The following is a 97,355-nucleotide window of genomic DNA, read 5'->3' as shown; positions in this document are numbered from 1 at the left end:
CGAAAATAGGTTGATCGTCAAACGTGGGCTGTGTACGTTGCTGCATAGCAAGCCTCCGCGAGGTGTGGATGTTTTTGGGCAAACAGAAATCTAAACACCACGTGCGAGGCTTGCTATGTTAAACATCGGGTCTCTCCCGCTGTCCCTACCGTGTGGTGTGCAATATCGCGTCAACAACGGCGTGGGCTGATTTGACACAATCGCCGACGGAGATGCCGCCGCGGTAATTGCAGCAGTAGTGGAGGCCGGGATTGTGATGCTGGGAGTCGTCGAGTTCGTGCATGCGGTCGAGATGGCCGTGTGTGTACTGCGGTATCGCGTGCTCCCACTTCGTGATGTGCAGAAACGCGGGCTCGTCGACGATGCCGAGCAGCTCGCGCAGCTCCGCGCGCACAAGACGCGCGATGTCGTCGTCGGGCAGCAGCGCGTTGCCGGGCTGCCGCGAACCGCCGACGAAGGATGTAAGCAGCGCGAGTCCGGGTGCGGTTCTGCGCGCGAATATCGTGCTCGTGAAAATCGTCCCGAGTATGCCGCGACGCTCCTTCTGCGGGATCAAAAAACCGAAGCCGTCAAGCGGATGCGCTCCCTCGCGGGGCCGGAACGCGGTGATCACCACGGCGACGGGCGGGTATGGAATCGCGCGTAGGGCCTCCGCGGCGCGCGGATCACAGTCCCCGACAATTCGCGCGGCCGAAGCCGCGGGTGTCGCGAGTATCACCACGGGCGCGGTGTATACTTTTGCCTCGCCCGCCATGGTCGCGTGAACACGATACATCGTCACGCCCGACTGGTCGTGTCTCTCGACACGTGCAACATCCACGCCCGACTCCTTCCGTCCGAGCCGCGCGGCAAGCGCGCGCGGCAACGTCTCCATTCCGTCGACGAAGGAAAACATCCTGGCGGACTGCTTGGACTTTTCGGGATTCCGTTTGCGTTCGCGGGCGCCCGCAATCTGGCCGCGTATCAGACCCCCGTACTTCTGCTCGAGTTCGAACAACTTCGGGAAGGCCGCGCGCACACTCAGCGTGTCGGGATCACCCGCGTACACGCCGGCGACAAAGGGGTTGATCGCGTAGTCGAGAAATTCCGTGCCGAGACGACGACGCACAAAATCGGAAATGCTCTCGGTCGAATCCGGAGCACTCGGTCCGATAAACGGCTCGCGGAACAGACGCAGCTTTGCGCCGAGTGAAAACAGCGGCGTCGCGAAGAAGGCCGGCGGCGACATCGGTATCGGAATCAGTCGTCCGCGCTTGAGGATGAATCGTTTCTTCGACCTGTCGTCGGCGTACATTTTCTCGGCCTCCACACCCGCGTCGCGGATCAGCTCCGTCAGCAGCGGCGTGGTCTCGAGTGTGCTGTTCGGCCCCGCCTCCACGAGATGTTCACCCACGCGGAAACTCCGTATGGCCCCGCCGAACCTTGTCTCTTTCTCCAGCAGCAGCACGTCGCGCCCCGCTTCCTGCAGTCGAAACGCGGCGGTGAGGCCGGAAATACCGGATCCGATTACGATGACGTCGGCGTGTGTGTACTGCAATTCCGGAAGAGGCATATTCACAGGAGGAACGGAGGAAAGGAGATATGTTTTTTCACCATTGGCCTAAAGCGACTGTGTCTAACCGTCGAACGGTCTTATCGTCTAATCGTCCAACCGTCCACTATTCCCGCTCCCCATTCCGCTGATAGCGTCGGGTAACGAGACCGGCGAGCGCCTCGATAAAGAGGGGCGATTCGTTGAGGGCGGGCATGACTTCGAAATGGGTGATGCCCGCGTGTGCGGCCTCGCGGCGCAATTCGATGTTGAGTTCGTGCAGGGTCTCGATGTGGTCGCTCACAAAGGCGACGGGCACAACGAGCAGATCCGACACACCCGCGGCGGCGAGTTCGAGTGTCTTCTTCACGGTGTCGGGTTCGAGCCACTTTGCCGGACCCACCTTGCTCTGAAAGCTCAAATGAAACGGCAGGTCGTGCGCGCGTGTTTCCATGACCGCATCGACGGTTGCGCGTATCTGGAACGAATACGGATCACCCTGCTCGACGAGTTTCACCGGCGTGCCGTGCGCGCTGAATAGCAGCACCACATTGTCGCGCCGCGCTTCGGGAAACAGCAGCAGTCCCTCGTTGATGCGCGCGTTAACCGCCTCGATATAGGCCGGATCCGTGTGATACGACTTGGTGCTGCGCACGTGGGGCCGTGCCGTGCGGCGCTGCCGCCGGAGATTGCGCCATGTCTTGAAACACGATCCGCTCGTGGTCTTCGAATAATGCGGGTACAGCGGCAGCAGATACACATTCGTGAAGCCCTCGCGCTCGAGCTTCTCCATCGCCTCCTCGATGAAGGGATGCCAGTAGCTGAAACCCAGTTCGACAGACACGCGCACCGACGGACCAAAACGCGCGCGCAACACATCGGCGAGTGTATCGGCCTGCCGCCTGCTGATGTCGGCCAGCGGCGACTTGCCGCCGATCATGGCGTAGTTCGCCTTCACCACTTCCGCGCGGCGTTTGGCGATAAAACGCGCGAGCGGTTTGCGCGCAAATTCCATCGGACCGAAGGAGATGATCTCCTTGTCGAGAAACAGATTCTCGAGGAAGGGCCGCACGGCGTCGAGCGACGTGGGCCCGCCCATGTTCAAGAGTATGACACCGAGATTGTCCATGCGCGCCCGCTCAGATGGTTTTCGAAAACACGGGTTTCTGCGCGCTCTCCTGCAGATGCGCGTCGAACACCATGGCGATGTTGCGGATCACGAGTATGCCCATGTCGCGCACGGTGATGCGGCCGTCGGACACGTCCACGAGTCCGTCCTTCTGGAATTCGTCCAGAGCCGCCAGCGCGTCGGCAAAGGTCGCGGAAAAATCGATGCCGTATTCTTCCCCGACGGCGAGCATGTCGAGCTGGAACGAGCACATCAGGCGCATGATGACGTCGCGCCGCAGTATGTCGTCGTCGGAGAGCAGATATCCGGCGTGTGTCGCGGCCTCGCCGCGATCGAGCGCGGCGTAATACTCGCCGAGAGTTTTTACGTTCTGCGCGTAGATCCGGTGGAACTGGCTGATGCTCGTTGCGCCGAAGCCGTAGATGTCGGCGCCCGCGTGTGTGGTGTATCCCTGGAAATTCCTGTACAGCGTGCCGTCGCGCTGCGCCACCGCGAGTTCGTTGTCGGGTTTTGCGAAATGGTCCATGCCCACGTACACATAGCCGGCGTCGTTCAGCTTCTCGATGGTCGCAACAAGGATGCGCAGCTTCTCCTCGGGCGACGGAAGATCCTCGGGCCGGATCAGCGACATGTGTTTTTTCATCCACGGCACATGCGCGTAGTTGAAGATGGCGAGGCGGTCGGGATTGATGTCGATGACACGGTCGAGCGTGTGTTCGAAGGTCGAAAGGGTCTGATGCGGCAGGCCGTAGATGAGATCGAGATTGACGCTGCCGAAGCCGAGTTCACGCGCCCAATCGAGCACGCGCCGCGTCAGGTCTTCGGGTTGTATACGATTGACAGCCTGCTGCACGCGCGGATCGAAATCCTGCACCCCCATGGAGATGCGGTTGAATCCGCCCTCCTTCAAGGCCACGAGATGATCACGTGTCATGTCGCGCGGATCGATCTCCACACCCGCCTCGACGTTGTCGTCGATCGGGAACAGGTCGCGTGTCACCCCCGCAAGATCGCGTATCTCGTCGGGCTGCAGATATGTCGGCGTGCCTCCGCCCCAGGCGATCTGCGCCACACGCCGGTGCTCCGCGATTTTCGGACGCAGCAGCCGCAGCTCGCGCTTCATCTGCTGCACGTAGTGATTGATCTTCGCGCGATCGCGTGTCACCAGCATGTTGCAACCGCAGAAATAACAGAGCGTGTCGCAGAACGGGATGTGGAAGTAGAGCGAGAGCGGCGGCGCATCGGAGGCCGCGTTGCTGCGCTCGATCTCGGCGATGTACTCGGCACTCCCGAAGTCGGATGTGAACAGATTCGCCGTCGGATAACTCGTGTACCGCGGTCCGGGCCGCGAATATTTTTTCAGCAGCTCTGTGTCGATGTGGGCGAATTGGCGTTTCATAGTATTCTTTCTGGATAATCTCTTCGCAGGAGACGAGGGCGGGGGACGAGGGACGGGGGACGGCCCATATTTTTCCTCCAGCCATGCGCTCCTAGATCCTGATTCCCATCTCCTAGTTTCTAGATCCTCTCTCCTATCTCCTCGTTCCTCGGCGCACCGCCTCGATCAGGGCGCGCGCATGTGCGGGCGGCACGTCGGGATGTATGCCGTGGCCGAGATTAAAGATGTGCCCTGGATGTGGCCCGAAGGACGAGAGAACGGCCTCGGCCTCACGGGTGATGGTTTCTGGTGTGGAGTGAAGTATGGCCGGATCGAGATTGCCCTGCAGCGCGACACGGTCGCCGATACGCTCGCGCGCCTCGCCGATGTCGACGGTCCAGTCGAGTCCGACCACATCACATCCGCAGTCGGCGATCTCGTCGAGACAGGTGTTGGCGCCGCGCGCGAACACTATGACGGGAACGTTGGTGCGGCGTTTGACCTCGGTCACGATACGTGAGATGCTCGGAAGGGAGAAGGCGAGGAATTCCTTTTTGGTGAGCAGCCCCGCCCAGGTGTCGAAGATCTGCACAACGTCGGCGCCGTGCTGCGTCTGCAGCACGAGGTAGTCGATGAGCACATCGGTGAGTGCATCGAGCAGTGCCAGCAGCGTCGAGGGATCGTCGTACATCCAGCGTTTTGCCGCGAGGAAATCCTTGCTGCCCTTGCCTTCGACGGCGTACGCGGCCAGAGTCCACGGCGCGCCGGCAAAACCAATGAGCGGTACACGGCCGTCGAGTAATCGTTTGGTCAGCGCCAGCGCGTCGTACACATAGCGCAGCCGCTCGGCGGCGCCGTCGCCGCGCAGAGCATCAACATCGGCGCGCGAGCGCAGCGGTTCGGGGAAACGCGGACCGCCCTTTCCCTCCTCCACCACGAGGTGCATGCCCATGGCTTCGGGCACCACGAGTATGTCGGAAAAAATGATCGCGGCGTCCACACCCACCAGATCGACCGGCTGTATGGTTACTTCCGCGGCCAGTGCGGGTGTCTTGCACAGCGTCAGGAAATCGGTCTTCGCGCGCACCGCGCGATACTCGGGCAGGTACCGCCCCGCCTGACGCATCATCCACACGGGCGTGCGCTCCACACTCTCGCGCCGCGCCGCCCTCAACAACAGGTCATTTTTCATTGTTCTGAATTCTCTTATGTCTCATGTCACATGAACAAACACTTTCTACCTTCACCATTCCACTTTCCACTTTCAACCTTCACTCTTCACTCTTCACCCTTCACTCTTCACCATTCCACTTTCCACTTTCAACCTTCACTCTTCACTCTTCACCCTTCACTCTTCACCATTCCACCTTCCACTTTCCACCTTCCACTTTCAACATTCATCATTCACCCGATATCCATATGCAAATCCGGATCCAGCTCGATTTTTTTCTCCGAGTCGAGCCGTGCGGCGATCGCTTCCGCAAAGGCCTCGCCCGTCTGTTCCGGCGCGATGATGTCCACGCGTAATCCGCTGCCGAGTGCGGCCGCGGCGGTGGTCTGTCCTATCACGGCCACCAGCACCGTGGCCTGTTTGAAGTCGGGAATGACGGTGGTGAATGCGCGCACCGCGGAGGGTGAGAAGAACGCCACGCAGTCGATCGCGCCCTCGACAAAGAGGCGGTCGAGTTCGCGCAGATCCGACGGGGTTGCCGACACTGTGTGATACACCACGACGGAGTGCAGCCGCCCGCCGCGCGCCTCGATGATACGCGCCGTGTCGTCGCGCGCTATCTGCGAACCGGGCTGCAGGAAAAACTGATTCGAGACGTCGCCCAGTGCGTCCGCAAGCGCCGCGCCGTTGGCCTGCGCGGGTTGGCCCGCGATGTCGAGACCCTCCTCACGCGCGGCCGCGGCCGTTTTCTCGCCCACGACATACACGGGCGGCACGTCGGCCGGAGCGACACCCAGCGATCGGACGCGCGCCATAAAAAAACGCACGGCGTTGACACTTGTGAAGAGCACGGCCGTGTACACACCCAGCGCGTCGAGCGCACGGTCGGCCTCGGACCAGTCGTCGGGCTGCGTGATGTCGAGGAAGGGCTGATGCATCACCGACACGCCGCGCGCGGCGAGGGTCTGCTCGAACGGGCCCGCTGCGGAGAGCGGCCGCGTCAGCAGAACGGTGCGCCGCGTGATGTCCCAGCCGCCTGTCACGCCTCCGCTCCCGCGCGGATGGTGTCGAGTATCTCGCGCGCGCCGCCGCGCAGCAGTCGCGCCGCAAGACGCGCTCCGAGTGCCGCCGCCTTGCGCGGATCGGTGGTGGACATACGTCCGTCGATGCGCGTTGTGCCGTCGATGCTTCCCACCATTGCGTCGAGCACCAGCTCGCCCGCGACAAAACGCGCGTAGGCCCCGATGGGAATCTGGCAGCCGCCTTCGAGTTCGCGCAGCAGTGAACGTTCGGCGTCGGTTGCCGCGTGTGTGGGAGCATGATCGAGCACGTGGGTGTACCGCAGGGTGCGCTCGTCGTCGCCGCGTGTTTCAATGCCCAGCGCGCCCTGACCGACGGCGGGAAGTATCAGCGAGGTGGGGATCACCTGCGCGACCCGCGCGGTGAAACCGAGGCGTTTGACACCCGCGTGGGCCAGCATCATGCCGTCCCATTTCGAGGCGTCGTATTTCTCGAAACGTGTGTTGAGGTTGCCGCGTATGTCGACGATGCGGAGGTCCGGCCGGTGGTGCAGGAGCTGGCTGCGGCGGCGCAGGCTGCCGGTTGCGATTGTCGCGCCTTCGGGCAGCGCCGCGAGTGTGGGCCACGTGCGCGAGATGAGCGCGTCGCGCACATCCTCGCGGCGTGTCACCGCGGCGATGTGCAATCCCTCGGGTGTGGCGGTCGGAAGATCCTTCAGACTGTGCACGGCAAGATCCACGCGCCCGTCGAGCAGGGCCTGTTCGATTTCCTTGGTAAAAAGACCCTTGTCTCCGATTTTCGACAGCGCCTGGTTCAGGATTTTATCGCCCGTGGTTTTGATGACCCGCAGTTCCACACGCAGGGTGCGGAAGCGTTTTTCGAGGCGGGCCTTGATGTGTTCGGCCTGCCAGAGGGCAAGCGCGCTGCCGCGTGTTCCGATGACGAGTGTGTCGCTCATGAGTGGGTCTGTTCCGGATGTTGTCGCCGCTCCTCCGCGTCGAGATCGAACAGTTCGCGCAGGACCTGCAGTCTCGTGGCGAGTATGGTGGAGTCCGATACCGGCTCCTTGAGACTCACCATGGTGGGATGAAGCAGCTTGTTGATGATGCGTTTGGTCAGCATGTCGACGGTCTCGAGTTCGACGCCGCCGAGTTTGTTGCGGAAACGCTCGATCTCGGCCGCGCGAATCGATTCGAACTTTTCGCGCAGTTGCTGTATGGTGGGCGTCGCCTCGAGGGCGTTGAACCAGAGGAAGAAGTTCACCACTTCCTCGGTGACGATGATCTCGGCGCGCGGAATTTCGGCGCGGCGTTTTTCGATGTTCTGGTCGACGATGTTCTGCAGCGAATCGAGATCCTTGAGGAACACGCCGGGCAGCGTGTCGATGGCGGGATCTATGTCGCGCGGAAGCGCGATGTCGATGAGCAGCATGGTGCGGTTCTGCCGGTGTTTCATTGCCCGCGCCACCATCTCGCGTGTCACCACGATGTCGGGCGAGGCCGTCGCCGACACCACGATGTCGGCCTCGTGCAGCACGTCGGGGAAACTCTCGTAGGGCACGACACGCGCGTGCAGTTCGGAGGCGAGCGACACCGCGCGTGCGTGTGTGCGGTTGGTCAGCGTGAGATCCTCGAGCCCCTTCGAGAGCAGATGACGCGCGGCCAGTTCGCCTGTCTCGCCGGTGCCGATAAGCAACGCCTTCTTGGTGTGGAAGTCGGTGAAGATGCGTTTGGCAAGTTCCACCGCGGCGAAACTGATCGAGACGGCGCCGATGCCGAGCGAGGTCTCGCTGCGCACGCGTTTGCCTGTCCGCAGAGCGCCCATGAACATGTGGCTCAGCACGTTGCCGGCCGTGCCCGCGCCGCTCGCGAGTTCGAAGGAGTCCTTGACCTGCCCGAGTATCTGCATGTCGCCCAGCACCTGCGAATCGATGGCGGAAGCCACGCGGTACAGGTGGCGGACGGCTCCGCAGGTAAAGAGACGGAAGAAGTGTGCGTCCTCGAGACGCGCGGAGGGGCGCAACGCGCGCAGTGCCGCGATGAGCTGTTCGCCCGACACGGCTTCGTCGTCGGTGAGCGCGTACAGTTCCGTGCGGTTGCAGGTGGACACGATGGCCGCCTCGCGCAGGAAACCGTCGCCGAAACGCGCGAGGGCCTCCTCGATCTCATGCGGCGCGAGGTGCAGGTGTTCGCGAAGTTCGACCGGGGCGGTGCGGTGATTGACGCCCACGGCATACAGCATCATCGGCACGCTGTGCCCTTTCCTGTCGTGGTACTCGTGCGGAGGGAAACGGCGTCTTGCATCAGAAAAACCTGTGAAAGCCGCTGAAGAAGGCGTTGACAACGGTGAATGAAAGCATCGAGAGCACGAAGCCGGCGAGCGACAGCGTGATCACGCGTTTGCCGTCGAGCCGCAGCGCGTACTTCGCCACCAACACCACGGCGTAGAGTATCCACACGGCGCCCGTTGCGACCAGCTTCGGATCCCCGTACGAGAAATTTTGGAACGTGCGCGGCAGCCAGAATCCGCCGATGAGAATCGCGACGGTGAGCAGCATAAATCCCAGCACCATGGCCACGCCGCTGAGGCGCTCGAGTGATTCGAGACTGGGGAGATGTTTAAAAAAGGATCCGAAATCCCCTTTTTTTAATTCCCTGTGCAGCAGCAGATACAGCATGCCGTACACGGCCGAGATGGCGATGCCGCCGAAACCGAACACGGCCGACGAGACGTGCAGGCCGATGCCCATGTTCGAGAGCACCGGATTCGGCGCCTGCGAAACCGGCAGCTTGGTGCCCACGGCCGAGACCAGTTCGAACAGCGAGGCGAGGCAGACGAGGAAGAATCCCGTGCCCTTGATGTTGGTGCGGAACTCGATGACCGTGTATGTGGTGATCACGGTGAACGCCACGAGTGACATCATCTCGAAGATGGTGGTGACCATGCAGTGCCCGTGTTGGGCCGTGTGCAGTCCAATGGCGAAAAAATGAGTGACCGTGGTGGCGAACAGCAGCCGCGACTTCCAGAGTTTCGCAAAGGCCTCGTCGCGGAAAAACGCCAGACCGTACGCCATGGCGGTCACCACGTACAAAACGGGCAGGAACACATCGGCCAGACTGCCGAGCAAGGTCACAAACATCAGGTGTATCTATCCGGAATTAGTCTATTGCGATCCAATCGTCCATAAATATCGCAAATTGCCCCGAGACTTCCTCGCGCCCGCCACAGGGGACGGTTTTCTCCACTCCCGTTTGTATAGAATGTCGTAGAAAACGATTCCCATCCCGCTTCGCGGGTTCTCTGGACTCCGATGCCGCGTCCCGTCCCACGCCTGACGGCGAGGTAGATGGGTAGATGGGTAAATGGTAGTTGGTAGATGGTAGATGGTAGTTGGGTAGATGGTAGAGCGCGATAGGCGTTGTTACTTGCCACTTTTCCACTTTGCTACCTTCCACGATTTCCTGAGCCCCGGAGGGGCGACATTCACCAACCCACGCGGTCAGGCGTGGGAATGCGACGCGGGGGGAGAACCCAAGAGCCCCGGAGGGGCGACATTCACCAACCCACGCCGTGATGCCTGGGAGTGCGACGCGGGGGGAGAACCCAAGAGCCCGCGGAGCGGGCTCAACGGACGATGAGACGATTAGACCGTCAGACGATCAGACGATTAGACGATTAGACGATACGATTCCTTCCTCGATCCATTTTGCGTGTGCGTGAGTCGCGAATGACATCCGACAGGGGCGACCGGCGGTCGCCCGGCACCGCCGCGAACCACGCATGAAACACCGCACAAAACAGATCAGTCACCCTCGCCCGGGAACGGGAGAGGGCCGGGGTGAGGGTGCGCGTTCCGATGTCCCGTCGTGCCTCGACAAGTTCGTCATGACACAACTCCCGCTGTCCCGCTCTCCCGCTGTCCCGCTGTCCCGCTCTCCCGTCGCGCTTTCCCGCTTCGCGGGACTCAGCGAGACACTATTTCGTTGTTCCGCTCCCGCTGTCCCGTCGCGCTTTCCCGCTTCGCGGGACTCAGCGAGACACTATTTCGTTGTTCCGCTCCCGCGCTCCCGCTCTCCCGCTGTCCCGCTCTCCGATTCATGGATACGACATATCCCCTTTTTTCGGAACTGCGCAGGTGTTAGTTTTCCCGCGAACTTTTTGTCACTCTACCGGAGCACCCCCATGACAGAGCAGGATACGATGGAAACCAGGATCGAGGAAGTTATCGATCGGGAGATACGTCCGTACATCGAGATGGACGGCGGGAAAATCCGTTTTGTCGAAATGAAGAACAACGTCGTGTTTGTGGAACTCGCCGGCGCGTGCGGCAGTTGTCCTTCGTCGACACTGACGCTCAAGGGCGGCGTCGAACGCATCCTCAAACGCCGCTTCCCCGAGGTGGAAAGTGTCGAACTCGCCGGGTTGGGCGCCATGTTCTCGCGCTGACCGCATCCGTTAAAAAAAACACAGGGCCGCCGCGTTCGTCGCAGCGGCCCTGTGTTTTTCAGGGCGGAAGTTTCTTCGGATTATCGGCTCCGATACTCCTGTATTTAGCGGATCACGACGGAACGCTGCGCAAGGCGCGTTCCGCTCTCCACTGTCACCATATAGGTGCCCGGTGTGACACCCGCGGTGGGTACGCGTGTGTGGCGTATCCCTTCGCCGGGATCGAGCGTGCCGCGCCAGACAACGCGACCGAGCATGTCGGAGAGGCGGATTGATCCGGCGGCGCCGGGAAGAGAATACGTGACGGTCATGTCGTCGCCCGCGCGCGCGGGTGCGGGGTACACGTCGTGCACTTCGGGCGACGGCACCTGGAGCACGCGACCGTCATCAACCCCGGTCAAGTTGACGTGGAACCAGTCGAAACGCGCGGGAATGCGGCTCGTGGTCACATTGCCCTGGCCGTTGGCCGCCTGCAGGCCGATCTTCGGACTGCCCCCCGAGGGGAAGGCGGTGTTGCGTTCGGCGATGATGGTCCAATCGGTGTCGTTCGTAGTCACCATGGCGCGGTACATCGTCCCTCCGTTGCGCGAGAGACTGAGCTGCACGGTGCTCGAGGTGATGTCGGCCACGAAGGAAATTTCGGTGCGGCCGAGCTGTTCGATTTCCATCCACACACCGTTGATGTTCTCGTGTACGCCGCGCGAAACGCGGATATAATTGTCGTCGTCGAGGCGGTAAATGAGCCCCGCATTGTGCAACGACGAGTCGGGGGAAAATTCGATCTTGGTCCGGAAATTAAAATCGGGCAGGTTGGGTGCGGGCTGCAGCAGGATGTTCTTGACGTCGTTGTAATCGGTGCCGTTTAACGCGCCGGTTTGTGTCATGATCTGCAGCTTCGATGCGTCGAGCGACCAGTACGGACGGTCCTCGCGCACCCAGCTCCACCGCGAGTCGAGCACGAAGCCGTTGAACTCGTCGTCGAAACTCTGGGCGGGCAGTACTGTGGGAAATACCGCAAAGAACAGCAGGGCAAAGACTGCAAACATGCGAATCATAAGGGCCTCCTTGAGGTTGCGTGTGGTGTACTCCCAGAGGGTCGAATCCCGGTACGTTATACCGGACGTGCCGTGCTCCGCGATCGGCAGGCAAAATCCGTATTTTTTTCTCGCAGATCAAGGCAATGTCCCGTGCACAGAGATGTGTGTTCCCGCATCTCACACACGAATCCGTTGCGGCGCGGGACACGCTTCGGTCTTGCGCTTGATTCGATTTTCCGATACAATTGATCCCATGCATCCACTTCTCCCTCCTGCCCGCAGCACACGCCCCGCTCGTGTTGTGTTTGCCCTCGCGCTGGCTTTCGCGGCCTGTGTGGCCGCAACGCCTCTCGCCGCACAGCCCCTGACCGTCCATCTGTCGGACGTGGATTTTACCGGCTTGCCGACGGTGAAACTCAAGATCTGCGCCGAGCGCGGCGGAGCGCTGCTCCGGGGTCTCGATGCCGACAATCTCACACTAACCGACAACGGCGTCCGCCGCCCGCTCACGGTGCGCTGTCCCGATCCGACCCGCATCAATTCCGTGGTCATGGTGCTCGACAACAGCGGATCGATGCTCGGAGTCATGCCGAAACTCATCGAGGCGGCGGGACGCCTCGTCGACAGTCTGGGCGCTACCGATGAATGCGCCATCGTGACCTTCGGCCGTTTCATCACAGTCCGCCAGGATTTCACTACCGACAAAACGCAGCTCAAAACGGTGCTCGCCGCACTGGTGGCCGAAGGCGGCACACCGCTGTACGACGCATCATTACTCGGACTCGACATACTCTCGGCGCGGCCGGGCAACAGGCATGCGGTGATCATCACCGACGGCGAGGACAACATGAGTGTGAACACCGCCGCCGCGGTGGTTGCGCGCGCGCAGGCGAATACGATCAAGATCCATTCGATCGCGTTCGGGATCACCGAGCCGTATCTCAGCGTCATGCGCGGATTTGCCACGGGCACGGGCGGACTCTTTTTCTCGGTGGTCCGTCCCAGCGAACTGACAAACGTGTACGAACGTATCGCCGCCGAAATCACCGAGCGCTGCTGCGTGGTGGAATATCAGGCGAACTGTACCGACAGTCTGCGCACGCTCGATGTGATCGTGCGTGTGGGCGCAGATTCAGCGCGCACGGTCGAATCGTTTGTCACTCCGTCACGGCCGCCCGCGGCGGTGCTGGCCGTGACCGTCCCCTCGAGTCTTGCACCCTTCGAGAGCGGCCTCGCCACGGTCACGCTGTCACCCGCGCCGGTGCAGACCCTCGCGCTCAATCTGCGCTTCACGGTGGAGTTCGACGAGAAGCTTGTAAAAATCGAACCGCTTCTGCCCTTCACCCTCGGCACGGTGGCCGAGAATCAAATCGTCACGATGACGCAGATCGCGCCGGGACGTGTGGCCTTCGGCATGAGCAACATCATCCCCGCCGCCGCCACGCAGTTGCTGGTCGGCTTCCCGATTCAGGGCCTGCCCGCAGATACGAGCCGTGCCGTTGAATTCCGCATCGTGGACGCAGTGCTCGACGGTTGTCCGGTCGTGCTCACCACGAGTCCCGATACGGTGGACGTCTGCCAGTGCCTGCGCCCCTTCGCGGTGGGTTTTCCGGCGGCACCCTCTCATTCCTCCGACGGAAACGTGGAGGTGCCGCTGCTCGTCCCGCCCGGCATGCTCGACCCGCGCACACGCGCCCTGCTGCGTGTCGACATCGCGCTGCCCGCCGATGCCGCGCTGCTCGACGTGTTGCCCGGCGACGTGTTCCCCGAAGGCACGGTGTTATCGTCGCGGCCCGATACGCGCACGCTGCGCCTCTTTACCGACGGCACGGTGCTCCCTGCGCGCGCCGATGGTGTGCTCGCCTCGCTGCGCCTCGCGGTGACGCAACAGATCTCGGCCACGGCGCTGCATATCGATCTTCTGCGCGCGCGGCTCTGGCAGCAGTGCTGTCCGTCGGATACCACGATCGCGGCGGGAGGCATCTTCATCGACGGCTACTGCGAGAAACTTCTGCAGCGCCGTGGCGACGCGCCCACAATGCGTATCGCGCCGCACCCTGTGACGCGCGACAACGGCGGAACGCTGCACGTGTATGTTCCCGAGCGCTTCGCGGGAGCTGCCTGCGAGCTTTCCGTCACCGACATGAATGGAAAACTGGTCCGCTCGCTTCCATCACGCGTCTTCCCGCAGGGCGAAACGCTGCTCGCTCTCGACGCGGACGGTATGCCCGCGGGCAGGTACATGGTGCTGCTGCGCGCGCGCGACACGGCCGCGGGCCTGTCGTTCCTCGTCGCGCGTTAGACCGCGAATAAAACACCGCGGGCCCCGGTGTGTTTGCCGGGGCCCGCGATTGTTTTTACGGATACGATTCGCTGCGCGGCTCTTAACGCGCGAGGAACATCGTGCGCGTCACCGAACCTTCGGAACTGCTCAGGCGGTAATGATACTGGCCGCTCGGCAGATTCTCTGCGGAGAATGTCATCGCATGGTGACCCGCTTCGAGCGACACACCGTCGAGCAGGCGCGCAACCTCCTGGCCCAGATGATTCATCACCGTAAGTGTCACACTCTGCGCGCTGGGCAGCACGAAGGAAATGTTGGTCGACGGATTGAACGGATTCGGAAAATTCTGCGACAGGTCGAGTGTTGCAACAGGACCGCTGTCCCGCACGCTGACGATCGACGAGTACGACACGCCGCCGTCACGATCGATCTGCTTGAGCCGGTACGACATGCCGTTTCCGCGCAGATCCATCGGGGTGAGTTTGTCGATGTATTTGTAGTTGTTCGGCGAATTGCTGGTGCCCTGCCCGGCGATGAATTCGATGGCCGTCCACTCGCGCAGATCGCGCGAGCGCTGCACCTCGAAACCGTGATTGTTGGCCTCGGTGGCGGTGCGCCAGGTGAGAATCACATCGGAGCCCGATACCCTTCCGCTGAACGAGACGAGTTCGACGGGCAGCGGCGTGCAACTGAGCCGTGTGGCGGGTCCGATGAAGGCGTTGAGCAGCATGCGCTGCAGATTTGTCGAGTTGGTGTTGTCGTGTCCACCCATGTAAAAGAACCACCCGAAGGACGGACTGTTATTGTAGCGCCGGCTCATCACCTTATGGTAGGTGATGTCGTTCACCTGGCGCGCGATGCTGTACGATCCGGTCTGATAGGTGCTGCCGGGATTCGTCTTCCAGTATGCGATGGCTCCGCCGGTGTTCTCCACCGATCCGATAAACTGACCGTAGAAGGTGCGCGCGCCCGAATCGGGATACGTCCATGTGCCGGGCGAGCCGCCCGGTTTGAACACACCCGCGGTGGTGAGCACCTGCGGCGAACTGAGTGCCTCGAAATCCCGCACCGCATCACACTGCAGATACACGTTGCCGTAGTCGATGGTGAAGTCCTTCAGGCGTGTGGCATCGGTGGCCGTGAGGGCATCCTCGTGCGGGATCATGATGATGGTGAAACAGCCCGATCCGGTTCCGGTGAGTGTGGCGACTGTCGGTACGCCGCCGGTGCCCGTCTGATACGCGCTGGACGGAATGCCGGCGTTGGTCAACACATCGGTCAGCAGATCGTGATTGTTCGCGTTGGACGAGTACACGTACGCACGCGGGATAAAATCGAGTGTATGCTCTATCGGGACATTCGTGAACGGGCTGAGCACCTGATGGACTGTGACGCCGTTGGCAAAGGCACGGAGCAGCGGACCCGCGACGCCGGTATCGGCCACGTCGACGATGAAGGGACCGCCGCGATAATTAAACGCCGAAGCGAAAGTCCCGTTCGTGCTGCGGTTCTTCACCTGATTTGCCGCGGCTGCAAAGTCGATCCCGTCATGGGATTTTGTGGTGGAATATGCCCAGTACACGCGGACGCCGCCCTGCCGGAGGTTGTACACCAATCCGTAGGCTTTCAGGATATTCCCCTGTCCGCCGCTGCCGACTAAGGTGGCGTTGTCCATGGGGATGATGAGCGAACCCTCGGGCACGTTCTGCGCGTGAAGCGCCGTGCCGCCCAACAGCAGGATCAGGAAGACGATGTATGTGTGTGACGGACGATTCATTGTATGACCGATTCATAATGTGTATGTGAGAGTGCGACAGTACCCCACAAGCAAGAACCGGACCAACAATTATATCCCGATATTTTCTATCTTTTTATCCTTTTTTCCACCCGGCGATAGTCTGACCTGTCCAATCCTGTATTAGGTTGGCCTCCGTGTTACAAAATTGAACAGGGGCTTCACAGCCCGGGGCGGTGCTAACAGCAGCGGAAGATGCGCGTCTCGCCGGGTGTGTTGTCCTCGTCCGTCACGAGCGCGTGTGTGTGCGGCGGCTGCCCCTTCAGGAGCACACGCCCCCACGACCGGAAGGCCTCGATGAGCACGACGATGGCGCAGATCATAATAAGAGCCGTCAGTCCGATATTCACCCAGCCCTGCACTGCCGTGGCGGGACTCTGCGTCAGCGGCCAGAAATTGTCGGTGATGTTCAGCACACCCGCCGTAAGTGTTGTTGTCGCGACAAAGGCCATGGGTACGAAGGTCACCCAGGCGTATTTGGCCTTGCCGGAATTGATGATGGCGCTGGTGCCGACGGCGAGCGCCACGACGGCGAGCAGTTGATTGGCCGTGCCGAACATGGGCCAGATGGTGCTGATGTTTCCCGTCCAGATAAAATAGGCCCACGCCGCGACAACGAGTCCGGTAGAAATGATGGTGCCCGGAATCCAGTTGACCCTTTCGAAGGGTTTCCACGCCTTGCCCACAAATTCCTGTACGAGGAAACGCGCCACGCGTGTGCCCGCATCGATGGTGGTGAGGATGAATAGGGCCTCGAACATGATCGCAAAATGGTACCAGTAGGCGACCAGCGTTTTCATGCCCGGAATGCCGGAGAATATCTGCGCAAAACCGATGGCGAGCGACACGGCGCCTCCCGTGCGTCCGGCGAGATCTTCACCGACGGCGGCGGAAAGGACGTCGAGATTGACGGGTGACAGTCCGAGCAGCGCGTACTTTGCCGCGGGCAGATTGATGGCGTAATAATCTCCGGGATGCAGCGAGGCCGCGGCCACGAGCGCGATGACGCCGACAACACTTTCCATGAGCATCGCGCCATAGCCGATGAAACGCGCGTCGCTCTCCTTGTTGATCATCTTGGGCGTCGTGCCCGACGACACGAGCGAGTGAAATCCCGATATCGCCCCGCAGGCGATGGTGATGAAAAGGAAGGGGAAAAGTTTTCCGTGTATGATGGGTCCGCCGCCCGACACGTATTCGGTGATCGCGGGAATTTTCAGGACGGGATTGACAACCACCACTCCCGCGATGAGCAGGAAGATGGTCCCGATCTTCATGTACGAACTCAGGTAGTCGCGCGGCGCGAGCAGCAGCCATATCGGCAGCACCGACGCGATGAAGCCGTACACGGCCAGCGCGATCACAATGCCGTTGCGCGAGAGCACAAACCACGATCCGATGGAGGAGTTCTGCACGTTGTGTCCCAGCACCACGGCCGCGAGGACTGCCACAACACCGATGATGCTGGCCTCGGTGATTTTGCCGGGACGGATCTTTGTCATCCACAGTCCCACAAATATCGCGATGGGTATGGTCATCGCGATGGTGAAGGTGCCCCAGGCGCTTTCACTCAACGCGTTCACCACCGCAACACCGAGTCCCGACAACGCGATCACCACGATGATAAGGATCGCGATCGATCCCACTGTTCCCGCGAGCGGACTGATCTCGCCGCGCGCTATTTCGGCTATCGATCTCCCGTTTCTCCGAATTGATGCGCCCAGACTGACAAAGTCGTGCACAGCCCCGCCGAGCACGACGCCGATCACCAGCCACAGGAAACCGGGGAGATACCCGAACTGCGCCGCAAGCACGGGACCGATCAGCGGACCCGCTCCCGCAATCGCTGCAAAATGATGGCCGAAGAGGACCCACTTATTCGTCGGCTGATAGTTCTGTCCATCGTTGAAACGATGCGCGGGTGTTGTACGCGCGTCGTCGAGGGCTATCACCTTCGCGGCGATGAAGGCGCTGTAATACCTGTATGCGATGGCCATGATACACAGGGCCGTAAGAACGAGGGTCAATGCGTGCATGGATGTCCTTTCGGGAGAGTGACGATCGCGGTGTGTCGCACCGCACCGGCACATGGCACCGTTTCCGGTGCTGTGTCGTGGTGTGCGGTGCGGGAGTACGGCAGAGCGGTTCTCAGCGCAGAATCATGAAACTCCGTGTGACGAAGCGCCCGTCGGCACTGAGGCGGTACAGATAGAGACCCGCGGGCAGATCGGATGCATCCCAGCGCGCATGATACACGCCCGGCACGCGCAATCCCGCGGCAAGTGTCCGCACGATGCGGCCCTCGGAATTGACAACGTCGAGCACGATGTCGGAGGTGTGATGCACGTCGAACTCCACGGTGGCCGCGTCGCCCGCCGGATTCGGGAAGGGCTCGCGCAGCGCCAAGCGCGTAGGCAGCGCGTCGGACGTCCGCGCGATGTCGAGCGCCCTGTCGCAGGCCCGGTTCAGCGTGTCCGACGAGAGCACGATCCCGGCATCCCACGTTTGCCAGCGGATATCGAACGGCGCGTTCTGCGTTTTGTTGTTGTCGAAACATACCACAAAACCGCCGAGTGTCGTGCCCGAGAGAATGCCGGTGGTGGTGCGGCTCCAGGTCACCTTCTGCGCGGTGTACGAGTACTGCCAGTCGGGCGGACCACCGATATACAGCGGCAACACCACCACGTCGGGTGTCAGCACCGTAACGTCGAACACCGACACGGGCGACGCCGGTGTATGCAGATTCGAGACGCGGATGTCGTAACAGCAGGGACGCACGGCGTCGGGCACCAGCCGCACGGTGTCGCGCGACGAGACCTGCGTCTGACATTCGACGAGCGCGCTGTCGCAGCACACGTCGCGTCCCCTGTTGAGTGTACACCACTGCAGTCTGATGGCCGAGCTGCCGCTCATGGGTTTGATCGACAGTTGGAATCCTTCCTTGCCGCCCATCGAGGGCACGCCGGAGCCGGAGTCACTGAACACGATCTGTGTGGCGCTGAACGTGGCCAGGCGCCATCCGGGCGGCGGTGTGGCGCCCGTAATCTGCGCGCCGGGTGTCAGCACGCGCAGGATAAATCCGTCGAGAACAGTCTGCTGTGTGTTCCGGTTGAAAAACGACGCCGAGAAGGTGCACGACTCGGAAGTGGGGCGTATGTAGAACGAATCACACGCGACACGCGCCTCCTCGCAGCGCACTGTGCCAGTTGCGCAGCAGAGCACCTGCGCATCGTTCAGGGAACACCACTGGTAGAAGATGTTCGGATTCCCCGCGGCTGCCTGCAGGGCAAATTCGAAACCGCCCGCCGAGGCACCACTCGCGAGTGTGCCCGCGGTGTCGCGGAACGTCATCGTGGTGCCCGTGCGCGATTCCACCATCCAGCCGGCCGGAGCCGTGGCGACGAGCACCGAACTGCCCGGCGTTGTGAGCGAAATGCGGAATCCGTTCATCGCGGACTTGGGCGTGTGCCTGTTTATGATCCGCGCCGTGAAGGTACACAGCTCGGGCTTGGGGACAACCTCGAGCGAATCACACAGCGTCTGCGCCGGTGTACACGACACAGTGACGCTGTCGCAACAGATCACCGCGCCGTTCAACATCGTGCACCGCTGCACAAGCACGGGGGATCCGGCGGAGACCGGCGCAATCGTGACGCCGAATTGTGCCGAACTGCCACCCGGCTGTACGGGTGAGCCCGAGGTCCAGGTAACCGACGAGGCGTCCTGCTGCGTAATCGTCCATGCGGCGGGAGTGGACTTCTGCGCAAAACTTGCGCCCGAGTTCAGTATGGTCAGCCGATACCCGTTGACCGGCCCCTGCGGGAGATGCGTGTTCATAAAGCCGAACGTGTATTCGCAGTCACTCACATGGGCAACGGTCATCGAATCGCAGCGTGTTTCCGCGGGCGGATCACAGGGGAAGGACACGGTGTCGCGATGTATGGTGGCACCGTCAAGCACACTCTCCCACTCGAGTACAATCGTCGCGCTGCTTCCGCCCGGCGGCCGGATACATGCGACAAATCCTCCGAGTGCCTGTCCGGTAGAAAGAGATGATGTGCTCCGAAATTCGGCCTGTGTCGCGGTGGCCGAAAGGCGGGACCACGGTCCCGTCGGTGCCCCTTGGAACGCGGCGCCTGGAGTCAGAAGCTTCAGGCGCAGGCCGTTGAGCGGACCCGCGGGAGTGTGTTCGTTGTGCAGCGTCATCGCGGTGCAACAGGCCCCGGAGACCGGCGTGGAGGCCGTCACATCGAGTTCGTCGTAGGATGTGGCCGTGGATGTACATCCCGCGATGAGAAGTGTGTCCTCACACAGGACTGTTCGTCCGAAAAGGGTTCGCCACGAGACCAGGATCGGTCCGCGTTTGCCCGGTGCGTTCTCGAAACAAAAACGGAAACCCGTGGCGTATCCCCGTGGTGTGAGTGACGACGAAGGGTCGTCAAACGTGGCATCGGTCGCAGTGTATCCGAGAAGCCGCCAGGGACCAGAGGGGGTTCCGACGATACGCGCTCCGGGTGTCAGCACAACGAATCGGATCCGGTTCACCGGAGACGCGGGTTCGTGTCCGTTGAATATCGTAAACGTCCGGCAGCATGGATCGGCCGCGTCCACCGTGTCACCCACATCGTCGCAGCCGGGAGCGAAGCAGCGCAGGGTCATTGTATCACGTGTCACCAGACCCGATGCCGCATCCCGCGTCGTCCATTCCACCAGAATCGAATCGTTCAGAGGCGCAGGGAATACCGAGGTCAGGAAACCGGTAATGACCGAATCGGGCTGCAGAGCGTTGCCGGCGGTGGTGGTGAAGTCGACCGTCGACGGCGTGCGCGCGAACACCCAGAAGCGGTTCGGACCGGTCGCCGCACTGTCCCACACGTGGTTCGGCGTAAGCAGGCGCACAGAAAATCCGGCGAGCGCCGCACGCTGCGGATTTTTGTTTTTGATCGTCCAGACAAATGCGCATCCTCCAGTCCCATTGCGCGAGGGGACCACGGTGACGGAGTCGATGTCGCGGCATTGCATGCTGATGCTGCCGCCTGTCACATTGCTGCCGCTCGACAGTGTGAGCCATGTGAGTTCAATGTCGTTGGTCACGCTCTGCACGCAGACTTCGAATCCCGCCTGCGTCGCGCCGTACGCCAGCGTACCGGCGGGCATCGAGAATTCGATCTTTGTGGGATCGGGAAAGGCGAAGCTCCACCCGCTCGGAGCAACGATCGACGAAAGGAAAACCGCTCCTCGTGTCGTTTTTATCGTGAATCCGTTCAGCGGCAGTTGGCCGGGATTTCTGTTGGTGAGGGAGATGGAAAAACAGCAGTCCGACAATCGCGTCACCCGCACCTCGTCCTGTGCGGCGAGCCGGGGAAACATGACCAGAAATAGAGCCGCCACCGCGGGGAGCAATCTCAGAATGCGCATGAATGGTCTCGCAAGATGGAGTATAGGTCCACGGAGCCGCGCGGCCGTATGGTTCACGGTCGGGCTCCACGAGCCGTAAAACGTGTACATCACAAAATGTACTCTTCCCGCGCGCGAATTTCAATTGCGGGGATTCGCCGCGCCATGCACGCGGCTCCGCCTTGCTTCGCGTGGCAGGACACGACTACTTTTGTTGTTTGCAGTGCATCCGACTTTCTTCAGGGTTTTCATGACAGCAACATCCCGTCCCGCCCTCCTTGCGACGCTTGCAGCCGCGCTTCTGCTTGGCGGCTGCTCGCTCTCCCGCAATCTTTCATCGATGGACGATCCCGACGACTACGAGGCCTACGCAAAAAAATGGGCTCCGTCGGAGGACGCCTTTATTGCCGTGCAGCGTCTTGCAAAACCGTACATCGACAAGCGCGACTGGGACGGAGCCGCGTCGCTGTTCGCGCGTTACGCGCCGTCGTTCCCGGGCATGGAAAAACGCTTCGCGGAAATAGATCGTGTTCTTCGCGCGCCCACCGCGAATCTCGAGGTGAAAAATCTCGGTACCGGGATCAACTCTCCCGCGAATGAAATCAAGCCGTCGATGACTGCCGACGGAACACGTCTCTACTTCGCGAGTGACCGCGAAGGCGGCCGCGGAGAACTGGATGTGTATGTCTCGAAATTTGAGAACGGCGCCTGGCAGCCGGCGCAGAATCTCGGCGAGCGTATCAATACGCCGGATCACGAGACGATCAACGGCATCTCCTTCGACGGCACCATGATTCTGTTGTACGGCGGATTTACGGGACACCGCGGCGGCGGCGACAACTTCTATTTCGAAAAAACGGAACGCGGTTGGTCGCCGATTCAGCACATCCCCGCACCGGTAAACGGGATCACGTGGGATTCGGACGCGTTTACCACCGCCGACGGGAAGGCCATGCTGTTCACCAGCGATCGCCAGGGCGTCATCGGCAAGGTGGTGACGAAAGGCACCAAGTTCCACGGCAGTGAGGCGGGCAATAGCGACATCTGGGTCAGCGTCCGCCGCGGCAAACAGTGGCTTCCGCCGATGAATCTCGGGCCCAAAATCAACACGCCGTTCTGCGAGCGTTCGGCCTTCCTTCATCCCGACGGGAAGACGCTATACTTCAGCTCCGACGGTCATCCCGGCCTCGGAAAACTCGACGTGTTCCGTTCCGTGCGGCTGCGCGAGGATTCGTGGACGGAGTGGAGCGAACCCGTCAATGTTGGAAAAGAGATCAACACATCCGAAGATGACTGGGGCTACAAGGTCTCGACCGACGGCAAGACAGCCGTTTTCTCCTCGTCCGAACTTCCCGGCGGATCGGGCCAGAACGATATTTACCTGATCGATCTGCCGACTGCCGCGCAGCCCGCAAGCGAGGTCGCCACCATCACCGGCCGCATTCTCGACGAGAACGGCAATCCTGTCGGCGCCACGATCCGCTGGGGCAATCTCGAAACCGGAACCGAGGAAGGCGAGGTGCAGAGTGATCCGCAGACCGGCGAGTACGTGGTCACGCTTCCGCTCGACAAATTGCACGAGCTGATTTTCCTGCGCGAGGGCTACTATCCGTCATCCACCAGCATCGATCTTCGCAGGAACGGCGCCAACAACGGACGGAACGGCAACGATCCGAACGGAAGGAACGGCAACGACCCCAACGGACGTAATAACGGGAACGATCCGAACGGCAGAAACGGCAACGATCCCAACGGACGCAACAACGGCAACGACCCGAACAATCCCAACGGGAACACCGACCTCCGCAACTTCGCGGTCGACATCAAGCTCACTTCCGTCGAGAGTTTGAAGAGCAAACGCGACAAGTACGGCGAGTTGCTCGCGCAGCGCGTTAACAACATCTTCTTCGATTTTGCGAAATGGGAATTACGTCCCGAATCGAATTACGAATTGGAGCGCCTGCGGCTCTTTCTGGAATCGAATCCCGACATACGCATACAGATCGGTGCACACACCGATGATGTCGGTTCGGACGATTTCAACATGAACCTCTCGCTGAAACGCGCGCAGAGTGTGGTGGACTACATTATTGCGAAGGGCATCAGCAAGGACCGCCTCCTGGCGAAGGGGTATGGCGAGACACGTCCGGAGGTCACGAACGACACCGAGGAAAATCGCGCGCGCAACAGGCGTGTGGAATTCCGCATCGCGGAATAAACAGAACGGCCGCCCCGCTGGCCTGGGCGGCCGCCCGTTTCTCACCGTTCTCGTGAGGAGGGTGCGATGAGCAGTGGCAGATTATTCGTAGTAGCTCAGGACCTTGACGGCGAGCAGATCCAGGTTTGACAGCACTGTTGCAACGGTTTCGTAGCTGTACTTGACGGACGGATTACCGTTGATTTTGACGTGTGTCAGGTTCAAGGCATTCGAATTGCCCACGAGTGTTGTGCCGAGCAGTGAGGGCGTACCGCTGGCACCGAGGTCGATGGTAAGACCGCCCGCAATCGCGATCACTATTCCCTTCCACGACACTTTTCCGCGCAGATCGAGCTGTCCGTCGACGACAAGTATTCCCGCGCCCTCGATATTTCCGTCCCAGTTCAAGTCGCCCGGAATGTACACGATCTCCGGATTTGCGAGTGTGCCATATACCGCGTTTCCTGAGTATTTCCCGGGCGCAAGTGTGCGTGTGGCCATCGACTTGTACAGGTCGCGCAACACTTTGATGCTGTCGCCGGAAAACACACCGACGCTCGGCGCGCCGCCCTGTCCCTGCACGTTCGGTGCGATACCACCCGTGTTGATGCTGGTCTTAAGATAGTCGGCGATCTTGGGATCCTCGGTTCCCACGCCCCAGACGGGAGGATTGCCCGACAGCGTCGTGCCGTCTATGCGGTAATCCCGTCCGTCGATGAGGAACGATTTTCCGGAGTTGGAAATCGCCACGGTGTCGCCATATACGGCCAGTGCGCTCTGCACGGTGGGGAACAGACTCGAGAGCCGTGCAATTGCACTTACCACGCGTGTCGAGTCGGCATAGGTGCCCGCGGAAGTGATCCTGACTGTATCGACACCGATGTCCACCACGGTGACGGTCACTGTTCCCCTGTCCACCGCAAGACTGGAAAAACCCGTTCTCCACAATTTATTCTGCCTCAGGCGCGACACGGCGAGATTCACGCCGCTGTTTGCAACATTCAATGCATGTTCAGCGATGAACTGATCGGTGGTTGTATCATTCGAACGATCCATTTCGCTGATGAAACCGAACACGGCTCCGCCAAGCAAAAGGGATGTCATCAATGCAAGTATCAGGGATGATTGGCCCATCGTCGTCTCTCCTTTATGATGCGAACCTCCGCGCAAGGCGCGGGAACGCCACGGATATCACTCGTAATAGCTCAGGATGTTCACTCTGTTTAGGTTCAGGTTCTGCATCACCGTCGCAATCGCCTCCGAACTGTAGATGGCGGAGGGATTGCCGTTCACTTTGACGGTCGTGAGGTTTGATGCGTTTGTGTTTCCGATCAACGCGGCGCCGATGACTCGTGGATTGCCCGACGAACCGAAATCGACGTACGTGCCGCTCGCCCGCGAGATCACGATGCCCTGCCACTGTACCGTGCCCGAAAAATGCAGGTGCCCGTCCACCACGAGTACCCCTGCTCCGCTGGTGTTGCCGTTCCACTGAAGATCACCTGGCACATACACGATCTCGGGTGCTGCAAGCGTCCCCAACACCCCGTTCCCGGCGTACTTTCCGGGAGGTATCGTGGTTGTTGCAAGACTCTTGAACATGTTGAAAATGACGGAAAGACTGTCGCTCGCGAAAGTACCGACACTGGGACTGCTCGTGCGGCCCATCACATTCGACGCTACCTTGCCCGCGACGATACTGTTTGTCACGTACGTGTCGATCTTGTCGAGTTGCACTCCCAGACCCCAGACCGGAGGATTGGTGGTAAGTGTCGAGCCGTTCGATTTGTAATCCCGCCCATCGATCTGAAAGGACTTGCCGGAGTTTTGGAACACGACCGAGTCTCCGAAGATGCTGAGCGCGGCATTAACCTCGGGTAATATCGAGGCGAGTTTGACGACGGCAATCACCGTGCGGACGCTGTCGCTGTACCGCCCTGACGATGTAATACGTACCGAGTCCTTTCCTATGTCCACCAGTGAAACTGACACATTCCCGTTGTCGACCGCCAGATTCGTGAATCCCGTGCGCCAGGTTTTTTCCTGTCGAACGCGTGAGATGGCGAGATTGATGCCGCTGTTTGCAACGTTTAATGCATGCTCGCCGACGAATTGGTTTGTGGTGGTATCGGAAGACGACCGCTGTTCCTGCATGTAGAGGACAACCCCTCCTGACAACAACAACGTGGTCATGAATACGAGTATGAGGGATTGCTGACCCATAGTGCCTCCTATGGATTGACGTTGCGCGGTGTGATTCTGATCTCGGAGGTGAACTGTTGAAAGGCGGTCAGGTCGTTCACATCCACCGCAGTAAATCCCTCCTGGAACTGATCATCCTGTTGTGTCGGGAAGCGTGATTCGACACGTATGCTGATGCGCACGGTCTTGACGTTGGCGATCGTCGCGGTCTCGACGTTGTTCTTGTCGTAATAGCGGAAGCGCAACGAGCAGATGCCAAGATCGGATCCGCTTCCCGCTGTCGATGTGCCGCTCATGGCGCTCGTTGCGTTGACACTGCGCCAGAGCAGGGTGTCGCGCGGATTCGGTGTGTACGCCACAGCGCCTCGCCATATGTACGTGATGGTATCAACCCGGCCATCGTTCTCGAGATCACCCCGGAAGACGAGGCGCCGCGGCTCACAGACGAGGAAGGCATTGCCGCTTGTTACCCGATGCCCCGCCTTCCGCAGATCGAAGAGCAGCAGCGTTGTTGCCGACTCCATCTGCATTTGGATGGTGGACGTGTTGGAGGCGGTCATTAGCGCCGCTTGGCGGTCCGTATTAAACCGCGCGATGCTCAACATGAGCAAACCCGCGAGGATGATGGACCCGACGATATCGAGATGTGTGCTCATTTCAGTACGTGACCACGTGCGACATGGTGAGGGGATACGTGGAATAGCGGCTGGTGACAGTGACCGTCACGCGTTTCGCCCAACTGACACCCGTGACCGTCTGCTGCGGGTTTGTCTGCGATACGTACTGCACGAGGCAGCGGATGGTGTCGCCTTCGGTGCCCCACAGGCAGCGCGGGGTGGTCGAAGGCGTGGTCCCGCGCGGCGGACTCACAAAGGTCAAACCGTGATAATCGTCGCAGTCGTTGATGTTTGGATAATACTCACCTGACGCCCGGCCGCAGCTTCCCAAATCGCTGAGTCGGACGACCTTTTTTGCGGTGAACGACACATCGAACGGCTTCGATGTGATTTCGTCCATCATCGAACGCGCGATAGTGATAGCGCTCTGCATGTTTGTATTCGAATCGAGCGATTCGGTGCTGTCGAGTACCAAGCGTTGGAAGTTGTTGCTTACAACTCCGAACAGCATGAATGCGCCGATTACCATCGCCATCTGTCCTGTATTCATTGCCGTCTATCCTCGCCTTTCCGCGGTGAGTGAAGGGAATCCATCCTTTGAAATGCAGCAATCCACGGACCAATGTGGTTGATGCCCTTCTACTCTCTGCTTTTGCATGAAATCTACACTGGCAGAGCAATGTTTTCAATGTTCTTACACTCGTCGCGTGCAATATTTGCAATATCCTCGTTGTATTACTGTCTTCCCTCCCTGCCCGCCATTTCTCCTGAATGAGGGAATAAAAAAAATCCCCCCCGTCTCGCGACGGAGGGGATTCGTACCGATTTGTGGAAATATCAGCGGGCGAGAAGCATCTTCATGACCTGCTGGTATTTCGGAGTTTCCATCCTGTACATGTACAGGCCGCTCGGGAGGTCGTCGGCATGGAAGACCACTTCGTACACGCCGGAGTTCTTTGTTTCGTCCACAAGCACCCGCACCAGACGGCCAAGGGCGTCGTGTACAGTGATACGAACGGGTGAAACCTCGGGGATCTCGTAGCGGATGACCGTGGAGGGATTAAACGGATTCGGACGGTTCTGGCTGATCACAAAACGGCTTCCAGCCTCGAGTGGACGCAGGCAATCGCCGGAGATCGTCACGGTGCCGTTGGTGACACGCGGGTATATCGAACCGTTGTTGATTAGAACACTGTCGAGAAGCTGGGCGGTGGTCGGCCACATGATGTTCGAGACCGCCACGCTGTTGTGATTCGGCGCCTGTCCGAACATCGCGACAAAGCCGAGCATCAGCAACGGTTTTTCCAGTAGATTCGGATCCAACGCCAGATACGTGCCGGGACTTGTAGCCTTGACACTCAACAGGTTCGTGGAAAGTTCTTTCACATCAACCTGCCAGCCATTCAGAAGCGTGCGACCGTCGTAGATGACCGGCTGCGACGGATCAAGGCGCAGAAGCGTCTCGGGAAGCGGGTTCCTCTGCTGGTCCACGTTGAAGAGCAGACGGAAATCGAAAGAGTTGATGCTCTTTCCTTCCGGATCGTCGACGTAGATCGGCACATTCACATGCTGCTGATAATAGGTCACCGGATCGTTCGGGATCACAAGCGACAGCGTGTACGGCAGGGCGGGAACGAAAACCCAATCCTGGCAGTATTTGCGGCCCGGCACGTTCTCCGAGGTCACCGACACGGTGAATACCAGATCGGCACCGAAGTCGCGGCGAATAAGCGGCTTGAGTCGCCACGTGGCAATTGCTGTGTCCGCGGGACCGATATCCTGCGGGGTCGGCACCTTCTCGAGACTTTCACCTGTAGCCAGCAGAACACGCGGCGGCAGGGCGAGTGTTGCTTTCAACCCCTTGGCAACGCCGCCGCCGGGATTGCTGATACGCACGGTGAAGATGATCTCTTCCGGCAGGTACAATCCTGTTTCGGGATTGAAGTGCAGTGAATCCTCGGGTGTTGTGCCGCAGGCAAGTTCAAAGTCCGGTGCATCGAGTTTCGGGATATAGATCTTGCACTCGCATTCCGCGGTGGGTGCATTCTCGGCATCCACCTTGAATTTGATGGTGATGGGTCCGCTCACGGCACGAGGCAGGGCCTGCAGCATCCAATCGAAGACGAAGCTGCTGTCCACCTGCAGTTTGTCGTCGCCGCTCAGGTCGAACTTGCGCTTGATGGGAATGAACGGTGCAACACCTTCCACATCGGGAGTCTGGATAATGATCGTCGCTTCCACCGAATCTGCATAATCGCTGCCAACATTTTTCACGGTTATCGACACCGGGAAAATATCGGGATTATACACACCGCGGGCAGCATCCACACGGATGGTGTCGGGGCAGGCACAGGCCACGTTGAAACGGGCGCTGCGGATGGAATCGATGATGACGGAGTCGCAACAGACGGCGGAGTTCTCGAACACGTCATAGACACGCACACAGATCTTCACCGTGTCAAGGGTCATGCGGTTTGCGGTGCGGAGCATCCAGCTCACCGTCACCGGGGCTGCGCCAGTCGGCATATCGTCGCTGACCGGTTTGGTAATGACGTCGCCCGGGGCCAGTTCGATGGACGGGGGCAGAAGAAGCTGTGCCTTCACAAACTTGCCGTTTGCGGTGCCGACGTTCCGAATTGTGACTTCGTACTTGAAGGGATCCGGCTGGTATTTGTGATTCACATAATCGACACGGTCGGTATTGATATCACACTGGAGATCATACACTGCCTGCCGCGCTGCGGGAATAAACACATCCACACAGCAGGTGTCGACGTAGGTCTTGCGCAGATACCCGCCCTTGCCCTGCACCTGGAAACAGAGGGTCACGGTGGTATCATTTATCCGCTTCACCGCGCGCATGTCGTATTCAACGACGAGCTGGTCGCCACCTCTCAGGGTGCCGAGTTCGCGGATGGGTGTGTTGCCGATGGGATCGGTCGTATCGATACTCACACCGCGGGTGCCGAGATACTGCAGCTTCGTCGAGTCGGAATTGCCGTCGTACACATTACGCACGCTGATGGCGACGCGGAAGGGATTCGGTTTGTAGTCGTTCAGGTTGTCGTCGAAAACGATGTCGGTGAACTGTTTTGAACACAGCGTCTGGAACACGGGAAAATACTCGTGTTCGACCCACACGCTGCGCTCACAATACGCGCTGGCGCCGTTGACCGTCGTGACGATCGCGCGGACGGTATCGAGTCCGTCGTTGCGCCGTTCCTGAGCGAGTCTCAACGTAAAAGTGACTGTGGCGGAATCACCACCGAGAAGGAAAGGGATGGCAGGCGCGCACGGATTGCTGAGCGCGATGAAGCGCGTGTCGATTCCCATGCATACGACAACATTCTTGGCGGTATCGGCCGAGATGTTGCGCACCGTCACGGACATGGTGATCTGATTCGGAACGTAGTCGTTCCCGCGGAAATACAGACTGTCGTGACTCGACGACATGCTGCAGCTAATTTTCGGAAATCCCGAAACGCCGGGTAACGTGCCTGCGCTCTGCGCCTGAAGGAAGGTCGCCGCCGCGAACAGTGTAAGCGCTGTCCACGCGAAGATGTACCTCTTTCTCATGGGATGCCTGTCGAGTCTGAAAGAAAAAGCAGGAAGGGAGGAAACTGGATTGTTGTTCCGGTTACACCGGAAAATACACGTCCGGGTGCAGGAAAGAATTCCTGCACCCGGACGCTGTCGTCAATCGTTGTGTATTGAAGCCGACTGCATGATACTAGCGGGCCAGCACCATACGCATCGTCTTGGAGTATTCACCCGCGTCGAGACGGTACACGTAGGTTCCGGACGCGAGACCCGAAGCGTCGAAGATCACGGCGTACTTGCCGGCCTTCTGCTTCGCGTTCACAAGCGTCTTGACCTCGCGGCCCAACTGATCGAACACGGTGAGACGGACGTTGATATCCTCACCGATCGAGTATTCGATAACGGTGGAAGGATTAAACGGATTCGGCTTGTTCTGTGCAAGGTTCCAGCCGCTGCCGCCCACCAGAGGCACGATGCAGTCGCCGGAGACGGTGATGATACCGTCCTTCTGGATAAGCTGCACGTCGGTACCCGCGTTGGCGTCATCGGTGCTGTTCATCGACGACACGAGGACACGATCCGTGCCGTTGACGTCGGCCGTGAAGGTCTCGACAAAGTCGAGGGCGCTCGCGATCGACTGCATCGATTTTTCGCCGCCGTTAAAGACCGCCTCGAACACCAGCACTGTCAGGATACCCTCACGGCGCGCATTCAGGGGCGAGCCGGTTGTGTAATCCTCAACACGGACCATGTTTTCGGGATCGGTGGAGGCAAGACCCTTTTCGCGGTACAATGTGGCGCGCGGACCACTCCAGCCACGGGCTGTGAGTGTATTCACGCTGACTGCATCCACGAAGCGTACGGCCTGCGGATCGAACTTCACGTTCATCTTGTAGGTGAAGATGTCCTTGCCGATGGTGGTGTCGATGTACACCGGCACCGTGATCTTGTCGCCGAAGCGGCCGACGTTGTCAAGCGGCATGTTCACCGTCACGATCTTCGGCGCACCTTCGATCGTCACGTCCATCTCGCATTTCTGCTGTTCGGCGTTGTCGGAGGAGAGAATAACCGAGAAGTGGCGGAGGGCGTCGGTGGACTGCCGCACCGGGCGGATGTTCCAACTTACGCTGGTCACACCCTGCACGAGCAGGTTGCCGAGATCCTTCATGGCTGTTTCACCGGCGTCGAGTGTCACACCTTCCGGCGGCAGAATCGTTGCGCGCAGGCGGTTGGCCTGGGCTGCACCGAGGTTCTGAATACGGGAGGTGATGGTGAACACGCTGTAATTACCGGCGGAGCCCTTCGTGCCGTTGTCGTCACGATAGTCGCCGATCGAGTAGTCGAAATGGAGCACGTCGTTGGTGTTCTTCATCGACGACTCAAGACCGCAGTTCAGGACCGGACGGCCGACCTCAGGGATGAACACAGGAGTGATACAATCGGTCGAGGGCAGATCGTCGGCTGTCACCACGAATTGGAAGTTAATGTCGCCGGACGTCACACGAGGAGTCGCGTAGATATTCCAGCTAATCCAACCGGTCGTATCCTTTGCGTCGAGGCGCAGGGCCACAAACTGCTCAGGATTATCGAGCACCTTCACTTCGTTCGACTGCGGGAGACAGATCACGCGCACATTGTCCGCGGGACGGTCGCCGTTGTTGGTTACCTTGGCCCGCACATAGAACGGGTTCTTTTCATACTCGCCGCGTGCACGATCCACCACGAGTGTCCGGAACTCTGCATCGCATGCGAGACTGAGCGTGGCCTTGGTCGCGGGCGGAATGATAACGTTGTCGCAGCACTCGCCTTCCTTGCCGAAGCGGTCGACCACGCGTGCGCAGAGCTTGAGCGACTGCGGGACCCCGCTGGTGTTGGCAATCGGTTTCACAAGCCAGATAACCTGTGTCGAGGCATTTGGTGCGAGATCCGGGAGGGGCTTCGTCGCGGTTTCACCGCTCGCGAAGATCAGACCCGGCGGCAGCATGGCGGTGATCTCGAGATCCTGACCGAGCGCCATACCCGCGTTTGTGACGTTTACCTTGAATTCGAAGGGATCGGGGATGTACTTGCCCGACGAGTTGTCGAACACGATGGCATCCGGCGCGTCGCAGACGAGGTTGTACTCGGCGGCGCGTGCAGGCGGCACGTAGACGGGAACCCGGCACTCGCCGATGATGAGGCGGTTGCCCAGTCCACCACGGCCCTGAATCTGATACACAAGCTCGTCCCAACCACCCACCGTGCGGCGGAGCGGTGTGATGCGCCATGTGTAGATTACGGTGTCACCAACGTTCACAATGTTCGTCGGACCTGTACCGACATTGATGATCGGGGTGTTGTCGACCGGCGTGAAGCGCGGCGGACCCACAAAGAGAAGCTGACAGTTCTCGGCGCGGGTGTCGCCCACGTTGATGGCCTTGGTCGTCACCGTAAACGGATTCGGGACGTAGTCGTTCAACTGATCATCGAAAGTCAGACGGTCAGGAGTCGCAACACACTCCATGATGAAGCGCGGACGAAGCTCACGTTCCACCCAGACGGGGAATTCGCATGTGGCGGCGGGGATACCGTCGCTGATCACCACGGCGCGGATGGTATCGTACCCGCTGACATCGCGCGGATTCACGCGGAGACGGAACGGCGAGTTCATGGTCGCGTCGTCGAAGTCGATCACACTGCCGGGAGCGAGGTCACCATAGTCACGCGAGGCGGGCGGCAGGATGTTGAAGCGCGTATCCTGGAGCACAAAGGCCTTCACGTTGTATGCGTCACCCGTGCCGACATTCTTGATCTGAATCTTCAGGTCGAAGGGCGTGGGTTCGTATTTGTCGACATTGAAATAGATCGTATCCGGTGCCACAAGCGCGCATTCGAGCTTCGGCATAACCACGGGCTTGATCTCGACCACGGTTTCACAACCGCTCGTGATGAGGGGAGTCTCCTTCGACCGGTACTTGATGTTGTAGGTCAGGAACTCGGAAATACCCTTGAGATTCTGTGCGGCGAGTCTGAAACCCCACTGGAAGCTCTGCGAGGTTCCGGGGAAAAGCACGCCGATCGTCTTCGGGTTTGTGTTGTCTGGGAAGCCGGGGTTGAATTCCTGCAGATAACCGACCAGCGACGAGTCGCCGAGTTCGATCTCCGCGGACACATCGGTGATGGGGGCACCGCCGGTGTTATTCAACGTCGCGGTGATCACCCACTGCGTCGGCTGATACTCCTGCTGCACCGGATAGTACACAACCACCGGCACGTCGGTCTGTGCGTCGCAAAGCAGCGCCGTCTTCAGGTTGGCGATGGGAAGATCGTCACCACACATGATCGGGTTGCCTTCGTCGTCGTACGCGATACCCGTCAGATTGACGTAGCGGCGGGTGATACGATTCTGGACTGCGATGGTCCAGGTTACCGTCAATGTATCGTTCGGAGGAAGCACGCGGTTGAGTGTGCGTGTTTTCGGTGTGCTCGGATCGAGTGTCAGACCTTCGCCCAGCGGGTAGTTGAGGTCCACCATCGAAATGGTCGCCGTCTGCTTGCTGGTGTTCCACACGCGATAGGTCGCAATGAATGGATTCGGTGTGACGTCGGTCTCGGTACTGTTGAGCGCAAGCGAATCCGGAAGTGTCATGTCGCAGGCGAAGGAGGGCTGGAGGCCCGGCACGCGAACGCGGCACCATGCTTCAACGGAATCGGTGGGCAGACCGGTCGGTCCCACACCACCCACGACGAACTTGATGTCGAGGTAGGTGTCGTAGCGGAGTTTCTTTGTGTAATTGAGATCCCAGCTCACGCTCGGGACAGGATCGCCGGACTTCCACTCATTCATCGGCGTCGGGAACGGTTTGCGCAGCGGATCGGCTCCGTTGGCAAGCACAACGTTTGCGGGCAGATAGATGAACGCCGTCACATCGTTCGCAGGCAGACCGCCGCGGTTCACGCAACTGAGCGACGCGGTGAAGGGATTCGGAACATACGCGCCGATACCTTCATCGAAGTGCAGCGAATCCGGAGTGCGGCATGTCGGCGCCAGCACAGGCGCTTCCAGAGGCGGAATCAGAATTTTGACTTCGCAGTAAGAGGAGTCGGCGTTGGAGGTCCGCACCCAGATACCGACGAGGTATTCCTTCGGAACAAGAGTGATCGGATGCCAGAGCGTCCAGGTCACACCGCCCGACTGGCCGGGATTCAGGATAGCGGGAAGCACGCGTTTGTTATTGCGATTCGGAGCGTCGGGACCGTAGAGACGCAGGTCCGCCGGCACGATGATACGCGCGAATACCGAATCGGTCTTCTTGCCGCCCTCGTTGAGCACGGTCACGGTCACGTCGAACGGCATCGGATTGTAGCGCTGCTGCACGCGATCGGCTTTGATTTCGGGCGCGGTGACAGTACAGCTCAACACGGCATCTGCGGGCGGCACCCACACCTTCCGGCAACAGCGCACGGAGTCGTGATTGTCGAACGCGGCCACGATGCAGATGTTCACCGAGTCGCCCACCATGCGGCGTTTCGCCATAACATCCCAGCGGCCTTCGGAGATACCCGTCGGCTTGAGATCCTTCGGAACACCGTTCTGTACGTTGTTTACCGGAGCAACAAGCGAGATATCGTTTTTATTGTACTCAATCTTGAACCGCACATTACGCGCCTCGCGATCGCCGATATTCGACAGCACCGAGGTCACAGTAAATGGATTCGGATTGTAATCCTTCAACTGCCGTTCCCACGTCAGCGTCTGTGGCATCTGCAGATCGCAGAGCACCTCGGGCTGGCGCGGGATGATACAGATCTGACCGTTCTTGAGCACGGGACGGAAACATCCGGCCTCGAAGGTCCAGCTTATTAACTGTAGATCACAACAGACCGTATCCTTCCCGTCCGGATCCGAGGTCTTGAAGGTCAGTTCTGCCAGCATGGCTGGGACGTCCTGCACCTCCATGATCTTTTTATCCATCGTCTGGAATGTGACACCGCCCGGTGCGGGAGTAATCGTGATGGGAATATTTTCAAGCAGACTTCCCGGGGGCGTCTTGATGTCGACAAACTGCACACACGACTCGTCGAACTTCACCGTAAAGGTGGCGGGGTAGAAGATGTCCGCAGGGGTGATCTGGTCAAGCAGTTCAAGGGGAACCTTGACGTTCTGATTGCCGCGGCCTTCGCGCTTGCCAAGGCGGATGTTGAGCGGCGTGTAGGTCGACGTATCCTTCGGGGCCTTGTAGCTCTTGGTCTTCGTGTCGGAGCCGTTGCAGAAGTTGAGCACGGAAAGGTCAACCTTCCTCATGCCGCCGTCCATACATTTCGCCTGATAGGTGATCAAGCACTCCTGGAAACCCTGGAAGATGATGGTCGAGATTTCCTGATAGATGGCGGTAAGCTGCGAGCCGCTCGGCGTCTCGTAGTAACGGCCGCCCGTGAGTTCCGCGATGTTCTGCAGAATGGCCGACTGAATACCGGAACCGAGACCGATGGTGAAGATGCGGATACGGTTGCGGTTGGCGAGAGAAATGGATTCCGACGGGCCGCGTGAACTCGAGTTGTCGCCGCCGTCCGTCATCGCGATAACTGCGCGGCAGGGATTCACACCGTCGTTGATAAGCGCCTGAACACCAGTATATATACCGTCCCACACAGCGGTCGCGCCGCTTGCCGGGAGGCCGTTCACAGCATTGTGCAACAGATCCTGATACACTGTCATCGGCTGGGCGGTGGTCACGACCGAGTTGAACCAGATGATGGCCGCCTCGTCGTTGACTCCGTCCATAAGGTCGATGAAGGCATTACCCGCGGCTTTCGCGCCCGAGTTACCCGACCCTGCCATGGAACCGCTGGCATCAAAGACGAGTGCCACCGAAATGGCGCATCGCATCGTGGGATCGGGGCACCAGAGTTCGAACTCCCCGATTTCGATGCCGTTCTCGTACACCTTGAAGTAGCGTTTGTCCGTGAAGTAGGCAGGGTTGCCGTTACAGGCGACGGTAAAATACAGCTCGATCGTCGGCCAGTTGTTCACGATACGTTTGAAGTTCAGCACCGGCTGGGCTTTGGCCTCGGGTGCGGAACCGAAGAGCACGGCGAAAACTATCAGGATCAGTGGGATCTTGATTCGCCGAAGCACGGTTGCCAGGGTCATGGAATCACCTCTTTGCAAAAGGATACGTGTTGCGATCTTTCTCGTACGAGACATTGATAGGTGCGGAATCCTGACACGAGGGTGAAATATTATTCGATGACGGTCAGTTCGACGCGGCGGTTGCGCTGACGGCCCTGCGGCGTCTCATTGTCGTCGATCGGCTGGCTCTCTCCGTAACCCTTCGCAAAAATGATGTCCGTCGGGACGCCATGGTCCACAAGGTAGCGGCGGACGGCCTGCGCGCGGCGTTCGGAGAGGTCGAGGTTGTATTCTTCCGTACCGAGAGCGTCGGTATGTGCGGAAATTTCGAATTTTCTGCCCGGATTCTGGAGAATGAAGCGCATGGCGCGATCGAGTTCGGGCTTGGATTCCGGCCTGAGCGTCGCCTGATCGAAGTCGAAAAGGACGGTCAGATTGGTCTTGACCGGCACGGTCACGACAGGGGGAATCGGGATGAGGGCGATATTTTTGACCCAGCGGCGGTTGAGCGTCAGTTCCGGCACCTCAAACACTTCGGACTTGAACAGATAGCCCTTCTGTTCCGAACTGATGCGGTACTCCTTGCCTGCGGGAATGATGAACGTGTACTGACCGCTTTCCAGGCTCTGCGCCTTGAAGATGATTTCGCCGGTACCGACGTCTTCGATCGTCACGGGGGTGGAGGAAAGCGGCTGATTTGTCTCGGCGTCCGTCACAACTCCGTCGATCTTGATCATTGCATCGGGAGGATAGGGCGGATCGAGAAGCATATAGATATCGAAGCCGCCGTAGCCGCCTTCACGATCGGAGGCGTAATACAGCGTGTCACCGCCGAGTGTCATGGCGATAAAGGCCTCGTTGTCGGACGAGTTGACCGGGTAGCCCAGATTCATCGGGCGCGACCAGCGGCTGCCCTGGAAACGCGTGACGTAGATGTCGAAGCCACCGGCCGCCTTTGCGGGTTCGCCGTCGGGATATCCGTCGCTCGTGTAATAGAGGGTTTTGTTGTCGAACGAGATCGCGGGCGTACGCTCGTCACCCTTGGTATTTATGTCCGGACCGAGGTTGACGGGACGTCCCCACTTGCCGCTCTCGTCCTTCTGCGACATCCAGATGTCGGTGCCGCCGTAGCCGCCCGGGCGGTCGGAACAGAAATACAGCGTCCGGCCGTCCTGCGCGATCGAGGGCTGCGTTTCCCAGTACGTCGTGTTGATGTACTCGAAATTATCAGCTCTCTTCTCCATGCGCAGATCCTTCCCTTCCAGGTTGTTCAGGTTGCGCACGCGCGACCACTCGGTGCCGCGCTCGTTCCACTCCGCGAAGTAGATGTCGCAGCGGCCGTAGCCGTCGGGCTGCTCGCAGAGGGCGACATACAGGGTTTTCCCGTCGCCGGAGACCGAGATGGCTCCCTGCGACTCGGGGGTGTTGATCATTTCCGACAAGTATGTCGGTTTTTCCCACTCACCCTTGATGTTGTTCGTGCGATAAACGTCGTCACCGTAATCGACACGCTTGGGATTGGGTCGGCGGGAAGTGAAGAACAGGGTGCCGTTGGCGGAGACGGCGGGGGCGTAATCATTCCAAGGGGAATTGACCTTCTCACCGAGATTCTCGACGACTCCTCCCGTGACCCGCGCGATGTCCGCAGGTTTGCTGGAGGAACAGCCGGTCAGGACGACGGCGATGAAAGCGAGGCCGATGCAGGCGATAAAAACGTTCCGTTGCATGAATGCTCTATCCGTATGAGATGGTGGTGACGTGGGAGATGAGGGAATCAAAAGGCCTCGTACTTCAGACCGATGGAAAGCTGCACAGACATCACTTTCCAGTCCGGAAGATCGATGACCTTGTTCCTGTCCGTCACCGTCGTGGTGACCTTGCTGATCGGATAGCCGACGCGGATTTCCGGATTGAGGAACCAGCGCGGGCGGACGATAAAGTCGTATCCGAAACCGACCATGCCTTCCAGGCGCAGCGCGCCGTCGAAGGTGGCCGTGGATACATTGCGCTTCGTCTCGGAAATGCCGATTTCCTGATACGTCACCTCGGGGGTCACGATCGCCTGATCGTGCTTGATCTCGCCCGAGATAGGCAGACCAACCGAGGGTCCGGCGAAGATGTACCACCTCTCGAGGCGCGGCTGCCAGCGTCCGAAAAGACCCACCGAGAAGTAGGCGAGACTCACCGAGCCGCTCTCCTCGTACACGATGTCGCGGATTGCAACCACGTTGCCCAGCTTGATGGGCGTGGGAATCGCGCGCTCGTAGGATTCCTTCGTGTGTTTATTGTCGTACGACGCCTTCGCCATCACCGCCCAGTTCGGATGGAACTGATACGTGACGTCGACGCCGATCTGCGCGCCGAGATTGCGCAACCCGAGTGCACCGTCGAAGAGGCAGTCGCAGTCGGTCTTGAAGCTGCCCATGTTTGTGTTGTGGTTCACCCCGAGGAATCCCGTCACGTAGACGGTCGATTGATCGGGGCTGTAAACGTTCACGTCGCCCGGCAACGCCGGTGTCATCTCGTATTTGTCTGGATACGACCGTGGCGAGATGGTGGTGCGCCACTGCGCGACGGCACCTGTGCTCAGCAAAACGAGCAGCGCGATGGCGAGATGGAAACGCGTACGGACGAACGTCATGAGTTCACCTGGAAATGAAGGACGGGTGGGAATTACTTGGCTTAAGGCAACCGGACCGATCAGGGGCCGGCGGGGGGTGCTCAAAGGTACCGAAAACCGCGATTCACATGCACTGTGCGCAAATGCATGTGAAAATTTTTCACATAATTGGAATATACTAAAAAACCATTCAATGTCAATGCAGCGTGATTACAGGCATTCCGCGCGTTCTGCGGCGCGGCGTAAAGTGTGGAATCATGTTGGAAGCAGGCCGCGTTCGTACAGACGCTCCTCGGCCTTGCGCCAGAGGCCCTGGCAGGCAAAACGGTTCATGTAGAGGGCGGAACCCAGCACAACGGAATCGATGCGGCGCGGCAGCGCGCTTGCGAGTTCCGCGAGTTCCTTATATGTCGCGACACCGCCGTTGACGGTGAGCGACATGCCCGATTCGACGGCAAACGCCGTCACCGCCGGGATGTCGATTGTGCGGCGGCCGTGCACCGCGTCGAGATCGGTGTACAGGATGCGCTCGACGCCCAGCCGCTTCATGTGACGCGCGTGTTCAAGCGGCGAGATGTCGTGCGCGACCTGTCCGTTTTGCGTGTGCGTCCGGTTATCGCGGGCCTCGATGGCGATGACGATTTTTTTCGGACCATATTCGGATATGAGTGTCCGAATAAGGGAGGGCTGCTCCAGCGCCGCGGATCCGAGCGCGATGCGGTCGGCGCCGCGCTGTTCGAGCAGTTCGCGCGCGTCGGAGATGTCGCGTATGCCGCCGCACACCTGGATGGGGATGCGCACGCCTTCTGCGCGCGCTATCGCCTCGATCGCCGCGCGGTTTCGCGCGGAATGTTCCTCGGCGAGATCGAGATCCACGATGTGCAGCGCCCGCGTGTTCTCGATGCGCAGGATCTTTGCCTGGCGCACCGGATCGCGCTGCGACCACGGCGCGGGGCCGTCGACGTTCCGGATAACGTCGAGACATTCGCCGTCGCGCAGCGTGAGAGCGACAAATATCAGAAGCGAGGGCATGCGCTATGGTGCGGGATCGCCGAAATGCGGCGGGTCTATGTCATGGATGAATGACGGAGGGCGAAGCAACGTGCGGCGGCGCGCGCGGACGTTCGATCTACAACTTAATCGTTTCCACGGTGTTTCCAATCGTCGCCTCCTGTATCCACCAGAAATCCTTCGCCTGATCGGGGGCGACCTGCTTCAATTCCGCGGGAGGTTCGACAAAAAATTTCGCGTACACCTTCTGCATGATCGCGCGCGAGGCCGGCCTTCCGGCGGCGAGATCGAACACCGTCAGTCCGCTGCCGCTCACGTCGAAGGCGTGCACGGTGGCCATGCCCTGGCCCGTGTCGAGGCGTTTGTCGCCGGTGTAGCGTGATGTCATCTTGGCGGCGATGATCGCCGCGCGACCCTCGGGGCGCTGCTGGAAACCCTTCAGCGTGTAGGTCGCGTCGTTCTGCAGACGCAGGAAACCCAGCGTGCCGCCCCAGGAATGTTTCCAGAGTGAATCGGCCGCGACCGGTCTTTCTGGAAGTTTCTGAAACGCCTGCTGCACGATTCCCTTGAGTCCGTTTTCGGAGTAGTCGGCCGTGACCTTCGCTACGGCATCACTCGACATCGTCTTCCGGTCCGCGCCCAGCAAGCGCTGTATCACGGCGTCGGTGCCGCCGACCCGCTCGATGCGCCCCTGCGGCGAGAGCACGATTTCGAAGGGCGCGCCGACACAGGCGGCGTACTGCATGAACATCTTTTCCTTGGCCGGATCATTCTTCTCGCCGGAATCGTACCGCATGCTCTTTTTTGTCCCCGCGCTTTGGTATTCACCCTCGAAGCGCATCGCGAGGCAGGTGGCGCGAAGGCGCGCGGAACCGTCGGACAGCGTGTCGAGAACGTCGAAGCGGTAGCGGTACGTCATCGTCTGCACGCTTTTGTCCACAATCGTGTCGCTGGTGATGGAAACGTTTTGCGTGGTTTTTATCGCGTACCCGAACGCGTCACCCTTGCGGAATCGGAGGGCGAGACGGATGGGTCCCTCGCCCCGCTCTAAATTCGCCGGCACGCCGGCGGAGATCGAATCGCCCACCACGGCGCTCGCGGAGTCGGCCGCGCCTCCCCCGCCGCTATTTCCGCAGGCGGAGATGAAAAGAAGAACAGCGAGTGACGGAAGGAGGATGTGCAGGCGCATGGGGGGAATCCGAAAATGTGGTCGTTCAAAGATACAAAAGATAGCGCGCGCGCAGACGCGAAAAATCGGCGCATTGAACTTCCCATCGCGCGGCCGCTTCACGCAGGGCTTTGGGGGATGTCAGACGCCGTGCAAAAAAGGACTCGCCCGCAAGGCGGTCGAGGAAGGCGGTGGTTTCGAAGCCAGGAGATCGGGCGGCGGCAAACGCGTGGAGCACGACGGCGCCGGTCAGGACAGGCCTGAAACGCTTGCGGTCGACCACCACGAGCCGCACGCCTGTGCACAGGTGTCCTGCATGTTTCGGCACGGATGCGCTTGTCGTGGGGATAAAACTCGTCGTGTCGAAAGCCACGCCGGGGAGGCGGAATTCTTTGAGCACGCGGCGCAGCGCGGCGGCGTCGGTGCCCGGAGCACCGGTCTGCAGAAACGGCGAGGAGGTGCCCCTGCCCTCGGAAGCGCTGCTGCCTTCGACGAGGCACATGCCGGGGTAGACGAGAGCCGTTGCTAGGTCGGGGATGTTGGGTGATGGCGCCACCCAGGTCAGTCCCGTCTCGTCGTAGAACATGGCGCGCTTCCAGCCGCGCATGGGCACGACATGCAGGTCCAGGGAATCCGCGCCGCGGATCCAGCGCTCACCCGCCGCGGCGCGCGCAAGTTCACCGATGGTCATGCCGTGGCGCACGGGCACGGGCAGCATTCCCACAAAACTGCGCAGCGCGGTGTCGAGCACCGGACCTTCGACGGCGAGTCCGCCCACGGGATTGGGACGGTCGAGCACCACGATGCGGATGTGCTGTGCGGCGGCTGCTTCCATGCAGAGCACGAGCGTTGATACGTAGGTATAGTAGCGCGCGCCCACATCCTGCAGATCCACGATCAGCACGTCGATGCCGCGCAGCATGGCCGGTGTCGGCTTCCGCGTGGCGCCGAACAGCGAATACACGGGCAGGCCGCCGCGCGCGGTGTCCGACACCTCGCGTCCGGCCGCGGCCGCGCCGGTCAATCCGTGTTCGGGGGTGAAGACCGCGCGGAGCGCGCCCGGCGCGGCCGCGGCCAGAGCGTCGAGCAGATGCCGTCCGTCGGGAAGCACCGCCGTGTGATTACATACGACACCGAGACGCGCGCCGGTGAGAAGATGCAGCGAATCGCGCAGCAGCACCGAGGCACCGGGCTCCACCCCGCCGCGCGCCACGGGCACGGCGACAAGAAGCAGCACGGCGGCCAACAGGCGCTTCATGCGCGCGCGGCCTCGTACAGCGCCCACGCGGCGAGGCTCATGCCGTCCCAAATCTCGCCGCGCCCGACCATGGCGCGAAATTCGGATATGTCGATCCGATAAATGTCGAATTCTTCGGTGCGGTCGGGCGCCAGTGCGCCGGGGGTGAGATCACGCGCCTCGAAGACGACACATATCTCGCTGGTCACGCCGTTGAAGGGATTCATCTCGCCCAGCCGCAAAAGCGTGCCCGCCGCAAAGCCGGCCTCCTCGGCGAGTTCCTTGCGCACCGCCTCCTCCGGCGAGACGCATTGTCCCATGCCGCCTCCGGGAAACTCGAGCGACACGCGGTCGTTGAGGTAGCGGTACTGGCGCACGAGAACAAGACGGCCCGACTCGTCGATGGGTATCACCATCACCGAGCCGGGCGTCTCAACATAATAGTACTCGCCCTCGCCGCCGTCGGGCAACACAAAAGCGTCGCGCCGGTACCGCCAATACGGATTGGCGTGCAGGACGCTCCGCGATGCCGTGCGCCAGCGGCGCATCGTCCCCTACCTCGCGGGGATGGTGTCGATGCCCGGGAAAAAGTAGCCGATCTCGATGGCCGCGTTCTCGGGGCTGTCGGATCCGTGCACGATGTTCTCGCCCTTGCTGTCGGCGTACATCTTGCGCACGGTGCCGTCCTCGGCCTCCTTGGGATCGGTCGCGCCGATCACGGCACGGAAATCGGACACCGCATTATCCTTTTCGAGAACGATGGGCACGCAGGGACCGGACGACATAAACGCGACGAGGTCCTGGAAAAACGGACGCTCGCGGTGCACGGCGTAAAAACCGCCGGCGGTGTGCGGCGTCAACTGCACCATGCGCATGGCGACAACGCGGAAACCCGCCTCGGTGATGTGGGCGATGACTTGGCCGATCAGGTTCTTGCGGACGCAGTCGGGTTTCAGAATGGCTAGGGTACGTTCCATGATTCGATGTTTGGTGAAAGAAAATACGTCCTCGCAATTTGAAGGCGCGCACCCGAAAAACCAAAAGCGGCGTCTCTCAGCGCACCACCGCCACACGCAGGACGCGTGTCGACCCTGAACCCGCGACGCGGATAAAATGCAGCCCCGCGGCTCCCGAGCCCACATCGGTCAGCGGAAGCGCGTGTGCCCCCGCCTCGAAATGCCGCGCGGCGATGCGGCCGGTTTCACGACCGAGCGCGTCGTGTACTGTAAGTGTCAGATATTCGCTCCGGTCCAACACAAAACGCAGCAGCGCGCTTGCACCATTTCCTCGCAGCGGCGACGGAGTGATCGAAAGGTCGGAGACTGCCGGTGGCGTTTCGTTCCGCACAGAAGTAGGAAGTGAGCCGCAGCGCACCGACTGTCCCGTCGCCGCGTCGATGGCGCAGGTCAGAGTGTCGACATCGTCGGTGAAGCGGATAAGCCAGTATTTCCCGGCCGGCACGAGAGGATTCTCGACGGGATTGTTGAGACCGAGAATAAAGTCCACCCGGGCGGCGGGATGCGCCTGCAGAAAGGCGCCTGCCGCGCCGGCCTTGGCTCCCGCGAGCATCTCGGGCGAATCGACCCACGGGGGCGAAAAATCGAGGACCCCGGGCAGCGGGGGTAGCGGGATCGCGGTGCCCGCGGGCGGATCGATCACCTGCAGCCCGAGCAGCGGAATTTTTGCCGCGACGAGAAAGATCGACGAATCGCGGCTCGGCGATGTGAAGCGGTACAGCCATCCCGTGGCTTTCCCCGTTGTCATGTCGAACGACACGGTGATGCCGCTGGTTGTCACCGGCGCGAAGATGACGTTGGAAAGATGCGCGTCGGATCCGAGCGCCGCCTGCGCACGCGTGGTGGCCGCGGGAACCGCCTCGGCCGCGGGGATCGGCAGCAACTGTGCGGATGCACACGCGTGCAAGAGAAATATGAGGAAGGGAACAGTCGTTGCCGCCGAGTGTCGCATGAGTTCTTACCGTGTAGTGTGAGAAGAAGGAATATCCGCATCACCAGGGCAAAAACAAACACTGAAAGACTACATGTGTTTTCGCATGGAAAGAATGATATTTTCGCGAGTACCGTGCGCGGCACGCGCGGTGCAGCCGATTCCCCCACTCCCCTTTTCGCAACACGCGCAGGTCCATGGCGAAATCCCTCGCTCCTGTTGTATCACAGTTCTCCTTCGACACCATGGTGTCGGAGGTCAACGCAATCGTCGAGGATCTGCGCTGGCTGCATCTTGAACTGTCGCTGCGCAACCGATGCAACGAGGTGCTGTTTCACGATGTGCCAACGGTCGAAGAATTGCTCCGCTACGCGTTCGAGGATCTGCGGCTCAAGATCGGCGCGCTGGAGTTATCGGTGTACGTGAAGGACGGCTCGTCGCACCGCATCGGTTTCCGCGACATCGAGCCGTCGATACCCTGGTCGCAGGATGCCGTGCCGTGGCAGGCCCCGATCGCGCGCTGGCTGACACAGCACGGACGTGACGCGGCGGCCCCGCAGCCCGACGTCTCGCACTATACTGTCAACGATGCGCATGTCAGCGCCGCAGCGGTGCCGGTGTCGATCGGGCGCGAGACCATCGCCGCCGTGCTTATCGTCACACTCTCGTCGACGACAGTGCCGCGGCTGCGCAAATTTCTCGCCGGACTCTCGGGCTCGCTCGGCCTGTCCATCGACTTCATTCGCAAGAGCGGCAAGAGTCATGAGCCGTCGGGCGACGCGGCGGCGACAGTCCCTGCCGATCCCCAGCTTCCTCTGCCGTTCGGTGCGGGTCCGGGCGTGCGGCAGATGCTCGACGCGCTGCGTTTTCCCGCGCTGCTGCTCACGCGCGGACTCGCCATCGCGCATGCAAATGCCGCCGCGACGGAATTGCTCATGTACGTCGAACCCCGCGAGGGGCCGCCGCATTTTGAGGATCTGATCGCCCGTCAATCGCGTGACGCCGCACGTACGCGCTGCGCCGACATTCTTCGCGGCATTTCGCATGGCGCGTCCCCCGCGCGGCTCGCGATGCGTGGTCCCGACGGAACAATCCTCGAGATGGAATGGTCGATCGAACTGCTCCCTGACGCCGATGGCGAACCATCGCTGCTTGCGGTGGGCGCTGGGGCCTCTCTGCCGGGAGCCGCGATGCGCCCCGCGCAGAACGACGGGGGCGCGGGACGTTTCCGGCTCTCGAAGCAGTACCGCTTCATGATGAAATACGTGCCCTTCCCCGTCGCGCATCTCGATGAAAGTCTGACGGTGATTCTGAACGCGAATCCCGCCTTCGCCGAGGTGATCGGATCCGACGCATGGGAGGGAGTTCCACTCGGAGATTTCGGCACACTCGACGTGCACTCCCGGCCCGGCGATGCAAAACCCTGCGCGCTATCGGTGGTGTCGCCGAACGGGATAACGCTCGTGCACCGAGGAATTGTCACTCCTGTCGAGATCTTCGGGCGCATGATGCAGGAAATTACTCTCGAACCTTTGGATACAACACGGGAACGGTAACAGGTCATGAAGATTCTTATTGTCGAAGATGAAGTGAAAGTCTGCTCATTCCTCAAACAGGGCTTCGAGGAGGAACTGTTCACGGTGGACACGGCACATGACGGCGAGCAGGGGCTCTTCCTTGCGCTGACGGAAGACTACGACGCGATGGTGCTCGACCTGATGTTGCCGAAAAAAGGCGGCATGCAGGTGCTGGAGGAACTGCGTCGGGAAAAATCGACTCCCGTCCTCATCCTGACCGCGAAGGGCCAGCTCGAGAACAAGATCGAGGGGTTGAACGCGGGCGCCGACGACTATCTGACCAAACCCTTCGCGCTCGCCGAGTGTATTGCCCGCGTGCGTTCGCTGGTACGGCGCGCGCAGGTCGAACGCCCTTCGTCGGTGCTCAGCGCCGGCGATCTCACGCTCGATCAGATGCAGCACGCCGTGCGGCGCGGCTCCACGATGCTCGAACTCACCGCCAAGGAGTTCAAGCTGCTCGAGTACCTTCTGCGGAATAAAAACGCGGTGCTGACGCGCTCGGCCATCATCGAGCACATCTGGGACATCACCTTCGACAGCGAAACGAACGTGCTCGATGTGTACATGACGCGTCTCAGGAAAAAGGTCGACGAAGGGTTCGAACCGAAACTGATCCACACCGTGCGCGGGGTCGGGTACGTGCTCAAGGACCCCGACGCATGATCGTCGGGCTCAAACACCGGCTCGCGCTGATCTACGGCACCACGATATTTGCGGTGGTGGTCTTCATTTCGAGTCTCATCATCACCGTATTCAACTACCACTTCACATCGCTCAATCTTCTGACAAATGAGATCATGGAGCGGTTCCGCGCGACGTATATCGGGATCGGCCTGATCTTCATCCCGGTCAGCGCGTTTTTCTCATATCTCGTGGGCTGGATCATCTCGGAGCAACTGCACAACAGCAGGTACGAGATCACTCCGCGCATGGCGCAGACGCCTCCGCTGCCGACGGCGCGGCTCGAGGAGGAATTTCAGATAAAGATGTCCTCGATTCGCAGCTCGGTCGAAAAGATGCGCGAGGCGTACGAGCAGATCCAGCATTTCTCCGTGAATGCGTCACACGAGCTGCGCACGCCCCTGACAATCATGCGCGGCGAAATCGAGCTTGCGCTGCGCAGCCAGAAGCGGCCCGAGCAGTACCAGGACACGCTCGCGAGTCTTCTCGAGGAGATTCTCCGTCTGTCGCGCATCATCGACGACCTTCTGCTCGTCGCAAAAACGCAGCTCAATCAGGCGCCAATGGAACGGCACATCGTGGATTTGCGCGAGATGCTCGAGGAGATGTGCGACGAGGTGGAGCTGTTCGCCTCGCAGGGCGGCATCACCTTCGAGCGCGGGCCCATGGCCGACGCGACCATCGTCTGTGATCCGCTGCGCATACGCCGTGTGATCCTGAACCTGGTCGACAATGCGGTGAAATACAACAATGCGGGCGGCTCCGTCACGCTCTCGCTCTCCACGAGTGACGGGTACGCGTTCGTCTCGATCAAGGACACGGGCATAGGCATACCCGCCCACGAGCTGCCGCGCATATTCGATCGCTTTTACCGTGTGGATCCGGAACATACCAAGGGAAGAAGCGGGACGGGGCTGGGATTGTTCATCGTTCAATGGATTGTTGCGACACACGGTGGGGAGATCCTGGTCGACAGCACCGCCGGCGCGGGCAGCGAATTCATAATAAAATTGCCGCTCGGCGACACAACAAGCTGATTTTCGCCGAAGGCGCAGCCGTCTGTATCCGCCTATACGCACGACTTTCATCGATTACTTCACCTCTTACACGTTTGTAATACGCGTGTAAGATGGGCGTAAGGTACGGTTTGTACTTTCGCAGGAGTCATTGGCTCGGACTCCTTATTCCAGAACTGCATAACAAGAGAGAATACTAATAACCGAACTGGTGCAGTCAGGCGCGGAGAGAACACATGGGTACACAACAGATCCTATATATCGTCCTTGGTTTTATCATTGTCGGCATTGCCATCATCGTTGGCACCATCCCGAGTTTCATCCGCGGAATGGAGTCCGCAAATCGTGATGCCATCACCCAGGACTGCATGAAACTCGCCGCGGCGGCACAGGGATACTACCGCAAGCCGGGCATGTTCGGCGGCGGCGGCAACAGTTTTGAAAACATCGATATCTTCGACTGCGGCATGCCAGACAACGGTTCCGGCATCGGCGAAAACGACAACGGCACCTTCTCCGTCGACGGTTCGGCTGGCGATTACTGTGTGATCACCGGATACTCGAACACCAATCCCGGTGCGACGGTCGAGATCACCGTGTATGTCGGCGACATCGAGGATCCCGTCATGACCGGCTGGGGCGACTGAGCATTCCACGGCCCCGGTACACAGGGTTCAGCACAATTCATGTTTTCCCACTGCGGCGGGGCTTCAGACTGAAGCCCCGCTTCTTGTATATACCGGCCACCACACATGAAGCATCGCCCCGGCGCTTCGCGGAAGCGGTCCGCTGCGGGCGTTGTGTACACACGGCGCGCAGAACGCGCCGCGTCGACATGCAGCCCCGGAAGGTTCGCGTTCGTGTCTTTGTGACACATCATACATACATATACGGGAGCATAAATCGGATAACACGCTCGTAATGCGGGCTTCAGCTCCCCGCCAGACAGAGCACGTACCTTGCTACCTCTACGATCGACGTACGGATAATGCGCCTGAAAAGAGGCCCGTGCAGAATAACAGACGTGTAATACAGGATTCAGATCGCTGACAGATAGACCCTGTAAATTTGTACACGTAACATCGACACACAGAAACACGCCACACAGAACACCCGCAGATTAACAAACGTGTAATACAAGATTCAGATCGCTGCAAGATAGACCCTGTAAATTTGTACACGTAACATCGACACACAGAAACACGCCACACAGAACACCCGCAGATTAACAAACGTGTAATACAAGATTCAGACCGTTGAAAGAATAGCGCTTTAAGTTTGTACGCAGTACTTCGGCATCAGGAAACAGAGAATTTTCGCGACACACACTCACACTCAATCCTCATCACCATCACTCTTCTTTAGGAGGTTTTTATGGGTACCCAGCAGTTGCTTCTCATCGTCCTCGGCGTCATCATCGTCGGCATCGCGGTGGTCGTTGGTATCAACATCTTCGGAACAAACGCGGACAACGCAAACAAGGATGCAGTGACTCAGGACTGTCTGCGCCTCGCAGCGGCCGCACAGGGCTTCTATCGTAAGCCGGCTCTTCTCGGCGGCGGCGGCAACAGCTTCGACGGTTGCACACTCGAAGATCTCGGCATGGACGCTTCCGGTGTCAACATCAACGGCACCTACACCGTGACCCCGGCCGACCAGACCGCGGACATCGTCGGCACCTCCGCCACCGTCTCCGGCGCGACCGTGACAGTGACAGTGAACCCCGGCGACATCGACGATCCCGTCTTCGCAGGCTGGTAAAAAATCCGCTCTGCCCCGCAGGCAGCAGCATACAAGAATCCGTAAAGCCGCCGTCCCTTCCAGGACGGCGGCTTTTTTTTGTTCCCCCTGGGAGGAATACAGTTCTGAACAAACTGCGAAAAAACGCGGGCAGGAACATGAAATCTTTTCAAGAACCTCGCGTATCCCCACCGCGCTAACCGCTCTATATTGATATAAAACAGCATCTTACATGCACGGCCTTGTCTCTTGGCGCGATGTTTGGATGAAGAGAGTGTCCAGAGTATCACCACACAGCACAGAAACACGCAAATGCCCGAATTCAGATTTACAGGTGCGGTTCCGTCAGGCAAGACGGTGCAGGGTAACATCTCCGCTTCGAATGCAGGGGAAGCCCGGAAGAAGATCCAGGAACTTTCGAAGGGACGCCCGTTCAAGGTAAGCAAGCTCGAGAAGCGCGCGACCTTCCTGTACAAGGTCCAGAAAGGGACCGACAAGCCGATCACGGGCGAGCAGAAGGCGTTCTCGAAAGAGGAGGTCATCACCGGTCTGACCGGCATGGGTTTCAAGGTGCACTATGTGCGCAAGCGGTTGCGCGAGGCCTCCGGCAAGCCGCCCACAACGGATCTGATCACCTTTGTGCGTCTGAGCGCCGAACTGCTGCGGGAAAAACTCCCGTTCAACGAAGTGCTGGCGCTGCTGTCGAATGACATCGACAACCGTGTGCTTCGCGAGGCGCTGCGCGACATAAACAACGATCTACGCCAGGGCAAGGAAACCGAGCGTGTCTTCGCGAAGTATGAAGGCGTTTTCGGAAAGTTCACGTCGAAGATGCTCGGACTCGCCTCGAAGAGCGGCGCGATGGCCGAGATGTACGACTCGACGGCGAAGTTCCTCGAGCGCAACATGGAATTCAAGAAGAGCATGAAAAGCGCGATGATGATGCCGATGATCACCCTCGTCCTGCTCATCCTCGCTGTCATTTTCTACGTCGCGTACATTTTCCCCGAAACGGCGCGCATGTTCCTCAAGTACGGCATCGAACTTCCGCCGATGACGGAACAGACCCTGAAGATGAGCGACTGGCTCGTGGCGAACATCGTGTGGTTCATACTTTTCCTGATCGGCTCCGTGGCCGGCTGTGTCGCCGTGTACCTCAATCCCAAGGGCCGACAATGGCTGGACAAGACAAAGATGCAGATACCCGTGCTGGGATCGCTGATACACAAGACCTGCATCGAGGTCTTCTCGCGCGTGTTCTACTCGCTCTACAGCGGATCCGGCGAAAACATCGACGTCATCAAAACCGCGGCCGAAGCCACGGGCAACACATACTTCGAACATCAGATCAAGAGCACCACCATACCGATGATGCTCAAACACGGCAAGGGTCTTCACGAATCGCTCGAGGCCTCGGGTGTATTCACCAAAACCGCCCTCTCGCGATACCACGCGGGCTCCGAGACGGGTATGGTTCGTGAAACCGCCCTGCAGCTCGCCAACTTTTACGAGCGCGAAACCACGTACCGGCTCAAATCGGTAGTGGATTTTATGCAGCTCTGGGTGGCGCTCATCATCATGATCGTCATGACTGCCATCACCGTCGTGTCGTCGGAAGTATCGATCATCAAGCCGAAGACCCCCGGCGGCATGGGCGCCATCGACATGCTCATGCTGATGCTCCCGGCCACGGCCGGCGTGCGCGGGGCCGTCGACGCACTGAAGGCGCGCATCCGTGCGCGCCGCAGCCGCGCCGCGGAAAACACGACGACGTCGAACTGACGCGCACGACGACGACACCTGAGGATTGAGCGAAAGGCAGGCGATGGATTTCACCTCGACAAGTTCCCCCAAGCTGATCGACAAAGTCGGATTTGCGCTCCTGCACAAGGGCGTGATCGATTCCGACGTGATCAGCCGCGCCATCGCCATCAAGGAGCGCGAGGCGGGCAGCGGGCAGCGCAGTCTTGCGCAGATACTCGTGTCGGAGTTCAAGGTGGACCACGACGCGGTATTCAGCGAAGTCGCCAAGGTCTACGCCTTCAAGGAACTGCGCCTCGACGACGGCTCGATGGACGAGCGCCGCCAGACCTTCATCAAGCAGCTCCTCGACACACTCACGCCGCAGCAGAAGCAGTACCTCGTCGAAGCGAAGGCGCTGCCCTGGAAATACGACGAGCAGGCGTCCGACAAACTCATCATCATCGCGGCCGATCCGACGCACAAGCACCTTCCGCGTATCGCGTACTATTTCCGCGCGCGGAAATACGAAGTGTACTTCGTGCGTTCGACCGCCCTGCAGCCGCACATCGAAGGGCTGCTGCGCAGCGAGAACGTCTTCCTCGAGAGTCTCAAGGACATCGAGGCCGAGATTCAGGACACCGATTTCGAATCGGGCATCGACGAAGCGGCTCTCGATCAGGAAATCAACAAGAGCATGCTGGTCAACTTCTTCGAGGGCTGCCTCGTGGAAGCCGTCCGGCAGGGCGCGAGCGATATTCACATATTCCCTTCAGGGCTGTCCAGCACCGAATTCCATTTTCGTGTCGACGGCAAACTCCGGGTATGGAACCGCATCGACGGCAGCCGGCCCGAGGCGGTGCTCGCGGTGGTGAAGGACCGCAGCCGCGGCGTCGACCGCTTCGAGCGCGACGCGGCTCAGGACGGGTACATACAGCGACAGATCGACAACACCATCATCCGATTCCGCGTGTCGGTGCTGCCGATCGTAGGAAGCGAATACACGATGAAATACGAGAGCGTCGTCATCCGCGTTCTCGACAGCCGCAAGGTCATCACCGACATACGCAAGATCGGTTTCCAGGAGAAGGCCTACGAGTGGTTCAACAAGGCCATCCGCAAACCGCAGGGCATGGTGATTCTGACTGGTCCGACCGGAAGCGGAAAGAGCACGACACTTGTCGCGGCTCTGTACGCGGTGATCAGCCCGCAGGTGAACGTGCTCACGGTCGAGGATCCCGTCGAGTACGTGATCGCCGGCGCGCGGCAGATCAAGATCGGACCACGCACCAACTTCGAACAGGCCATCCGCGCGATTCTGCGCCATGATCCCGACATCGTGATGGTGGGTGAAATGCGCGACAAGATGACGGCCGACATCGCGATCAAGCTCGCGAATACGGGCCATCTCACCTTCTCGACGCTGCACACCAACGACGCGCCCAGCGCGGTGACCCGACTCTTTAAAATGGGCATCGAGCCCTTCCTCATCGCGTACGCGATCAACCTGATCGTGGCGCAGCGCCTTGTGCGCCGGCTCTGTCCGAAGTGCAAACGTCCCGCCGACAAACTCGATGTGGCCGAAGCGCTGAGCGCGGGCTTCACGGAGGAGGAAATCGAAACGACGACATTCTACGAACCTGTCGGCTGCCCGAGCTGCATGGGCGGGTACCGCGGCCGCGCCGCGATCCACGAATCGCTCTACTTCTCGTCCGCCGTGCGACGGGCAATCTTCGAGTCCGGCGAAGAAATCAACGAGGATCTGGTCCGCTCCATCGCCGTCAGCGAGGGCATGCTCACCCTGCGCGGATCCGCGCGTGAACGCGTGAAGGAAGGTGTGACATGTATCGCCGAAGTTGTGGCCGCCACGATGGAGGAGGAAAGCTGATCCCCCCGGACCGGCTATATCCTCCACACAACACACGTCAAACACAGACATTCCAGGCGGGCCGGATGTACCGGTCCGCCTTTTCGCGTATCCGTCCCCGAATGCCTTTGTAAACAAGACATACAAAATTGCAAATTTTTCACCAACACCCCTCCACTTACACAGCTCCTCACCTTAAACCTTTGTTTCGTTTGGACATAAAACCGGATTTCAGATTGGCCTAATTGTTGGAGGATGTTGAGGACCAAAGAGTCTCACAAGGCCCCGCACACACAGGTGTAACCACTAATACCGCTACCAGATACATGCATTCCCCTGAAACAGCCGCCCCCGCCGTCGCCGCCACGTCGAATGTCAACGGAAACGGACACGCAGCATTGCCGCAGAGTCTGGTGCAAAACGCGATGGCCGTGATGCAGTACATCTCGAAGGATTTGCCGCATCACCTGTTCGGTGTCGAAAAGCAGGAATGGCTCGCGAAAAAACTGGAGACGCAGGACGACCGCGCGATACAGCTCCTGCGCATGTTCTACGAGGGTATTCTCCTGCGCATGCGCGAGATCGAGGCATCCGACATCGACCTCGGCAGTCTCGGCACAAACGGAAAGATCTGGATGCGTGTTCACGGCGACAAGAAGCCGATGGAGGATCTGCCGTCGCTTCCTTCGCCGCTCTGCGACGTGCTGATCCAGGCCGTGGTGACGCCGAAGCAGCGGCTGACACTCATCAACAACCGCAACCTGGATTTTTCGTATCAGGCGCGGGTGGGCGAGGAGCTGCACCGTTACCGCGGAACCGCGTACTTCGATCTCGACTCGCCCGCCATGAACATGCGCGCGATCAACGCGAAGATCCGCCCCTACGAGAGTTACAACTTCCACATCAACGTGACGCGGATCGTGAATCTGCAGCACACGAAGGAAGGACTGATTCTGATCACCGGCATCACCGGATCCGGAAAGAGCACCACGCTGGACGCGATCATCGACGCGAACAATTCGAGCGTGCCGTCCCACATCATCATCATCGGCGCGCCGATCGAATACGTGCACACGCCGAAGCGTTCCGTCGTCCGCCACCGCGAAGTGGGCCGCGACGTGATGTCGTTCAAGGACGGCACCGTGCAGGCGCTGCGCCAGGATCCGGACATCGTGGTGATCGGTGAAATGCGTGATCCTGAGACGATCATGTCGGCGCTCGAAATCACAGATTCCGGTCACAAAGTGTTTTCAACCCTGCACACCTCGTCGGCGACGGAGAGCATCGACCGTGTTGTCGGCGAAGTGCCGCCCATCGAGCAGGACCGCGTGCGCAACCGTCTTGCCGACGTGCTCCGCTGCGTCGTGTCGCAGAAGCTCGTGCCGACCATCGACGGAAAGCGCGCCCTCGCCACGGAAGTGCTTGTCGTGACCCCCTCCGTGCGCTCCGCAATCAAGAACGGGAACACCGGCGAAATCTACCAGATGATCAACGAGGGCCAGGCCCTTGGAATGCACACGATGGAGCAGGACCTCAAACGCATCGTCGGGCTCGGGAAGATCAGCATCGAAGAGGCGTTGAACCACGCCAACAACAAAAAACGCATGCAGCAATTGCTGGGCATGAAATAACACGCGGAAGCGACGCATATGAAGCCATCACACAAATCGGACGACGTTTGCATCGGCCTCTCCATCGAGGGCGATCTGCTGCGCCTCGCTGCCGTCGGCCGCGAAGGGAAGAACCTGCACGTGCTCGACGTCGCGTCGATGCCGATACCCGTGCAGCAGCATGTGACACACGAGAAGGATGACGGCGGAGCCAATCCCTTCGACCGCGCCGACATGGGCGACGGCGACGAGATGGACTACACCGCCGTGAAGGATTTCCTCTCGGGTCATTACATTCCCGGCGCGACCGTGGCCGTCAGTCTCGGCGATCACAACATCCGTACGTTTCTCACGACGAGTGATCCGAAAGATTCGCCCAAAAAGGTGATCAGCCACCTGCTCTCCGAGGTGCAACACTCGCTCAACCTCGAGCTGGGCAAGGATCAGATCTCGTACGAGCGCATCGGCAAGACGGGTATCGTGGCGTCGGCCCGCATCGAGAACTCCCCGCTCCTCGAAGTGTTCGCCCTGCCGCATGGCGCCTCGCGCCGGAGCACGCGCATCAACTTCGTGACCAGCGCCGACATCGCGATCGTCAATCTCGTGCGTGTACACTTCCGTTTCCGCGACGATTCGATCGTCCACATCGTACACGTCGCGAAGGACGAGACCAAGCTCTTCATCATGCGCGGATACGATCTCGTCTACATCGCACCGCCGATACAGCAGGGCGCGAACGACCGCGACTATGTGACGATGCTCAACAACCGCCTCGAACTCGCCGCCGAAAACGCGGGCTACTCGAAGGCCGACGCGGTGGTGCTCTCGGGATACGCCGAGGAGATCGGACTGAAGGAGGAGATGCTCGAGAACGATCCCGGGCTGGTGTTCCACTCCCTCGCGCGTCTGCGTGTGAGTCACGGACCCAACGAGGCACTCGCGCGTGAACTGCCGCGTTACGCCGTCCCCATTTCGGTGGCATGGCAGCAGTTGCAGCCGAAGAATCCGCACTTCTACAAAATCAACCTGATTCCGTCGCGCATCCGCGAGGAACAGAAGAAGGCCAAGCTCGCGTGGCACGGTCTGCTGCTGCTGGTGCTGCTCTTTGTCGCGGCAACGGGCCTGACGATCATGAGTCTGCAGAAACAGGAGCGCATCCGCACCGAGCAGGCGCAGCTCAACTACGAGCGGAAGCAGATCAACGAGCAGCGCGCCATCGTCGCGCAGATCAACGAGCTCGAAGAGCGCTCGTCGTCGCTGGTCGCGGCGACCAACACGCTCGACACGCTGCTCATGAACTCCGAGAAATACTCCGACGCGCTCGACACACTCGCGCGCGCCGCGGGCGGCCTGCGCAACATCTGGATCAACGAGATGAAACCCGACGCCGACGGCAACATATCGGTGGTCGGATTCTCCGTCACACGTCCGAGCATCCCCTCGTTCTCGAGTTCGATCGGCACCACGAACCTCCGCGAAATATCCGTGCAGCAGATCGGCGACAAGAAGGTGTACCGCTACGATGTGGCGCTGATGGTTCCGGACCTCTACCCCAGCAGCGGGTCGCCCGCCACAGCGTGGCACGACACGATTCGGACGACGCTGGGCGACGTCTCCTCGCGTTTCACGGCCACCAAGGAAAAAGAGACCAAGAAGGCGGGCAAGTCCAAAGGCAAAGGCAAATCAAAGAATAAGAAAGGGTAAGACCGATGCCATACGCCGTACGTAACTCCATCATTCTCGCCGTGCTCCTCGTGCTGTTCTCCGGAGCGGGCAGCGGCTACATCTTCCTCTATCAGGAAGACAAGATCGAACAGATCAGCGCCGAGCGTGAAAAAATCCAAAAGGAACTGGGCGACGTCAGCGACCTGTACAACCGGCTCGCGCAGGTACAGCTCCGCGTGCAGCAACTGACAGGCGCCTGGACCTTGCGCCCGAAACTGGTTCCCGCGAGCGAAGTAGCGAGCAACACCAACGTGTACCTGAACGAGATTCTCGGCATGAGTCCGGAACTCGATCTGAACGTCCTGACGCAGGAGAAGGTTGAACAGGACGGCTGCGGATACGTGCGCTACCACATCTCCGGACAGGGCCCCTTCTTCAGTCTGGCGCGCATGATTCAGTACATCGAACACGGGCCGAAGCTGATGAAGCTGATCAACGTCGACATCCGTGAGGTGCACAGCGTGGACAAGGACCGCGGCACCATCGATCATACGGTACAATTCGACGCCGACGTGCTCGCCTATTACACCGCGCAGACGGCCTTTGCCGACAGCGCGAAGGCGCCCGCGCTGCGCGATGTCGTGTTCCAGCCGATCACTTACAATCCCTTCCTTTCGCTCGTCAATCCCGAGATTCCGCCCAACGTGTACGACCTGCCCGATGTCGAGAATTCGACGCTGCTGGCCGTCATGAAGGGACGCGCCTTCATCAGCGATCAGCACAATCAGTTGGTCATGCTCACCGAAGGCGACGAGGTGTATCTCGGCTACGTCAGCAAGATCATGCCCGAGCGCAGGCAGGTGTTGTTCCTGCTCAACAAGGGCGGCATCGTCGAACGCTACATGCTGACACTCCGATTCCAGACCAATGTTGAACTTCCCAAGCAAGTAAAAAGGCCGAAGTCATGAACGCTCACCTGTTACGCGCATGCCTGATCGTGGTGCTGCTCGGCGTCACCGCGCTGCATGCCCAGGACAAACCCGTCCCGCGGGACTATACACCCCCCGAGGAAACGCTGGCGATGACGGGCGACACGCCCTTCGCAAAAGCGATGCAGATCTTCTCGAACGCCTTCAAACGCTTCGCCTCGAAGCCGCTCGTGTACGAGGAGGCCCTGGCCACTTCCGCACCCGGTTCGAAGACGGTCGATTCGCGCACGATCGGCATCAACATCCCGGGCATGTACTGGCGTGACGCCTTCGACCTCGTGCTCCGCGTGAACAACTTCTGGTACGTGGAGAACCCCGACTACGTGCGTATTTATTCATTGTCGGGCAAGGCCGACAGTCTCAACCTTTCGGCGAAGCAGGCCATCTCGACGCGTGAAGTGGAGATCTCCGCGGTGTTTTTCGAGGCGAACCGTTCGGAGATGGAACAGCTCGGCGTGAACTGGGATTTCCTGAACGTCGCGCCGTCGCTCATCACAAAATCCGGTGTCGTGAATCTCGACGTCGGCGCATCGAGCAGTTCGGGAAGCGGATCCGGCAGCGGCGAGCAGACGCAGGACATTCAGTTCGGCATGATGAACGAGCTCACCTACACCGCAAACGGCGGCAAAACATCGCTGCACGCATGGATCAAGGCGATGGAATCCGAAAATCTCGGCGATCTGATTTCGAGTCCGTCGATCACCGTGCGTTCGGGCGAGGAAGGACGCATCCATGTGGGACAGGACTTCTCGGTGAAGCAGCGCGACATGTCGGGGAACACGACGGAGAAGTTCTATAGCGCGGGTACCATCATCAACGTGACACCCGTGATCATGAAGCAGGACTCGCTGGAATTCGTCCATCTGAAGATTTCGGCGGAACGCAGCAGCGTCATACCCGATCCCGTGTCGACCATCGTCAACAAGACCCTCGCGAATACCTCGGTGATTCTCATCGACGGCGAGGAGACCGTGGTCGGCGGCCTGTACACGAACGACGTGCAGGCGGTGCGCCGCGGCATCCCGATTCTGAAGGACCTGCCCTGGTGGGTGCTTGGTCTGCGCTACCTCTTCGGCTACGACGAGGAGAAGCTGAACAAGAAGGAACTCATCATCATCCTGAAGGCGCGCCTTGTACCTTCGCTCGAAGACCGCTTGTCGAGAAAAGTCGCCGAAATCCAGCAGGGTAATCAGCGGGTGCTGCAGCTCGAGGCCGAACGGATCGACGAAATGCGCAAGAATCTGCTGCGCCAGATCGAGACCGCGCGGGCGAACCGCAAATAAGCACAGCGACTATTTCCGTCCCGATCCGCGGCCGGCGAGCCCCTTCATGGCACGCCGGCCGCGTCTCATTCTGCGCCGGGTTTGAAAACCCTCATCCACAGCGTATTTTCCGCGCATGAATGAGATACAGACCACGAACACGCAGGCGCCGGCCGGGGGACACCGCATACTCGTGGTGGACGACGAGCGTGTCGTATGTGACGCTCTTGCGAGGCATTTGCGCGCGGCGGGTTTTGACGTCACGGTGGCCTACGGCGGCACGATGGCGCTCGAAATTCTCGACACCGCGCGATTCGACCTCGCCCTGCTCGACATCCGCATGCCCAAAATCACCGGCTTCGACGTACTCGAGCGGCTGATGAAGGATCCCGGCGCGAAGGCCATCATGATGACGGCCTATGCCGACATCAAGAGCGCGGTGGATCTTATTTCACGCGGTGCCGTCGACATCATCAGCAAACCGCTCGACGTGGAAGAGGTGATCACCACCGTGCGCCGCTGGCTCGGGGATCCGCTCGAAAACGGCGGCCAGACCACCGTCTGACACGATCAGCCGTGCTGAACCGTCCACCGCCGGAATCCTCCACCCGGTGGACTGCATCATATACGGACACCGACGGAACTCACCACGCCGGCCACAAGGAACATGACATGCAGATCGTCACACTCATAAGCAAAAAGGCCATTCCCGTGCTTCTCGGAGCAGCGGGCGGCTATTTGTACTGGCATTTCATCGGATGCTCGACCGGCTCCTGCCCGATCACGAGTTCGTGGATCAACAGCACGCTGTACGGCACGCTGATCGGCGCAACCTTCCTCCTTCCCGGAAAAAAAATCGCGACCCAGGCGGCCCCCGCAAAGGAGCACACCCCGGATCCGGACGAGATGAAGACCCGTTAATCCTTTTTCCATCGCCTTTTTCACAATCCCAGAGAGACAGATTATGCCGATGTTCGAATATATCTGCGCCGACTGTGGCGAGAAGTACGACATCCTTTTCAAGGGCAGCGAAAAATCCGACATGATCGTGTGCCCCGCCTGCACATCGCGCAATTACACAAAGAAGTTCTCCACCTTCTCCGCATCCGTGAGCGGCGCGCAGTATTCCTCGTCGGATTACGGCTGCGCATCAGGCACCTGCGGCATCCCGTCGGCCTCGCCCTGCGCCAGCGGCATGTGCGGGCTGGGATAATGCATATGATCGCCCGCAGAATTTTAACCGCGCTCCTGACCCCGTTCCTCTTCCTCGCCTCCTGCTCCGCGGAGGGCGACAAAACCGCCGTAAGCGTGCAGACGCTGCGCGAGAAGCTCGCAAAAGATCCGACCACCGTGGTGGTGGACGTGCGCAACGCGGACGAATTGTCGGGACCGCTCGGCAAGCTCGACGGTGTACAACACATCCCGCTCGCAGACCTTCCGTCGCGGCTGTCGGAACTATCCGCACATAAAAATCGCGAGATTCACATTATTTGCCGCAGCGGAAATCGCTCGGGCAAGGCGGCAAGCTTCCTCCGTGAAAAGGGATTTCAGGCCCTCAACGTCACGGGCGGAATGATCTCGTGGCGCTCGTCGTTCCAGAACGCCAACCGGTAAATTCCGCCCCGCGCGCGGCGCGGATCAGTACGTCTCGGCGCGGGTCAGGCCGGCGAATTTCAGGACGAGGGTCTTGCGGCCGACGGACTCGAAGTGCACAAGAGCCCGCGCCATGTCGCCCGAGCCCTGAAGGTCCATGATGCGTCCGCGGCCGAAGGTCGCGTGCAGCACGATCGTTCCGATCACGAATGACTCGTCGGTCTGGGAATACGATTCGCCCCCGGCCTGGCTATATTCGGATGTAGTTGTCCGTTTTTTCGGGGCCGCCGGCCTCGCCGTGTGTGACGGGAAAAATTCCGTCTGCGCGGGCCGGGCGCGGCGCGTTTCGCGTGCGACAGATTTCGGATCCACCTCCCCGAGAAAGCGCGACGGGATCTGTGGCGCCCGCTCGCCCCAGCGGATGCGCGTGCGGGCGTGCAGCATATACAGCTTCTGCATGGCGCGCGTCATGCCCACATAACAGAGGCGCCTCTCCTCATCGACTTCGTCGCGGTCGATGGACTGGGCGGAGGGGAACAGCCCGTCCTCCATTCCCGTGAGGAACACGACCGGAAACTCGAGGCCCTTCGCGGCGTGCAGCGTCATAAGCGTGACGGCATTACGTTCGCCGTCGAGCGCGTCGACATCCGCGACGAGTGATGCCTCGGCGAGGAACTGTTCGAGTGTGGATTCGCCGTCGGCCGTCTGGAAATCGGTGATCGCAGACAGGAGTTCCTGCACATTCTCGAGACGCGCGCGCGATTCGGGTGTTCCTTCCTGTTTGAATTCCCCCACTATCCCGAGTTCGTCGACCAGCGAGGCGGCCAATTCCCCGGCCGAAATTTTGCTGCGCAGACCCGCGTATTTCTGGATGAGCGCTGCAAATTCACCGATGCGCCGCACCGCTGCCGAACCGAGCCCGGGCACGGTGGCCGCGTTGAGCACCACTTCGAACAGCGCCCCGCCCTGCTCGGCCGCGTACTCGCGCAGCTTCGCGATGCTGCTCGCGCCTATGCCGCGCAGGGGGTAATTGATCACGCGCGCCACCGCCTCGTCGTCGCTCGGATTAACAAGCACGCGCAGATAGGCGAGAATATCCTTCACCTCCTTGCGCCGGTAAAACGCCACACCACCGATAATGGTGTACGGGATGCCGTTGCGGCGCAAAGCGTCCTCGAGCGCGCGCGACTGCGCGTTGGTCCGGTACAGCAGCGCAAAATCCTTGAGCTGCAGCTTTCGCTTACGCCCCTCCTCCTGAATCGCGGCAACGACGCGCCGCGCCTCCTCGGTTTCGTCGGCAACTTCCACGATGGAGATCGGATCACCCTCGGGATTCTCGGTCCACAGCGTTTTCGGAAGCTGCCGCGGATTTTTGCGGATCAGCGCGTCGGCTCCGCGCAGGATGTTGCCCGTCGAGCGGTAATTCTGCTCGAGGCGGAACACCGCGGCCCCGGCGAAGTCGCGCTCGAACTCCAGTATGTTCCGGATGTCGGCACCCCGGAACGCGTAGATGCTCTGCGCATCGTCGCCCACGACGCATATGTTGCGGTGTTCCGAGGCAATGCGTCGCACGATCTGGTACTGCGCCTGATTCGTGTCCTGATACTCGTCGACGAGGATGAAGCGGAACAGCTTCTGATACTGCCCGAGCACGTCGGCATGTCCATCGAAGAGCCGAATCGGCTGGAGGATCAGGTCGTCGAAATCCATGGCATTGGCGGAACGCAGCCGCGCTTCGTAGTCGCGGAACACTTCGGCCACCTTCCTGCCGAACACGTCGCGCGCGTCGGCATCGAGGTCGGCGGGTCCCATCATCTTGTTCTTCGCCGCGCTGATTGCATGCCGGACTGCGGAAGCCGACAATTGCTGCGTATTGATGCCGCGGTCCGACATCACCGACTTCACCAGCGCCTGCGCATCGTCGGTGTCGTAGATCGAAAAACTCTTGTGATACCCGATTTTCTCCGCGTCACGACGCAGCAGCCGTGCAAACGTCGAATGGAACGTCCCCATCCAAATCCGCTTTGCATCTTCTCCGGGAATGAGCAGCTCCACACGCTCGCGCATCTCGCGCGCGGCTTTGTTCGTGAAGGTCAGCGCAAGGATGTTGTGCGCGGGAACGCCGCATTGAAGCAGGTACGCGATCCTGTATGCCAGCACGCGGGTCTTGCCGCTTCCCGCGCCCGCGATTATCATCACAGGGCCGTCGAGGGTGCGGACTGCGTCGCGCTGCACGGTATTCAGGTCGTTCCAGATCATGTGTAGGAGTTAGGAGCTAGGAGCTAGGAGTGAGGAACCGGGAAATGGGGATGAGAATACGAGGAATGACTGGGGAGGGCTGGCGATGTTCTGATACGGAAAGCGCTGTTCTTCCATCCATCGTGCTGCCATTCCCCTTTTCCCGTTGCCCGTTTCCCGTTGGCCGTTTCCCGTTGGCCGTTGGCCGTACCCCGTTTAGCGTTCCGGGCGCATGGTCGGGAAGAGGATGACGTCACGGATCGATTCGGCTCCGGTGAGTAGAATAGTAAGGCGGTCGACACCGATGCCGAGTCCGGCCGTAGGCGGCATGCCGTATTCCAGAGTCTCGATGAAGTCCTCATCAAACGACATGGCCTCTTCATCACCGCGTGCGCGAAGTCCTGCCTGCTCGAGGAATCGTTCCTTTTGGTCGATCGGATCGTTCAATTCCGAGAAGGAGTTGGCGATTTCCTGACCGTTGATGTACAGTTCGAAGCGTTCGACGAGTCCGTCCTGCGCGCGATGCCTCTTGGCGAGCGGCGACAACTCCAGCGGATAGTCGGTGATGAACGTTGGCTGCACGAGGTGATGTTCGACGCGGGCCGAAAAGATTTCGTCGATGATGCGTCCCGGTCCGTCGCTGTCTTCGAGTTCCACGCCGAGGCGCGCGGCGGCCGCGCGAAGTCCCTGCTCGTCGAGTCCGGCGAGCGACTCGCCCGTGTATTCGCGAATGGCCTCGAACATGGGGAGGCGCCGGTACGGCGGAGTGAAGTCGATATCGGCGCCGCCGACAGACACGACGGGTGTGCCGTTGACAGCCTGGTTCACCGTGTGCAGCATCTCCTCGACGAGGCCCATCATCCACGCGTAGTCCTTGTACGCGACGTACAGCTCGAGCATGGTGAACTCGGGATTGTGGCTGCGGTCCATGCCTTCGTTCCGGAAATCCTTGCTGATCTCGTACACGCCGTCGAAGCCGCCGACGATGAGCCGCTTGAGGTACAACTCGTCGGCAATGCGCAGATACAGCGTCATGTCGAGCGCGTTGTGATGCGTCACAAAGGGCCGCGCCGCCGCGCCGCCGTACAGGGGCTGCAGCACGGGCGTCTCGACCTCGAGATACCCGCGCGTGTCGAGGTAACCGCGCAGCGCGGTCACGAGCTTCGAACGTTTCACGAAGGTTTCGCGCACGCTCGGATTCAGGACCAGATCCAGGGCCCGCTTGCGATAGCGGAGTTCCTTGTCCGTAAACTGGTCGTACACCACACGATTCCCCTGCTCGTCGGTCTTTTCCTTGGGAACGGGCAGCGGACGCAGCGATTTCGCGAGCAGTTCCAGCTTTTTGACGTGGATTGAAACTTCTCCGGTACGCGTGCGAAAAACAAAACCTGTGACCCCGATAATATCGCCGATATCAAGCAGTTTCATGATCTCGTACGCATCGTCCCCCACGTCGTCGCGCTTGAGATACACCTGGATGCGCCCGGTGTGGTCCTGCACGTGCGCAAATGTGGCCTTGCCCATGCGGCGCAGCGCCATGATGCGACCGGCAAGAGATATGTCGGGCCCCTGCGGCGCGTCGTCGACGAAGGATGCGACGGTCGCGGCCGCGGTGGCGGTGACGTCGAAGGAGTACGGGTACGGATTGATGCCGCGATCGAGAAGCTCGCGATACTCCTCGCGGCGGCGGAGCATGAGATCGTTCAGGTCGTCTGTTTCGTCGTGGGGCTGTGACACGTATAGTTCCTCGGGATGGAATCGCGATTTGGCAAGCAAGAAACATACGCCCACATGCGCGGAAAAACAACCGCGGTTGGGATTTGCAGGCCCGCGGCGTAGTTTGCCGCCACACGTTCCGGCACACAGCGCATGACCTCGAACCGCAAACAGCTCTTCCTCTTCATCTTCATCGCCATCGTTGTGGTGAGTGTGCTCGAAGGCATGCGCGACGCGCTCGTGGAGGGCGATTCCGGCGTTCTCGTCGGGCAGCTCATCGTGCTCGCGATCATCGGCTACGTGGCATGGCGATCGCGAGAAACCCTGCAGAGCGCGCGCGAACGCTACCGGCAGCGCTTCGAAGAATCGCAGGACACGCTCAGTGTCAAGGACGCGGCGCTGTTCTCGCTCTCGTGGAGCATGGAGATCTACCGCGGCATCCCGCAGGATCGCAAGCGGCTCGTCAAACAGGCCTTCCTGCTCATCGGACTCGGCATGGCCCTCGTGTGGCTGCAGTTGGGGAGCAACGGACTCACAACGCTGGTACTCGTGGGCGCGCTGGTGCTCGCGGGCGTGAACCTGCTTGTGTGGGTGTTCTCGAGCGAGCGCGGAGAGCGCGACCGGCTGCGCATCGAACTCGACACCGCGCGTCACATGCAACTCAGTCTCATGCCCACCGGCGATCCCTGCATCCGCGGTTACGACATTGCGGGCTTCTGCGCGCCGGCGCGCGACGTCGGCGGAGACCACTTCGATTATGCGCACCTCGGCGACGGTCGTTTTGCCGTGGCAGTGGTGGACGTGGCGGGCAAGGGCATGGACGCGGCCATGACCGCCGTATTCACGAGCGGCGCATTTGTTGCGACCGTGCAGGTCGACACCGACGTGCCGCGTGTCATGACCACGCTCAACACCGCCGTGCGTTCGCGCGCCGACAGGACGCGCTTCGTCTCGTTTTTCCTGCTCGCGCTCAAACCCGCGAGCGGTGAGGTGGAATACTGCAACGCGGGGCAGACCCGGCCGCTCCTGCTCCGCAACGGCGAAGTGCTCGAAATGCACAACAAGGGGGCGCATTTCCCGCTCGGCCTCGTCGACAATCCCGAATACACTGCCACGAATGTCGTCCTCCGTCCGGGCGATCTCTTGCTCCTATTCACCGACGGCCTCTCCGAGGCGATGAATCCCGCGCGGGAGATCTTCGGCGCCGAGCGCATCGCCGAGACGCTCCGCGGTCTCGCCGCGCGTGATGCCGACGCCGCAACCTGCATCGCGACGATACGCGACGACGTGACGCGTCATGCCGCCGGAGCCGAGCAGCACGACGATGTGACACTCGTGGTGATCCGGCCGCTCGCGGCACCCGTCGAGGAAACCGCCGCGCCCTAGTGTGAAGGGACGCCGCGCGGCTTGAGTATTTTTTCCTTCAGGAAGTGCACCAGGTCGGTCGGGGAGACCGGCTTCTCGAGGTAATAATCGGCCTTGATCCACTTGCGCTCCTCGGAGGTTTCGATCGAGAAGCGGTAGCCGGTCTCGTGTGCCGCCGAGGTCAGCATCACGATACACACCGATGAGCCGTGTGTGTGTTTGTCGAGAGCACGGCAGAGCCGGAAGCCCGAATCCGGGTGCTCCATCACGAGATCCACAAACACCACGTCGGGCAGAAAACGCTCGAAGGCCTCGAGACCGCTCTCGCTGTCGTACGCGCTCGCGACCTCAAATCCCGCGGCCTCGAGGGCCACGCGGTTGATTTCGACAAGGTCGATGTCGTCGTCGATAAGAAGAATTTTTTTATTCATGACTTTTCGGATCGGGGAATGGGGAACGGGGAACGGGGAACGGGGAATGGGTAACCGGAAACGGGAAATCAGATTCTTCACTGTTCCTAGCTACTAGTTCCTAGATCCTAGCTCCTTGTTCCTGATGACCGATCGATGTATTCGGTATGCAGCAGTTTGTGCGCGAGGTGGCTGCCGGGCGCTTCGAGGAAGGTGTTGTAGAGATGTTGAATGGATTGGTTGTGATGAGAGCAACGCACGGGTGTGTCGCGGTCCAGCGCGTACATGCTCTCGGTGCGCTTGCGCACGCGCGCCGGATCGGCGCTGCGCGGCTGACCGCCGCCGTTCACGCAGCCGCCCGGGCAGGCCATCACCTCGATAAAATCGTAGGGCGATTCACCCGCTCGGATGGCGTCGAGTATGGGACCGACAGCACGAAGTCCGCTCACAGCCGCGAGACGCAGAGTGCGGTCGCCGATGGTGACCTCGGCGCGGCGTGTGCTGTCGGCGCCGCGGATGGGCGAAAATTCGAGCGACGACATTTCGCCTCCCGTCAACACGTGATAGACCGTGCGCACCGCGGCCTCCATCACACCGCCCGAGGCGCCGAACAGCGCCGCGGCGCCGGTGGCGTCGCCCATGGGATCGTCGAACGGTTCGTCGGGCAGACGTGCAAAATCGATGCCCGCGGCGCGTATCATGCGCGCGAGTTCACGCGTGGTCAGAACGGCGTCGACGTCGGGTCCCTGCGCGCCCAGTTCCGGACGCTGGGCCTCGAACTTTTTCGCCGTGCAGGGCATGATCGAGAGCACAAACACCGAGGAGGGGTCGAGTCCGATCCGCTCGGCGTACGCGCTTTTGAGAAGCGCGCCCTGCATCTCGTGCGGCGATTTGCAACTGCTCAGATGCGGAAGCAGATCGGGATAGAAGTGCTCGATGTAGGCGACCCAGCCCGGGCTGCACGACGTGAGCAGCGGCAGGGTGCCGCCATTCTTCACACGTTCGAGCAGCTCGTGTCCCTCTTCCATAATGGTGAGATCGGCGCTGAAGTTTGTGTCGAAGACGCGGTCCACACCCAGGCGCCGCAGGGCGGCGACGATTTTCCCTGTTACAAGCGTGCCCGCGGGCAGACCGAACTCCTCGCCCAGCGCGGCCCTCACGGCCGGCGCCACCTGGGCCACAACCGTGCGCGCGGGACTGTTGATCGCCTCCCACACCGGCTTCCCGCTGCTCTTTTCGCCCAGCGCGCCGACGGGGCACACGAGCACACACTGCCCGCATTCAACACAGGCCACCGTGTTGAGACTGCGCTCCATCGCGGGCGCAACCACGCTGCGGAAACCGCGGTTCGCGAAGTCGATCGCGCCGACGTTCTGCACCTCGTGGCACACCCGCACGCAGCGGCCGCAGAGGATACACTTCTCGACATCACGTTCGATGGCGGGACTGGCCACGTCGATCTTACCGCGCCGGCGTTTGCCGTGATAGCGTCGCATGCGCACATCGTATTCGCGCGCGAGATGCTGGAGTTCGCAGGTCTGATTGCGCTCGCAGACGAGGCAATCCTGCGGATGATTCGCGATGAGCAGCTCGATGATCGTCTTCCTTGCGCGGCGCACACGCGGCGAATTGGTGCGCACCTCGAGACCCTCCGACGCGGGGTAGGCGCAGGCGGGCACGAGATTGCGCTGTCCCTCGGCCTCGACGACGCAGACGCGGCATGCGCCTGTGGGCGAGAGATCCTTCAACGCGCAGAGCGTGGGGATTTTGATGCCTTCGCGTTCCGCGACAGCGAGAAGTGTTTCGCCCTGCCGGGCGGCGCAGCGTTTGCCGTTTATCGTGACGTTCATGGTTCCTTCTCCGTCAATGCGCCAGAATGGCATGGTGGGCGCAGTTCACGCGGCACTGGTCGCAGCGCGTGCATTTTTCCTCGATGATGTAGTGCGCGTGTTTTTTCTCCCCGAGAATCGCTCCCGAGGGACATTTCATCGCGCAAAGTCCGCAACCGTTACAGTGTTCCTGATCGATGCGGTAGGTGAGCAGTTCGCGGCAGGCGCCCGCGGGACAGACGCGGTCGTAGAGATGCGCCTCGTACTCGTCGCGGAAATACCGCAGCGTGCTGACGACCGGATTCGGAGCGGATTGTCCGAGACCGCACAGCGACGCGTCGGTGATCACCTCCGCGAGGCGTTCGAGATACACCATGCCCTGGAAACGCTGCAGGGCGTCGTCGGCGCTTTCACCGCGGTGGCTGCGAGTCAGACTCGTGAGTGTTTCGAGCAGTCGTGTGGTGCCCTCGCGGCAGGGAATACACTTGCCGCAGGATTCCTCCTCGATAAATGCCATGAAGTATTTCGCCAGATCCACCATGCAGGTGCTTTCGTCCATCACCACCAGTCCGCCCGATCCCATCATGGCGCCGACTTGCTTGAGCTGCTCGTAGTCGACGGGTGTGTCGATCACCGATTCGGGCAGAGCGCCGCCCGAGGGTCCGCCGATCTGCACGGCCTTGAAGCGTTTGCCATCGGGGATGCCGCCGCCGATGTCGAACACGACCTCGCGGAGCGTGGTGCCCATGGGCACTTCCACCAGACCCGTATTAAACACCCGGCCCGACAGCGCGAAGATTTTGGTGCCCTTCGAAGTTGTGGTGCCGAGCGCCGCGTAGGCGGGCGCGCCGAGTCCGAGCAGCACGGGCACGTTGGCGAAGGTCTCGACATTATTCACCACGGTCGGTTTGCCGAAGAGGCCCGAGACCGACGGATAAGGGGGGCGCGGACGCGGCATGCCCCGGCGCCCCTCGATGGAGTTCATCAACGCCGTCTCTTCGCCGCAGACAAACGCGCCCGCGCCCTTTTTGATGAGCAGATCGAAGCTGAAGCCCGATCCGAGAATGTTCTCGCCGAGAAGTCCGTACGCGCGCGCGTCGGCGATAGTGCGGCGCAACCGCTCGATGGCGAGCGGATACTCGGCGCGGCAGTACACATAGCCGCGCGAAGCTCCTATTGCGTACGCGGCGATGATCATGCCCTCGACCACGCGATGCGGATCGGATTCGAGCACGGCGCGGTCCATAAACGCGCCCGGATCCCCCTCATCGGCGTTGCAGATCAGATACTTCACGTCCGACTGCTGCGCGCGCGCGAACTCCCATTTTTTTCCTGTCGGAAATCCGCCGCCGCCGCGTCCTCGAAGTCCGCCCTCGAGCACGTCCTGTATCAACGCTTCGGGCGTCATGGTATTGAGCACACGCGACAGCGCGCGGTATGCGCCGTGCGCCATTGCCTGCGTGATGTCCTCGGGATCGACGATGCCGCAGTTGGCCAGCACCCGTTTCTGCTGTTTCGCGAAGAAGGGCAGTTCGTGCAGCAGCGGGAGTCCGTGCCAGCCCTCGGCATCACACGGTGCCGCGATGCCCAGCAGTTTCGACACAACGACGCTGCGGCCCAGCACCGAGCTTTCGATGATGGAAGGCACATCGCGCGGTGTGACATCGGCGTACGTGATACGCGGGAGGCCGGGCAGCTTCACATCGACGAGCACCTCGCGCGAGCAATATCCGAGGCAGCCGGTGCGCAGCAGCGTGGCATCGATGCCGCGCACGGCGAACTCGGCCGCGAAGGCGTCGAACACACCCTGCGCGCCATTGGCCAGGCCGCACGTGCCCATGCCGACAAAGACGACGGGTTTCTGGTGAACTTCGAGACGGAGCCGTGCGAGCAGTTCCGTGCGGCGCAGTTCGCCCTCGTCGCCGCGGGCGGAATCACATTGGGCTCCGAGGTTCACACAGTCCACAAAACGCGGACACGGCGCGGCCTGTGCGTGTGTGCACCCGCTGAAACACTCAACAAACGGGTTCATGTTCGGCCTCCGTTTTCTGCGCTTTCGCCTTGTAGGTGCGGAGCAGCTTCTGCAGCGATTTGACGGTGAGACCGCCGTGGAACTGCTCATTCACCGCTATGACCGGCGCGATGGAACAGGCGCCGATACACGCGACGGTCTCGAGCGTGAAGAGGCGGTCGCGCGTGGTATCGCCGGCCTTGACGCCCAGCTCGTTTTCAAGTGTCTGCAGAAGATCGAAGGATCCCTTGACGTGGCAGGCGGTGCCGCGGCAAACCTTGATCACGTATTCACCAAAGGGCTGGAAGCGGAATTGGTTATAGAAGGTGGCCACACCGTACACACGCGAGACAGGGATGCCGATGTACTCGGCGACTCGTTCCATCTCTGCTTCGGGCAGGTATCCATGGATTTCCTGCACGTCCTGCAGCATGTCGATGAGCCAGGAGGCGTCCTTCCGCGGGTAGCGCTGCAGAGGATCCGTTTCGGGAATTGTGTTTTCCATTACTAAGGGAGGTGCTGTGATAAGAGGTACTGTTTCGGATTCTAGTGAATTTTTTCTCTAATACGGATTTTTCATTCGAAGTTTCGGGCGCACTCTTCCCCGCTTCTCAGAGCAGGAATCGCCGTAAATCACTGTCGAAATGAGAGATGCGGCAATATTACGTAAAACGACCAAATCCCCGGATAATTCGTACCGCCGTCGTATTGTGAAATTATTCTCATTTCATTACCAACTTACAGCACCGGTTCGGAAAAAGCAAGTCCCCGAAACAAATTCCCGGCATCAGTTGCATCAATTCCTGCCGTAACTTTCCACGTTACACGTTTTCACGTGTCCAAGTGGCAGGTAGCAAGGTGGACAAGTGGAAGGTGGCACGGTGGACAAGTGGAAGGTAGCAAAGTGGACAAGTGGAAGGTGGCACAGCGAGCGCCCGGCGTTCAGCGTTCCCCTCCCTACTCTCTACTCCCTACTCCCTACTCCCAACTCCCAACTCCCTACCCCCACTCCAAGTTGCATTTTCCGATTTCCTCCGTATATTTGTATTCCCATCCGATTGCGCCCTTAGCTTAATTGGATAGAGCATCTGACTACGGATCAGAAGGTTCGGGGTTCGAGTCCCTGAGGGCGCGCAAGAGAAGGCTCACGGCAGTGAGCCTTTTTCGTTGACAACAGCTTCCGTGGTACGCCTTGTCGCGTATGAGTGGCGGGGTTCATATTGGGGTGAAGAACGAACTTGGGCGCGAACTACTCCCCATCGGAACGCTTGATGCGAATGCGGCTCGGTTCTGCATCGCATACTCGTCCAGCGGCATGGACTTGACAATGGTTCAATTACTCCATAAGATGTCCCAAATCATCTTATTGTTCGCGGCGTATGAGTTTTGGTGCAATCGCAGCCAATCCTGCGATGTGAATAAAGGAGTATACCATGTGGAAAGCATCGTACGTTCTGATTCTTCTTTCTGGCGTCATCGCAATGACTCAGGTTCTCCGTGCACAAGAGTTGCGTATTCCTGAATCGGCCTCTCTTTCCTCCCCGACAGTTGCCCGGCAATTCCATTACCAGGGATGCCTGACAAAACCCGACGGCACACCGCAGCCCGACGGCACGTATCAGATGAAGTTCGAAATCATCGATCAGACAACAAGTCCGGGATCCGTAGTCTTCTCGGAAGCCGCGTCCATCACAACAAAGAAGGGGTTGTTCGAACACGCCATCGGCAGCGTCGACACGGTCGGGAACAGGTTGAATCCTGCCATTTTCCAACGCCGCGTCGCGCTGCGCCTCACCGTCAACGGCGAAACGCTCCAACCGCTGATCCCGATCTACAGTGTTCCCATCGCGATGCACGCCTTGTATGCGGATTCTCTGAGGCAACCTTTGCCGGCGGGACCGGCGGGACCCAAAGGTGTCGATGGTATCAATTGCTGGGACCTCGACGGCGATGGAGTGAAAGATGCAAATGAGGATAAAAATACCGATGGAAAATGGGACGCCGCAGACTGCATCGGTCCGCAAGGTCCGGCGGGTCCGCGTGGACCGGCAGGGCCGCCGGGAGGCGCCGGGGGAAAAGACACGGTCAGTATCGTCAGGACCGATTCGCTTGTTGTTCTGACAATTTCAGAACATTACGGACCCGAGTATTACATCTATGATGATCCAATCACGGGGAAGAAGGACACGACTCGCATTTACGGCGGCCAGATATGGATCGGTGACGGCAAAGGCGGAGTCGCAGTTTCGTTCGACCAGCGTCAGTCCATTCACAACATTCCGGAATTATACATTTATACTGATCCGCAGACCGGAAAGTCTGACACATCAAAAATTCACGGCGGGCAAATCCTCATCGGGGATGGCAGGGGGGGAACCACTGTTCTCTTTGATCAGGAAAAATCGGTTCACAACGTCCCCGAATTCTACATCTACACCGATCCTGCATCAGGAAAGAAAGATACGACGCTCATCCATGGCGGAGCGTTGAGTACAACGGCATTCAGTGTGTTGGACGCAAAAGGCAATGTCAAAGTGGCATTCTCGGAAAACGAGTCATACCATGAGGTGCCCGAAACCTACGTGCACATCAATCCCACCACCGGGAAACGTGATACAACAGTGATTGACGGAGGATCCGTAACAGGCCGTAATATTGGCGTAGTGGACGGGAGTGGTAATCTGAAAGTGACTTTTGATGAAAACAAATCCGTACACCGTGTCCCTGAATACTACATCCGCACGGATCCGTCAACCGGCAAGGCCGACACGACCATACTCAATGGCTCACAGATCATCGGATCGCGGATGTTTATCAGAGATGACCTTGGGAGAGTGGTCGGGCAAATTACTCCGACCGGTATGGGAACCTTTACTCCGGGAAGTCCGATCGTGCTTGGATTCATCACACAAGGGGGAACAGGAGATTTTCACGGCCTCGTTGTCAGGGACAGCGCAGGGAATGCCACAACCTTTCACGACCGTCGTGGCCACTCGTTCCACTATCGTCCCGAGACCTTTTACGGGGGCGTGACCGTCCCTCTCGAAAACGGAAACATCATGCGCCTCGATCCACTGGAAGGCCTCTCGATAAAAACCCCGACGGGAGGATTTGTCGGACACCTGAATCCGCAGGGCAGTTTCTACTTTATCGGGACGAAGAACAATATCGTTCCCACGGCCAGCTACGGCACAAGGCAGATGTACGCGGTTGAAGCGCCGGATGTGCGCTATTCAGACTATGGCAGTGCACAGCTCGTCGATGGCGAAGCGGAAGTGCGGCTCGATCCGATGTTCCTCGAAACCGTGACAATCGACGAGGAGCACCCGATGATCGTCACGCTCACACCGTCCGGCGATTGCCGCGGCTTGTATGTGGCGCGCAAAGGCACAGATCGTTTTCTCGTGCGCGAACTCAGCGGCGGCAGGTCGAGCATCGAGTTCGACTGGCAGATTGTCGTCAAACGGCGCGGATACGAGAACGCCCGCATGGAGTCTTATCAGCGTGCTGCCACACGAGAAGAGATGCAGTCGCAGCAAAAATCCTCGATAGAAGCACAGCAGATTCCTGCGCCGGAAGCCACCGATTCTTCCTCACTTCCCACATTGCCTGATGCAACTCCGGACAGACGTGTGCGCGGCTCATCGGATGGTCCCGCCCGTCGCAGACCAGTGCCAGCATCTTCAGGTACCGAACGAGGAAAGCAGACGCTTCCGGAACGGAGTCCGAGATGAAATCCACGATTCTATTCGTCGCCTTGGTATTCCTCGCATCGTCGTGTCTTCACGCGCAGTCGAGCGCAAATTTCGTCATCGAAGCGGACTTGTTCGATTCAGGCGGTCTCGGCAATGCATCGCCGAAAAGTGCATCATTCGCGATGATCTCGATTATCGCCCAATCCGCCGCGAGGAACTCGTCAACAAGCACTACTTACGATCTCTCCTCCGGCGTCATCTGCCTTTTCTGCGGAAAAGCAGGTCCAGTGGGCGTTGAAAGCACCACCGCGACGAGTGCGTTTTTTCTCGGGCAATCCTATCCTAATCCAGCCAGTGCCGGAGCAGACGGGATCGTGTTTGTCCAGTACAGCCTCTCGTCGCCCGCTCGCATCTCGCTCCGTCTGCGCGATCTGTATGGTCGTGTCGTCGCCACGGTATACAACGGAGACAAAAGCGGAGGTCTGCATACTGCCTCGCTTGACGTCTCAGATCTGACACGAGGCAATTACATCCTCGAACTCGAGTCGCCCGGCGCCTTGCTCAGCCGCATGATAACCGTGCTGAGATAAGGTCCGGTTTTTTCGTTTGGCAACTGTCGACCTGCCGAAAGGGGTCGATGTTTCGAACGAATGCGGCACAGCGTGTATTTCCGCGATGTGACGATTCGGGAAAACCGGTGGTTGATTAAGGACGCACAGCCGGACTTTCCGTTTACGGATCTGAAGGTTCGGGGTTCGAATCCCTGAGGGCGCGCAAGAAAACAGACGAAACATCAGTAAAAACGCCACTTCCAACGAAGTGGCGTTTTGTGTCTGATCCCTGAACCGTTAAAGCGTGACGGGGTGTGAACCTTTTTTACTTGAGAACATCAGGAAACATCATACATCCAATTCGTGAAGTTGAGCCCACTGCCATTTGCCTTTTCAATCTTGCCGATCAGGCGGAAATCCGTAGTCACAACATAATAGCCTTGCGTCGATGCTTCCAGAAGTGACATGTCTGCAAGGCCCAATTCGATGTATTGACCACGAACCATGAGTTTTGCTGATTCAACATACCGTTCTGCCAACCCCGCCGCTACAACCACTCCCTGGAGTAGATGAAGCGCGTCCGAAAAGTTTTTCGCAAGCTTCTCTAGAAAGTAGCTTGTCTCAGTCAAGATAAAAGGCGTGGTGGCCATCCTTCCATCACATGCCCTGGCGATGGTAGCTAGCATTGCAACATGGGTTATATCAAAATTCTTCGTCTGGGGACAGCGCTGAAGATGCGTACCGAGAGAGTTGCCTAATACATAGGCGAGAAAAACGTTGGTGTCGAAAATCACTGCCTTCGTTCCCTGGGGAATCCGAGGGAGGAGAACGCGTTTCATGTCGTTCTGATTTTCATCGAGAGCACCTCACCAGAATAGACGTCGACTCGGAAAACTTTATAAACTTTTTGAGTTTGTACCTCGAATATCGAGGCGGGGTGGTTACTAGGCACAGTCTCGCGATAACTCAGCGTCACGATCCAGCAATGAGAACCTTGCGCGTTCTCCCTTTCAAGTTCCTCAACTGTGATCGCGCCCGCATTTGGATTTAAAGCCTTGAGATATGCAGCGGCAGCCTGTGCAGCGCTTTTCCCTTCGATCATAGGCCCCAACTTGGAGGTCGTTGTACGAATGACTTTGGCTACCGAGCTTTTGTCAGCGACCTTTGGCTTCGATTTCTTTCCTGTTGATTCGCTCATGAGTTTCATTTCGTTCTCGCCCTTAACGTTCATAGACCGTGTGTAGGAATTTAAGTCATTTTGCGTCTCGACGCACCTGCCAATTGCTTTTCCTGCCGGGACGTTTCAGAATTGCAGCATCAATGGTGCTTGCGTGCTGCGCAAATACATCGCCAGCGTAATTCCTATTAGACCTACCGTTTTTTGTTGCTGCAGGATTTACTAATCGACCGTCGTTAAAGTGCATCAGAGTCTTGAACCTGCATTCAGCCGCCCGCCAAACTTTCATTCAGCCGACGTGACAATCAGCCGGATTTCGAGCTGCAGGATCCGGTTACCGTGGGGCGCACTGCGCTTTGAGAAACGCTCACACACGCAGGTCTGCAACAATAGTCGTGGGACGAGGGAAACACGCCCGCTTGTGCCGCAGAATTATTCCCCGGCGCAGGAGAAATGCTTGCAATTAGGATATCGAGGGGATATTTTCCCTCATTAATCCCGATCGCACTTTTGAGGCGCGCCGGCATATGTCTGTCGTGAGAGCGCCGACCCATCCACTATCTTCACTCGATAGGAGCGTAGATTCATGGCCGGTTCATCTCCCGAAGGAAAGACGCGTATCGCCTTGCTTGGCGGCGGCGCGGGCGCTTTGAGCACCGCGTTTGCGCTGACGAGTCCGCACAATCCCAACGCATCACAATACGAGGTGACAGTCTATCAACTTGGCTGGCGCCTCGGAGGCAAGGGTGCCAGCGGACGGAATCAGGCGGCGTCGGACCGCATCGAGGAACACGGACTGCACGTGTGGATGGGGTTCTACGAAAACGCCTTTGCCGTGATGCGCGAGGCCTATGGCGAGTGGAAGGGTCCGGGCAACCGCTTCGGCGACTGGCGACACGCATTCACACCGCAGAATTTTGTTCCCTATCAGGAGTTCATCGAGGGACAGTGGCGCACCTGGCCGATCGAGTATCCGACAAACTCGGCGGAGCCGGGCGACGGCAGCGAACTCCCCTCGCTGTGGAACTATGTGGAGATGGTGCTCGGCGCGCTGTGGGAACTGATCACCCATCATGAACTTTTCACGGTGCCCGACGACCCCGCGCCCAAACCCGCGTCGTGGCTGTCGTCGCTGTTTCACGGCGCGGTCGAGGCGGTGGAGAAGGAACTCGCCGCGGCCGGAGGTTTCCTGCTGCGCCATGCACTCGATTTTGTGCGTATGCTCGATGCGGATCCGCACACACACGACCCCGCGCATCACCGCACACTCGACGATCTCCTCCGCCGCTTCCTCGGCTGGCTCTGGGATACGATCGGCCGCGATGTGGAGCGCAACGACACGCTGCGCCGGCTGTGGATACTGGTCGATCTCGGAATCGCCAATCTCCGCGGCCTGCTCGGCGAGGGAGTGTTCACACGCGGACTCGCGGTTCTCAACCAGTACGAGTACCGCGACTTCCTGCGCAGATACGGCGCGTCGGACCTGACGCTCTCGTCCGTTCCGCTCCGCGCGCTGTACGACCTGTATTTCGGCTTTGAGAACGGAGACACCAGCCGGCCGAACATCGCGGCGGGTGTGGCCGTACACGCCATGGGACGCCTGCTGTTCACCTACAAGGGCTCGATCTTCTGGAAGATGAACGCCGGCATGGGCGACACGATTTTCTCGCCTCTGTACGGCGTCCTGCAACAGCGCGGCGTTCGTTTCCGCTTCTTCCATCGGGTCACCGATATCGAGAACAACGGCGGCGATTCGATCACGACCGTGCGGCTGAAGCGGCAAGTGCGACTCAAGGACGCCGCCGCGGAATACCAACCGCTCGTGTACATCGACGGACTCGCCTGCTGGCCCAGCGAGCCGCTCTACGATCAGCTCGACGCAGCGCAGGCCGCGAAACTGCAGGAGCAGCACATCGACCTCGAGTCGTTTTGGACGCCCTGGCAGGACGAGGGAGAGGAGGAGCCCGTCGAACTGCGCAAGGGTGAGGACTTCGACCTCGTGGTGCTCGGCATGCCGCCCGCGTCGCTCGCGCACATCCTTTCACCGTCGATACGCGACCGTAATAACTGGAAGGACATGCTTGCACATGTGGGCACAGTGCAGACGATGGCGGCGCAACTCTGGATCGAGAAGGATCTCGCGGAGTTGGGCTGGAACTCTCCGAGCCCCATCACGACGGCATACGCCGAACCACTCGACACATGGTGCGATATGACACACCTGATCGATCGCGAGTCGTGGAAGGCGCCTCTGCTTCCGAAAAACATCAGCTACTTCTGCGGGCCCATGCAGGATGCGTCCGTCATTCCACCGCCCGACGATCACACGTTTCCCGCGCACGAGGCCGATCGTGTCAAACGTGTCGCGATATCATGGATCGATTCCGAGCTGTCGCGCTTCCTGCCCGGAGCGGCGCCTGTGGTGAATCCCGCGGGCTTCGACTGGAATCTGCTGGTCGATCCCGACGCCAAACGGAGCGGAGAGGCGCGTTTCGACTCGCAGTACTGGCGCGCGAACTGCGATCCCTCGCACCGTTACACACTCTCCACCGCGGGCAGCATCACACACCGCCTTGCGGCCGACGGTTCCGGCTTCGACAACCTCATCCTCTGCGGCGACTGGATCAACTGCATCATCAATGTGGGCTGCGTGGAATCGACGGTCATGTCGGGCCTGCTCGCCTCGCGCGCGATCTCCGGCTACCCGTCGAAGATCGTCGGCGAAGAAATCTGGTCCTGAAGGAGGAACCGACATGAAACGACGTATAGCAGTTCTCGGCGGCGGAGTGGGATCGATGGCGGCGGTGTACACCCTCATGGACGATCCGGACTGGCGCGAGAAATACGACATCACCGTGTACCAGCAGGGATGGCGGCTCGGGGGCAAGGGTGCAAGCGGACGCAACCTCGGCGCGGGCGACCGTATCGAGGAGCACGGCCTGCACATCTGGCTGGGCTTCTACGAAAACGCCTTCGCAATGATCAAGCGGGCCTACGCGGAACTCGACCGTCCGGCGGGCGCGCCGCTGCGCACATGGCAGGACGCCTTCAAACCCGGGAACCAGATCCTATTCACCGAACGGATCAACGGCGAATGGAAACTCTGGCCCGTCGACTTCCCAACCAACGACGAGGTACCCGGCACGGGTGGTGTCTTTCTGACGCCGTGGGATTACGTGTGTATGCTCATCGAGTGGATGCACAGCCAGACGCAATCGAGCGTCCCTCTCGACGATCTCCAGAAACGCGCCACCGAACAACCTCATCACGGGATTATCGGCGACATCGCGCGCGACCTCGAGCGGCTCGGAGTGGCCGTCGCCGAATTGGCAGGCGCCGCGCTGCTCGAGGAGGCCGCCCACCTCGCGCGGTCGATCGGCAGCGATACCACCACACACGATCCCTCGCATCATCGCGGCATACTCGGCCTTGTCGACGGCTTCATGCACTGGCTGTGGAAACTCATCGAGCTTGAACTCGACAGACATAATGAATTACGCCGGCTCTTCGTGGTGCTCGACGTGGCGCGCGCCATACTGCGCGGCATTGTTGTGGACGGTGTGCTCGAACACGGATTCGAAGCGATCAACAACATCGAATTCCGCGCCTGGCTGCTGCGCAACGGCGCGTCGGAGAAATACAGCGTGTACTCGGCGCCCATACAGGGCATTTACGATCTGGTCTTCGCCTACGAGCGCGGCAACACATCGGATCCCGCGTGTGCAAATCTCGAGGCGGGCACCGGCTGTTACGGGTCGCTGCGCATGATGCTCACCTACAAGGGCTCCATCTACTGGAAGATGCAGGCGGGCATGGGCGATACAATCTTCACTCCGTTCCACGAGTTGTTCCGCCGGTATCCCGAAAACATCCGTGTCGCATATTTCCATCAAGTGACGGGAATCGAATCCGACGACGGCGCACATGTCACGGGCATCCGCCTGTTCGAACAAGTGCGCCTGCGTGAGGGGCTGCAGCAGTACGATCCGCTCGTCGATGTGAAGGGACTTCCCTGCTGGCCGTCGGAGCCCCTCTACGAACAGCTCGATCCTGGTGATGCCGCGGAACTGCAGCGCGAGAACATCAACCTCGAATCGTGGTGGTCGCCCTGGCGCGCGAAGGAGGCGGAACGCACACACACGCTGCGGGTCGGCGTCGATTTCGACGACGTGATCTGCGGCATACCTCCCGCCATGCTCGCGCAGTTGCTTGCGGATTCCATCACCTCGCGGCCCGCGTGGACCAGCATGCTCTCGAAGGTGCAGAGTGTGCAGACGCAGGGCGTACAGCTCTGGCTCGCGCCCGATCTCGCGTCGTTGGGATGGACGGGGCCGGACGATCCGCTGCTCGCGGGATATGTGGAACCCGAGAGCACCTGGGCCGACATGTCGCATCTCATCCCGCACGAGAACTGGCCTCCCGATTCGATGCCGCGCACGCTGGCGTATCTGTGCGGCGTGTTCGATGACGCGGCCGTCATACCGCCCTCCACCGACACCGGCTTTCCCGCGCGCGAATACGAACGATTCTCGCGGGAGTCGGCCGCATGGCTGCGGTCGAACATCGCCACGCTGTGGCCCGATGCCGTCGATGCCGCGGGCGCCTTCAAACCCGGCGTCGTGCTGTCGCAATACTTGCGCGCCAACATCGATCCCAACGAACGGTATGTGCTGTCGGTGGTGGGCAGCAGCGAGCACCGTCTGGACGCGGGCGGATCGGGACTTGCCAATCTGTATCTCGCGGGCGACTGGGTGCGCAACATCATCAACGCCGGATGTGTGGAGGCCGCGACTATCGGCGGCATGCGCGCGGCGCGCGCACTCTCGGGCCGTGCCGTCCAGATCATCGGAGAGGATCCCGGCCGCAAGGACAGCAACTGACATGGCACTGCACAGCATCAGTTCGTACGAGGCCGTCTTGATTCCGCTCGCGGTGCCCGACGCCGCCATCGATGCTCTGCTTCCGCGCGGACTTGTCCGCGCGCCGCAGTCGACAACAGCGCCGGGGACGCATCCTGTGCTGCTTCCCCTGGCCCGCAATTTCGATACGCGTCCGAGCTGGCCGCCGCTGTTCCGGCTCGACTACCTCGAGTACAGCGTGGTGGTTCCGTACATCACACGAACCGGTTCGACGACACCACTCACCTACATCCCGATCCTCTTCCTCAATCGATGGTTCCCCATCATTTTCGGCCGGCTGGCATACGGCTTCCCGAAAATCTTCGCGAACATCGAAACGGTCCCGCCGCACTACGCTGCGCAGCGCAGCTCAGGCGCCACACTTGTCGAAGCGGATCTTGTCCCCTCCGGCACGCCATTGCCACCGGCATCATACCCGCACTTCGGCGACATTGCGGCGATGCTCCGCTTCCCGATCGTCTCACATTGGATGGGTCTGGTGTACGTGTGTTCGACGATGGATTGGGGACTCGACACGGTGGCGCGGCTGCGACCGGTATCGGGCGAGCTGCGGATGACGGCCGACTTTTTTCCGAATCTTGAACGTGCAGACTACGCGGTTGAAGGCATCGACCGCGGACCACTCGGCGCCTTTCACCTTACAACGACATGGACGCTCAGTCTCCCTCACCGCTGCCCGGATTGACCGTACTCGGCAATGACGCGTCCCGCACCCAACTGCAGATCGTACTGCATGTGCGTGGAGACGAGCGTCGGCACCTTGGACGCCGGAAAACCGAACTCCGCGACTATCGGGTGGCTCTCGAACTGCCCGATCTCGAGTTCCCAGGGATCGAAACTGAGACTCATGCTGCGGAGGTTTTGCAGCGTCATGTCGAATTCAATCACCGCCTGGTAACACGCGCGTGTGCCGTCCACAACATCGCGGAATTGTTTCAGCGCGACCATGGGCATGCGGCCCGCGAACAGATCGGTCACGGCGCTGACAAGAAAATGCGGATCGGGCAGCACAAGCTGGTGATGTTCCTTCGGCAGGCGCGCGAGCGCGGTGCGCACCATCTCCTCCAGCGTGTGCAGCTCGGGATGCTCGCCCGGAGACACGTCGACCGGACGCAGCGTGAGCAGCCGCTGCATGGAGGCCTGGCTGTTGAATCCATACGAGGAGACCACCGTGGTGTCGACCGTGAACGGGTCGCCCGGCTGCGGCGCGAGCGACACATCCGCGATGGCCTTGGGGAAGCCGTAAATAATCTCACCAGCGAGCATGGCCGGCGGACTGTCGACAAAGATATAGGGCGTGAACCAGGCGAGGCGGTCCGCCACAAACACACCGAGTTCCTCTTTCCCCGCCATCGTCAGCATCCACAGAATCGCTTCGTGTTCCTCGACCCACGCCTCGGGAGGCCGCTGTGCGTGTGTCTGCGTGAGGTGCATGAACGTGAGCATGACGAAGGACGAGACCGGGCGATAGCGCGTCCTTCCGTCACCCATGGCCGCAAGCGGCGCGTTCAGATAGCGGTCGCACATCGCGGCAAGGGCCGGGGCGTCGGCCTGAAGCACAAAGCAGTGCGAATCGACGTCCAGGACCTGGAACGGCTGGCAGAGCACTTGTTCGCCGCCACGAACGATGTATTGCGGATACGTTTCCTGCGACATATATCACCTCCGTTACAATTCGGTGCAAGGCATACAGGCCGTCGCCGCGGGTTGACCGTGCGCGGCAGTATGCAGAAAATCCGTGGCGCGCGGCCACAGTGCCATCGAGTGAGTCGGGGAATATATGCCGCGCAACCGTGCGCGCAAAACGGCGGCGGGACGTCCGACACACGGCACGCAACACATCACCATTTCTGCTGACGAGGTCCGCACATGCGAACATTACACGGATATACACTCGGTGAAAGTCTCTACGAAGGTTCCCGGACTCTCGTTTTCCGCGGCCGCCGCGACAGCGACGGCTCGCCCGTCGTCCTGAAATTCCTGCGCGCCGAATATCCCGGCGCGCGCGATCTGGCGCGGCGCGGCATGGAGTTCGAAATCATGCGACGCATCTCGTCCGACCGTGTCGTGCGCACCATCACCCTCGAAACGGCCGGGAACGGGAAGGCGCTGGTGCTCGAGGACTTCGGCGGCGCGTCTCTCTCAAATGTGCTTGCCGCGCGCCGGCCCGAACTTCCCGAGTGCCTCGACATCGCGATCGGCATCGTGGAAGGCATTGCCGCGATTCATGATCAGCACATCATTCACAAGGATATCAATCCGGGCAACGTGATCTACGCGTCCGGCACCGGCGAATTGCGCATCGCGGATTTCGACATCGCCTCGATGCTGACACGCGAGCAGCCCGAGATCCTGCATCCGCGGCGGCTCGAGGGAACACTGTCGTACATCTCGCCCGAGCAGACCGGCCGCATGAACCGCGCGATCGATTATCGCACGGACTTCTACTCGCTCGGCGTCACGCTCTACGTGCTCTTCACGGGCCGCCGTCCTTTCGACGCCGTGGATCCGCTGGAACTCGTGCACAGCCACATCGCGCGCACGCCCGCCGAACCGCATACCGTCGACGACACCGTGCCGGTCGTGCTTTCTCAGCTTGTCATGCGCCTGTTGGAGAAGACGCCGGAGGCGCGCTATCAGAGCGCGCTGGGCATACACCGCGACCTCGTCGAATGCCGCGACCGTCTGCAACGAGAGGGCGCGATCGCGCCGTTCGCGCTGGGGGCGCACGACGTGTCCGAGCGCTTCCATATCCCGCAGCGGCTCTACGGCCGCGAACACGAGATCGGGCAACTGCTCGAGGCCTTCGACCGCGTCGCCACCGGCACCACCGAGCTTATGCTTGTCTCCGGATTTTCGGGCATCGGCAAAAGCGCGCTCGTGCAGGAAATCCACAAACCGATACTCGAACGCCGCGGATATTTTGTGGCAGGAAAATACAACCAGCTCGGACGCTCGCAGCCATACAGCGCCATCATCCAGTGTTTCCAGGAACTCGTGCGGCAGATCCTCACCGAAGAGCCCGACACCATCGCCGCGTGGCGCGAGCAGCTCCATCACGCACTGCATCCGTTGGGACAGGTGGTGGTGGACGTCATTCCCGAGGTCGCCGACATCATCGGTCCGCAGCCGCCCGCGCGCGAGCTGCCGCCGTACGAATCGCAGAACCGCTTCAACGCGGTGTTCCTGAAATTCGTGCATGTGTTCATGCGTGCCGATCATCCGCTCGTGATATTCCTCGACGATCTACAGTGGGCCGACACCGCCTCGCTGAATCTGCTGCATCTGCTGCTCACCGATCCGAAGACCGGCTACCTGTTTCTGCTTGGCGCGTATCGCAGCAACGAGGTGTCGGCGGGGCATCCCCTGTCCGCCGTCCTTGCGCGCCTCGAACAGCAGCAGGCCCGGATCAACACCGTCACCCTCGAGGAACTCGAACCGGCGCATGTCGCCGCGCTGCTTGCCGATGCGCTGCGGCGGCCGACCGCCGATTGCGCCACACTTGCCGAGCTTGTCATGCGCAAGACTGCGGGCAATCCGTTTTTTATCAACGAATTTTTAAAGACGCTGTACACGCGCGGGCTGGTGCACTTCTCCTCGACATGCGGCGGATGGGACTGGGACACCGCGCGCATCGAGGACGAGGCGATCACGGAAAACGTCGTCGCGCTCATGGCGGACCGCATCACCTCGCTCGGCGGCGCCGCGCAGGAACTGCTTCGCATCGCCGCGTGTCTCGGCTCCACCTTCGACCTTCGCACAGTGGCGCTTGTGCGGCCCGAGTCCGCCATCACGCTGGCCGGCATACTGTGGGATCCGCTGCAGGCGGGATTGATTCTGCCCGTCGGCGCCACGCTGCAGCTCGATCCGGCCGTACGCGAACAGCTTGCCTATATCGGCGATGTCGGCGACGGGGCGCCGCTCGAATACCGCTTCCTGCACGACCGCGTCCAGCAGGCGGCATACTCGCTCATTCCCGAAGCCGAGCGCGCGGAGACACACCTGCGTATCGGGCGCCTGCTCCATAAAAACCTCCCGACCGAGGAACAGGCCGAGCGCATTTTCGACATCGTGATGCAGATGAATCTCGGAGCCGAACTGCTGACCGGCGAAACCGACCGCCTCGAGCTGGCGCGCTTGAACTTTGAGGCGGGCGGCAAGGCCAAACTTGCCAGCGCCTATGAACCGGCACTGCGGTATTTCGACACGGGCATCGGTCTGCTGCCCGAGGCGGCATGGGAGCGCTGTTACGAACTCGCCTATCCGCTGCACGTCGAAAAGTTCGAGTGTGAGTACATGCTGCTGCGCTTCGAGCAGATGGAGCGGCTTTTTACCTACATCCTCGAGCGCGCGCGCACACCCGTCGAGAAGCTTCCTTTGTATGATATCAAACTTGTCGTGCGCATGGCAGCGGGCAATTACGACGAGGCCAATGCCATCGGCATCGAAGCGCTGCGGTTGATGGACATCGACCTTCCGGAACATGCGACCGTGGAGGACATCGGCGCCGCCTTCGGCCGTGTGATGGGGAAAATCGGAGGACGCAAAGCCATGGAGCTGCTCGAACTCCCGCTGGCTTCGGATCCGACCACACTGCCCATCATGCGCCTTCTCAGCGATCTGATCGGTCCCACCTACCAGGGCAACATCAACCTCTTCGCGCTTGTGGTGCTGCAGATGGTCGAGCGGTCGCTCGATCATGGCAACACAATTTACTCGGCCCACGGGTACAACCTGTTCGGCAGTCTGCTCGCCGTGATGGGCGACAGCGCCACCGCGGTGGAATTCGGGCTCATGGGCAACGCGCTCAGCCAGCGCTACAACGATCTCTCGAGCATCAGCCGCACGCATCTGGTGTTCGGCATGATGCTGAGCCACCTGACCATGCCGCTCGCCGAGAGCCTGCGTTTCCTGCGAACCGCCGAGCAGGCGGGGTTGGACTCCGGCGATTTTCATCCCGTCATTTACGCGGTCGCGCACTTCCCCATGGGTATGTTCCTGATCGGCGCGCCGCTTCCCGAGATAGCGGCCGATGTTGAACACACGCGGGGATACGCGGATGCCGCGCACTATCAGGACGGCATCGACATGGCCACCAGCTACCGCCAGGCGATACGCTGCCTGCAGGGCCGGACGCGCGGCGCGGCGGATTTCAGCGACGCGGAATACGATGAGGCGGCGACGATGGCGCGCCTCGAGAACAACGACGGCCTGCTGCCGCTGCACTGGCACCTCGTGTGCCGCCTCTTCGCCTGCACCTTCCAGGGCGCGTACACCGACGCGGCCGCGGCCGGCCGTCGCGCGATGTCGCTCGTCGCCCTGTCGAGCACCTTCACACACGCCCTGGCGAATCACCTGTATCTGCCACTCGCCCTGCTCCTCGACTGGGAGAACATGTCGGACGAGCAGCGCGCCGACGCGACACAACAGATCGATGCCTGCATCGAGGCGCTCGGCCGTTTCGCCGAGGGCAATGTCGCACACGTACGCGCGCTGATCGACGCCGAACGTCTCCTCGTTCAGGACAGGGTGCTCGAGGCGGAGGATGTCTATCACACAGCGATCGACCTGGCGCATGCCTGCGGCGCGATACATGTGGAAGCCCTGGCCTGCGAGCGTGTCGCGCGGCTCTATCTCCGGCGCGGACGGCCGAGAGTGGCGGAAGTATTTATTCGCGATGCGATCTATCACTACGGCCGCTGGGGCGCGACGCACAGGGCCACACAACTCGCGCGTGAATTCCCCTCGGCGCAGGGCGCGCACGGCGTCATCGACGTGCTCGCGGCAAGCGGCACGGAAACCGAAACCACAAACACCGCGATCGGCACGCTGGATCTTGCCTCCGTGCTCAAGGCGACACAGGCCATCAGCGGGGCCATCGTGCTCGGCGACCTGTTGCGACAGCTCATGGATATTGCCATCGAGGCGGGCGGCGCGCAGCGCGGCGTGTTTATGCTCGCGCGCGACGGCCAGTTGCGCGTTGTGGCCGAGGCGCGGCTCGGCGGCGAGACGACACTGTTGCTCGAGGATCCGCCGGAACCCGCGGGCTTTGTGGCAGAGAGTGTCGTACAACTCGCGGCACACAAACGTGATGCGTTTATCGTGGACGATGCGGCGGCCGATCGACGCTTTGCGGCCGATCCCTTCGTGCGAACGCACAAATCAAAATCCATCCTGTGCCTGCCCATCATGCAGAAGGGGACGCTGTGCGGCATGCTCTACATCGAGAATGCGCTTGCCACCGGCGCCTTCGGCGCGCAGCGCGCCGTGCTGCTTGCGCTGCTCTCCGGACAGATCGCGATCTCGCTCGAGAACGCGATGTTCTACGAGAACCTCGAACGCAAGGTGGAGGAAAGGACGGCCGAGCTGCGCGAGAAGAACGAGGAACTCGCCGTGGCCCTCGATCATCTGCGCAAGACGCAGGGGCACCTAATTCAGACCGAGAAGATGGCCTCGCTCGGACAGCTCACAGCGGGCATCGCGCACGAACTAAGGAATCCGCTCAATTTTGTCAACAACTTCTCCATGCTCTCGCTCGAGTTGGTCGACGACATCGTGTCGAACTTCGAGAAACACGGCGAGCAGCGTCTGCGGGACGTATCGGAGGTGTTCGGCGAGATGTTTGCAAGTCTCTCCGAAAACGCCGTGCGAATTCACGAACACGGACAGCGCGCGGATCGAATCGTGCAGAACATGCTGCTGCACTCGCGCAGCGGCGGCAGCACGCTGCTGCCCCTCGACATCAACGCGCTGCTCGACGACTCGCTGAAAGTGGTGCATCACAACGTGCGCTCGCAGTATCCGGACTTCGATCCCCTCGTCACACGCCGCTTCGCGGAGGGACTGCCGCGGGTACAGGGTATTCCGCAGGATCTCACGCGCGCCTTCATCAACCTCATGAACAACGCCTTCTACGCCATGCACCACAAAGGCGGGCACGAAGGCGGCCACGACTACATCCCCACGCTGAACTGCTCGACCGCGCTCGTGGACGGCAACGTCATCATCAACATTGCCGACAACGGTCCGGGCATCCCCCGTGAAATACAGGCCAAGGTTTTTGAACCCTTCTTCACCACCAAACCCACCGGCGAAGGAACCGGTCTCGGACTCTCGCTCAGTTATGAGACCGTGGTGCACGGCCACGGCGGACGTATGACTTTCGAGAGCACACCCGGCCACGGCACCGTGTTCACGATCGGTCTGCCGGTGTAGGGGCATCGGACTGTTGTTTTCCGAATGTTCCGGAATCGGATGCGGCGGTCTTGAAGCGATGCGGATCTTCTTGAGGCCGACGCACGCGGAATACGCGGCTACGATACCTTCACCACCACCACGGTCATGTCGTCGTACTGCGCGGCGCCGGAAGTGAAGGACATGACACCCTCGATGATAGCATCGCGTATGGCGCGGGCGGAGAGCGTGGCGCAATCGAGACGGGCGGCGAGGGCGTGGAGTCGTTCGTCGCCGAAGAAATCACGCGACGCGTTCTGGGCCTCGGTGATGCCGTCGGTCACCACGATCACCACATCGCCGCTCTCCAGCGCCAGTGTGCGCTCGGTATAGTTGTGCTCTTCGCGCAGCCCGAGCGCCAGCGTGCCACCCTCGCTCTCGAGCCAGGCGAGGGACGCGCCGCGGCGGAGCAGCGGCCGCACCAGGCCTGCGTTCGAGAAGGTCATGGCCGGACCCGCGGGATCGAGCGCCACGAGGCACATGGCCGTGAACATGCCGCGCTGCGATTTTTCGTTGAGAATGCGGTTGGCCTTTTCCAGCGCCTGCGCGGGCGAACTCGCGGCGCGCGCCTCGGCGCTCAAGATGCCGTTGGCGAGCACCGCGGTCATGGCCGCGCGCATGGCCTTGCCCGATACGTCGCCGACGGCGATGCCGAAACGATTGCCGTCGCCGAGCCGGAAATAATCGAAGAAGTCGCCTCCGACTTCGTTCGCGGGTCTGCACACGCCCGTAATGTCGAAGCCCGGCAGCACAGGATCCTCCTGCGGCATGACGGCCATCTGCGTGTCGTGGGCCACGCGCAGCTCGGCGCTGAGTCGCACGCGCCGCAGATGACTGCGGTACATGACCAACACAAGCAGGCCCGCAAGCCCCAGCACAAGCAGCCGGAACACCCACGTCTGCCAGAACGGCGGAAGTATCACGATACGCACCGACACGCCGCGCTCGTTCCACACGCCGTCGTTGTTCGAACCCTTGACGCGGAAGGTGTAGGTGCCCGGACTCAGCGTCGTGTACTGCGCGTATCGTTGCGCGGCGCTCACGGCGATCCAGTCCTTGTCGAGGCCCTCCATCTTGTAGGCGTACAGATTTTTTTCGGGCGCCGTGAAGTCGAGCGCGGCAAACTCGAACGAGAACACGTAATCCTCGTGCGAGAGCGTGATCTCCGTAATTTCGGATAGAGGACTCTGAAACTGTACGTCTTTGTTCAACTTCCTGAAGGCCGTTAGCAGCACGGGCGGCACGTGCGGATTGTCGATGATGTCGGCGGGACGGAACACATTGAAGCCGTTGATGCCGCCGAAGTACAGCTCGCCCGACGGCGAGCGGAAAAACGATCCGCCGTTGAATTCATTGCTCTGCAGGCCGTCGCGCACCGTGTAGTTCTTAAACGTGCGCGTCCGCGGATCGAAACGCGACAGCCCGTTGTTGGTGCTCATCCACAGATTGCCGCGCTCGTCGGGGAGTATGCCGTACACGGCGTCGCTCGGCAGACCGTCGCGCCGCGTGAATGCCGTGAACACGCCGCGCCGGCTGTCGAAGCGCTGCAGTCCGCCGCCCCAGGTGCCGAGCCAGAAAATGCCGTTGCCTTCCTCATGCATACAGAACACGTAGTCGTTGTTCAATGCGCCGGGACGTTCAGGGTCGGCCCGCCAGGTGCGGAAACGGCCGCTGCGACGGTCGAGGCGTGTGAGTCCGCCTCCCTGTGTGCCTATCCACAGAGCCCCGTTGCTGTCCTCGTGAAAGAAACGGATGAAGTCGCTGCTCAGTGCAGCCGAATCTCCCGGATCGGCGGCGTAGCAGGTGAAACGCGGCGGACCCGGCGCCCTGGTGTCGAGGCGGCAGATGCCCGCACCGTGTGTGCCCACCCACAACACACCCCGCGGATCGAGATACAGCGCGCGGATCTCGTTGCTCGCGATGCTTAACGGATCGGCGGGATCGTGCACATACCTGATGCTCCGCCCCGTTCGCGGATTGAAGCGGCAGAGGCCGCCGCCGTTGGTGCCGAGCCAGAGGTCGCCCGACGGATCGCCGATCACGAGTCGCACCACATCGTGGCTGATCGAGGCCGGATCACCCTGGCGCGCGCGATACTGTGTCCAGCGGCCCTCCGCGCGGTCGTAGCGGTTGAGCCCGCCCCCGTGCGTGCCGATCCACAACACACTGTCGCGCGATTCGTACAGCGACCAGACGATGTTCTCGTTGAGGGAATTCGGATTGCCGAGTTCGCGCCGGTAATGCCTGAAGGCCTTGCGGCGCACATCCACCTTGTTCACTCCGCCGCCGTAGGTTCCAACCCAGAGGATGCCCGCGCGGTCCTGATACAGGGAGCGGATCTGATCGTAACTCAGACTGTTGCGGTCCAACGGATCATTGCGGTATCGAAGCGCCGCCCGTCTCTCTGTGTCGAGCGCGAGCAGACCGCCGCCGTTAGTTCCGATCCATAATGTGCCGCGGACGTCCTCGAGCAGCGCATATACCTGCTCGTGTCCGTCGAGGCCGCCCGCCGTCACCCGACGCGGAACCGCGGCGCCGCCGCGCCTGAGCATGAACAAGCCGTCGTCGGTGCCGATCCACAGCACACCCGCCTTGTCGACGTGCAACGCGCGTACAGCGGGGGAAACGCGCGAGTCTCGCGCTGGCTCGAGGGGGAAAGGCCGGATGTCGACCGGTGCTTCCCCGTCTCGCGGAACTGTGAGGCGGTACAGACCCTCATCGCCCCCGAACCATAAGGAGCCGGCACTGTCAAGACAGAGTGCGCGCACCGCCCTATCGTCCGCGCGCACGGTGGGGAACACGTGGCGGAAATGCCGCCGCGCACCACGCGGCAAAACGTCGAGCCCGTTCTGCGTGCCGATCCACATCGCGCCATCGCGGTCCTGCACAAGCGCATGGACAATATCACTGCCGATGCTCCTGTTGTCGGACGGATCGTGGCGAAACCGCTCGAAGGCGTTTTTCCCGATGCTGTACCGGTTTAATCCCCCGTTGAAGGTGCCGATCCAGATCGCCCGCGAGGCGTCCTCGAGCAGCGCCGTCGTGTGGTTGTAGCTGAGACTTTTCCCGTCGCGCGCTTCGCTGCGCATGACCGAGAATCCGTAGCCGTTGTACAGATTCAAGCCGTCTTCCGTCGAAAGCCAGAGCAGCCCGCGGCTGTCCTGCAGCACACCGAGTACGATGCTCTGCGAGAGTCCCTGTTCCACCGAGAGCCGTTCGAAGTAGAGCCGGCCGTCCTGCGCGTACAGCAACACCGGCAGCACAACGGCGAACAGCATCGCCCGACCCGCACGGCGCACCACACGTATCCGCGCGCTCGCGCAAGGAAGTGCGGCCGTGTCAGGTGCGGATGCTGCTGTGGAGGTGCTCATGGTGTGCCCTTGTGAAAAGCCACCCGTATACGCATGAAACAGAAGAGTGTTTCGTGTCTGTCATGAGCGGGCGCCGGGACACGCCGTCCGGCGTATGCCGTTCACCGACGGTGATGCGGGGCACCTCCTCCCGTGCCGAATCCGGCGGCTACTGCATCATCTGCCGGTACATCACCTGCACGCGATACTGCAGGGGGACGAGCACGCCATCCTTTTTCTGCAACACCATCCCGCGTGTGATAAGCTTCACGTCCATCCCCGCGCTCCGCGCGGTGAGAGTCATGCTGTCGCAGGGAATACTCTCGACATCGCGGTGTTCAAACGTGGCGTGGACGCGCTGTGCGAGCGCGCGCATGTCGAAACGCACCGAATCGATGCGCCGGTCGCCTTCGAGACGGACGACATCGAGCAGCGACAGATCCTCGCTCGTATTGAGCTGCAGACCCGCCTCGTCGAACGTCTTCGAACGCATCTCCCGCGACAGGTACTGCTGCACGAGCAGGCGGTCGTAGCCCGTGATCGTGAGTGGTTGTTCACCGGTTTCGTACGAGATGTTCTCGTCATCCGCCCGCGCCCAGCCATGGACATACTCCACGCCGAGCAGTCCTGCCACGTATTTCGGATCCTTGAACGAACTGCCGCGCCCGGGCGAGGTGTCGCGGAGGTCTTCGGCGAACCACTGCCGTATCCCCTCGTACCCGTACATGTCGCGCAGATACGAGAGCAGCGCGCTGATCTCGCGCGCATCGGTGAAGGACACCGTGGAGGCGGCCTTGTGCACGACGCCGTCCTTCAGAATGCCGTTGCGTTGCAGAATCTGTTCAAGCCGCGCGACCTGGTCGCGTTCCGACACCGAGAAGGCGCTCCACGGTCCGTAACTCACCACAACGGCCAGGATACACAACGAGAGCGGGATGGCCTTTAGACTGCGGGCGCGGCCGGAGAGGAAGTAGACGATCATGGCGGCGCACCATACACCCAGCGCGTAGGCCAGGTAGCGGCCTTCGGTGAGGCCGTACTCGCCGCTGCGCCGCGCCAGCGCGAAGAAGAGCAGCACAACAAGCGGCGCGAGAAGGATGTGGAACCATCGCGCGGCCGATCGCATCCACGCGTTGCCGATGCTGTCGCGTATCGGATGCAGGAGCAGCATGGTGAAGGTGCCCGTGCCCGCAAAGCCGAGGATGAGTTTGCTCACCCAGCCGCGCGGCCATTCCCATTCCACGAGCAGTTTGCCCACATAGGCGTAGAGGATCACGAGGTAGATGAGCGCAAGCGGAAACACGATGTACTGCGCGAACACTTTGAGCACGGCGGGATACGTCGTGTCGGTTTCGAGAGCCGCGAGGTCGCGCGGGAGTCCGGCCAGGAAGTACCATGTGTTGAACAGGCCCAGCAGCAGCACGCCGAGCTGTGCGTAGCGCTCGGCTCGGATCTGCATGCCGAAGAGGTTCTCGAGCGCTGCAAGGGCGATGGCGAGTCCGGCATAGAGCACACCCGTAAACACCCCCGCTGTAAGAATGCGCAGGAACATCACGCGGTTGTACTGCCAGAAGCCGTTCTGCTCTCCGCCGCGCAGGTAGGGTCCGACTGCAACCAGCAGATGCGCCGCCACGGCCAGCAGCGCGAGGCGCGCGCCGTGAACGCCGGGACCGGCGCTGAGGTCGCCGGGGAGCGACCAGCCATATGCTGCGAGCAGCACCGCGACAGCACCGTGTGTGATCAGACTGCGCATGCGGCTCCACAGCTCCTTCTCCGCGGTGAGCGCCACCGCCGTGAACAGCGGCGCACCGAGCAGCGCCGCGTATAACACGTTGATGAGCCACGCAACCGCGCGTATATCCTCGGCCTCGATAAGCGCCACGGCCGCGAAGGTGCCGAGCGCGGCGGTGAACAGAACCATCGGGAAGCGCGCGGCACTGTGCCGGGCATCGGCAAGGATCTGCTGAAGAGATGGGAGTTTCATGGTTCGTGTGCGCTGTGCTGGTGAGAAATATCCTGCCGATTGATTACGCAATATTACACTTTCACACGGGACAATGTAGTGCAGAATCGAGTATATAGTGTGAACCATCCCGCCGTGGCCTGCAACCGTTTTCGATTGTGGAACGCTTCACCGCTGGTGCTTCATGTTATTGTAGCATACCTCGAATTGTCTTGTTCATCACCTGTGGTGGATGTAATTTTCCCGTGTGGGTGCTGATCACATGCGTGTGGCACGAATCCCAAAATGTGGAGATACCGATGAAATCGATCGACTCTGTGCGGGGGACGAGATTACTCCTCCACGCTGTTGTCTGGTGTGTGTTGAGTTTCGGTGTTTTGACCGACGTGCAGGGACAGATAACGTGGAGGCAATTAGGCGGGCCCCCCGATTCAACCGGTCACGCTGCGACAGTGTCTGACATAGCCAGAGATGCACGCGGATATCTGCATGTGGCAAGTGAACGCGGTGATATAGCGCGCATCGATCTTGGAAGCGGAGATGTACACCAGGTACCCGCGTTACTCGGCGGCGATGTGCGATGCACAGCGGTCGGGGTGCACCCATCCGGACTCATCTTCGCGGCGACACGGGCTCATGGAGTATATGTATCACACGACACAGGCCTCTCGTTCGAACGTCTGGCCGCCTCACCAGCGGATATCGGCGAATGTCGCGCCCTGTCAATTCTGGCCGATGGTACAATTCTCGTAGGTGGAACAGGGGTGATCTACCGCTCGAGTGACGTCGGTGCCACATGGACGCGCTCGCCCCTTCCGGGCAACGCGCAGGTCAATGCGTTCGCATATCCTGCGCATGGGAGCACCGTCACTTGTGCTTTGTTGCCCGGACTGCTCGTCACCGAAGATGCCGGGCTGACATGGCGAAGTATCTACCAAGGTCCCGTGCCCTTAAATGTCACATTCATCGCCGGTGATTATGCATCGATGCTGTACATCGTGCAAATCGATATACAAGGTAAAACCAGGTTATACCGTATCGAGAGCGGACAGACATGGTCTCTGCTCTATACGAACGCAATCTCACAGGGTATGCGCGCCATCACCGTATCCCGCGGCTACGTCGCAATAGGTCATCGGGATGGACTCGACCTCTCCACAAATCAAGGCAGTCAGTGGTCAACGATAGGATCTGTATTCGTCGGACGCTCAATTGACGCGCTCGATATCGACGACGAGGGGAATGTATTTGCCGGGTGCAGCTCGCGGACACCGGTTTTGGAGGAAGAAGACAGGGATGGCGGGGTGTTCGTAAGCAGCATGTCGTTGAATCGACTGCAACTCACACGGCCTACGTTGCTGCGACCAATCCCGGATGCGATGGACAACGCGTCCATCGACACATTGGTCTGGCGCGCTGTATCTGGTGCCACGGAATACCTGGTGTCCGTTAAAGCGGTGGCAGGCTCCCTGAGGATTTCTCGTATCGTCAAGGATACCTTTTTCGTAACCGCGGAGCTCGAACGGGGGCAGAAGTATGGTTGGACCGTGACAGCAAAAAACGACATTTGGTCTGGACCGATTGTCGACGGTTGTTATTTCTACACAGGACCGGAAAAACCGATACTGTACCTACCCGAAAACGGAAGTACTGTCGAAATTCCGTTTTCATTTCAATGGAAGCCATGCAATCAACGGTCGGGATACCACCTTCAATGCGCCGTTGACTCATTGTTCACTGCCGTTGTTTTCGACAGCAGCGGCATCACCGATCTTTCGGTTGTCAACGCCAGACTCCCGGCTGACACTATTATTTACTGGCGCGTCGCCGGAATGGTGGGAAACGAAACGGGCATCTGGTCGGCAATCTGGAAGTGCAACGCGCGCAGTTTCATACCTCTCCCCGCAGTACGATTGTTACGTCCGGAACACGAATATCGATGGGTAGTGCAGGGCTGCATCTTCCAGTGGCATGAAGTGACACACGCGGAATCGTACACTATACAAATCTCGACGGAGCCGTATTTCCGCACGCTTGTGTATGAAAGGACAGACGTCCCGATTCCACAGATAGCCATCGACACATTGGAACTTCATACCAAATATTACTGGCGTGTGCGGGCTGCACGGGGCGCGGAAATAGGGCCCTGGTCAGAAACCTGGCGATTTGAACACGCCACAAAGCCGAACAGCCCCGTACTCGTAGCTCCAGCCCACGATGCGCAACTTCCGTACAACAGCGCTTTTCTCTCGTGGAAACATGCAGACGACGCGACCCTCTATAGGGTGCAAGTTTCTACGAGCAACACCTTTCATTCAAGTTTCTTCGCCTCGACAACGTCGGATTCACTCTACGTCGGGAAACTCCTACCACAGAAGAAATATTTCTGGAGGGTCATCTGCGAGAATCCGACGGGCGTGAGCGATAGGTCGGAGATCCGCAGCTTCATCACGGGTATTGTGAGCGCAATCGATGCACCGCGAAGCACGCCTGCCGACGCGACTCTCGGACCCAACGCCCCGAATCCGTTTTCCTTCAGAACAATCATACCCTTCACCATCGATCGCAGCACGCGCGTCACACTCACCATCCACGACGCCCTCGGCCGTCTCGTCACCACACTTGTCGACGGCGTGCGCGAGGCGGGCACGCATCAGGCGCGCTTCGACGCGCAGGGACTGCCGGCAGGAGTGTACGTGATCCGTCTGGAGGCGGGTGGTGGAACTGTGACACGTACGATTATTGCAGCACATTAGCACGAGGCGGCATCATGACACGATCTCTCGGAATCCTATTCATTTCGGTGCTCTGTCTATGCAACACGGCCACCGGGCAAACGATCAATGAGTGGGAATCACTCGGTGGCCCGATCGGCAACGTCTTAGGACTCATGGTCGAGCGTGGGATCATCGTCGCGGCGTGCTGGGATCAAGGCCTGCAAAGGACAACGAATCTCGGCGGCACGTGGACAAGAGTCTCCGACGGACTTGGCGTCACCGTGGAGGTGCGCAGCATTGTGCGGCATCCGTCCGGGCTCCTTTTAGCCGGCACTCGCTTCGCCGGTCTGTTACTATCCTCCGACATGGGCGCATCATGGCGCAAGGATACAACACCTGTGATGCCAGACGATATCACCGCGTTGACGGTTCTCCCCTCCGGCACTATTGTGGTGGGGAGCGGCACGACTGTCCTCACATCGATCGATACTGCGCGCACCTGGCGGTTGTATTCCGGTGTGATTCCACAGCACTCGAGATCTTTCACAACACGCGCAGGGTCCGGCGAGCTGTATTGTGGGGCGTCCAGAGGCATCTTCCGTTCCACCGACGAGGGCGCGACCTGGTCATCGATGCTGTCAGGTACGGACAGTGAGGGGTTTGGTCACATCATATCGTCGCCGGATGGTGTATTACTGGCCACAAGAGAATATCCGCCAGGATTTCTTCGGTCACTGGATGGTCAGTCTTGGACATATGTATACAAGGGTTTCCCGGGATCTACCGCTTCTCTTGCAGTCGATTCGCACGGGAACACATATTTTGGTAGCGATGGTGGATTGTATCATTCCGCAAATACGGGCCTATCCTGGCACCCGCTGAAAATATTCAACCCCGCATCCAGAATCAGCTCCATAATCATCGACGATACCGGGTGCGTGTACCTTGGAACAGCAAGGCAGGGTGCATTTAAAAGCGTGTATTCCGTCTGGAATTTTGTGACCTGGCCGGCAGAGCTTTTGTACCCACTGAACGGGGCGATGCGACTGCATGTACCCACTTCGCTCGAATGGACACGAGTGCCGAACGCCGCCAGCCATCAGATCCAGGTTTCCACCGACTCCACATTTACATCATCCGTTGTTCTGGATACAATTTTATCAGACACACGGCTTGTGGGATACACACTGCAGAACCGCACACGGTACTGGTGGAGAGTGCGAGGGCTCGGGTACGGTGGTGACGGGCCTTGGTCACTGATCTGGAGCTTCACGACAAGACGGCTCACGCCGCCGGCACCCGTGCCACTCTTCCCTCCCGATGGAGCAGATTCACTCACTGCCGACATCGTGCTCACATGGGAGCCCGCGAGTGATGCCGAAAGCTATACAATCCAAGTGGCGGAAGACCCTCTGATGCAGATACGGGTTGCCGAATCGGACACCTGCTCGCTGACACATTTTGCGTTTCATCCCGACGTGGCTTCACGAACGTACTACTGGCGTGTGCGAGCCGGGAATGTGGATACAGTGGGGCAGTGGTCAACGATCCGGCGCTTTGCCACAGCATCGTATTCAGGCGCTCCGATATTGGCGTCACCGGCGCGTGGTGACACAGTATTGGGGAGCGGGGTTGTAATGAAGTGGACCGCACCGCGCGCATGGCGTACGGCAGTTGAAGTGTTGGTCTCAAAGGACTCGACGTTCAGCTTGGATGTTTTGAAGGTGACCACATCGGGACCCTCCACCGATTCCGCGTATGTCAGAGGTGTGCTGCCCTACGCCCGGTACTACTGGAAAGCCCGCTGTCTGTGGTCGTACGGCGCTGCCGGCCGGTTTTCAGACACCTGGTCCTTCGAAACAAAACGCGGTCTGCCCGCTCGCCCCGAGCTGGTCTTCCCGCCCGACGGCGCGGATTCCCTCTTCGCCTCGCTGCGCCTGTCGTGGCAACCAGTGATTGATGCGGAAACGTATGGCATCGAAATGTCCGAAGAGCCGCGCCTACAATCCAATGTCACGCGATTCGATTCGCTCACCAAAGCGTCCACTATTCTGGATCAATTACCCCTCAACAAAACAATATACTGGCGTGTGCGCGCAAACAATTCCACCGGGTCGGGGTCCTGGTCACCGATATGGTCCTTCATCACGGCGCCATATTCAGGCCGGCCCATACTCACCGACCCGCCCAACGGAGCCACCACCGGCGCCTACGCCCTCTGGTTCCAATGGCAGACGCCTCTTACCTGGCAGCCCTGGTCATTTCTGGAGATCTTCACAGATTCGGCTCTCACTCGTCGGAAGACACATCGGTCCACCTATAAGTATGGATCAGTTGCAGAAAAGATTATTGAACTGGAGAAGAACACAAAATATTACTGGAGGGTGCGTTTCACATGGTCGTACGGCGCCTACAGTGCGTACTCCGACACGTGGTCCTTTACAACCAATGACGTCGTCGATGTCGATCAGCCGATAAGCACCAGCAGACCGACACATCCCGTCATCGCCGGGAACAGTCCCCAGCCCTTCACGTCATACACGGATATCACCTTCGCACTTCCCGTACAATCAACGGCAACGCTGCGCATCCACGACGCCCT

General features: G+C 60.3%; 64 protein-coding genes and 1 tRNA gene. 28 read left to right on the top strand and 37 right to left on the bottom strand.

Going from position 1 to position 97,355, the window contains the following annotated elements; genetic code table 11:
• Positions 1-145: 145 nt before the first annotated feature.
• The 8 genes from hemG to ccsA form a co-directional block, all read right to left on the bottom strand.
• Positions 146-1,558 carry a protoporphyrinogen oxidase gene (gene hemG, locus HY962_05130; GenBank protein MBI5646296.1) on the bottom strand — a complete coding sequence of 471 codons (1,413 nt, stop codon included), beginning with the start codon at positions 1,556-1,558 and terminating at the stop codon, positions 146-148.
• Positions 1,559-1,658: 100 nt separating this feature from the next.
• Complete coding sequence (gene hemH / locus HY962_05125) at positions 1,659-2,660, bottom strand: ferrochelatase (protein MBI5646295.1); 1,002 nt, start codon at positions 2,658-2,660, stop codon at positions 1,659-1,661.
• 10 nt (positions 2,661-2,670) lie between these two features.
• Positions 2,671-4,059, bottom strand: a complete 1,389-nt coding sequence (gene hemN / locus HY962_05120; GenBank protein ID MBI5646294.1) for an oxygen-independent coproporphyrinogen III oxidase — start codon at positions 4,057-4,059, stop codon at positions 2,671-2,673.
• Between the two features lie 133 nt (positions 4,060-4,192).
• Positions 4,193-5,230 carry a uroporphyrinogen decarboxylase gene (locus HY962_05115; GenBank protein MBI5646293.1) on the bottom strand — a complete coding sequence of 346 codons (1,038 nt, stop codon included), beginning with the start codon at positions 5,228-5,230 and terminating at the stop codon, positions 4,193-4,195.
• A 212-nt stretch (positions 5,231-5,442) separates the two neighbouring features.
• The gene (locus tag HY962_05110) at positions 5,443-6,252 is read right to left on the bottom strand and encodes a uroporphyrinogen-III synthase (protein MBI5646292.1); all 810 of its coding nucleotides are present in this window, start codon (positions 6,250-6,252) and stop codon (positions 5,443-5,445) included.
• Entirely contained in the window at positions 6,249-7,187 is a 939-nt protein-coding gene (gene hemC / locus HY962_05105) for a hydroxymethylbilane synthase (protein MBI5646291.1), read from the bottom strand. Before hemC ends, HY962_05110 begins: the two co-directional genes overlap by 4 nt.
• Positions 7,184-8,479, bottom strand: coding sequence for a glutamyl-tRNA reductase (locus HY962_05100; protein MBI5646290.1), 1,296 nt, complete (start codon positions 8,477-8,479; stop codon positions 7,184-7,186). The genes hemC and HY962_05100 overlap by 4 nt, the downstream gene beginning before the upstream one ends.
• Before the next feature lie 52 nt (positions 8,480-8,531).
• Entirely contained in the window at positions 8,532-9,368 is an 837-nt protein-coding gene (gene ccsA, locus HY962_05095) for a cytochrome c biogenesis protein CcsA (protein ID MBI5646289.1), read from the bottom strand.
• Positions 9,369-10,429: 1,061 nt separating this feature from the next.
• On the opposite strand from ccsA, the gene HY962_05090 reads away from it, so the two are divergent.
• Positions 10,430-10,675, top strand: a complete 246-nt coding sequence (locus tag HY962_05090; GenBank protein ID MBI5646288.1) for a NifU family protein — start codon at positions 10,430-10,432, stop codon at positions 10,673-10,675.
• 104 nt (positions 10,676-10,779) lie between these two features.
• On the opposite strand, the gene HY962_05085 is transcribed toward HY962_05090, so the two are convergent.
• Positions 10,780-11,730: a T9SS type A sorting domain-containing protein gene (locus HY962_05085; GenBank protein MBI5646287.1), complete on the bottom strand. Its 951-nt coding sequence runs from the start codon at positions 11,728-11,730 to the stop codon at positions 10,780-10,782.
• A gap of 235 nt (positions 11,731-11,965) precedes the next feature.
• On the opposite strand from HY962_05085, the gene HY962_05080 reads away from it, so the two are divergent.
• Positions 11,966-14,014, top strand: coding sequence for a VWA domain-containing protein (locus tag HY962_05080; GenBank protein MBI5646286.1), 2,049 nt, complete (start codon positions 11,966-11,968; stop codon positions 14,012-14,014).
• Positions 14,015-14,096: 82 nt separating this feature from the next.
• On the opposite strand, the gene HY962_05075 is transcribed toward HY962_05080, so the two are convergent.
• From HY962_05075 to HY962_05065, 3 genes are all read right to left on the bottom strand, one after another.
• Entirely contained in the window at positions 14,097-15,671 is a 1,575-nt protein-coding gene (locus tag HY962_05075) for a T9SS type A sorting domain-containing protein (GenBank protein ID MBI5646285.1), read from the bottom strand.
• 299 nt (positions 15,672-15,970) lie between these two features.
• Positions 15,971-17,827 (bottom strand): carbon starvation protein A, encoded by a 1,857-nt coding sequence (locus HY962_05070; GenBank protein MBI5646284.1) that lies wholly within the window; start codon positions 17,825-17,827, stop codon positions 15,971-15,973.
• 112 nt (positions 17,828-17,939) lie between these two features.
• A complete protein-coding gene (locus HY962_05065; GenBank protein MBI5646283.1) occupies positions 17,940-21,209 on the bottom strand; it encodes a T9SS type A sorting domain-containing protein in 3,270 nt (1,089 codons plus the stop codon).
• A gap of 229 nt (positions 21,210-21,438) precedes the next feature.
• On the opposite strand from HY962_05065, the gene HY962_05060 reads away from it, so the two are divergent.
• Positions 21,439-23,406, top strand: coding sequence for a PD40 domain-containing protein (locus tag HY962_05060; protein MBI5646282.1), 1,968 nt, complete (start codon positions 21,439-21,441; stop codon positions 23,404-23,406).
• Positions 23,407-23,487: 81 nt separating this feature from the next.
• Here HY962_05060 and HY962_05055 read toward each other — a convergent pair whose 3' ends face one another.
• From HY962_05055 to HY962_04990, 14 genes are all read right to left on the bottom strand, one after another.
• On the bottom strand, positions 23,488-24,519 hold the full coding sequence (locus HY962_05055; protein MBI5646281.1) for a hypothetical protein: 1,032 nt from the start codon (positions 24,517-24,519) through the stop codon (positions 23,488-23,490).
• A gap of 57 nt (positions 24,520-24,576) precedes the next feature.
• Positions 24,577-25,608 (bottom strand): hypothetical protein, encoded by a 1,032-nt coding sequence (locus HY962_05050; GenBank protein ID MBI5646280.1) that lies wholly within the window; start codon positions 25,606-25,608, stop codon positions 24,577-24,579.
• A gap of 8 nt (positions 25,609-25,616) precedes the next feature.
• Positions 25,617-26,243, bottom strand: a complete 627-nt coding sequence (locus tag HY962_05045; GenBank protein MBI5646279.1) for a hypothetical protein — start codon at positions 26,241-26,243, stop codon at positions 25,617-25,619.
• Between the two features lies 1 nt (position 26,244).
• Positions 26,245-26,754, bottom strand: coding sequence for a hypothetical protein (locus tag HY962_05040; protein ID MBI5646278.1), 510 nt, complete (start codon positions 26,752-26,754; stop codon positions 26,245-26,247).
• A 287-nt stretch (positions 26,755-27,041) separates the two neighbouring features.
• The gene (locus HY962_05035) at positions 27,042-29,780 is read right to left on the bottom strand and encodes a T9SS type A sorting domain-containing protein (GenBank protein ID MBI5646277.1); all 2,739 of its coding nucleotides are present in this window, start codon (positions 29,778-29,780) and stop codon (positions 27,042-27,044) included.
• Between the two features lie 154 nt (positions 29,781-29,934).
• Positions 29,935-35,877: a VWA domain-containing protein gene (locus HY962_05030; protein ID MBI5646276.1), complete on the bottom strand. Its 5,943-nt coding sequence runs from the start codon at positions 35,875-35,877 to the stop codon at positions 29,935-29,937.
• An 89-nt stretch (positions 35,878-35,966) separates the two neighbouring features.
• Positions 35,967-37,583, bottom strand: a complete 1,617-nt coding sequence (locus tag HY962_05025; protein MBI5646275.1) for a PD40 domain-containing protein — start codon at positions 37,581-37,583, stop codon at positions 35,967-35,969.
• A gap of 47 nt (positions 37,584-37,630) precedes the next feature.
• A complete protein-coding gene (locus tag HY962_05020) occupies positions 37,631-38,497 on the bottom strand; it encodes a PorT family protein (protein ID MBI5646274.1) in 867 nt (288 codons plus the stop codon).
• A gap of 234 nt (positions 38,498-38,731) precedes the next feature.
• Positions 38,732-39,508 (bottom strand): tRNA-dihydrouridine synthase, encoded by a 777-nt coding sequence (locus HY962_05015; protein ID MBI5646273.1) that lies wholly within the window; start codon positions 39,506-39,508, stop codon positions 38,732-38,734.
• 97 nt (positions 39,509-39,605) lie between these two features.
• A complete protein-coding gene (locus tag HY962_05010) occupies positions 39,606-40,676 on the bottom strand; it encodes a hypothetical protein (protein ID MBI5646272.1) in 1,071 nt (356 codons plus the stop codon).
• Between the two features lie 25 nt (positions 40,677-40,701).
• Entirely contained in the window at positions 40,702-41,913 is a 1,212-nt protein-coding gene (locus tag HY962_05005; protein ID MBI5646271.1) for a DUF1343 domain-containing protein, read from the bottom strand.
• Positions 41,910-42,440, bottom strand: coding sequence for an NUDIX hydrolase (locus tag HY962_05000; protein MBI5646270.1), 531 nt, complete (start codon positions 42,438-42,440; stop codon positions 41,910-41,912). The genes HY962_05005 and HY962_05000 overlap by 4 nt, the downstream gene beginning before the upstream one ends.
• Before the next feature lie 6 nt (positions 42,441-42,446).
• Positions 42,447-42,869: a nucleoside-diphosphate kinase gene (gene ndk, locus HY962_04995; GenBank protein ID MBI5646269.1), complete on the bottom strand. Its 423-nt coding sequence runs from the start codon at positions 42,867-42,869 to the stop codon at positions 42,447-42,449.
• Positions 42,870-42,945: 76 nt separating this feature from the next.
• Entirely contained in the window at positions 42,946-43,860 is a 915-nt protein-coding gene (locus HY962_04990) for a hypothetical protein (GenBank protein MBI5646268.1), read from the bottom strand.
• A gap of 176 nt (positions 43,861-44,036) precedes the next feature.
• Between HY962_04990 and HY962_04985 the strand changes: the two genes are divergently transcribed.
• The 15 genes from HY962_04985 (at position 44,037) to HY962_04915 (ending at position 59,600) form a co-directional block, all read left to right on the top strand.
• Positions 44,037-45,395 (top strand): hypothetical protein, encoded by a 1,359-nt coding sequence (locus HY962_04985; protein MBI5646267.1) that lies wholly within the window; start codon positions 44,037-44,039, stop codon positions 45,393-45,395.
• Positions 45,396-45,401: 6 nt separating this feature from the next.
• A complete protein-coding gene (locus HY962_04980; protein MBI5646266.1) occupies positions 45,402-46,079 on the top strand; it encodes a response regulator transcription factor in 678 nt (225 codons plus the stop codon).
• Positions 46,076-47,134, top strand: a complete 1,059-nt coding sequence (locus HY962_04975) for a hypothetical protein (GenBank protein ID MBI5646265.1) — start codon at positions 46,076-46,078, stop codon at positions 47,132-47,134. The genes HY962_04980 and HY962_04975 overlap by 4 nt, the downstream gene beginning before the upstream one ends.
• A gap of 215 nt (positions 47,135-47,349) precedes the next feature.
• Positions 47,350-47,760: a hypothetical protein gene (locus tag HY962_04970; GenBank protein ID MBI5646264.1), complete on the top strand. Its 411-nt coding sequence runs from the start codon at positions 47,350-47,352 to the stop codon at positions 47,758-47,760.
• Between the two features lie 727 nt (positions 47,761-48,487).
• Complete coding sequence (locus HY962_04965) at positions 48,488-48,874, top strand: hypothetical protein (protein MBI5646263.1); 387 nt, start codon at positions 48,488-48,490, stop codon at positions 48,872-48,874.
• A 291-nt stretch (positions 48,875-49,165) separates the two neighbouring features.
• Complete coding sequence (locus tag HY962_04960; GenBank protein ID MBI5646262.1) at positions 49,166-50,635, top strand: type II secretion system F family protein; 1,470 nt, start codon at positions 49,166-49,168, stop codon at positions 50,633-50,635.
• 73 nt (positions 50,636-50,708) lie between these two features.
• Complete coding sequence (locus HY962_04955; protein ID MBI5646261.1) at positions 50,709-52,481, top strand: type II/IV secretion system protein; 1,773 nt, start codon at positions 50,709-50,711, stop codon at positions 52,479-52,481.
• Positions 52,482-52,885: 404 nt separating this feature from the next.
• On the top strand, positions 52,886-54,091 hold the full coding sequence (locus tag HY962_04950; protein ID MBI5646260.1) for a PilT/PilU family type 4a pilus ATPase: 1,206 nt from the start codon (positions 52,886-52,888) through the stop codon (positions 54,089-54,091).
• Positions 54,092-54,109: 18 nt separating this feature from the next.
• The gene (locus HY962_04945; protein MBI5646259.1) at positions 54,110-55,774 is read left to right on the top strand and encodes a hypothetical protein; all 1,665 of its coding nucleotides are present in this window, start codon (positions 54,110-54,112) and stop codon (positions 55,772-55,774) included.
• 5 nt (positions 55,775-55,779) lie between these two features.
• A complete protein-coding gene (locus HY962_04940; protein ID MBI5646258.1) occupies positions 55,780-56,703 on the top strand; it encodes a hypothetical protein in 924 nt (307 codons plus the stop codon).
• Positions 56,700-58,007, top strand: a complete 1,308-nt coding sequence (locus HY962_04935) for a type II and III secretion system protein (protein ID MBI5646257.1) — start codon at positions 56,700-56,702, stop codon at positions 58,005-58,007. Before HY962_04940 ends, HY962_04935 begins: the two co-directional genes overlap by 4 nt.
• 115 nt (positions 58,008-58,122) lie before the next feature.
• Complete coding sequence (locus HY962_04930; protein MBI5646256.1) at positions 58,123-58,551, top strand: response regulator; 429 nt, start codon at positions 58,123-58,125, stop codon at positions 58,549-58,551.
• A gap of 107 nt (positions 58,552-58,658) precedes the next feature.
• Positions 58,659-58,907, top strand: coding sequence for a hypothetical protein (locus HY962_04925; GenBank protein MBI5646255.1), 249 nt, complete (start codon positions 58,659-58,661; stop codon positions 58,905-58,907).
• 43 nt (positions 58,908-58,950) lie between these two features.
• Positions 58,951-59,199 carry a zinc ribbon domain-containing protein gene (locus tag HY962_04920; GenBank protein ID MBI5646254.1) on the top strand — a complete coding sequence of 83 codons (249 nt, stop codon included), beginning with the start codon at positions 58,951-58,953 and terminating at the stop codon, positions 59,197-59,199.
• 5 nt (positions 59,200-59,204) lie between these two features.
• Positions 59,205-59,600: a rhodanese-like domain-containing protein gene (locus HY962_04915; GenBank protein MBI5646253.1), complete on the top strand. Its 396-nt coding sequence runs from the start codon at positions 59,205-59,207 to the stop codon at positions 59,598-59,600.
• A gap of 24 nt (positions 59,601-59,624) precedes the next feature.
• Here HY962_04915 and HY962_04910 read toward each other — a convergent pair whose 3' ends face one another.
• Both HY962_04910 and lysS read right to left on the bottom strand, forming a co-directional pair.
• Positions 59,625-61,838, bottom strand: coding sequence for a UvrD-helicase domain-containing protein (locus HY962_04910; GenBank protein ID MBI5646252.1), 2,214 nt, complete (start codon positions 61,836-61,838; stop codon positions 59,625-59,627).
• 195 nt (positions 61,839-62,033) lie between these two features.
• Positions 62,034-63,512, bottom strand: a complete 1,479-nt coding sequence (gene lysS / locus HY962_04905) for a lysine--tRNA ligase (GenBank protein MBI5646251.1) — start codon at positions 63,510-63,512, stop codon at positions 62,034-62,036.
• A gap of 174 nt (positions 63,513-63,686) precedes the next feature.
• On the opposite strand from lysS, the gene HY962_04900 reads away from it, so the two are divergent.
• Positions 63,687-64,919: a SpoIIE family protein phosphatase gene (locus HY962_04900; GenBank protein MBI5646250.1), complete on the top strand. Its 1,233-nt coding sequence runs from the start codon at positions 63,687-63,689 to the stop codon at positions 64,917-64,919.
• Here the strand turns inward: HY962_04900 and HY962_04895 are convergent.
• From HY962_04895 to nuoE, 4 genes are all read right to left on the bottom strand, one after another.
• A complete protein-coding gene (locus HY962_04895; GenBank protein MBI5646249.1) occupies positions 64,916-65,329 on the bottom strand; it encodes a response regulator in 414 nt (137 codons plus the stop codon). The two genes, HY962_04900 and HY962_04895, sit on opposite strands and share 4 nt — an antisense overlap.
• A gap of 107 nt (positions 65,330-65,436) precedes the next feature.
• Positions 65,437-67,158: an iron hydrogenase small subunit gene (locus tag HY962_04890; protein ID MBI5646248.1), complete on the bottom strand. Its 1,722-nt coding sequence runs from the start codon at positions 67,156-67,158 to the stop codon at positions 65,437-65,439.
• Positions 67,159-67,171: 13 nt separating this feature from the next.
• Entirely contained in the window at positions 67,172-69,169 is a 1,998-nt protein-coding gene (locus tag HY962_04885) for an SLBB domain-containing protein (protein ID MBI5646247.1), read from the bottom strand.
• Positions 69,153-69,653 (bottom strand): NADH-quinone oxidoreductase subunit NuoE, encoded by a 501-nt coding sequence (gene nuoE, locus HY962_04880; protein MBI5646246.1) that lies wholly within the window; start codon positions 69,651-69,653, stop codon positions 69,153-69,155. Before nuoE ends, HY962_04885 begins: the two co-directional genes overlap by 17 nt.
• 555 nt (positions 69,654-70,208) lie before the next feature.
• On the opposite strand from nuoE, the gene HY962_04875 reads away from it, so the two are divergent.
• The 3 genes from HY962_04875 to HY962_04865 all read left to right on the top strand — a co-directional run bounded on the left by HY962_04875 (position 70,209) and on the right by HY962_04865 (position 73,433).
• A tRNA-Arg gene (locus HY962_04875) sits at positions 70,209-70,282 on the top strand.
• Positions 70,283-70,581: 299 nt separating this feature from the next.
• On the top strand, positions 70,582-72,882 hold the full coding sequence (locus tag HY962_04870; protein ID MBI5646245.1) for a hypothetical protein: 2,301 nt from the start codon (positions 70,582-70,584) through the stop codon (positions 72,880-72,882).
• Positions 72,879-73,433, top strand: a complete 555-nt coding sequence (locus tag HY962_04865) for a T9SS type A sorting domain-containing protein (GenBank protein MBI5646244.1) — start codon at positions 72,879-72,881, stop codon at positions 73,431-73,433. Before HY962_04870 ends, HY962_04865 begins: the two co-directional genes overlap by 4 nt.
• Before the next feature lie 299 nt (positions 73,434-73,732).
• Here HY962_04865 and HY962_04860 read toward each other — a convergent pair whose 3' ends face one another.
• On the bottom strand, positions 73,733-74,233 hold the full coding sequence (locus HY962_04860; GenBank protein MBI5646243.1) for a hypothetical protein: 501 nt from the start codon (positions 74,231-74,233) through the stop codon (positions 73,733-73,735).
• Positions 74,230-74,592, bottom strand: coding sequence for a hypothetical protein (locus tag HY962_04855; protein ID MBI5646242.1), 363 nt, complete (start codon positions 74,590-74,592; stop codon positions 74,230-74,232). The genes HY962_04860 and HY962_04855 overlap by 4 nt, the downstream gene beginning before the upstream one ends.
• A gap of 565 nt (positions 74,593-75,157) precedes the next feature.
• Between HY962_04855 and HY962_04850 the strand changes: the two genes are divergently transcribed.
• The 3 genes from HY962_04850 to HY962_04840 are packed head-to-tail and all read left to right on the top strand — an operon-like array spanning position 75,158 to position 80,175.
• The gene (locus tag HY962_04850) at positions 75,158-77,311 is read left to right on the top strand and encodes an NAD(P)-binding protein (GenBank protein ID MBI5646241.1); all 2,154 of its coding nucleotides are present in this window, start codon (positions 75,158-75,160) and stop codon (positions 77,309-77,311) included.
• A complete protein-coding gene (locus tag HY962_04845) occupies positions 77,211-79,451 on the top strand; it encodes an NAD(P)-binding protein (GenBank protein ID MBI5646240.1) in 2,241 nt (746 codons plus the stop codon). The genes HY962_04850 and HY962_04845 overlap by 101 nt, the downstream gene beginning before the upstream one ends.
• A gap of 1 nt (position 79,452) precedes the next feature.
• Positions 79,453-80,175: a hypothetical protein gene (locus HY962_04840; GenBank protein MBI5646239.1), complete on the top strand. Its 723-nt coding sequence runs from the start codon at positions 79,453-79,455 to the stop codon at positions 80,173-80,175.
• On the opposite strand, the gene HY962_04835 is transcribed toward HY962_04840, so the two are convergent.
• Positions 80,157-81,146, bottom strand: coding sequence for a hypothetical protein (locus HY962_04835; protein ID MBI5646238.1), 990 nt, complete (start codon positions 81,144-81,146; stop codon positions 80,157-80,159). The two genes, HY962_04840 and HY962_04835, sit on opposite strands and share 19 nt — an antisense overlap.
• 213 nt (positions 81,147-81,359) lie before the next feature.
• Between HY962_04835 and HY962_04830 the strand changes: the two genes are divergently transcribed.
• On the top strand, positions 81,360-86,705 hold the full coding sequence (locus HY962_04830) for an AAA family ATPase (protein MBI5646237.1): 5,346 nt from the start codon (positions 81,360-81,362) through the stop codon (positions 86,703-86,705).
• A 98-nt stretch (positions 86,706-86,803) separates the two neighbouring features.
• On the opposite strand, the gene HY962_04825 is transcribed toward HY962_04830, so the two are convergent.
• Together HY962_04825 and HY962_04820 are read right to left on the bottom strand one after the other, a co-directional pair.
• On the bottom strand, positions 86,804-90,094 hold the full coding sequence (locus HY962_04825; protein ID MBI5646236.1) for a SpoIIE family protein phosphatase: 3,291 nt from the start codon (positions 90,092-90,094) through the stop codon (positions 86,804-86,806).
• 148 nt (positions 90,095-90,242) lie between these two features.
• Positions 90,243-92,057 (bottom strand): DUF4153 domain-containing protein, encoded by a 1,815-nt coding sequence (locus HY962_04820; GenBank protein ID MBI5646235.1) that lies wholly within the window; start codon positions 92,055-92,057, stop codon positions 90,243-90,245.
• 470 nt (positions 92,058-92,527) lie between these two features.
• On the opposite strand from HY962_04820, the gene HY962_04815 reads away from it, so the two are divergent.
• Both HY962_04815 and HY962_04810 read left to right on the top strand, forming a co-directional pair.
• Positions 92,528-94,792: a T9SS type A sorting domain-containing protein gene (locus tag HY962_04815; protein MBI5646234.1), complete on the top strand. Its 2,265-nt coding sequence runs from the start codon at positions 92,528-92,530 to the stop codon at positions 94,790-94,792.
• Positions 94,793-94,806: 14 nt separating this feature from the next.
• The coding region (locus HY962_04810; GenBank protein MBI5646233.1) for a hypothetical protein at positions 94,807-97,355 on the top strand (2,549 nt) is incomplete at its 3' end.

This window comes from Ignavibacteriota bacterium (genome assembly GCA_016218045.1).
GTDB lineage: Bacteria > Bacteroidota > Ignavibacteria > SZUA-365 > SZUA-365 > JACRFB01.
Note: the sequence above shows the minus strand (reverse complement) of the source record. Positions and strands in the feature narration are given on the sequence as shown.

What these genes read in the sequence shown, in the direction of transcription:
- HY962_04960 (MBI5646262.1), top strand. Translation starts at nt 49,166, where the DNA reads ATGCCCGAATTCAGATTTACAGGTGCGGTTCCGTCAGGCAAGACGGTG.
- HY962_05045 (MBI5646279.1), bottom strand. Translation starts at nt 26,243, where the DNA reads ATGAGCACACATCTCGATATCGTCGGGTCCATCATCCTCGCGGGTTTG.
- HY962_04860 (MBI5646243.1), bottom strand. Translation starts at nt 74,233, where the DNA reads ATGAAACGCGTTCTCCTCCCTCGGATTCCCCAGGGAACGAAGGCAGTG.
- nuoE (MBI5646246.1), bottom strand. Translation starts at nt 69,653, where the DNA reads ATGGAAAACACAATTCCCGAAACGGATCCTCTGCAGCGCTACCCGCGG.
- HY962_04935 (MBI5646257.1), top strand. Translation starts at nt 56,700, where the DNA reads ATGAACGCTCACCTGTTACGCGCATGCCTGATCGTGGTGCTGCTCGGC.
- HY962_04950 (MBI5646260.1), top strand. Translation starts at nt 52,886, where the DNA reads ATGGCCGTGATGCAGTACATCTCGAAGGATTTGCCGCATCACCTGTTC.
- lysS (MBI5646251.1), bottom strand. Translation starts at nt 63,512, where the DNA reads ATGCTCCGCCGCCGCGAGGAGTATCGCGAGCTTCTCGATCGCGGCATC.
- HY962_04865 (MBI5646244.1), top strand. Translation starts at nt 72,879, where the DNA reads ATGAAATCCACGATTCTATTCGTCGCCTTGGTATTCCTCGCATCGTCG.
- HY962_04980 (MBI5646266.1), top strand. Translation starts at nt 45,402, where the DNA reads ATGAAGATTCTTATTGTCGAAGATGAAGTGAAAGTCTGCTCATTCCTC.
- HY962_04900 (MBI5646250.1), top strand. Translation starts at nt 63,687, where the DNA reads ATGACCTCGAACCGCAAACAGCTCTTCCTCTTCATCTTCATCGCCATC.
- hemH (MBI5646295.1), bottom strand. Translation starts at nt 2,660, where the DNA reads ATGGACAATCTCGGTGTCATACTCTTGAACATGGGCGGGCCCACGTCG.
- HY962_05065 (MBI5646283.1), bottom strand. Translation starts at nt 21,209, where the DNA reads ATGCGCATTCTGAGATTGCTCCCCGCGGTGGCGGCTCTATTTCTGGTC.
- HY962_05030 (MBI5646276.1), bottom strand. Translation starts at nt 35,877, where the DNA reads ATGACCCTGGCAACCGTGCTTCGGCGAATCAAGATCCCACTGATCCTG.
- HY962_05090 (MBI5646288.1), top strand. Translation starts at nt 10,430, where the DNA reads ATGGAAACCAGGATCGAGGAAGTTATCGATCGGGAGATACGTCCGTAC.
- HY962_05025 (MBI5646275.1), bottom strand. Translation starts at nt 37,583, where the DNA reads ATGCAACGGAACGTTTTTATCGCCTGCATCGGCCTCGCTTTCATCGCC.
- HY962_05055 (MBI5646281.1), bottom strand. Translation starts at nt 24,519, where the DNA reads ATGGGCCAATCATCCCTGATACTTGCATTGATGACATCCCTTTTGCTT.
- HY962_04840 (MBI5646239.1), top strand. Translation starts at nt 79,453, where the DNA reads ATGGCACTGCACAGCATCAGTTCGTACGAGGCCGTCTTGATTCCGCTC.
- HY962_05035 (MBI5646277.1), bottom strand. Translation starts at nt 29,780, where the DNA reads ATGAGAAAGAGGTACATCTTCGCGTGGACAGCGCTTACACTGTTCGCG.
- HY962_04895 (MBI5646249.1), bottom strand. Translation starts at nt 65,329, where the DNA reads ATGAATAAAAAAATTCTTCTTATCGACGACGACATCGACCTTGTCGAA.
- HY962_04990 (MBI5646268.1), bottom strand. Translation starts at nt 43,860, where the DNA reads ATGCGACACTCGGCGGCAACGACTGTTCCCTTCCTCATATTTCTCTTG.
- HY962_05080 (MBI5646286.1), top strand. Translation starts at nt 11,966, where the DNA reads ATGCATCCACTTCTCCCTCCTGCCCGCAGCACACGCCCCGCTCGTGTT.
- HY962_05020 (MBI5646274.1), bottom strand. Translation starts at nt 38,497, where the DNA reads ATGACGTTCGTCCGTACGCGTTTCCATCTCGCCATCGCGCTGCTCGTT.
- hemN (MBI5646294.1), bottom strand. Translation starts at nt 4,059, where the DNA reads ATGAAACGCCAATTCGCCCACATCGACACAGAGCTGCTGAAAAAATAT.
- HY962_04915 (MBI5646253.1), top strand. Translation starts at nt 59,205, where the DNA reads ATGATCGCCCGCAGAATTTTAACCGCGCTCCTGACCCCGTTCCTCTTC.
- HY962_04985 (MBI5646267.1), top strand. Translation starts at nt 44,037, where the DNA reads ATGGCGAAATCCCTCGCTCCTGTTGTATCACAGTTCTCCTTCGACACC.
- HY962_05000 (MBI5646270.1), bottom strand. Translation starts at nt 42,440, where the DNA reads ATGCGCCGCTGGCGCACGGCATCGCGGAGCGTCCTGCACGCCAATCCG.
- ndk (MBI5646269.1), bottom strand. Translation starts at nt 42,869, where the DNA reads ATGGAACGTACCCTAGCCATTCTGAAACCCGACTGCGTCCGCAAGAAC.
- HY962_04890 (MBI5646248.1), bottom strand. Translation starts at nt 67,158, where the DNA reads ATGAACGTCACGATAAACGGCAAACGCTGCGCCGCCCGGCAGGGCGAA.
- HY962_04965 (MBI5646263.1), top strand. Translation starts at nt 48,488, where the DNA reads ATGGGTACCCAGCAGTTGCTTCTCATCGTCCTCGGCGTCATCATCGTC.
- HY962_04850 (MBI5646241.1), top strand. Translation starts at nt 75,158, where the DNA reads ATGGCCGGTTCATCTCCCGAAGGAAAGACGCGTATCGCCTTGCTTGGC.
- HY962_05085 (MBI5646287.1), bottom strand. Translation starts at nt 11,730, where the DNA reads ATGATTCGCATGTTTGCAGTCTTTGCCCTGCTGTTCTTTGCGGTATTT.
- HY962_04855 (MBI5646242.1), bottom strand. Translation starts at nt 74,592, where the DNA reads ATGAGCGAATCAACAGGAAAGAAATCGAAGCCAAAGGTCGCTGACAAA.
- HY962_04885 (MBI5646247.1), bottom strand. Translation starts at nt 69,169, where the DNA reads ATGAACCCGTTTGTTGAGTGTTTCAGCGGGTGCACACACGCACAGGCC.
- HY962_05070 (MBI5646284.1), bottom strand. Translation starts at nt 17,827, where the DNA reads ATGCACGCATTGACCCTCGTTCTTACGGCCCTGTGTATCATGGCCATC.
- HY962_05115 (MBI5646293.1), bottom strand. Translation starts at nt 5,230, where the DNA reads ATGAAAAATGACCTGTTGTTGAGGGCGGCGCGGCGCGAGAGTGTGGAG.
- HY962_04945 (MBI5646259.1), top strand. Translation starts at nt 54,110, where the DNA reads ATGAAGCCATCACACAAATCGGACGACGTTTGCATCGGCCTCTCCATC.
- HY962_04940 (MBI5646258.1), top strand. Translation starts at nt 55,780, where the DNA reads ATGCCATACGCCGTACGTAACTCCATCATTCTCGCCGTGCTCCTCGTG.
- HY962_05015 (MBI5646273.1), bottom strand. Translation starts at nt 39,508, where the DNA reads ATGCCCTCGCTTCTGATATTTGTCGCTCTCACGCTGCGCGACGGCGAA.
- HY962_04975 (MBI5646265.1), top strand. Translation starts at nt 46,076, where the DNA reads ATGATCGTCGGGCTCAAACACCGGCTCGCGCTGATCTACGGCACCACG.
- HY962_04820 (MBI5646235.1), bottom strand. Translation starts at nt 92,057, where the DNA reads ATGAAACTCCCATCTCTTCAGCAGATCCTTGCCGATGCCCGGCACAGT.
- HY962_05010 (MBI5646272.1), bottom strand. Translation starts at nt 40,676, where the DNA reads ATGCGCCTGCACATCCTCCTTCCGTCACTCGCTGTTCTTCTTTTCATC.
- HY962_04925 (MBI5646255.1), top strand. Translation starts at nt 58,659, where the DNA reads ATGCAGATCGTCACACTCATAAGCAAAAAGGCCATTCCCGTGCTTCTC.
- HY962_04910 (MBI5646252.1), bottom strand. Translation starts at nt 61,838, where the DNA reads ATGATCTGGAACGACCTGAATACCGTGCAGCGCGACGCAGTCCGCACC.
- HY962_05040 (MBI5646278.1), bottom strand. Translation starts at nt 26,754, where the DNA reads ATGAATACAGGACAGATGGCGATGGTAATCGGCGCATTCATGCTGTTC.
- HY962_05060 (MBI5646282.1), top strand. Translation starts at nt 21,439, where the DNA reads ATGACAGCAACATCCCGTCCCGCCCTCCTTGCGACGCTTGCAGCCGCG.
- HY962_04825 (MBI5646236.1), bottom strand. Translation starts at nt 90,094, where the DNA reads ATGAGCACCTCCACAGCAGCATCCGCACCTGACACGGCCGCACTTCCT.
- HY962_05050 (MBI5646280.1), bottom strand. Translation starts at nt 25,608, where the DNA reads ATGGGTCAGCAATCCCTCATACTCGTATTCATGACCACGTTGTTGTTG.
- HY962_05005 (MBI5646271.1), bottom strand. Translation starts at nt 41,913, where the DNA reads ATGAAGCGCCTGTTGGCCGCCGTGCTGCTTCTTGTCGCCGTGCCCGTG.
- HY962_04920 (MBI5646254.1), top strand. Translation starts at nt 58,951, where the DNA reads ATGCCGATGTTCGAATATATCTGCGCCGACTGTGGCGAGAAGTACGAC.
- HY962_04970 (MBI5646264.1), top strand. Translation starts at nt 47,350, where the DNA reads ATGGGTACACAACAGATCCTATATATCGTCCTTGGTTTTATCATTGTC.
- HY962_04845 (MBI5646240.1), top strand. Translation starts at nt 77,211, where the DNA reads ATGTGGGCTGCGTGGAATCGACGGTCATGTCGGGCCTGCTCGCCTCGC.
- HY962_05075 (MBI5646285.1), bottom strand. Translation starts at nt 15,671, where the DNA reads ATGGACAACGCCACCTTAGTCGGCAGCGGCGGACAGGGGAATATCCTG.
- HY962_04830 (MBI5646237.1), top strand. Translation starts at nt 81,360, where the DNA reads ATGCGAACATTACACGGATATACACTCGGTGAAAGTCTCTACGAAGGT.
- HY962_04835 (MBI5646238.1), bottom strand. Translation starts at nt 81,146, where the DNA reads ATGTCGCAGGAAACGTATCCGCAATACATCGTTCGTGGCGGCGAACAA.
- hemC (MBI5646291.1), bottom strand. Translation starts at nt 7,187, where the DNA reads ATGAGCGACACACTCGTCATCGGAACACGCGGCAGCGCGCTTGCCCTC.
- HY962_04930 (MBI5646256.1), top strand. Translation starts at nt 58,123, where the DNA reads ATGAATGAGATACAGACCACGAACACGCAGGCGCCGGCCGGGGGACAC.
- HY962_04870 (MBI5646245.1), top strand. Translation starts at nt 70,582, where the DNA reads ATGTGGAAAGCATCGTACGTTCTGATTCTTCTTTCTGGCGTCATCGCA.
- ccsA (MBI5646289.1), bottom strand. Translation starts at nt 9,368, where the DNA reads ATGTTTGTGACCTTGCTCGGCAGTCTGGCCGATGTGTTCCTGCCCGTT.